The organism is Sedimentibacter hydroxybenzoicus DSM 7310 (assembly GCF_013403245.1).
Taxonomy (GTDB): domain Bacteria; phylum Bacillota; class Clostridia; order Tissierellales; family Sedimentibacteraceae; genus Sedimentibacter; species Sedimentibacter hydroxybenzoicus.
In genome coordinates this window covers 1-115,343 of record NZ_JACBNQ010000002.1, presented here as the reverse complement: position 1 = coordinate 115,343, position 115,343 = coordinate 1, and the positions used below count along the sequence as shown (strand labels likewise).

120 protein-coding genes, 4 tRNA genes, 1 riboswitch and 1 other annotated feature (1 of these 126 running past the window's edge) are annotated in these 115,343 nt (G+C 40.9%); of the genes, 28 read left to right on the top strand and 96 right to left on the bottom strand.

The window, feature by feature from the left end:
- From HZF24_RS03130 to HZF24_RS03100, 7 genes are all read left to right on the top strand, one after another.
- Positions 1–174, top strand: partial view of a hypothetical protein gene (locus HZF24_RS03130; protein WP_018213991.1) — the final stretch only. Its footprint begins 174 nt before the window's first position; the window shows 174 of its 348 coding nt (coding positions 175–348); its start codon lies off the left edge, out of view; its stop codon occupies positions 172–174.
- A gap of 261 nt (positions 175–435) precedes the next feature.
- The gene (locus HZF24_RS03125; RefSeq protein ID WP_179236825.1) at positions 436–750 is read left to right on the top strand and encodes an ArsR/SmtB family transcription factor; all 315 of its coding nucleotides are present in this window, start codon (positions 436–438) and stop codon (positions 748–750) included.
- Between the two features lie 93 nt (positions 751–843).
- The gene (locus HZF24_RS03120; protein WP_179236824.1) at positions 844–1,857 is read left to right on the top strand and encodes a permease; all 1,014 of its coding nucleotides are present in this window, start codon (positions 844–846) and stop codon (positions 1,855–1,857) included.
- Positions 1,858–1,872: 15 nt separating this feature from the next.
- Positions 1,873–2,646, top strand: coding sequence for a DUF2703 domain-containing protein (locus tag HZF24_RS03115; protein WP_179236823.1), 774 nt, complete (start codon positions 1,873–1,875; stop codon positions 2,644–2,646).
- Positions 2,647–2,902: 256 nt separating this feature from the next.
- Positions 2,903–3,340: a thioredoxin family protein gene (locus HZF24_RS03110; protein WP_179236822.1), complete on the top strand. Its 438-nt coding sequence runs from the start codon at positions 2,903–2,905 to the stop codon at positions 3,338–3,340.
- Between the two features lie 4 nt (positions 3,341–3,344).
- Positions 3,345–4,391, top strand: a complete 1,047-nt coding sequence (gene arsB, locus HZF24_RS03105; protein ID WP_179236821.1) for an ACR3 family arsenite efflux transporter — start codon at positions 3,345–3,347, stop codon at positions 4,389–4,391.
- Positions 4,388–4,795: an arsenate reductase ArsC gene (locus HZF24_RS03100; protein WP_179236820.1), complete on the top strand. Its 408-nt coding sequence runs from the start codon at positions 4,388–4,390 to the stop codon at positions 4,793–4,795. The genes arsB and HZF24_RS03100 overlap by 4 nt, the downstream gene beginning before the upstream one ends.
- Before the next feature lie 395 nt (positions 4,796–5,190).
- On the opposite strand, the gene HZF24_RS03095 is transcribed toward HZF24_RS03100, so the two are convergent.
- From HZF24_RS03095 to HZF24_RS03025, 15 genes are all read right to left on the bottom strand, one after another.
- A complete protein-coding gene (locus tag HZF24_RS03095) occupies positions 5,191–6,048 on the bottom strand; it encodes an AraC family transcriptional regulator (RefSeq protein WP_179236819.1) in 858 nt (285 codons plus the stop codon).
- Positions 6,049–6,101: 53 nt separating this feature from the next.
- Complete coding sequence (locus tag HZF24_RS03090; RefSeq protein WP_179236818.1) at positions 6,102–6,548, bottom strand: hypothetical protein; 447 nt, start codon at positions 6,546–6,548, stop codon at positions 6,102–6,104.
- A 3-nt stretch (positions 6,549–6,551) separates the two neighbouring features.
- Positions 6,552–7,355, bottom strand: a complete 804-nt coding sequence (locus HZF24_RS03085; RefSeq protein ID WP_179236817.1) for a class I SAM-dependent methyltransferase — start codon at positions 7,353–7,355, stop codon at positions 6,552–6,554.
- 57 nt (positions 7,356–7,412) lie between these two features.
- Complete coding sequence (locus HZF24_RS03080) at positions 7,413–7,877, bottom strand: hypothetical protein (protein WP_179236816.1); 465 nt, start codon at positions 7,875–7,877, stop codon at positions 7,413–7,415.
- 130 nt (positions 7,878–8,007) lie between these two features.
- Positions 8,008–9,492 carry a serine hydrolase domain-containing protein gene (locus tag HZF24_RS03075; protein WP_179236815.1) on the bottom strand — a complete coding sequence of 495 codons (1,485 nt, stop codon included), beginning with the start codon at positions 9,490–9,492 and terminating at the stop codon, positions 8,008–8,010.
- A 20-nt stretch (positions 9,493–9,512) separates the two neighbouring features.
- The gene (locus HZF24_RS03070) at positions 9,513–10,295 is read right to left on the bottom strand and encodes a hypothetical protein (protein WP_179236814.1); all 783 of its coding nucleotides are present in this window, start codon (positions 10,293–10,295) and stop codon (positions 9,513–9,515) included.
- The gene (locus tag HZF24_RS03065; protein ID WP_179236813.1) at positions 10,292–11,191 is read right to left on the bottom strand and encodes an ABC transporter ATP-binding protein; all 900 of its coding nucleotides are present in this window, start codon (positions 11,189–11,191) and stop codon (positions 10,292–10,294) included. The genes HZF24_RS03070 and HZF24_RS03065 overlap by 4 nt, the downstream gene beginning before the upstream one ends.
- Before the next feature lie 41 nt (positions 11,192–11,232).
- On the bottom strand, positions 11,233–11,679 hold the full coding sequence (locus HZF24_RS03060; RefSeq protein ID WP_179236812.1) for a hypothetical protein: 447 nt from the start codon (positions 11,677–11,679) through the stop codon (positions 11,233–11,235).
- 46 nt (positions 11,680–11,725) lie between these two features.
- Positions 11,726–11,938, bottom strand: a complete 213-nt coding sequence (locus HZF24_RS03055) for a PLD nuclease N-terminal domain-containing protein (protein WP_179236811.1) — start codon at positions 11,936–11,938, stop codon at positions 11,726–11,728.
- 35 nt (positions 11,939–11,973) lie between these two features.
- A complete protein-coding gene (locus HZF24_RS03050) occupies positions 11,974–12,144 on the bottom strand; it encodes a hypothetical protein (protein ID WP_179236810.1) in 171 nt (56 codons plus the stop codon).
- Between the two features lie 340 nt (positions 12,145–12,484).
- Positions 12,485–13,120, bottom strand: coding sequence for a response regulator transcription factor (locus HZF24_RS03045; protein WP_179236809.1), 636 nt, complete (start codon positions 13,118–13,120; stop codon positions 12,485–12,487).
- Complete coding sequence (locus HZF24_RS03040; protein WP_179236808.1) at positions 13,117–14,505, bottom strand: sensor histidine kinase; 1,389 nt, start codon at positions 14,503–14,505, stop codon at positions 13,117–13,119. Before HZF24_RS03040 ends, HZF24_RS03045 begins: the two co-directional genes overlap by 4 nt.
- Positions 14,506–14,509: 4 nt before the next feature.
- Positions 14,510–15,835: a S41 family peptidase gene (locus HZF24_RS03035; protein ID WP_179236807.1), complete on the bottom strand. Its 1,326-nt coding sequence runs from the start codon at positions 15,833–15,835 to the stop codon at positions 14,510–14,512.
- A 15-nt stretch (positions 15,836–15,850) separates the two neighbouring features.
- The gene (locus HZF24_RS03030) at positions 15,851–16,198 is read right to left on the bottom strand and encodes a DUF5131 family protein (protein ID WP_179236806.1); all 348 of its coding nucleotides are present in this window, start codon (positions 16,196–16,198) and stop codon (positions 15,851–15,853) included.
- Positions 16,199–16,211: 13 nt separating this feature from the next.
- Positions 16,212–16,385: a MerR family transcriptional regulator gene (locus tag HZF24_RS03025; protein ID WP_179236805.1), complete on the bottom strand. Its 174-nt coding sequence runs from the start codon at positions 16,383–16,385 to the stop codon at positions 16,212–16,214.
- 278 nt (positions 16,386–16,663) lie between these two features.
- On the opposite strand from HZF24_RS03025, the gene HZF24_RS03020 reads away from it, so the two are divergent.
- The gene (locus HZF24_RS03020; RefSeq protein WP_179236804.1) at positions 16,664–17,131 is read left to right on the top strand and encodes a helix-turn-helix domain-containing protein; all 468 of its coding nucleotides are present in this window, start codon (positions 16,664–16,666) and stop codon (positions 17,129–17,131) included.
- 200 nt (positions 17,132–17,331) lie between these two features.
- A complete protein-coding gene (locus HZF24_RS03015) occupies positions 17,332–17,493 on the top strand; it encodes a hypothetical protein (RefSeq protein WP_179236803.1) in 162 nt (53 codons plus the stop codon).
- Positions 17,494–17,549: 56 nt separating this feature from the next.
- Here HZF24_RS03015 and HZF24_RS03010 read toward each other — a convergent pair whose 3' ends face one another.
- From HZF24_RS03010 to HZF24_RS02920, 19 genes are all read right to left on the bottom strand, one after another.
- Positions 17,550–17,891: a DUF3852 domain-containing protein gene (locus HZF24_RS03010; protein WP_179236802.1), complete on the bottom strand. Its 342-nt coding sequence runs from the start codon at positions 17,889–17,891 to the stop codon at positions 17,550–17,552.
- A gap of 74 nt (positions 17,892–17,965) precedes the next feature.
- Positions 17,966–19,666, bottom strand: coding sequence for a hypothetical protein (locus tag HZF24_RS03005; protein WP_179236801.1), 1,701 nt, complete (start codon positions 19,664–19,666; stop codon positions 17,966–17,968).
- 69 nt (positions 19,667–19,735) lie between these two features.
- Positions 19,736–20,299: a DUF6550 family protein gene (locus HZF24_RS03000; RefSeq protein ID WP_179236800.1), complete on the bottom strand. Its 564-nt coding sequence runs from the start codon at positions 20,297–20,299 to the stop codon at positions 19,736–19,738.
- Between the two features lie 108 nt (positions 20,300–20,407).
- Positions 20,408–20,953 carry a hypothetical protein gene (locus HZF24_RS02995; RefSeq protein ID WP_179236799.1) on the bottom strand — a complete coding sequence of 182 codons (546 nt, stop codon included), beginning with the start codon at positions 20,951–20,953 and terminating at the stop codon, positions 20,408–20,410.
- An 8-nt stretch (positions 20,954–20,961) separates the two neighbouring features.
- Positions 20,962–21,357: a DUF4320 family protein gene (locus tag HZF24_RS02990; RefSeq protein WP_179236798.1), complete on the bottom strand. Its 396-nt coding sequence runs from the start codon at positions 21,355–21,357 to the stop codon at positions 20,962–20,964.
- Complete coding sequence (locus HZF24_RS02985) at positions 21,351–22,007, bottom strand: hypothetical protein (RefSeq protein WP_179236797.1); 657 nt, start codon at positions 22,005–22,007, stop codon at positions 21,351–21,353. Before HZF24_RS02985 ends, HZF24_RS02990 begins: the two co-directional genes overlap by 7 nt.
- 12 nt (positions 22,008–22,019) lie before the next feature.
- Positions 22,020–22,892, bottom strand: coding sequence for a secretion protein F (locus tag HZF24_RS02980; protein ID WP_179236796.1), 873 nt, complete (start codon positions 22,890–22,892; stop codon positions 22,020–22,022).
- Between the two features lie 10 nt (positions 22,893–22,902).
- Positions 22,903–23,832 (bottom strand): type II secretion system F family protein, encoded by a 930-nt coding sequence (locus tag HZF24_RS02975; protein WP_179236795.1) that lies wholly within the window; start codon positions 23,830–23,832, stop codon positions 22,903–22,905.
- Complete coding sequence (locus tag HZF24_RS02970; RefSeq protein ID WP_179236794.1) at positions 23,829–25,361, bottom strand: type II/IV secretion system ATPase subunit; 1,533 nt, start codon at positions 25,359–25,361, stop codon at positions 23,829–23,831. Before HZF24_RS02970 ends, HZF24_RS02975 begins: the two co-directional genes overlap by 4 nt.
- Positions 25,355–26,170: a P-loop NTPase family protein gene (locus HZF24_RS02965; RefSeq protein WP_179236793.1), complete on the bottom strand. Its 816-nt coding sequence runs from the start codon at positions 26,168–26,170 to the stop codon at positions 25,355–25,357. Before HZF24_RS02965 ends, HZF24_RS02970 begins: the two co-directional genes overlap by 7 nt.
- Positions 26,170–26,988, bottom strand: a complete 819-nt coding sequence (gene cpaB, locus HZF24_RS02960) for a Flp pilus assembly protein CpaB (RefSeq protein WP_179236792.1) — start codon at positions 26,986–26,988, stop codon at positions 26,170–26,172. The genes HZF24_RS02965 and cpaB overlap by 1 nt, the downstream gene beginning before the upstream one ends.
- Positions 26,985–27,437, bottom strand: coding sequence for a prepilin peptidase (locus HZF24_RS02955; RefSeq protein ID WP_179236791.1), 453 nt, complete (start codon positions 27,435–27,437; stop codon positions 26,985–26,987). Before HZF24_RS02955 ends, cpaB begins: the two co-directional genes overlap by 4 nt.
- Positions 27,427–27,657, bottom strand: a complete 231-nt coding sequence (locus HZF24_RS02950) for a DUF6133 family protein (protein ID WP_179236790.1) — start codon at positions 27,655–27,657, stop codon at positions 27,427–27,429. Before HZF24_RS02950 ends, HZF24_RS02955 begins: the two co-directional genes overlap by 11 nt.
- A gap of 12 nt (positions 27,658–27,669) precedes the next feature.
- On the bottom strand, positions 27,670–31,593 hold the full coding sequence (locus HZF24_RS02945; protein WP_179236789.1) for an S-layer homology domain-containing protein: 3,924 nt from the start codon (positions 31,591–31,593) through the stop codon (positions 27,670–27,672).
- A gap of 10 nt (positions 31,594–31,603) precedes the next feature.
- Positions 31,604–31,963, bottom strand: a complete 360-nt coding sequence (locus HZF24_RS02940; RefSeq protein WP_179236788.1) for a SpoVG family protein — start codon at positions 31,961–31,963, stop codon at positions 31,604–31,606.
- A gap of 33 nt (positions 31,964–31,996) precedes the next feature.
- Positions 31,997–32,260 (bottom strand): DUF6133 family protein, encoded by a 264-nt coding sequence (locus HZF24_RS02935; protein WP_179236787.1) that lies wholly within the window; start codon positions 32,258–32,260, stop codon positions 31,997–31,999.
- 57 nt (positions 32,261–32,317) lie between these two features.
- Positions 32,318–32,872 (bottom strand): YodL domain-containing protein, encoded by a 555-nt coding sequence (locus tag HZF24_RS02930; protein WP_179236786.1) that lies wholly within the window; start codon positions 32,870–32,872, stop codon positions 32,318–32,320.
- 13 nt (positions 32,873–32,885) lie between these two features.
- On the bottom strand, positions 32,886–33,635 hold the full coding sequence (locus tag HZF24_RS02925; protein WP_179236785.1) for a DUF3849 domain-containing protein: 750 nt from the start codon (positions 33,633–33,635) through the stop codon (positions 32,886–32,888).
- Positions 33,625–34,227: a hypothetical protein gene (locus tag HZF24_RS02920; RefSeq protein WP_179236784.1), complete on the bottom strand. Its 603-nt coding sequence runs from the start codon at positions 34,225–34,227 to the stop codon at positions 33,625–33,627. Before HZF24_RS02920 ends, HZF24_RS02925 begins: the two co-directional genes overlap by 11 nt.
- A 285-nt stretch (positions 34,228–34,512) precedes the next feature.
- Here HZF24_RS02920 and HZF24_RS02915 point away from each other — a divergent pair, with 285 nt between their 5' ends.
- Entirely contained in the window at positions 34,513–35,751 is a 1,239-nt protein-coding gene (locus tag HZF24_RS02915; protein WP_179236783.1) for an IS110 family RNA-guided transposase, read from the top strand.
- A gap of 110 nt (positions 35,752–35,861) precedes the next feature.
- Here the strand turns inward: HZF24_RS02915 and HZF24_RS02910 are convergent, their stop codons facing one another.
- From HZF24_RS02910 to HZF24_RS02855, 13 genes are all read right to left on the bottom strand, one after another.
- On the bottom strand, positions 35,862–36,692 hold the full coding sequence (locus HZF24_RS02910) for a DNA adenine methylase (RefSeq protein ID WP_179236782.1): 831 nt from the start codon (positions 36,690–36,692) through the stop codon (positions 35,862–35,864).
- Positions 36,693–36,700: 8 nt separating this feature from the next.
- On the bottom strand, positions 36,701–37,033 hold the full coding sequence (locus HZF24_RS02905) for a hypothetical protein (RefSeq protein WP_179236781.1): 333 nt from the start codon (positions 37,031–37,033) through the stop codon (positions 36,701–36,703).
- 129 nt (positions 37,034–37,162) lie between these two features.
- A complete protein-coding gene (locus HZF24_RS02900; protein WP_179236780.1) occupies positions 37,163–37,450 on the bottom strand; it encodes a hypothetical protein in 288 nt (95 codons plus the stop codon).
- 74 nt (positions 37,451–37,524) lie between these two features.
- A complete protein-coding gene (locus HZF24_RS18890) occupies positions 37,525–38,274 on the bottom strand; it encodes a hypothetical protein (protein WP_246345936.1) in 750 nt (249 codons plus the stop codon).
- A gap of 102 nt (positions 38,275–38,376) precedes the next feature.
- Positions 38,377–38,751, bottom strand: a complete 375-nt coding sequence (locus tag HZF24_RS18885; RefSeq protein ID WP_246345935.1) for a hypothetical protein — start codon at positions 38,749–38,751, stop codon at positions 38,377–38,379.
- Position 38,752: 1 nt separating this feature from the next.
- Complete coding sequence (locus HZF24_RS02890; RefSeq protein WP_179236779.1) at positions 38,753–39,361, bottom strand: hypothetical protein; 609 nt, start codon at positions 39,359–39,361, stop codon at positions 38,753–38,755.
- Positions 39,358–40,542, bottom strand: a complete 1,185-nt coding sequence (locus HZF24_RS02885) for an antirestriction protein ArdA (protein ID WP_179236778.1) — start codon at positions 40,540–40,542, stop codon at positions 39,358–39,360. Before HZF24_RS02885 ends, HZF24_RS02890 begins: the two co-directional genes overlap by 4 nt.
- Positions 40,536–40,766: a hypothetical protein gene (locus HZF24_RS02880; RefSeq protein ID WP_179236777.1), complete on the bottom strand. Its 231-nt coding sequence runs from the start codon at positions 40,764–40,766 to the stop codon at positions 40,536–40,538. Before HZF24_RS02880 ends, HZF24_RS02885 begins: the two co-directional genes overlap by 7 nt.
- A gap of 433 nt (positions 40,767–41,199) precedes the next feature.
- Positions 41,200–41,288, bottom strand: a tRNA-Ser gene (locus HZF24_RS02875).
- 440 nt (positions 41,289–41,728) lie between these two features.
- Positions 41,729–42,592 carry a 3-methyl-2-oxobutanoate hydroxymethyltransferase gene (panB, locus tag HZF24_RS02870; RefSeq protein WP_179236776.1) on the bottom strand — a complete coding sequence of 288 codons (864 nt, stop codon included), beginning with the start codon at positions 42,590–42,592 and terminating at the stop codon, positions 41,729–41,731.
- A gap of 32 nt (positions 42,593–42,624) precedes the next feature.
- Entirely contained in the window at positions 42,625–43,500 is an 876-nt protein-coding gene (gene sdaAA, locus HZF24_RS02865; protein ID WP_179236775.1) for an L-serine ammonia-lyase, iron-sulfur-dependent, subunit alpha, read from the bottom strand.
- Positions 43,500–44,183, bottom strand: coding sequence for an L-serine ammonia-lyase, iron-sulfur-dependent subunit beta (gene sdaAB / locus HZF24_RS02860; RefSeq protein WP_179236774.1), 684 nt, complete (start codon positions 44,181–44,183; stop codon positions 43,500–43,502). Before sdaAB ends, sdaAA begins: the two co-directional genes overlap by 1 nt.
- A gap of 27 nt (positions 44,184–44,210) precedes the next feature.
- On the bottom strand, positions 44,211–45,227 hold the full coding sequence (locus HZF24_RS02855; protein WP_179236773.1) for an aldo/keto reductase: 1,017 nt from the start codon (positions 45,225–45,227) through the stop codon (positions 44,211–44,213).
- A gap of 333 nt (positions 45,228–45,560) precedes the next feature.
- Here HZF24_RS02855 and HZF24_RS02850 point away from each other — a divergent pair, with 333 nt between their 5' ends.
- The 3 genes from HZF24_RS02850 (at position 45,561) to HZF24_RS02840 (ending at position 50,096) form a co-directional block, all read left to right on the top strand.
- Positions 45,561–46,631, top strand: a complete 1,071-nt coding sequence (locus tag HZF24_RS02850) for an AI-2E family transporter (RefSeq protein ID WP_179236772.1) — start codon at positions 45,561–45,563, stop codon at positions 46,629–46,631.
- A 122-nt stretch (positions 46,632–46,753) separates the two neighbouring features.
- A complete protein-coding gene (locus HZF24_RS02845) occupies positions 46,754–47,674 on the top strand; it encodes a TIGR01212 family radical SAM protein (protein ID WP_179236771.1) in 921 nt (306 codons plus the stop codon).
- 94 nt (positions 47,675–47,768) lie between these two features.
- A complete protein-coding gene (locus HZF24_RS02840) occupies positions 47,769–50,096 on the top strand; it encodes an S-layer homology domain-containing protein (RefSeq protein ID WP_179236770.1) in 2,328 nt (775 codons plus the stop codon).
- Positions 50,097–50,250: 154 nt separating this feature from the next.
- On the opposite strand, the gene HZF24_RS02835 is transcribed toward HZF24_RS02840, so the two are convergent.
- Entirely contained in the window at positions 50,251–51,807 is a 1,557-nt protein-coding gene (locus HZF24_RS02835) for an ABC-F family ATP-binding cassette domain-containing protein (protein ID WP_179236769.1), read from the bottom strand.
- Between the two features lie 237 nt (positions 51,808–52,044).
- Between HZF24_RS02835 and alr the strand changes: the two genes are divergently transcribed.
- The 7 genes from alr (at position 52,045) to HZF24_RS02800 (ending at position 59,331) form a co-directional block, all read left to right on the top strand.
- Complete coding sequence (gene alr, locus HZF24_RS02830; RefSeq protein WP_179236768.1) at positions 52,045–53,175, top strand: alanine racemase; 1,131 nt, start codon at positions 52,045–52,047, stop codon at positions 53,173–53,175.
- Positions 53,176–53,184: 9 nt separating this feature from the next.
- Complete coding sequence (locus HZF24_RS02825; RefSeq protein WP_179236767.1) at positions 53,185–54,408, top strand: serine hydroxymethyltransferase; 1,224 nt, start codon at positions 53,185–53,187, stop codon at positions 54,406–54,408.
- Positions 54,409–54,672: 264 nt separating this feature from the next.
- A complete protein-coding gene (locus HZF24_RS02820; protein ID WP_179236766.1) occupies positions 54,673–55,824 on the top strand; it encodes an ABC transporter substrate-binding protein in 1,152 nt (383 codons plus the stop codon).
- 76 nt (positions 55,825–55,900) lie between these two features.
- On the top strand, positions 55,901–56,803 hold the full coding sequence (locus HZF24_RS02815) for a branched-chain amino acid ABC transporter permease (RefSeq protein ID WP_179236765.1): 903 nt from the start codon (positions 55,901–55,903) through the stop codon (positions 56,801–56,803).
- Positions 56,800–57,864 (top strand): branched-chain amino acid ABC transporter permease, encoded by a 1,065-nt coding sequence (locus HZF24_RS02810; RefSeq protein WP_179236764.1) that lies wholly within the window; start codon positions 56,800–56,802, stop codon positions 57,862–57,864. The genes HZF24_RS02815 and HZF24_RS02810 overlap by 4 nt, the downstream gene beginning before the upstream one ends.
- Positions 57,861–58,631, top strand: a complete 771-nt coding sequence (locus tag HZF24_RS02805) for an ABC transporter ATP-binding protein (RefSeq protein WP_179236763.1) — start codon at positions 57,861–57,863, stop codon at positions 58,629–58,631. Before HZF24_RS02810 ends, HZF24_RS02805 begins: the two co-directional genes overlap by 4 nt.
- On the top strand, positions 58,624–59,331 hold the full coding sequence (locus tag HZF24_RS02800) for an ABC transporter ATP-binding protein (protein ID WP_179236762.1): 708 nt from the start codon (positions 58,624–58,626) through the stop codon (positions 59,329–59,331). The genes HZF24_RS02805 and HZF24_RS02800 overlap by 8 nt, the downstream gene beginning before the upstream one ends.
- A gap of 59 nt (positions 59,332–59,390) precedes the next feature.
- On the opposite strand, the gene HZF24_RS02795 is transcribed toward HZF24_RS02800, so the two are convergent.
- Genes HZF24_RS02795 through HZF24_RS02785 form a run of 3 tightly spaced genes read right to left on the bottom strand, consistent with a single transcriptional unit; the run spans position 59,391 to position 62,740 of the window.
- Entirely contained in the window at positions 59,391–59,666 is a 276-nt protein-coding gene (locus HZF24_RS02795; RefSeq protein ID WP_179236761.1) for an HU family DNA-binding protein, read from the bottom strand.
- A 37-nt stretch (positions 59,667–59,703) separates the two neighbouring features.
- A complete protein-coding gene (yabN, locus tag HZF24_RS02790; RefSeq protein ID WP_179236760.1) occupies positions 59,704–61,146 on the bottom strand; it encodes a bifunctional methyltransferase/pyrophosphohydrolase YabN in 1,443 nt (480 codons plus the stop codon).
- A gap of 1 nt (position 61,147) precedes the next feature.
- Positions 61,148–62,740 carry a putative polysaccharide biosynthesis protein gene (locus tag HZF24_RS02785; RefSeq protein ID WP_179236759.1) on the bottom strand — a complete coding sequence of 531 codons (1,593 nt, stop codon included), beginning with the start codon at positions 62,738–62,740 and terminating at the stop codon, positions 61,148–61,150.
- A gap of 208 nt (positions 62,741–62,948) precedes the next feature.
- Between HZF24_RS02785 and recD2 the strand changes: the two genes are divergently transcribed.
- Both recD2 and HZF24_RS02775 read left to right on the top strand, forming a co-directional pair.
- Positions 62,949–65,192 carry an SF1B family DNA helicase RecD2 gene (gene recD2, locus HZF24_RS02780; RefSeq protein ID WP_179236758.1) on the top strand — a complete coding sequence of 748 codons (2,244 nt, stop codon included), beginning with the start codon at positions 62,949–62,951 and terminating at the stop codon, positions 65,190–65,192.
- Positions 65,189–65,905 carry a ComF family protein gene (locus HZF24_RS02775; RefSeq protein ID WP_179236757.1) on the top strand — a complete coding sequence of 239 codons (717 nt, stop codon included), beginning with the start codon at positions 65,189–65,191 and terminating at the stop codon, positions 65,903–65,905. The genes recD2 and HZF24_RS02775 overlap by 4 nt, the downstream gene beginning before the upstream one ends.
- Positions 65,906–66,023: 118 nt before the next feature.
- On the opposite strand, the gene HZF24_RS02770 is transcribed toward HZF24_RS02775, so the two are convergent.
- The 3 genes from HZF24_RS02770 to HZF24_RS02760 all read right to left on the bottom strand — a co-directional run bounded on the left by HZF24_RS02770 (position 66,024) and on the right by HZF24_RS02760 (position 68,662).
- Positions 66,024–66,590, bottom strand: a complete 567-nt coding sequence (locus HZF24_RS02770) for a 5-formyltetrahydrofolate cyclo-ligase (protein WP_179236756.1) — start codon at positions 66,588–66,590, stop codon at positions 66,024–66,026.
- 9 nt (positions 66,591–66,599) lie between these two features.
- The gene (locus HZF24_RS02765; RefSeq protein WP_179236755.1) at positions 66,600–67,217 is read right to left on the bottom strand and encodes a site-2 protease family protein; all 618 of its coding nucleotides are present in this window, start codon (positions 67,215–67,217) and stop codon (positions 66,600–66,602) included.
- Between the two features lie 113 nt (positions 67,218–67,330).
- Positions 67,331–68,662 (bottom strand): hemolysin family protein, encoded by a 1,332-nt coding sequence (locus HZF24_RS02760; RefSeq protein WP_179236754.1) that lies wholly within the window; start codon positions 68,660–68,662, stop codon positions 67,331–67,333.
- Positions 68,663–68,835: 173 nt separating this feature from the next.
- Here HZF24_RS02760 and HZF24_RS02755 point away from each other — a divergent pair, with 173 nt between their 5' ends.
- Positions 68,836–69,414, top strand: coding sequence for a DUF5317 family protein (locus HZF24_RS02755; protein ID WP_179236753.1), 579 nt, complete (start codon positions 68,836–68,838; stop codon positions 69,412–69,414).
- 66 nt (positions 69,415–69,480) lie between these two features.
- On the opposite strand, the gene HZF24_RS02750 is transcribed toward HZF24_RS02755, so the two are convergent.
- The 11 genes from HZF24_RS02750 to tadA all read right to left on the bottom strand — a co-directional run bounded on the left by HZF24_RS02750 (position 69,481) and on the right by tadA (position 80,581).
- Entirely contained in the window at positions 69,481–70,401 is a 921-nt protein-coding gene (locus HZF24_RS02750) for an SPFH domain-containing protein (protein WP_179236752.1), read from the bottom strand.
- Between the two features lie 12 nt (positions 70,402–70,413).
- Positions 70,414–70,845, bottom strand: coding sequence for an NfeD family protein (locus tag HZF24_RS02745; RefSeq protein ID WP_179236751.1), 432 nt, complete (start codon positions 70,843–70,845; stop codon positions 70,414–70,416).
- Positions 70,846–70,917: 72 nt separating this feature from the next.
- Positions 70,918–72,471 (bottom strand): M23 family metallopeptidase, encoded by a 1,554-nt coding sequence (locus tag HZF24_RS02740; RefSeq protein WP_179236750.1) that lies wholly within the window; start codon positions 72,469–72,471, stop codon positions 70,918–70,920.
- 200 nt (positions 72,472–72,671) lie between these two features.
- On the bottom strand, positions 72,672–73,628 hold the full coding sequence (locus HZF24_RS02735; RefSeq protein WP_179236749.1) for an ABC transporter permease: 957 nt from the start codon (positions 73,626–73,628) through the stop codon (positions 72,672–72,674).
- Positions 73,625–74,701, bottom strand: a complete 1,077-nt coding sequence (locus HZF24_RS02730; RefSeq protein ID WP_179236748.1) for an ABC transporter permease — start codon at positions 74,699–74,701, stop codon at positions 73,625–73,627. Before HZF24_RS02730 ends, HZF24_RS02735 begins: the two co-directional genes overlap by 4 nt.
- Positions 74,694–76,229, bottom strand: a complete 1,536-nt coding sequence (locus HZF24_RS02725) for an ABC transporter ATP-binding protein (RefSeq protein ID WP_179236747.1) — start codon at positions 76,227–76,229, stop codon at positions 74,694–74,696. The genes HZF24_RS02730 and HZF24_RS02725 overlap by 8 nt, the downstream gene beginning before the upstream one ends.
- A 171-nt stretch (positions 76,230–76,400) precedes the next feature.
- Positions 76,401–77,540, bottom strand: a complete 1,140-nt coding sequence (locus tag HZF24_RS02720; RefSeq protein ID WP_179236746.1) for a BMP family ABC transporter substrate-binding protein — start codon at positions 77,538–77,540, stop codon at positions 76,401–76,403.
- Between the two features lie 207 nt (positions 77,541–77,747).
- Positions 77,748–77,849, bottom strand: a riboswitch (purine riboswitch).
- Between the two features lie 121 nt (positions 77,850–77,970).
- Complete coding sequence (locus HZF24_RS02715; protein WP_179236745.1) at positions 77,971–78,726, bottom strand: exodeoxyribonuclease III; 756 nt, start codon at positions 78,724–78,726, stop codon at positions 77,971–77,973.
- A 68-nt stretch (positions 78,727–78,794) separates the two neighbouring features.
- On the bottom strand, positions 78,795–78,980 hold the full coding sequence (locus tag HZF24_RS02710) for a 2-hydroxymuconate tautomerase (protein WP_179236744.1): 186 nt from the start codon (positions 78,978–78,980) through the stop codon (positions 78,795–78,797).
- 21 nt (positions 78,981–79,001) lie between these two features.
- Entirely contained in the window at positions 79,002–80,090 is a 1,089-nt protein-coding gene (locus HZF24_RS02705) for an alanine racemase (RefSeq protein WP_179236743.1), read from the bottom strand.
- Between the two features lie 8 nt (positions 80,091–80,098).
- Positions 80,099–80,581, bottom strand: coding sequence for a tRNA adenosine(34) deaminase TadA (tadA, locus tag HZF24_RS02700; RefSeq protein WP_246345934.1), 483 nt, complete (start codon positions 80,579–80,581; stop codon positions 80,099–80,101).
- A 146-nt stretch (positions 80,582–80,727) separates the two neighbouring features.
- Here tadA and HZF24_RS02695 point away from each other — a divergent pair, with 146 nt between their 5' ends.
- Positions 80,728–81,702 carry an S-layer homology domain-containing protein gene (locus HZF24_RS02695; RefSeq protein ID WP_179236742.1) on the top strand — a complete coding sequence of 325 codons (975 nt, stop codon included), beginning with the start codon at positions 80,728–80,730 and terminating at the stop codon, positions 81,700–81,702.
- A gap of 47 nt (positions 81,703–81,749) precedes the next feature.
- Here HZF24_RS02695 and HZF24_RS02690 read toward each other — a convergent pair whose 3' ends face one another.
- The 11 genes from HZF24_RS02690 to HZF24_RS02640 all read right to left on the bottom strand — a co-directional run bounded on the left by HZF24_RS02690 (position 81,750) and on the right by HZF24_RS02640 (position 92,938).
- A complete protein-coding gene (locus tag HZF24_RS02690; protein ID WP_179236741.1) occupies positions 81,750–83,495 on the bottom strand; it encodes a hypothetical protein in 1,746 nt (581 codons plus the stop codon).
- Positions 83,476–84,372, bottom strand: coding sequence for an ATP-binding cassette domain-containing protein (locus HZF24_RS02685; protein ID WP_179236740.1), 897 nt, complete (start codon positions 84,370–84,372; stop codon positions 83,476–83,478). Before HZF24_RS02685 ends, HZF24_RS02690 begins: the two co-directional genes overlap by 20 nt.
- A 10-nt stretch (positions 84,373–84,382) precedes the next feature.
- Positions 84,383–84,754, bottom strand: coding sequence for a GntR family transcriptional regulator (locus HZF24_RS02680; RefSeq protein WP_179236739.1), 372 nt, complete (start codon positions 84,752–84,754; stop codon positions 84,383–84,385).
- Between the two features lie 13 nt (positions 84,755–84,767).
- Positions 84,768–85,310, bottom strand: a complete 543-nt coding sequence (locus tag HZF24_RS02675) for a hypothetical protein (protein WP_179236738.1) — start codon at positions 85,308–85,310, stop codon at positions 84,768–84,770.
- Between the two features lie 167 nt (positions 85,311–85,477).
- Positions 85,478–86,419 carry an ATP-binding cassette domain-containing protein gene (locus tag HZF24_RS02670; RefSeq protein ID WP_179236737.1) on the bottom strand — a complete coding sequence of 314 codons (942 nt, stop codon included), beginning with the start codon at positions 86,417–86,419 and terminating at the stop codon, positions 85,478–85,480.
- Complete coding sequence (locus tag HZF24_RS02665) at positions 86,412–87,467, bottom strand: ABC transporter ATP-binding protein (RefSeq protein ID WP_179236736.1); 1,056 nt, start codon at positions 87,465–87,467, stop codon at positions 86,412–86,414. Before HZF24_RS02665 ends, HZF24_RS02670 begins: the two co-directional genes overlap by 8 nt.
- A gap of 9 nt (positions 87,468–87,476) precedes the next feature.
- Positions 87,477–88,463, bottom strand: coding sequence for an ABC transporter permease (locus HZF24_RS02660; RefSeq protein WP_179236735.1), 987 nt, complete (start codon positions 88,461–88,463; stop codon positions 87,477–87,479).
- Positions 88,463–89,407, bottom strand: a complete 945-nt coding sequence (locus HZF24_RS02655; protein WP_179237131.1) for an ABC transporter permease — start codon at positions 89,405–89,407, stop codon at positions 88,463–88,465. Before HZF24_RS02655 ends, HZF24_RS02660 begins: the two co-directional genes overlap by 1 nt.
- Before the next feature lie 63 nt (positions 89,408–89,470).
- Complete coding sequence (locus HZF24_RS02650) at positions 89,471–91,378, bottom strand: peptide ABC transporter substrate-binding protein (RefSeq protein WP_179236734.1); 1,908 nt, start codon at positions 91,376–91,378, stop codon at positions 89,471–89,473.
- A gap of 84 nt (positions 91,379–91,462) precedes the next feature.
- A tRNA-Arg gene (locus tag HZF24_RS02645) sits at positions 91,463–91,539 on the bottom strand.
- 250 nt (positions 91,540–91,789) lie between these two features.
- Positions 91,790–92,938, bottom strand: coding sequence for a D-alanyl-D-alanine carboxypeptidase family protein (locus HZF24_RS02640; protein ID WP_179236733.1), 1,149 nt, complete (start codon positions 92,936–92,938; stop codon positions 91,790–91,792).
- Positions 92,939–93,135: 197 nt separating this feature from the next.
- Here HZF24_RS02640 and HZF24_RS02635 point away from each other — a divergent pair, with 197 nt between their 5' ends.
- A complete protein-coding gene (locus tag HZF24_RS02635; RefSeq protein ID WP_179236732.1) occupies positions 93,136–93,723 on the top strand; it encodes a hypothetical protein in 588 nt (195 codons plus the stop codon).
- Between the two features lie 40 nt (positions 93,724–93,763).
- Here HZF24_RS02635 and serS read toward each other — a convergent pair whose 3' ends face one another.
- Both serS and HZF24_RS02625 read right to left on the bottom strand, forming a co-directional pair.
- Entirely contained in the window at positions 93,764–95,038 is a 1,275-nt protein-coding gene (gene serS, locus HZF24_RS02630) for a serine--tRNA ligase (protein WP_179236731.1), read from the bottom strand.
- A 58-nt stretch (positions 95,039–95,096) separates the two neighbouring features.
- Positions 95,097–95,297: a binding site (T-box leader), on the bottom strand.
- Between the two features lie 57 nt (positions 95,298–95,354).
- Positions 95,355–95,915, bottom strand: a complete 561-nt coding sequence (locus tag HZF24_RS02625; RefSeq protein ID WP_179236730.1) for a helix-turn-helix domain-containing protein — start codon at positions 95,913–95,915, stop codon at positions 95,355–95,357.
- A gap of 242 nt (positions 95,916–96,157) precedes the next feature.
- Between HZF24_RS02625 and HZF24_RS02620 the strand changes: the two genes are divergently transcribed.
- On the top strand, positions 96,158–98,395 hold the full coding sequence (locus HZF24_RS02620; RefSeq protein ID WP_179236729.1) for a HelD family protein: 2,238 nt from the start codon (positions 96,158–96,160) through the stop codon (positions 98,393–98,395).
- 92 nt (positions 98,396–98,487) lie between these two features.
- A complete protein-coding gene (bfr, locus tag HZF24_RS02615) occupies positions 98,488–98,955 on the top strand; it encodes a bacterioferritin (RefSeq protein WP_179236728.1) in 468 nt (155 codons plus the stop codon).
- A 105-nt stretch (positions 98,956–99,060) separates the two neighbouring features.
- Here bfr and HZF24_RS02610 read toward each other — a convergent pair.
- Positions 99,061–99,131: transfer RNA gene (locus HZF24_RS02610), tRNA-Gly, on the bottom strand.
- 3 nt (positions 99,132–99,134) lie between these two features.
- Positions 99,135–99,207: transfer RNA gene (locus tag HZF24_RS02605), tRNA-Thr, on the bottom strand.
- A gap of 198 nt (positions 99,208–99,405) precedes the next feature.
- Between HZF24_RS02605 and HZF24_RS02600 the strand changes: the two genes are divergently transcribed.
- Entirely contained in the window at positions 99,406–99,687 is a 282-nt protein-coding gene (locus HZF24_RS02600; RefSeq protein ID WP_179236727.1) for a hypothetical protein, read from the top strand.
- Positions 99,688–99,801: 114 nt separating this feature from the next.
- Here the strand turns inward: HZF24_RS02600 and pyrE are convergent, their stop codons facing one another.
- The 16 genes from pyrE to nuoE all read right to left on the bottom strand — a co-directional run bounded on the left by pyrE (position 99,802) and on the right by nuoE (position 115,176).
- Positions 99,802–100,365, bottom strand: a complete 564-nt coding sequence (gene pyrE, locus HZF24_RS02595; RefSeq protein WP_179236726.1) for an orotate phosphoribosyltransferase — start codon at positions 100,363–100,365, stop codon at positions 99,802–99,804.
- Between the two features lie 14 nt (positions 100,366–100,379).
- Complete coding sequence (locus tag HZF24_RS02590; RefSeq protein WP_179236725.1) at positions 100,380–101,282, bottom strand: dihydroorotate dehydrogenase; 903 nt, start codon at positions 101,280–101,282, stop codon at positions 100,380–100,382.
- Between the two features lies 1 nt (position 101,283).
- Positions 101,284–102,009, bottom strand: a complete 726-nt coding sequence (locus HZF24_RS02585) for a dihydroorotate dehydrogenase electron transfer subunit (protein WP_179236724.1) — start codon at positions 102,007–102,009, stop codon at positions 101,284–101,286.
- Between the two features lie 140 nt (positions 102,010–102,149).
- Positions 102,150–103,013 (bottom strand): orotidine-5'-phosphate decarboxylase, encoded by an 864-nt coding sequence (gene pyrF, locus HZF24_RS02580; RefSeq protein ID WP_179236723.1) that lies wholly within the window; start codon positions 103,011–103,013, stop codon positions 102,150–102,152.
- Between the two features lie 57 nt (positions 103,014–103,070).
- Positions 103,071–103,496 carry an aspartate carbamoyltransferase regulatory subunit gene (locus HZF24_RS02575; RefSeq protein WP_179236722.1) on the bottom strand — a complete coding sequence of 142 codons (426 nt, stop codon included), beginning with the start codon at positions 103,494–103,496 and terminating at the stop codon, positions 103,071–103,073.
- On the bottom strand, positions 103,496–104,422 hold the full coding sequence (pyrB, locus tag HZF24_RS02570) for an aspartate carbamoyltransferase (RefSeq protein WP_179236721.1): 927 nt from the start codon (positions 104,420–104,422) through the stop codon (positions 103,496–103,498). Before pyrB ends, HZF24_RS02575 begins: the two co-directional genes overlap by 1 nt.
- Positions 104,423–104,708: 286 nt before the next feature.
- A complete protein-coding gene (locus HZF24_RS02565) occupies positions 104,709–104,927 on the bottom strand; it encodes a DUF951 domain-containing protein (RefSeq protein ID WP_179236720.1) in 219 nt (72 codons plus the stop codon).
- A 12-nt stretch (positions 104,928–104,939) separates the two neighbouring features.
- Positions 104,940–105,533, bottom strand: a complete 594-nt coding sequence (gene yedF, locus HZF24_RS02560) for a sulfurtransferase-like selenium metabolism protein YedF (protein ID WP_179236718.1) — start codon at positions 105,531–105,533, stop codon at positions 104,940–104,942.
- 8 nt (positions 105,534–105,541) lie between these two features.
- The gene (locus tag HZF24_RS02555; protein ID WP_179236716.1) at positions 105,542–106,207 is read right to left on the bottom strand and encodes a CvpA family protein; all 666 of its coding nucleotides are present in this window, start codon (positions 106,205–106,207) and stop codon (positions 105,542–105,544) included.
- Between the two features lie 27 nt (positions 106,208–106,234).
- Complete coding sequence (locus HZF24_RS02550; RefSeq protein ID WP_179236714.1) at positions 106,235–107,302, bottom strand: DUF5711 family protein; 1,068 nt, start codon at positions 107,300–107,302, stop codon at positions 106,235–106,237.
- 475 nt (positions 107,303–107,777) lie between these two features.
- Positions 107,778–108,920 carry an aminotransferase class V-fold PLP-dependent enzyme gene (locus HZF24_RS02545; RefSeq protein ID WP_179236712.1) on the bottom strand — a complete coding sequence of 381 codons (1,143 nt, stop codon included), beginning with the start codon at positions 108,918–108,920 and terminating at the stop codon, positions 107,778–107,780.
- Positions 108,921–108,952: 32 nt separating this feature from the next.
- Entirely contained in the window at positions 108,953–110,242 is a 1,290-nt protein-coding gene (locus HZF24_RS02540; protein WP_179236710.1) for a dihydroorotase, read from the bottom strand.
- 430 nt (positions 110,243–110,672) lie between these two features.
- Positions 110,673–112,487: an NADH-dependent [FeFe] hydrogenase, group A6 gene (locus tag HZF24_RS02535; protein WP_179237130.1), complete on the bottom strand. Its 1,815-nt coding sequence runs from the start codon at positions 112,485–112,487 to the stop codon at positions 110,673–110,675.
- A gap of 16 nt (positions 112,488–112,503) precedes the next feature.
- Positions 112,504–114,294, bottom strand: coding sequence for an NADH-quinone oxidoreductase subunit NuoF (gene nuoF / locus HZF24_RS02530; RefSeq protein WP_179236708.1), 1,791 nt, complete (start codon positions 114,292–114,294; stop codon positions 112,504–112,506).
- Positions 114,295–114,308: 14 nt separating this feature from the next.
- Positions 114,309–114,677, bottom strand: a complete 369-nt coding sequence (locus tag HZF24_RS02525) for a (2Fe-2S) ferredoxin domain-containing protein (RefSeq protein WP_179236706.1) — start codon at positions 114,675–114,677, stop codon at positions 114,309–114,311.
- A gap of 10 nt (positions 114,678–114,687) precedes the next feature.
- On the bottom strand, positions 114,688–115,176 hold the full coding sequence (gene nuoE / locus HZF24_RS02520; protein ID WP_246345933.1) for an NADH-quinone oxidoreductase subunit NuoE: 489 nt from the start codon (positions 115,174–115,176) through the stop codon (positions 114,688–114,690).
- Positions 115,177–115,343: the final 167 nt, after the last annotated feature.

Genomic DNA, 115,343 nt, shown 5'->3' with positions numbered 1-115,343 from the left:
CCTGTTCGCCTCACACGCAATGTAGGCAAAGTCACTTATGTTTTACATTGGACTGTTAGAGATGAAGAAACTCACGCAAGGGTGTCAAAGTTAGGGTTAGAGCATTTTTACAAGCGGTGGAACAGATGCTTAACCACTATGCCAAAAATTATTTTGGGTGAAAACATTGTGTAAAGGTATGAGCACACCCTCTGTTAGTGTTTAACTTCACCTACACAATAAAATCTGACTTATCACGAAATTGAGCCGTTGCATCTAACTTGACGCGACGGCTCTTGCTTTGTCTACATGCCAAGAATAGTCCAGAGTATCCTTGCATTAGGTCGGTGAACGGATTTTAATTTTCATAAACAGCGCTTCCTTTCATATTGACATTTTTTGATATGAAGCATATACTATATCATATCAAGATAATTTGATGTGAGGTGATAAACGTTGGAGCTTACTCCGGAGAAGAACGCTAATGTATTTAAGGCATTTTGCGATGAAAAGCGGCTTGCCATTTTGGAACTGCTGCGCAGCGGTGAAAAATGCGCCTGCATGCTCATTGATCAAATGGAAATCGGTCAGTCCTCCTTGTCCTATCACATGAAGATTTTATGTGAATCGGGTATTGTTGAAAGCAGACAGGAAGGCAAATGGACACATTATAAAATCAGTGAACAGGGCAGCCACAAGGCCATGCTCCTGTTAAAAGCAATTACCACCCCCAATGCAACCGCTGAAGATACTCGTTGTTGCAATCAATAACGGCCATCTGATGGAAGGTGGCTTTTATTCGGCACAACATATCAATATTTTTTGATATGACTATTGAATTTTAGAAAGAGAGGCGCTTACCCTATGGAGATCCTTCAAAATATGTGGCTGTTCTTTCAAGACCAAGTGCTTGGAATGAAATGGCTCAACGCCCTAATCGGTAATCTGCTCTCGCTGTTCGGTCTTGATGTAACAGGACGAATTGGTGGAAGCGTTCAATTCTTTATCTATGATGTACTAAAAATCACCGTACTGCTCTGCGTGCTGATTTTCATCATCTCGTACATTCAAAGCTACTTCCCGCCGGAGCGAAGCAAGAAAATCATGAGCCGCTTTCACGGCGTGTGGGCAAATATCATGGCAGCACTACTTGGCACGGTAACGCCTTTTTGCTCTTGCTCCTCCATACCTCTGTTCATTGGATTTACCAGCGCTGGACTGCCCCTTGGTGTGACTTTTTCCTTTCTGATTTCCTCACCCATGGTAGACCTTGGGTCGCTCGTTCTGCTCATGAGCATCTTTGGCACAAAGGTCGCTATCGTCTATGTGCTTGTGGGCCTGGTTATTGCGGTCATTGGCGGTACGCTGATTGAAAAACTTCACATGGAAAACTATGTGGAGGAATTCATTCGCTCGGCAAGCGGCGTAGATATTGAATCGCCTGATTTAACCCGCAAAGAGCGTGTCCTTTATGCCAAGGATCAGGTGGTGTCAACCTTCAAAAAAGTCCTGCCGTACATTCTCGTTGGCGTGGGTATCGGAGCTATCATCCACAACTGGATTCCTGAAAGCTGGATTGAGACGGTGCTGGGCAGCCATAATCCTTTCGGCGTTGTGCTGGCAACTCTGCTTGGCGTTCCCATGTACGCTGACATTTTCGGCACGATTCCGGTGGCCGAAGCGCTGCTCTACAAAGGCGCGCAGCTTGGTACCGTTCTCTCCTTTATGATGGCCGTCACAACGCTTTCCCTGCCCTCCATCATCATGCTACGCAAGGCGGTAAAGCCGAAGCTGTTGGGCACATTTATTGCCATCTGCACCATCGGCATTATTATTGTTGGCTATCTGTTTAATATTTTCCAGTATCTACTGGTTTAATGGGAGGGAAAGAAAATGGCTAAAAACTGGTATCCAGTCATCGATTATCTTGCTTGCACCGAATGTGGAACCTGTGTGGATTTTTGCTCCCACGGTGTTTATAACAAGGCAAAAGCCCCATCCCCTGTGGTGATGAAACCCGGAAACTGCATTGACCGTTGCCACGGCTGCGGCAACAAGTGTCCGGCAGGCGCCATCTCCTATGTAGGCGATGATACTGGCTGGACACCACCAAACGGCGAATGCATTGCAGAAAAAAGCGTAGATTGCTGCCGCGGCGGGGCTTGTGAGGAGGATTCCTCCAAGGCTGTGCTTGTGGAATATCTCTATCTTGATCTCAATACCTGTGACCGCTGTATCGGCGCCGATGCGGTACTGGAAAAAGTTTTGGGCAGTATCGCGCCCGCTTTGGAGGCTGCCGGATATACCATGCGGCTTCAAAAGGTACAGATCGCCACAAAAGAACTGGCGGAGCACTACCGATTCCTTGCATCGCCCACCATTCGGGTAAATGGGCAGGATATCTGCGGACCTGTTGCGGAAAACATCTGCGGCTGCTGTGGTGAAATCAGCGGAACCGATGTGACCTGTCGTACCTTTGCATACAAAGGTCAAGCCTATGAAGTACCACCCAAAGCCATGCTGGCCGAAGGAATTCTAAGAACTGTGTTCGGCATAGTGCAGCCCGTTTGTGACTGCGGCGCGTATTCACTTCCGGAAAATCTCAAAAACTTCTTTGAGGGAAAAGCTGTGAAGACCGGTTGCTGCTCGGGAGGTACTTGCGGATGAGTAAACAAAGGATATTGAAAATCGTTGTGCCAGCCTTGCACGAGGCGCTTTTTTGCTCCTGCGCTATTTCATTGGGTGCGGAATTGTCGCCGTGATTGCGGGAACCTCTATCGGCTTTGTGCAAAAGCTTTCACGAAATGAGAAGTATGGCAAAGCAAGCACCATTTTGAAAATCGTCATGAACGCTGTGATTGCGCACATCGGTTTCTGCTTGTTTTTATAGGTTTCTAAGAATAAATTTTAGGAGGATTTTATTATGGCATTGTTTGGTTTTGGTAAAAAGAAAAATGCAGAGGAAGAACTGGTGCAGTGTGATTGCGGCGGAATGTGCAATCCCTTCGAAATTGCTGCAAAGAAAGCTGCCGAAGAAGCAAAAAGCTCCGGTTGCTGCTGTGGCGGTGACTGCAATACAGAAACGATTGCGGAAGCCGAAAAAGCAAAAGTCAGCGGTTCATCCGTCAAGGTGCTTGGCTCGGGCTGTGCAAAGTGCAATCAACTGGAAGCGGCTACCTTGGAAGCGCTCAAAGAGCTTGGCATGGATGCCACCATTGACCATGTGACGGACTTTACACAGATTGCTGCTTACGGCGTGATGACAACTCCTGCTTTGGTTGTGGACGGCAAGGTCGTTTCCTTTGGCAAGGTTTTGAAAAAGGACGAGGTCGTTAAAATTCTGCAAAAGGTACGAGGGTAAAGTTATGGCAAATGAAAAATCACAAAGCATTGGCTTCTTTCAAAAATACTTGACCGTGTGGGTCGCTCTTTGTATGGTGGCAGGCGTGTTGATTGGCAAATTTTCACCTGCCGTTCCTGCATTTTTAGGCCGTTTTGAGTATGCCAGAGTGTCCATTCCGGTCGCCATCCTCATTTGGGTGATGATTTATCCCATGATGATGAAGGTGAATTTTCAGAGTGTCAAAAATGTGGGTAAAAATCCAAAGGGGCTGTTTGTCACTTGGGCGACAAATTGGCTCATCAAGCCGTTCACCATGTACGGTATCGCCGCGCTATTTTTCTATGTGGTTTTTAAGGGCTTGATTGCCCCTGACCTCGCCAAGGAGTATCTGGCGGGTGCAGTACTCTTGGGTGCGGCACCCTGCACAGCGATGGTGTTCGTCTGGAGCACGCTCACCAAAGGAAACCCTGCCTACACCGTAGTACAGGTAGCAACCAACGATTTGATTATTCTGGTTGCCTTTGTGCCGATTGTGAAATTCCTACTGGGCGTTTCCAACGTGTCCGTGCCATGGGACACGCTGATTTTATCGGTCATTTTATTTGTAGTCATTCCGCTTGCGGGCGGTATTCTGACCCGTGTGCTGGTGACAAATCGTAAGGGCACAGAGTATTTTGAAAACACCTTTGTCCATAAATTTGATAATGCCACCAGCATTGGTCTGCTGCTCACTTTGGTATTGCTGTTTTCCTTCCAAGGTGATGTGATTTTGAATAATCCGCTTCACATTCTACTCATTGCTGTGCCGCTTGTTTTGCAAACTTTCCTTATTTTCTTCATCGCTTATTTTGCTTGCAAATGGCTGAAGCTGCCCCATGATATTGCCGCCCCTGCGGGGATGATTGGCGCGTCCAACTTCTTTGAACTGTCGGTCGCTGTGGCGATTGCATTGTTTGGTACTACTTCACCGGCGGCTCTTGCCACCGTAGTTGGCGTGCTGACCGAGGTGCCGGTGATGCTGTTGCTTGTAAAAATCGCCAACAAAACGAAAGGATGGTTTCCAGTATGAGCAAACCTAAAGTAGCATTTATCTGCGTACACAACTCCTGCCGCAGCCAAATTGCCGAAGCACTGGGCAAGCACCTTGCGTCTGATGTCTTTGAAAGCTATTCTGCCGGAACGGAAGTAAAGCCGCAAATCAATCAGGATGCTGTGCGGCTGATGAAGCAGATTTATGGCATCGACATGGAGCGAACTCAGCGCAGTAAGCTGCTGGAGGAGATTCCCCCAGTTGATATCGTGGTGACTATGGGCTGCAATGTGCAGTGTCCTTTTTTGCCCTGTATGCACAGGGAGGATTGGGGGTTAGATGACCCAACCGGCAAAAGCGATGTGGACTTTGAACGTACTATAAAAGCAATCCGCTCTAAAATTGAGAATTTGAGAGAGCGAATCGCTGACAACAAACTATAAAGAACGAGGCTGGCGTTTGTCAGCCTCGTTTTCCTATTCTCCGTTACATCCCCAGTATCGTCCAGAGCATTCTTGCAAAAGGATGGTGTAGAAAGTATATCTGTACATAGTGTCGTCAAACAGGAATTTGATTTTAACTTTTGGGGTACAAGGCGAACAAACACTTTAATAACAAAAGCCCGGAAAACCAAAGGGAACACGTTCATAGGGATATGATGTGAACCTACATGGCAAACCGGGTACGTAAAGCACAGCCGGACAGGAAATTTCCCGTCCGGCTGTGCTTTACTTAATATTTGTAGCATTTTTCAACTTTCTCGCGCCGTTTCCGCCTATCTCGCAGCCGTCCACTTTGGTACTCTTGGTGAGAGAGCCGTCGGCTTAGCGAACCTCGTTTATTTCTTTTCCACCGGTAGCCAAACCTCACACCGATAGTCCTCGGCCTGTTGATTTCCTTCGAAATATACTTCAATATCTGGTGCATCGGCATACTCATAGCCGGAAGTCGGAAGCCATTCCCTGACGATACGCTTTTGCAAGGCTTGGATAGCCGTTGGCATGGGACCGATGCAAGTAAAAATCGCCCATGTGCAAGCCGGAACATTATATTCATACAACCCTTCCGGTACAGCCATGTCGCTGGGGGCGGCAATGTAATAATCGAAATCCTTGCCTTTCATACTGCTGGTTACGCCCATGATTCCTTTAGGCTCTTGATTCACGAGTTCTAAAATCTGCGAAAATATGCCGCTCTGCACTGTTTTCTGCCAGAATACCGGAATCTGCGTGAAATTTTCTTCCACATTCAGAACATAATGCTCTTTAGCTCCCACGATTCTAAATTCGTCCTTCTTTTCAATACGATAATCCATTTCAACCTCTCCTTTTATAGTGATTTTGAAGCTGATGGGCAGGTAGGCTTTTAGAACCGCTCCGGATTTTCGTGCTTTTGAAGGCGCGATTCCATGTATGCTCTTAAAAGCGCGATTGAAAGCCGTAGGCGATTCATAGCCATATTTTAAGGCAACATCAATGATTCGCACACTGTCATCTTGCAAGTCAGCCGCCGCTCTTGTCATTTTCCGTCTGCGTATATATTCCCCGAGCGGCACCTCCGCCAGATAGGAAAACATACGCTGGAAGTGAAAGGGGGAGCAACAGGCAATCTGCGCCATTCGCGTTAGGTCAATCTCGTCTTCTATGTGATCTTCCAGATACGCGATTACTGCATTTAACCTGTTCAGCCATTCCATACCATCATCTCCTATCTCTATTTTAAAGAAAGTAATCCGCTTCGTCCTCTCTTTTACCAACAGGAATCAGAGAGATTATTTTTTATGCGTTCGATATTATCGACGGGGAGCCAGTCGTCCATGTTGCCGTAGCTGCTCCGATCAACTGCAAAAGGTGTGATTTCCTGCAAATTTTCCACCTCAATCAGCACAAGATAGCGTTTGCCGCCCCAGCGCTTAATCTGATTAGGGGTAAGACAAAGCATTGCCTGATAATCTGAAATTAGCTTTTGAGATTCTTCCTCAGTCAACTTTTCTGAGCTAAACACCTTTTTTACCGTGGCGCAGCATCGCACCAGCCCGTCGCCGCTGTTTTCAACAAACCATAAAACCTCGCCGGGATGAACCCGCCCGTGGGGCAGTTTTCTTCCGGCAGCTCCCCGGATAATCATGCTTTTCTGGCCACTTTTGAACTTGTCCAATTCCTTTTCTTTTGCATCAAGATATACAACATGATCCATTTGTCAAATCTCCCTTCCCATTTTTTCACTGACGAGTATGAAGGACAAAGGAAATCCCTTATTGTTATAAACATCTGACAGCCCGACATCATAGTCGTACTCGCTCAGCTTTTGTATGGACATTCCTGCGTGAATCACAGCATTGATAATGTCCGACAGCGTATGCGGAAAGTTCGTGAAGGTCTTGGAATGGTACTCCGGAGTAATGTAGCTCATGCCGTTATTTTCAACCCACGGCTCCTTCTTAAAGTAGGAGTAGACCGCACGATTCAAATGTTTCGGGTCGTATGCGCCCTCGCCAGGCGTGGGTAGCATATTCGTGAACGGATGGTAGTCGTTGATGAGCAATTTCCCTTGCGGGGATAGGCACTTGGAGACCTTAGAAAAAAGCAGCTCCAAGTCCTCAAACCATGTGATTGCGCCTACGGTAAAGAAGATGAAGTCAAATTTGCCATGATATTTTTCGTCAATATCCAGGAGATTGCAGGCTATAAATTCGCAATTTGCACGCCCGATTTTAGCCGCCATTTGTGTGGCCTGTTCGATGAAATTTTCGGCGATGTCAAAGCCGATGCCGTGTTTTGGGTTTAACTGCATAGCGGATAACAATTCTCTACCGTTGTTACAGCAAAACTGTGCAATCGTCTTGCCGTCAAGCCCAACTTCTTTTAGCTCAACAATCACATCTTGATTAAAAAACGGAAGTGTTTGGTTGATTAGCTTTTCCAGGTGATTCTCACCCCAGCCCGGTCTACTATTATCAAAGGCATCTTCCCAAGCTTGTTTGTTACTATTGATGTAGTCCATATTGTAACCCCACCCATTTATTGATTTGGTTTAGATTTTTCATTGCTTCATCCCATTTCATATTTTGCGCTTGTTCTGCCAGCGGCAAAATAGCCAAGAGAACGCAAACATTTGCAAGGCGACTTCCGGGTATCCGATGAGCGGGTTGAAGGAAAATCGAGTATACAGGAAGCCTTCAATCGACCCCGGACCAGTAATGACCGCACCGATACTGGTAAGCACAAACAGTAAAAAGAACAGCTTGAGCCAACCAAATCTGCGCCCGATAATGACCTCGCGGAACGGAAAAATTGCAAGTGCTAATAGTGCACCGCGCAATACTTGTGCAAGGGGCGCAAGCCCGACGTACAATGAATCGGAGGGCTTCATCACCAATTCAAATATTGGGTCGTTTTTGAAATATTCAAAATATCTGCTAACCAGCATAAAGAAAATTCCGAAGACCAGATAGGTCAGCGTGTGTATTGCAATAAACCGTAGAGTAAATGGGATGACGGGGCGTTGGTTTATTGTTTTTTTCATGATCAATCCTCCTCTGATCCGTCTTTTCATTTCATATTCATTATAAAAAATATATTGTCACAGGATAAGTGGCTGCAGAAATATATCAAGTAATAAAACGGAAGACACACCTCCGGCTCTAAATTCAGCATTAGAGTTTGCCTGTATTTCTTGGGTGTGTGGGGAACAAGGCCGACAACAGCAGTGCTATGGAGAACACTAATGTCGCGCCCCCAAGCCACGTGGACAGAATCGGAAAAACCGAAGTTATAAATAAGTATTTCTGGCAAGCGCACCAAATTAGAAGTCCGAGCAGGATAGATGCTGCACCAACTTGAAGCAGTCTGAAACTGGTTCGCTTGTGCTGATAAAAATTTATAAGCAGCCTAAATACCATTAGAAGGCTTGTTGAGATCAACATACCGATCACAGCGCAGAGTACGTAATGCCCCCAGATAATCCTTCCCATGCCGACAGAAGGAAACCCTCGCCACTGCGCCCAATCACTTAAAACATATGCAATGAAAGGCCAGCTTCGTTGGCTGTTTGTGAGAATCACGATGGCGTCGCCTGTCTCCGGCACAGCCTGCATATGCGTCATGATGCCGTTGCCTTGGCCGCCGTGAGAAACTGAGAGCGCACCGTTTGGCAGCTTTTCAATATAGTGACCAAATCCATACGCCTCAAATATCAAACCGTAAATGCCAATTTTATGGTTTTGTGGAGCATACAGCAGCTTGATACTTTCATCACTTAACACAGGGTTTTCTTTCATCCCCGCCGCCGCAAAGCGAGCAATATCGTGAGCTGTGGCAAACAGACCGCCTGAAGCCTTTGAGGGATAGAGATAGACCGGCACCGGTTTCCCTCTAAGGTTATACCCCGTGGGTGGATAAGGATTCGCTGCCGTGTGTATATCAAAGAAGGCGCTTTTCATACCCAGCGGGAGTAAAACTTCCGTGCGTATATATTCCGAAAAGCTTTGCCCCGTGACATCCTCAATTAAAATTTCCAAAAGATTATAGCCTGTGTTGGAGTAAGAAAATCCCGTCCCCGCCTCGCGTGTCAGCACCGCTTCCCTCGTCATCACATCCCGGTTAGAGGGCATTGTTTCTCCGGGGGCGTAGACATTGGTGAAATCCCCCAATGGCATCCCCGCAGTGTGGCTTAAAAGAAGCCGTGTTGTAATTTTCTCTGTCGGATAGTCCGACTGCGGAAATTTCCAGCTTTTCAGATACTGCGACACCGGATCGTCCAAGTCAATCAAGCCCTTTTCCACAAGTCGCATTACGCCCCAGGCTGTAACGGATTTTGTAATGGATTGAACGCTCATAGGCGTATTGGCCGTCAGTTCTCTGCCGCTTGCCACATCTGCATACCCATAACCTTGTGTCCAAACGACTTCGCTGTCCTTCACAAGCGCGATGTTGCAGCCCGGAATACGATACTGCTTCATCAGAGCAGGAATACGCTCATCCATATGTGCCTTAAATTCATCAAGCGTCGCATCGGCACGCATATTCCGCTTGATTTGCAGACTGCTGGAAAGCAGCGCAACGAGCAAGCTAATCAGTATGGATAAAAGGATAAACCATACCCAAATCCTATGACCTTCGAGTATTCTTAATTTTTTCATACTTACACCTTATAACCTTCTCACCGTTCGGCACGCGCATTCCACTCCAATTGTCTGAGCCTCAACAGGGTAAGAGCCGTCATAAAAACGATGAGCAGCACTGTCACAGCTATCGGGATAAGTAACGATGGAGTAACCGACGGCATAAGTTTCTGTGCTTCAACCAACAATCCGGAAGGGGTCCACTTCCCAAATCGAAGCAAGGAAGAAATGAAGTGTATTCCAAACGCCGTTACCAGCGTCAAAAACCCGGCGGGAATCGGCCTTTTCAATAAAACACCCCACATTATCAGGCAGGAGAGTAAAAATAACACATAGATTCCTTGTAGCAGCCCGCCATATAAAATAGGTATAACGCCGATTTCAAAGCCAAAGAGAAACCCGGAATAACCGTAATCGACAAGCAGCGCTATGATGGGGATTAATACCATCAGAACACCGAAAACCAGCAGTTTCGCACCAACCATCCGCCCGAAGCGTTTACCGGCGCACAAGGGCAATACCCATGTATTATCCCGAATCTCAGACGCTGTAAGTCCGCACAGCGTAAAAGCAATGATGATTGTTCCGATCTGCAATACATCGTCCATATAGTTACGAATACAGTCAAGCTGTGTCATATCGGTCAGGCCGCTAATGCCCTGTGAAGCTTCCCCGGCAAGCTGACCGGATAGTACCATTGGAAGTACCACCTTTAGCATCACGGGGGTAAGCAACGCAAAAAATAGAAAGCTCGCAAATAGAATCAAAACTCGACCACTTCTTCTGGCATATCGCAGTTCCTTGATAATCTCAGTTCTCATTTCGTGTTCACCCCATGCAAAAACAAATCCTCTAAGCGCGTCTTGCGCAGAGAAAAGGATTCTATCACGATTTCATGATCTGTCAAGAACCTCATCACTGATACGGAAACCGTATTGTCCGCTACTTTGACAGTTAAGGATCCTTCTGATTTTGTTAAGGATACTACACCTGTAAGTCGTTCCAACGCATTTAAAATATTTGACTCGACTGAATGAGCAGGAATGATGTCAAAAATAGGCTGCGTATTCTCTTTTTGAAGCTGCCTAAGCGGTTTTTCAAACATCATCTGCCCGGCGTCTATCATACCAACTGTGTCGCAGACGCGTTCCACATCGTCTAAAATATGCGTGGAAAACAGAATGGTTTTACCCATGCCTTTCAGGTCCTTGATAAGGCGCAGCACCTCGCTTCTTCCCTCAGGGTCAAGGGCAGAGGATGGCTCATCAAGAATAAGCAACTCCGGGTTGCGTATGAGAGCGGCACCAATGCCCAGGCGCTGCTTCATGCCACGAGAGAATCCGCCCACGCGGCGATTCCGCGCATCCAATAATCCCGTCCACCTCAGTATCTCTCCAGTATGTCCAGTGTTCCGCCCACCGGACAAGTAGTCAAGGGTTTCATGCGCGGTCATCCATGGATAGAATTTAGGATCCTCGGGGAGGTAACCGATTTTGAGATCACCGGGATGAGTAAGCTTTGTGACATCCAATCCGTTCACGGTACATTCACCCTGCGCGGGGCGGGAGAGACCAGCGAGAATGTTCATCGTCGAGGTTTTGCCCGAGCCGTTTGGGCCTATAAAGCCATATATTTCGCCTTTTTTTACGTGCATATCCACGTTCTTTAGGGCATAAAAATTTTTAAACTTCTTTTGAAGTCCCTTTACAGTTATCATTGATATCCCTCCTTTCCCTTTACCATAAAATAGAGCCTATGCTAATTTTCAATATCTACAATGATATTCCGCCCATCTTCGCCGATATAATATTGGAATTTAATGCTCTCGCCTGTGTTAAGTTCCAAATCTCCAAATTCATTCTTAAGCTCGTCAGACAACATAAATACCTGAATTGCTTTTTCTTCAGGAACACCCGAAATAGCTATCTCTATAAAGCTACTGTCGATTTGCCCCTGATAAGTTCCCGTTTCGATTTTGATGTCTGATTCAGATCCGTCCTCGCTCTCGGTCTTGTCAGAAAGCGTATCATCTGGCGACACATACTCGTCTTTAGTTTGAGGCTGCTGTATCTCTTCCTCTTGTTTTACCGCATCACTTGGATTATCCACAATATTTGAGTGCAAGAAAAAACCACTTTGCCCAACAAGCAAAATTATGAAAATTACTAAAGCTATAAGAGAAAAAATCAAAATAATCTTTTTCATATAGTGCCTCCACAATTTAAATATTTTATAAGCCTTTTTACCGCAATCATTTAAACTCTTTCTTTCTTCCTACCAAAAGAAATAAAACAGGACCGATTACATTAACAAACAAGCAGATAAGAAACCAAGCCCACTTGTTTAGGTTTTGAACACCTTCCCTGAAGATTTTTATGCCGCAGTACACCGCCAGACTAAGTTGAAGGAGAATAAGCGGGGAGAGGATTAGGAGCATATCCTTTGTAAGTATAAACTCGTTCATAATGTTACACCTCCATGATTGATGGGTTATTTGTCTCACAGTTTTTTATTTGCAGAAACCGCTCCAAGAACTACGCCTACACCAGCTCCGATGCAAAGCCACAGAACCACGTTTTGCAACAATGCACCCAGCACAATACCAACAGCAGTACATAAACCTATGGCTGTCCCCATATTCCAATAATCTGATAGCTTCCTCTTTTTCATGCAATTCGACCTCCATTCGTTTACTTTGTTAAAATAGTTGTTTCCTATTGATTATATCTCTGACCTCACAACATGTTTACTCCTTTTTCCGCTGGGCTGCGTGCATCTCGGCAACATAGAAACTTGGGTGGGCATATTCCCGCGATAGATGTCGCAGAAATTGAACTATTTTCTTAAAGATACTCTTTATAAACCTCATTTTAAAACCCCTCCCGAACACGGCTTCTGGTTTTACCATGTTCAGTATAGAAGATCAAGCGGTCATATGATAAGTTACCGGAGTCATATATCGGGTAATAAAAAACGGAGGCCGTAGCCCCCGCTCTTAAAAACCTAATCTTTAGAATCCCAATTTTTTGAAGTGCAATATAGCGTTTGCTCGGTCAGTAATTCCTGCTTTGCTATAGATTTGACTGATATAGTTCTTGACCGTGCCAACTGTTAGAAAAAGCGACTGAGCGATTTCCTGATTGCTGTTTCCTTGCATCAGCAAACGAATGATATCCTGTTCACGCTGGGTAAAGTCCTCAAGCGATGTTTCCGGTTTGACTTGTTTACCGATATGCTTTGTGATTTTGGCGGCAATATTCCCTGGTAAAATGACGCTTCCCCTCACGGTGTCACGGATGGCTTCGGCCAGCTTTACCCCGCTGATGTCCTTTAAAAGATACCCCGAAGCGCCGTAGGTGATGGCGCCAAGAATGGATTCATCATCATCAAATGTGGTTAATACCAAAACCGCTGTATCAGGAAAGTCCCTCTTAATCAGGCGTGTAGCCTCCACTCCGCCCATTTCCGGCATTCGGATATCCATGAGAACCACCTGCGGGTGATGGATTTCCGTTTGCTCATAGGCCTCCATACCGTTTTTTGCTTCCGCAACTACCTGAATATCAGGATTTGTTTCAAGTAAAGCGCTTAGCCCATCCCGAATAATTGTCTGATCGTCCGCCAATAGAACGGTGATTTGATTCATTGCACATCCTCCTTTCTTTGCACGGCGGCGATGATGAGGCTGACGGTAAGCCCCTCTCCCGGTGCACTTTCTATTTCCAGTGTCCCACCTATGCTTTGCACACGCTCCCGCATGATGGATAGTCCGGAGCCGAACTTTATATCATCCGTTCCGCTGCCGTTGTCTGTAAAAGCCAGCCGTAGCCGTCCTTTATACTCGCCAATCAGGATGTCCACATGCGTTGCCTGTCCATGTCTGATGGCGTTGGTTGTACATTCCTTTATCGCCGAGAGCAGTATGCCGGCTTGAAGCGGGGGCAGGGCAATTTCTGATTCCATCACAAGATGAATATCAAGCCCGGTGTCAGAGCGGATTTCCTGCAAAAGCTGCTCAAGGACGACGACAAAATCGGTTTCATTTCCTGCCCTAACTACTTTAACAGAAGCGCGAAGTTCCGAAAGTCCTCGCCGCACTTGTTCTTTGCCTTGACGCAGCTTTTGTGCCGCTTGCGGCTCCGATACAAGTCCCTCCGCCGCTTCTAATGTCAGGACGGCTGCAGTCAGTGTATGGCCGACCGTATCGTGCATTTCGGCGGCAATACGATTCCTTTCCTCCACGACTGCTAAGCTCTTAAGCTTTTCGGATTGCTCATTCACCGTACGGAGAGCTGATTCTAACTTGACACTTGTAATCATCTGCTTTTTTAATGTGTAAAAAGCAAGTAAGGCAAGCAGAACCACAATTGTGTTGACGAAAAAATAGCGGACCAGATCAGCCATTTCAGCGCTTTCGGATAAAAGTATTGTTCTTGCCGTGCTGCCCAAAAGATAAGCACCCAGCGCACCGATTCCATAGACCTTTGCGCGGGACAGCGATGTGTGGTTGATTGCGCTGAACCCCGCAATGATGGAAAGAAATAGGTTGTCCCCCGAAACATCCAGATATTGAATTGGAATGCATAGAATAAGCTGCAGCATTGGTAAAAGCGGTTCGGATATGAAGCGCTTTTTCTCAGGGAGCAGATTATACAGCAGCATTGTGAGAAAAGAGATTGACAGCAGCCAAATCAAGGGGATGTACGTAGGAGTTCCGACATTCTCTGCCAGCATATGCAGCCCCATCACTTGATAAGCAATCAGCAGCAGCAAAAAGATACCCTTATTTGTGAGGTGGTTCGCCCTTTCCACTTCGGCAGTGGTGGTGTCCTTTGGTGGTGCCTTTTCAGCGCGAAGCAGATGGAAGGCAATAGCAGCCAATCCAAAAATGGCGATAGACAAGATATATAGGGCGCGATGAAATGGCTCGCGTTTATCTTCTCTTACGCCCTCCACAATACAGAGGATCTGCATCAATAATTGAACCAATACGCCCGGAAGCAGAAACGGCCAAATATCCCTAATTTGCATATCCCTACCTCACCTTCTCAATCAACCGCATGGTTTCGGTGAACGCATCCTTAGCAGGGACTACCACATCTGGAACCAGGGGCGAATCAGACTTAGATGCGTCCGGTCGTATAAAGTATTTATAGGACACGGTAAAAACAAGCCGTGCATTCGGCGTTTGAAAATAAAGAATATCCCCATAAGAAGAAGGCATGTTGCCGGGAACCTCCCCGACCACCGTCCCTAATTTATTATCTGAAATCAATGTTGCAAAGTCCATGGCCGAGCTGAACGTATCTGTCCCGGTAAGTGCGTATACATCACCTGAAAAGACCGGTGTAAGCTGTTGATTTTTCCGGTTCTGCGGCTTGTTCTTCCATAGGATTGGGCCGAAACGAACCTCGGAGGTACCGATGAGATAGCTATCTACCGGGAGATAGCGGACAAACTCATTCGCAACCATTGAATTCCCGCCCGGATTGCCCCTTAAATCCACAATCACGCTACGGATATTGTTTTCCTGAACAGCCGTGAAGAAATCCCGCAGGCCGTTCTTGTATTCTTCATCATATACGCATTGACGAAGAGTGAAAATCTCCATACCGGAAGATGCATCAACCGAATAATCAAAATTTGGTTTGGTTTTTTCTGCACCGACAGCGACACTTTCATGCAGTGCAAACATTGCGGTTATGCGGCCACCGTTATTCGGTTCTTCCAGCAAAAGCGGAATGTCCTTTTGTGTATCTATGCCGGTAAAAGATAGATATTCACCGCGATTCAATCGCGAAGCGAAGGAATGGCGTGCCCAAGACTCCAGCTCGTAGGAAAACTGAGTGGGAAAGCGTTGGTAGAGATCATCCGTCGAAACTCCACCGATTTCAACAACGATATATCCATCATATTCGCCGCTTGAACAGGTCAGTGTGTCATCCTTCCATGTAAAGGCGAGAGGCAAGCGCACCCTGTTCTCGTAATTTACACCTACGGCGGTGTGGGCGTCCCCCAAACTGCTCAAAACGCTCGCTGCGCTTTGCCAGAGTGACAAAACCGATACCTCCGGAAGCGTAGTAATTCCCATGCGCTCCCGCTCATATGCAAGCTGTACGCTATCGGGCAGACCGTTCATACATGCGGGATGACGCTCTGTCAAGCGTTGTACAATATAATCCAAATCCTCGATCGCTTGCTGCGAGGTTAACACTGTTTCCAATTCTTCGGACGGGCGCAAATCGCTCGCTGTGCCGCGGTAAGGGTTAAACCAGAGCTGCCAAGCACTCCATAGGGCGATGGCGCACAATATGAAAGCGCATAGGAAGAATATAATATGTTTACTCCATTTTCTTTTCATGCTTCGCCACCGTCCTTATAAGATAATGTTCGCTTTTCTCGCTTGAGCGCATAAATCCTTTACCGCCAAAGAGTATTGCTTGCCATCCTTGATGAAATGTGTACCGCATTGGCGGAATTCAAAGTGAACATCCTGCCGTTTGCATTGCTCTCGAATATCCAAAACCCAATCATAATCCAAGGGCCGTGCGTCTCTGTCCGATTCGCCGCCAACAACGACTAATTCTACATCATGAAGATATTTTTCAATATCCAAGCTCCCAAGCAAAGGCTGACAGATGATGTTATCACCCTTATGAATGTAACAATATTGACAGCCTTCACTGTATCTGCGACAGCCACGCCACGGATTCCACATCGGCATATAGCTTCACCCCTTACTCCGCAGGCTTTAAACGTCCATCCATAGGCTTTTCGGCATCCTCCGGGATAGCCCAAGTCCATCCGAGCCGATAAGCGCCTTTAATCCTGCCTTGCTTACACAGAATCTGTACCCGCCGGTCGGATATCCCCCATTTTTCACCGGCTTCTTTTGCCGTAATGAATTTCATAAGCCCACTCTCCTGCATAATTCTTCACTTCACATTATATGCGAAAGAACGAACAATGTCCAGCCGCTATAAATGAACTTTTATGTCTGAGAACGATAAAAAAGAACTGAATTTGATGATCACAAATTTATCTCTGAGTGGAGGGAAAAGCGCAGTGGGAAGGTTTCCACTGCGCCCTTTGATTTGCTATCCATCATCCTCGAGCTTTTTCGATTCCAGAACTTGCTGCAATGGTAGTTGATAGCGTATGGTGAAGGCAAGCAAAGGAGGTAGGAAATATGTTTAGTGAAAACCTTAAAAATCTTCGCAAGCAAAAGGGGCTTTCCCAAGAAGAACTAGCGGAACGTTTACATATCGTGCGCCAGACTGTATCCAAATGGGAAAAAGGTCTGTCAGTGCCAGACGCAGATCTACTTATTCGCATTGCTGAAATTTTTGAAGTATCTGTAAGTGTGCTTCTTGGTGACACAATCGAATTATCTGATAAGGAAGAGGGTAATATCATTGCACAAAAGCTGGAGCAACTCAATTCGCTATTAGCTGAGAAAAACAGACGGAGCCGACGCATCTGGAAAACAGTGAAAATTGTTTTGCTTTCATTTACTGTGATAATCTTACTACTGCTGATATTAAACTTCTCTGCTTTTCAAAAGTTGGGGGAGAGTTCTACTGTCACTACAGAGCAAAACGCTCAAATAACCGAAGTCAACAAGACAGAAAGAAGCTCCCAACGGGAAATAAATTAAGGCTGCAATATGCTCAATATATTAAGTGCGATGGTAACTTCCAATCTGTAGAGCAAGCCGAGTCCCGCCTCAAGGATTCGGCTTGCTCTTTTCATCACATCCCCAAAATCGTCCAGGGTATCCTTGCAAAAGGACGGTGGAAGTGCCTTCAAACATATGGTATGATAGCGGTAAACTGGAATTTGATGGAGGATTATATCATGTTATTACTTAGTGGAATTATGAACCTTATTGCGGCAATTTGCTTTATTGTATATGGCCTAAATGATGGAATGAACATTATTTGGTTTGGAATAGCACTGATTTTTATATCAGTAGGAGCCGTTGCCATTGGCTCACACATCAGAGGCAAGAAGAGTTAAATTGTAATTTCAGAGCAAGCCGAACCCTGACTAAAGTATTCGGCTTGCTCTTTTCATCACATACCCAAAATAGTCCAGATATAAAGCGGCGCCGTCAGTGTAAACACCAAGCAAGCAAACAGGATTGCCGGCGCCGCCCATTCGAATTGCCCATGTTTGCGATAATCAAAATAAGCGAGCCCAAGTTTGGCAAAGAAGAATACCGCAAGAATCAGGTCAATGGCGGGGAACACCACCTTATTGACAACGGTCTTGATTTGCCCGGAGGCATCCCGCCAAGTGCCCTCAATCGCCCCTGCCACATCGCCGGTTGGAGCGGCGTATGCAGTCGTTCCAAACGCAAGCGCGATCAGCAAAACAAGGCAAAAAATGAGCGCAAATTTTCGCTGTTTTTTCATAGAGACCACCTTTCTAAAGTTGAGAAAAGGCCGCAGAATATCTCCCGCGGCCCTGTTCTTTTTCTATTTTATGGTTAAGGCTTCTTAGGGCCAATATGCCAGTCCTGCCACAAGTTGCCCCTTATGGTCAAGCTGTCTGTAAGATTGGCGGACAGCATTCCATCCGGAGTCCATCCATCAATAAGCCATGTATTGACGGTGTAGGCTCCGTCGGGCATCCAGATTGGGCTGAAATGGGTGCGGTTTTTGTAGGTGGAATAATGGTTGTTCTGAAACTCAAACCGCCCCGAACCCATACGCTCCAAGAGCCTCCAATAGGTTTCGTAGCCGAATTCGGGGAAATAGCTGACGGCATTCTGCGGCTGGGTAACTGCCGAGCTTTGATTGGAGCTGATGCTTCCTGTGATGGTCTGATTGATGCCATAGCCTGATTTCATCGTCCTCTCGCTGGCGGTCGGATTTTTATCATCACACTTGATGCTCATGGCAGAGGTAAGGCTGGCGCTGTAATGGTTCAGGTCGAACTCCCACCATCCATGATCGCACCAATATCCGTTATCGTTTCCTTCATCGTCATAATCACTGTGCCATACCCAGTATTCCTGCCACCACGGTCGCCAGACACTCCAGCTTGCCGAGCTTTTTACCGCTCTGCTTGGCACGGCAGAGGCACGGAAGCTGTCGTTGCGGTCATCGGCTACAGGATTCGGTGGAGGGTTCTTATCAATGTCAATGATTTTCACATTGAGGGTCGTCTTGGCAGTGCTGCCGGGTCCGGATACCGTCACTTGAATTGTCATATTCTGCTCAGTATCAGGGGTTTTCCATTTTACCCACGCAAGTTGACTGTCGCCTTCGGGATAGTAAACATTGCCCACGCTGTAGGTTTGCCCGCCGATATTAAAGCTGACACGGGTGGGCCTGTCAGGGTCGGACTGACCGCCACTGACTCTGACCGCCGTGATGACGTCGGTGTTTACACGGTATTCATAATCGTAGGCGTCAATGTGAGGTTCCTCCGGCTTCTCCGTAAAACGGACAATGCCAAGCCCAAGGCTGGACTTGATATCCGCATTGGATGCGGCGCTGGTTTTACTGCCTCCCCATGCGGGATAGCCGAGGTCGTCGGTTTCTAAAAACATGGCCAGAGGTAGATTCTTGTGGGAAAGTGACACCATTCTCTTTCGGAGCAGACCGCTTGTCTGCTCGTCATAGAGCGCCGCTTCCATAGCGGTGGTGGCAATCATGGTGCCCTCAAATTTGTAGTAGGCGATGGGCTCTAAAAGGATTTTATACTCACCGCCGATGAGGATGTCATAGTTCATGCCCGTGTGATTAGCAATCATCTGTACGATGTATTCTGAGCAAAAGTATTTTTTGATTGCTTCAATATTGTTGTTGCCGTTGGTGCTGATAATACGTGGCATGGACTTTGGCGGATTAATATATTGATATTTATTTGTTGTCGGTGTCAATCCACTGCCAGCGCTATATTGCAGCTTACTCACTTTCCCAAAATGGACTTGGATAGTATTGGGGGATTTATTTGTTAAATCAATAGGTGTTGTTACAACGGAATGATCACTCGCACGGACCACCGTTATTCTCACACCCTCGTTACCGCCGCTCCATGTATTGGTGCTGGTTCCGCTGCCCATTCCGCCGCCTCCGCCGTCGATATTTCCGCTCCCACCGGTATCCGCAAAAGCAGTCATAGGACAAATTAGGCAGAAAATGAGGAACAGCGGCAATGCTCTAAAAAGTAATCTTTTCATTCTGTCCTCCTGTTTGCGAAATAAAAAGGCACGGTATATTTCAACCGTACCTTTATGCAAATATATTGTTTAATCCATGTTTCCGACCTGTTTATTGATGTCACCATCACTTTCTCCAACCGTACCTTGACCGCCACCGCCTTCATCGTCAATCCATCCGAAACCCGGCACATAAATCTTACCGTCCTTGGTTTCGCCGCCCTGCGGCTGGCTGTCGTTTTTCGGGGTATCTTTTGGCTGCTCTACCTTATCGTGATCGACAGGCTTATCCTGCTCCGTGACTTTTTCGCCATTGGGTTTATGCGTGGGGTCTTTGAGCTGTTCCTCGGTATATTCCGGCTTGGATGCATCGCCCTGGATGGTTTGCTCCGTGCCGCTGGAAACCGCACCGTTGTCGGTGCTTGGCGGCTGGGTGACATCGGGCGGGGTTACGCTGATTACTTTCTCTGTGCTGTCCGGCACCTTCGGGTCTATCGTCACATCGCTCACCCCGGAGCTTTGGGGCGGGAGCGAATCATCCACCGGCTTTGGGCTTTGAAACTGCTGTCCGATCAGCGCCACCAGCACCACGCAGAGGGCGAGGCAGCCGGTTACGGTCAGCCATTTCTTCGTTTTATCATTTATATTTTTCATAAGAGTGTCCTCCTATTTGTTAAATTTTGAGAGTCTCCTTGTTAAGTCACACCCTACCACGAACTTTTCAAAAAGTCTATCATTATTCCAAGAAACTTTTCCGCAGTGTTAAAACCTCGGTGTGTATCCGGCGCTGGTCTTGACTTTGATCGTCATGGGGGGCAGCAGTTTTCCGCCGAAGGATACGGGAACCTCCAGCATGATGGTGCTGTCAGCTTCAAAGCGGGCAGAAGCTTGGTCGCCTGACGCAAAAGGAGCGTTTCGGATATCCACCTCCAGACCCCACACCTTAAACTCCAGCTTTCCGTCCAGGGTGCGCTTTTCATGGTAGAAGCTGCTCACAGATAAGCCGAGTATACTATCCAGCCTTTCATAAATATCGCCATAATCGAGGCTTTCCTCAAAATCGTCTGCCATGGGCTGGTAGGCGCCGCTATAACCCTCCCGCACACCGTGATACACATCTTCGTAGTTGTCGTTGACGGTGGAAATAACGGCAGACTGCACTGCATCCCGCACACCCTGCGCAACGATCATAAGCCGGAAATATTCCGAAATGCCGGTAAATATTATCACCAGCGACAGGGTGACGGCGATAATGAGGGGAACGCCTGCACCACTTTTGTTCTTGAGGATACGTTTGATTTTTTCCATCTCATTACCTACTTCCAATAGACTTCTGATTTTCCAGCCGCATCCGCTCTTAGCGTAATCGGGAAGGAGCCGAACCCGCCGAATAGCCCGATGTTGGTCTGGTAGGTGACCGTTACCGTGACTTCCTCATTGAGCTGGATTCTGCCGGTCTTGGACCATGTCACGGTGGGGGTCAGCCCGGTCTTTTCCCGCAGAAACTGCTCACGGCGGCCGGTTTCGCTGCCGACCTGTCCGGCGATTTCCGCTTCCCGCATGAGCTCAGTCGCAAAGGTGTCGATCTGCTGCTTTTGGATGTAGACGGGGAACACCTTCACGGCAAGGGCAATGACCAGCATGGCGCAAAGAACAAGTACCGCTACATCAATGTATCCCTCGCCACGCTTATTTCTTAGGATTCTCAGCACATGGTCACCCCCTGATCGAAGGGAGACTGTTCTTGTTCCGGCTCCCGGATATAATCGCTTAATATATGCCATGCGCCCTCGCTGAAATTGGCGTCGCAGACCTCCTGATCCAGCAGTTCCTCCACAGGGACATCTCTGGCAAACTCAGAGCTGCCGGGATTTCCTTTCACACTCTGGCCTGCCAGCAGAAGCTGTGCAGTTTCCGGTGTCAGGTACACATATCCGCCGGGCGTCATCATATCAAACGCCACATTCGGGTGCGCTTCAATAAATTCCCGCACGGTGACTTTTTTATCCGTTGCAGGGATCGGCATATATTCCGGGTCGAGGGTATAATCCTGTTCCGCATCGCCCTTGTCCATCAGACTCCAGAGCGCATGATTCAGTTCCTCGCTGAAATCAACAGTTTGCTCCGATATCCACTGATCCCTTGCAACCTCCAAGGGATTTTCAAAACGCAGGAGGTATTCCATATAATCCTCCGGGTACCCGCCGCCGTACAGTTCGTTATATACAAAGCGGGCGGCTGTGATCTCATCGCTTTTTCCGATGAGAACGCCTTTGGAAAGTCCGTCCAGCTCACGGAGGTAATCGCTCCAGTTGCGGTCGAGCTTTTCTCGCAATGTCTCTATCATCTGTTCTCGCTGCATTTGCGCACCTCCTTAAAACATCCCGCCGAGGGATGTGATAATTTCATAGACAATAATCGCCATATAGGTCATAAGAAAGCACATGAGCATAGCAAAAGAGAACACGCGGATTTTGGGTGGGATTTTCATGGCTTGTGCCTTGAGGCGCTGAAGCTCCAATTGCTTCATGTCATGACTGAGCATCTGGAAATAGACCACACTGTCATCTCCGCGCAGTACGCCGATCAGCCCCCTTGTGATATCCGAGAGCATAGGCGAATTGAACCTCGCCTCAAAACGGGTCAGTGCGGCTTCATAGCTGGAGGAGCGCATATCCGCCGTGAGGATGTCAAGCTCCGCGGCGAAGTCCTCGCCTGCATTTCTTTTGAAATTCTCCAGCATGGACAGCACATCCCGGCTGGCTTTCAGCTCCTGGGTGATGGTTGCAACGAAACGGGGCAGCTCCTGTTCGATTTTGCCTCGCTTGGCGGCCAGGGCCTCATCCGCCTTGCGGATTTCCTTGAAGTAGATCAGTATGGCGGTAAACAGCACAATGGGAGCCAGCAGGGGCAGGATAATCAGGCAGGGAATGGTACAGAGTGCGATAGCCGTCGCCTTGACGATTGCCATTGCCATGAACAGCTCCGGCGAGTCGGAAAGTCCCGCCGCCGACAGCACATTTGCCATTCTGCTTTTTTTATACTCATCCATATGGATGTAGCGGGAGAGCCGGACGGCGGCATTGCGCAGCAGAGTATCGGTGGTTTTGGGCTTTGCTTTGGCCTGCTTTCCTGCCGACAGCATAGCCTTTTGGGTGGCCAGTGTGGGCAGCCTCAGCAAATCGGCGGCAATGAAAAAGAGTCCTGCCGACAGGAGGACTCCGAACAAAATGATATAGATTGTCATGGGCGTCCTCCTATCTTCGATATTCAATGGGCTGGGTGAGCTTGATGACAAACGCCGTGGAAATGAAAATCACGGCGGCGCAGATGGTCAGGATAATCTGCCCCAGCGGTGTGTGCATCAGCGTGTGGTACCAGTCCGGGTTCAAAAAATACATAAGCGGGATATTACCCACCACAAGAATCTGCATGATGATGAATTCCTTTCTCGGCTCAAACACCATGTTTTCCAGTTCACCGTTGACCACCCGCATATCGGACAGCTTGCTGACGATGGGGGTCAGGGTGGTCTTAAGGCTGCGGTCATGCTGGCAGGCGATGAGAGCGTCGCACCACTCGGCATATACAGCGTTGTCAATGCGGTCTTTCAGGTCATGGAGCGCCGCCGTTATATCGGGATCAACCAGCCTGATGCGGGACACAAATCCCTTGAACACCGACAGCACGGGCGGATTCAGATATGGAATGTTTTCCTCTACTGCCGTCAGAATATCCTCGTTTCTGAGGTAGGCTGTGGTGATAATACTAAGTGCCGTTTCCAGTTCCGCCGCAATATCCCGCTTGAAGTGGCTGGCTGTGAGCTTTACCCACCAGAAAGGCAGGAACATACAGCCTACCGCCATCACAGGAACAAGGAAAAAGTTCGAGAGCATGATGGCGATGGATGCACCCACGGCAAAGCATAACAGAGACAAGGCGCAGAGCACGGGAAAGCGTGCCGTCCTGCCGGTGACCTTGAGGATGGCTTGCACCTCGGCAATTTCACGGCGTAGATAGGACTGCTTTTTCCTGCGGGTGAATTCGCCCACCTCATCACGGAGAGACTTGGGCCTGTCGGTGAGCTTTCCGAATACCGCTGTGGTGAACTCTATCGGGGTAAGGCCGAGTAAAATAAAAGAGCCTGCTATCATTCCGATACAGGCGATTAAAAGTACCGTTGTCATGCGCTTTGCGCCTCCTTTCTCCGTAAGCTCTCGATGACCGCCTGGGGCATACCGTTCTCCAGCAGCCGCTTGGCAAGGCTGTCCGAGATGGTGTTGACTTGCTCATGATGCCCTTCAATCATAAAATTGCCGTCCTCCATGCGGTTTTCGGTAATGACATACTGATAGAGTGGACGGTAATGCCTTGTGCCGTCCGGGAGGATTTCGCACTCCTGAATCTCCATCATGCGGCGCTGCTTATTTTCAAGCTGCTTGCAGAACACCACAATAGGGTAGGCTTCGGTGACGTAGTCCATTAAAGTCTGATCCGACATATCCACCGCACGTTTGCAGAGGGACACCATACGGCGGTAGGTGGCTTCGCAGGAGTTGGAGTGGATGGTGGTCAGCACCGCCACACCGGTTCGGGCAGCTTCCTGAGCGGCATTGGCTTCCGCACCGCGCATTTCTCCCACCACGATAATGTCCGGATTAAATCGAAGCGCATAGTCCAAGAGGTTAGTCTGGTCGATGCGCTGGCGCTCGTTGTCGCTGTCGCGTGTCAGTGTATGGATGACCGAATTGGCCACCCTGCCATCCTTTTCTCTGACGAGAGCCAGCTCACGGGAGCCATTTTCGATGGTGTAGATTCTCTTGTTATCCGGGACAGTAGTCAGTACCCAGCCTGCCACGGTGGTTTTGCCGGAGCTGGTGGCTCCCGCCACACAGACCGATATGCCGTAGCGGATGCAAAGGGACAAAAAATCCAGCATGGGGTCAGTCGCCGTACCGCTTCTGACAAAGTCCTCTTTTTTCATGCTCTGGGGGTTGACGATACGGATGGAGGCCGCCACGCCCACATCCTCATCCACAATGGGGCTTTTCAGGACGGCGATTCGGATGTTCTTGGAAAGATGCCCCAGCACGATGGGACTGGCGTTGTCTAAGACCATGCCGCTGATGTGGAGCATCCTGCGGATCACATTGACAGCGTGCTGTGGGCTCTCAAATCGTTCTTCCAGCTTGACCGTGCGGCCATCCGAATACTGCACCTCAATATCCCGCCACGAGTTGATGTCGATTTCCTCAATGCCGGTGCCGAAGATATATTTCGTTAGAAAACCGAACTCGGCCATTTCGGTGTAGAGAGCATCCGCCAGCTTGCCGCCGCTCATGTCATTTACCGATACTCGACGGTCCTGAATGTATTTGGTGATGTAGCGTTTGAGATGTGATTTAGCATTCTCGCCGCCTGCGGTGAGAAGTGTGCTGTAATGCTCGGAGATATACTCCTGCACATCGGCAAGAACCGAGGAGAAATCCTTGCCCTCGGCTTCTGGTGTGAAGAACAGCGTATGGGCGCGGTTTGCTCCTACAAAATCCACCGGGCGGTTCACCGAAGACTCCGGATCCATGATGTTGCTCAAATCGGGAGCCGTCGCCGGGGGTGTGGATGGCTGATTTTGTTCTGCTTTTTTCTGTTCCAGTTCAGCCTGCGGCGTACTTTCCCGTTTGAAAAATGAGAAAATACTTCTTTTTTCTCTTAACATCCGAACACCTCCTTTGCGATTTTTTCAATTTCCCTGCGGAATAAGCGGCTGTCCTTGAGGGACAAATCCGCAAGCAGATTCCCCGCCAGATACTGTTCCTCCAGCTCCTGCGAATGGGTCAGGATAAAGGTCACAGAGCCCAGCGCCTGTCCAATCTGTTCCCCGGCCTGCTGGGGCTTTACATTGCTGGCAACTTTGTATTGCTTATCTGCATCCCACTTGGAATCCCGGAGCAGAGGAAGCTGGCTGGAGAGATAGCTTACCGATTTCAGGTCGGCATTGGCGAGACGCAGGACGCTGTCGGCCTCCATGAGAGCCACGGCGGAAAGGATATCGTTTGCGATATAGCTGCCGCAGTCCACTACCACAAAAGGGGCAATTTCCCGCAGCCCGTCCATCAGCTCCTGTGCCTGGGTCTGTTCATAGGGCGGATAGGTGTACTCGTTCTCGCCCTTTTTCATGCCGAGGATGGTGAGATAGCTGTTTTTCTTAAGGGTCACCAGATTGTGCTTGATGAGGGCTTCCGTCACATGGGTAGCGGCAAGGATACTGCCCAGCGAATGCTCACTCTCCAGATCGGAGGGCGGGCAGACACAGGGCAGCATGGGAGCGGTCATATCGCAAAGCAGAAGCACCACGTTTTTCTTCCGGTCGGCAAGGCGCTTTGCAATCTTTACGGCTGTAACTGTTTTGCCGCTGCCGGGAGAGCCCCAAACAGCCAGTATGCCACTTTGAGAGGACTGCTCTTGGGGGGCTTCATCCTCTGCGGTGTGGCGTGCAAAGATGCCGCTTTTCTTAAAGTTCAGCATTATTCCACCACACTTTCTGTTTGGGGTACTGCCCCTTCCTCCGCCTCCTGGGATTCTGGCTCAGGCGAATTGTCCTGCACCGGCTCCACAGGGTACAGAGCTGCTATCACATTATCCTGTGCTTCTATAAACTTAGCGGTGTTGGCTGAATCGCCACGGTAAACGAGGGATAGGTGGAGCTTGCCGTCAGACTCCAGCTCCGCCAATACTTTGCTCTGTTCCGGAGAGACCAGCAGAGTTACTGTGGAGGGTAGCTCACGCTCGTCATTTTCGGACTTGGCTTCTCCGGTGTTGGCGTCATAGCCGGAGGAGGCGGTCACGCTGATGACCTCCACATATTTCAGCTCGGCGGGGATGACGGTCATTCCTTGCTTCTTATAGTCGGCGGCAATGACCGACACGATGTCGCCGCTCTGAAGCTTGCCGGACAGACCGTTTGCAAAGCTCTTGATGGTCACCGATATGGCCTGTTTGCTGCCGTCCAGATTATAAAGGTAGGTGTTTTCTACGGCCTTGGTGTCGGACAGCTTGGTATTTAAGATATAGTCACCGATGGAAAGATCGGCCTTGGCGTATTTGCCGATGACCGTTTCGCTCTGGCGGATGACATTTTCGGGCAGTCCGAAACCTCCCACCTTTACGGTCTGGACCATATCCTTGGTGATTTCATCGCCCGCCTTGATTTCCTTGGTCACACGGACAATCTCGGTTTTCTGGCTGACGGATTTGTTAAACAGCGGCGTCACGCCGAAGCAGATGAGCAGGGACAAAAGGATGCAGATCACACCGACGACCGTGCGGTTTTTGAAAAGATTCATAGGATGTTTCCTCCGATCTTCATAATGGTTACAATAAAAAAGCCGAATGATAAAAACGGCGCCATGGGTAAGGCTGCCTGGGATGCCTTTTGAGATTCCAGCCTTTGGAGCCTTCTGACAATCTGAACCGAGAGGTAAAATAAAAGGGATGCGGTCAGGCCGAATATCAGTCCGGCCGTGCATCCCCAAAAGCCCAACACAATGCCTGCGGCGGCAGTGAGTTTGATATCCCCGCCTCCGATGCCCTCCGGCTTGCATAAAGCGGCAGTGAGCAGTGGCAGCACCGCAAGAACTCCCAAAAGCCTGACGGGACTGAAATCAATCAGCCCCGTCAATGCAATCAGGAGGCAGACACTGTCCGGGATGATCCGTCTCTGGAAATCCCACACAGAAGCTACTATCAGCAGAAAAGAAAAAAGCACCGCCTGTGCGATGCCGTTAGCCTCCATAGTTAAACATTTCTTTGATACGCTCCGTCAGGGTCGGCAGCACCGTTTCCCCAAACAGGGCGTAAAGCCCAGCCAGTAGCAGGGCACCAAGGACAACAGCCAGCAGGATTTTGATAGCCGTGTCAATGTAGCCCTCCCCGCAGTTACCGGAAAGGATATAGCGGCTTCTGGCAACTGCCGTGGCAGTCTTGTTCTTCAGCTTGCAAAACAGATGTTTCATGGATTGTCCTCCTTATTCAAAGTGGTAGGTCACCGAGTAGGTGATATTGCTCTTGTTGTACATACAGTTATGATTCGTATAATAGTAAAACTCCAGCTTGGTATACACACCTGCACCAAGGGTGTGGGTGAAGGTGATGCCGTTTGAGGTCGTACCATAGTCAAGCTGATCCCACTGGCCGGTCAGCCTGTTATATCCGCGTACTCTGCCGAAGTCAGAGCCGCTGTGACCGCTGACCGGCGGTACGGTGAAGGTATACTCCGTGATGGTGGCACCTTCAAGGCCGTTTTCCAGAATTACTGAATCGGGGCCGGTGAGGGTCATGCCGCCGCTGCCGTTTGAGTCAGCCACAAAGAACACGATGGCAGACCAGGGAGATTCAGCTCCTGCAGAATCCACCGCTTTGACACGCACCACATTCCTGCCCAGCGGGTAGGTCTGCGTTTCGGCATTTCTGCCTTCCCAAACGAGGGTGACAGAATCGCCATCGGGATCGGAGGTGGTGGCCTTGATGGTGACCGGCGTTCCCGGCGGTACGCTGTTGCCGCTTGGTGTTCTGGTAATGACCGGCGCAGTCGGGGCGGAGTTTGTAATTGTAAATGTCCTCGATACCCACTCCGAATACAGCCCGGTTGCATCCTTGGCACGGACACGGATGGTATGGGTGCCAACGGCATAGTAGTTGTCAGCCGCCTTGTTTTCCCATTCCAGCGTGGTTGCATCGCCGTCCGCATCGGATGCTGCGGCGCTGATGTTGACAAGGAACTTGCCGTTATTCGCTGTACGGGTGGGGGTTGCGGTCAGGGTTACAGTTGGTGCGGAGCTGGTGATGGTAAAGGTCTTTTCTGCCCAGGGAGAATAAGCTCCGGCAATGTCTTTTGCACGGACACGGACGGTGTGGGTCCCTGGGGCATAGTAGTTGTCAGCTGCCTTATTTTCCCATTCCAGCGCGGTTGCGTCGCCGTCCGCATCGGACGCCTGGGCGGTGATGTTTACAAGGAATTTGCCGTCCTTGACGGTGCGGGTCGGTTCGGCCGCCAGGGTAACGGCGGGGGCGGCATTGGTCACGGTGAAGACTTTCTCGGTCCACGGTGAATACGCTCCGGCGATATCCTTGGCACGGACACGAATGGTGTGGGTACCCGGCGCATAGTAGCTGTCAGCCGCAGTATCCTCATACTCCAAGGTCACCGCATCCCCATCGGGATCGTCAGCACTGGCGGTGATGTTGACAAGGAACTTGCCATCCTTTGCTGTACGGGTGGGAACCGCCGTTACCACAGGGGCATTCGGCGCCGTGTTGGTTATCGTGATGCTCTCCGAATAGGAGGTTATACGCCCTGCGCTGTCGGTAACAGAAGCGGTCAGGGTAAATTCACCGGTGTCGCGGATGGCGATTCTGCCGCCGTCATTGCCAAGGGCTCCCTGATAGGGTGCGGTATTGCCGTCCTTTTGCAGTGTCCAGACTACGGCATAGTTGCCGATGTGCTGAACATCCTTTGCGGCAACATCAAGCTGCGCACCATAGTGAACGGTCTGCGGCATGGTAAATGTGTACTGCACCACCGGCAGGATGCGGATATTTTCGCTGTGGGAGTAGCTGCGATTCAGGTAATCGGTCATGGCTGCGGTGAGGATATATTCGCCATCGTCTCGGAAGGTGATTTTGCCGCCCTGGGGTGTGAGGCTTCCGCCAAACGCCTCGGAGAGCGGAATGCTCCCGCCGTCCTTGCTGACAGACCACTCCACCGGCAGGACATTGTTGTTGCCATGGGTTCTGAGGTCAATGGCGGTATCGGTGTAGGCAAAGGCGGGAAGCTCAAAGCCGATGGTCAGCACGGGAAGCACCTCGCACCTGTCACCGCTTTCGTATAAAAAGACCCGGCCCGTTTCATCGGTGATTCTCGCCACCAGCTCATAGATACCGGCTCTCTTGAATCGGACGGTGCCGCCGTCGTTTGTGAGCTGGCCGTTGACATAGGTCGGCCAATCCTGAAAACCATAGGTGTTATCCACCAGCCATTCGATGGTGAGACCGTCCAGATCGGCAGCTGCAGTTTGGACCGCGATGTCGGTGTCGGTATGGGCGTGCTTTGGCAGGCCATAGCTTACGGCAGGCACAGGATAAACCTTGAAGCCCTGCTCATAGCGGTAGCTTCTGCCGCCATCATCGGTGAACTCCGCTTTCAGGACATAGCTGCCCTTGGAGTGGAACTTCAGCTCGCCGCCGCTGTTGCCCGGCGTACCCTCTGCCGCATCGGTGAGGGATAGCTCTTTGCCGTCACGCAGCAGTGACCACCTGGCAGTATGGCTTCCGATCTCCCCGAACACCGCTTCTACCATCACGGTTTTATCGGTGTGGAAGATTTCGGGCAGATAAAATCCTGCGGAGCCCACCGGATAGACGGTGATGTCCGCGGTACCGGCAAACACTCTGCCGGTTGCATCAGTAACAGAGGCAGTCAGCGCATACACACCTTTTTCCTTGAAACGAATGCTGCCATGGGAGGGGTTTCCTTCGATAAATGTTCCGATTTCGGTGGGTTCGCCGTTTCGGGTCAGGGTGTAGGCCAGCGTGAGACCGTCCGTTTCTTTCGTTTCTGTCTGTAGGGTGATGGTTTTATCGGTATGGGAAACTGTTGGCAGGGCGAGCGTCACCTCCGCCACAGGATAGATGGTGATACTCCTTTCGGCAATAATGGCTTTGCCCAGCTCGTCTGTGATGGAAGCGGTCAGCGTGTAGCTACCTTTTGCATTGAACAGCACCGTACCGCCCGTGGAATCCAGCTCTCCGGTGAGGGCTTGCCCTATATCGGCTGCAACCCCGTCTTTGTGAAGGGACCATACCACCGAATTGATGCCAAGGTTTTCCGTGGAAAGCTCCACCGCTACGGCCGTGTCGGTATGGGCGGTTTCCGGCAGAATGAAGTCAGCCGTCACCACCGGGTAGATGCTGATCGTCTGCTCATGGGTCACCGTGGCGCCCCGGCTGTTTTTTGCTGTGGCAATGAGGGTGATGCTGCCTGTCTGCGTGAATTTCACCTTACTGCCGTTTGCGGTCAGCGCACCGTCTGCCAGCTCAGAAAGCTCGGCTGGAAGTCCGTTTCTGAGAGCTGACCATGTCACGCCGCTCACATAGCGGCTTTCCGGCTTGATCTCAATTTCATCGACAGTATATGCGGTTTTGGGCAGCGTAAAACTGAACTGCGGAGCGGGGACATAGGAAGATCCGCCGCTGTTGCTGCCGGAACCGGATGGCTTATCCTCCGGCTTGGGTGGTTCTTCTTTCTTGATCTGCTCCTTTGCCTTATCCGCATCCACTAGCATCTCAAAGGCTTCTGCGCGGGTGGCTTTTCCGTCCGGCTTTACCGTACCGTCCGGGTAACCATCCACAATGCCGTACTTTTTCCCGGTGCAGACACAGGCTTTATCCTCATCACGGAGCCCGCCGTCATCTGAAAAGCCTGTAAAGCAGGGGCAGGATTCATCATGGTCGCCTTTGCCGATGGCTCTCACCAGCATACGGATCATCTCCATGCGGGTGATGGGTTCGTCCGGCAGATACTTCGTGCCGAAATCGCCCTTTTGGATAACTCCCGCAATGATGAGCGCCTCCACATACTGCTCCGACCAGTGACCGGCAATATCGGTGAAGTGAATGGTGACTTCACTTTCACTCGGCTCCGGCAGCTCCATGGTCCTGGCAACCAAGGCTGCAAACTCGCCCCTGGTGATGATCGCATCGGGGTGTACCAGACCATCGGGATAACCGCTGATGACCCCCTTGTCCGTAAGAATTTGAATGGCTTCCTCCGCCCAATGACCTTTGGCATCCTCAAAATATCGGCTCACCGCATAGACGCTGCCTGCAAGCAAAGAAACCACCAAGCAGACTACGAGGATGATTCCGAGTGGTCTTTTCATTTTTTCGTTCATCAGCTACCTCCTACATCCCGCCCATGGCAGGCTGGCTTTGCTCCTGCCGGGGTTCGGGAGATTCCTGTTTCTGTGCGGCAGCCTGCCCTTGGGTGAGCACCTGCTGGTAGGCGCCGATGACCGCCTTGTCGAATTCCGCTTTGGCCTCCTTCGTACAAGGGAAGCAGATATCCTTGTACTCGCCGTTTCCGGCCTTATAGCTGGGCATGGAAACGAACAGCCCCTTGGAGCCCTCCATGATCTTGATACCCCGCACGGCAAAATCGCCGTGGACGTTGACCGAGGCGGTGGCCTTGCAGCTTCCCTCCGGGCGGATGGAGTGGATTTTCACATCGTACTTGGGAACGGCCGGTGTTGTATTCTTAGGCATGATTTTTCCTCCTTCTTAAAATCTCCGGCATCTTTAACCGGCGTAGTTGAACATCTCCTTGATGCGCTCGACCAGGGTCGGCAGCACAGTTTCCCCAAACAGGGCATAGAGTCCCGCAAGGAGCAGGGCGCCAAGAACAACAGCCAGCAGGATTTTGATGGCTGTGTCAATGTAGCCCTCACCGGCATTGGCTGAGAGGATGTGCCTGCTGCTGAATGCGAGACTGGCGGCGGTATCCTTTACTGCCGTGAGCTTGCGGGAAACCGCCGCTTTTACCTTTTGGATAACATGAACCATATTGTTTTCCTCCGTTTCTGTTGATGGAGGGCATAAGAAAAAGCAGCCCAAGGCTGCCTACATACTCATGCCCATGGTTTGGGTCTGATCAGGTGACTCAAAGTTGATTTTCTGGAATCCGAAGCGGTCGCAGTAGTGGTACTCGCTGCCTTGCGCGTCGTAAAGCTCCACCACATCGGACATGAACAAAGAGTGTCCGTTATATCCCGGCGGATGATTCATATTGCACCTTGCATAGATAGCTTCAAGGTCGTTGGTATCAAGCTGGCCGTCATAGGCGACACGGTAGTTTTCCGGGGTAGGTTCTCCGAACTGCCGCACCATTTCTTCGTAGGATATAAATTTCATGAGAATATCCACATCCGGCTTGAGCTGCCAGATACGGACATTCTTCAGCTGGGAGGCGGCTCCCATGCCGCCCAGCCGTTCCCCGGCGAGGAGCCGCTCCATCACGCCGTCTGTCCACTGCGGCGTTAGGGAGCGACTTTTAAGCCAGCCGGACAGCTCATCGTTTCGGAAGATACTGTCCACCACGGCCTTTTCATTTTCTGTGTATCCCGCCGGGTTTCCGTAATAGGAAATGAGGCCGTTTTTTAATAAGATTCCAGGCATATACTCACCTCCGTCACTTCATTTCCATCCCTCCCATACCGGTCGGTTCCTGCTCCGGCCCCTGCAGCTCTTGGAGCTTCTCTTGCGCCCAATCGGGCAGATGGCTGTCGGCCAGCACGCCGACAATATCGCTGCGATTCCAGCGGGTTCGCTCACCGTCGGCAAGGCAAGTGGCAAAGACCGCCTGCCCCCTCGACCCGGCGTGGCTGCCGAAGCCCCCGGTACACAGCCAGAGCTGATCCCGCGCCGTCAGGCAGCTTTCCTTCAGCGTTTTAGGCGAGAGGACAACCACCTTGCCCTCAAAGTCCTGCTTTTCGGTATCAGGCAGGCAGTGGGTGTAATCAAACAGCCCAAGGCTCTGATATACCCTGCGGTACTGATTGACAAAGCCGTCCAGCACCGCGGGGTGGCTGTCCACGGTGAAGTAGGTATTGCGGTCACTGTAGGCATCCTTGTCGGGCGGGATGTAGGTCTGCTTCGCCCAATCGTGATTGCCGCGGGAAAACCGCCCATCATAGTCCTTTTGCTGTAGGGAATTGGCGAGGACATACGCCACCCGGTGGTAACCGAACTCGGCAATCACCCTCCCGGCACAGTCTTTGTCGAGATACATGCCGTCAAAGCCGTTGCGGATGGCTTCTTCAATGGCTTTCTTGCAGGCCACATTTTCCTTGTGACTTTCCTTCCAGCACGCAAGCTCGTTCAGCCGCTTCGCTTCGTGGAAGGAGTAGGGGTAAACAGAGAGGAATTCTTTATCTGCCATAGACGATTTCCCCCAGCATAATGCGTTCATCCAACTCAGCGAGGCAGACTCCGCTCTGTGCCAGCACCGAAAGAATACCGGGCGACACATCGCTGATGTCCTGCTGGACGTCGGCCATCACAACCGTAATTTCTCCGCTGTCCTCATCCACATAGGCTTCCAGCTTGGCGCCCGCGGGGATGCCCGCTTCCTCCAGCAGATAGTCGGGAAGGCTGACAATCTGGCTTTCATCCAGCAGGTCATGACAGAGGGAGCAGTTCGCCACCCACTCGGAGGGGCCGTCCTTGCAGCCATTCAGCATGGCGCAGACCGCATCGCCGCCGCAGCTCTCGCAGTGTTCGCTTTCATCATCGCCGCAGTTGTCGCAGAACCCGCAGGCTTTGGCGAGATGGATCGTCATATCGCTTGCCATCTCACTGAGGGTGGCAATGACATGAGAGAGTTCCAGAGCGGTCAGCTCACCCTTGTGGATGACGCATACTCCCTCGGCGGCCAGCACCGAAAGAGCCTCCGCATCGGCAAAGCCGCAGCTCTGCTGAATCTCCGTGGAAATTTGCAGGGTCTGCCCATTTTTCTTCTGATTGTTTTTCATGGTCTGTTTCCTCCTGTTACTATATATTTGGTTGAGGACATGGCCACCAGCCATGTCTTTATCCATCTTGTTGCCTAAGCTGTTAGAATGAGAGGACAATGGCCTGGCGGTTTTCTCCAAGGACTTCGCGTCCGGTTTAAAGTCAGTCAGCCATCCTCTTATTCGCAGCGTTCGATTTGTGCAGGTAGAGCCGCCGCCCGGTGCGTTCGTGTCATCAAACAGATAGAATCGGCAGTGAGAAAAGGATGGTTCGCCAATTGTATATCTGTGATAGGAGCGTGGGTTATGAACGCAGTTGGAATTGATGTTTCCAAAGGGAAAAGCATGGTGTCGGTTATCCGTCCCTTCGGAGAATTGGTGGCGAAGCCCTACGAGGTGCGTCACACCTCCAGTGAACTCAGTGAGTTGGCAAAGCACCTGAAAAGTCTGGAGGGTGAAACGCGGGTGGTGCTGGAGCACACCGGGCGGTACTATGAGCCGGTGGCCCAGCTGCTCCACGATGCCGGAATTTTTGTCAGTGCGGTAAATCCGCTGCTCATTAAGGAATACGGAAACAATTCTCTGCGTAAGGTGAAAACCGATAGAGCGGATGCTCTCAAGATTGCCCGGTACGGTCTTGACAACTGGGCTGAATTGCGCCAACATACTCCTATGGATACGATTCGTTACCAACTGAAAAGCATGAACCGGCAATACAGTCTGTACACCAAGAACAAGACGGCGATGAAGAATAATCTCATTGCCCTGCTTGACCAGACCTATCCCGGTGTAAACGCCCTCTTTGAAAGTCCCACCCGCGCGGATGGAAGCCAGAAGTGGGTGGATTTTACCGCGTCCTTTTGGCATGTGGACTGCGTGCGGGGCATGCGACAGACCGCTTTCGTGGAGCATTACCGCAAGTGGTGCAGGCGGCACGGATACAATTTCAACGCCGGCAAGGCTGCCCGGATTCATGCGGAATCGAAAGACCTGATTGCCATGCTGCCTAAAAACGCTCTGTCGAAGATGATGGTGCAGGAAGCAATTACACAGCTCAATGCCGTCTCAAAAACAGTCGAGGTGTTTCGGAAGGAGATGAACCGGCTGGCTCGGCAGTTGCCTGAGTACGATGTTGTGATGTCGCTATACGGTACAGGCCCTTCTCTTGGCCCTCAGCTCATGGCCGAGATTGGCGACGTACGCCGCTTTGCTCAAAAAGGCTCTCTGACGGCGTTTGCAGGGGTGGATCCGGGAGCCAACCAGTCCGGAACCTATGAAGCGAAAAGCACACGCTCTTCAAAGCGGGGTTCTCCGGAGTTGCGGAAGACGCTCTTTGTGCTCATGACCATACTGCTCCAAAAAGCTCCGTCGGATGACCCTGTGTTTCAGTTCCTGGATAAAAAACGAGCTGAGGGCAAGCCCTATCATGTCTACATGACCGCCGCATGTAACAAGTTCCTGCGCATTTACTACGGCAGGGTGAAGGAAATCATGAACACCCTCAATGAACCTGTGGATATGGGCTCCACCGGGCTCTCTCGCTAAACCCTTTCTACCATACTTCAGGTCGGCGCTTTGGCGGTGGTCTGTTTCTCTTGCCCAATTCCACTTTACAAACTTTCTTCATTCCCCTATTGACTTCTTATTTGCAGGCTTTAAATGTTAAGATCTACTACGTCAAACAGGTTGAGCTGTGATGGGGTATTCTTCTCGCGTTCATGCAGATCGTAATTGGCAATGAGGATTTCAGGGAATTGCGCCCCATTGTCATACCGCTGCTTGATGTTGTTGATGCGGGTAAAGGCTTCCATCTGGATACCCGGTGCATCATAGAGATTGCGGATAAACCCGCAGTCGTTATAGGACAGCAGAAATTTACCCTCAATCCGCAGCAGCGCGTCCCGCAGGCGGATGTGGTCTTTTTCTGTAAATCCGTCCTCGCCCACATTCTTGTAGTAGCTTTCGGTTTCAAAGTACGGCGGATCGCAGTAGAAAAAACTGACGGGACGGTCGTACTGCCCGATCAGCTTTTCAAAATCCTTATTTTCAATAACTACCTTGGCCAGCCGCCGATGGGCCTGTTCAATGACCGGGAAATTGGCGCGAATATCATGGGCCTGACTGCCGTAACTGGTAAGCCCTGAAGCATAGCTGTACCGGATGAGCTGGTAAAACCACGCCGCTTTTTGCACATCGGAAGCAGGGCTGTCACGGGCGAGAGCATTTTTTACAAACTCAAAATCCTCACGGGAGTTGAGGACATATTGCAGTGCTTCCATCAGCTCATAGGGCTTTTCCCGCACACAGCGGTACAGATTGACCAGCAGGCTGTTGAAGTCGTTGTAGACCTCAAAGTCATTGCCGGGCGCCTTATGAAAAAGCACCCAGCCGCCCCCACCGAACACCTCGATGTACCGCTCATAATAGAGGGGAAAAAGTGTGACGATCAGCTCACGCAGGGATTTCTTGCCGCCGATCCAGGACATAAAGCTGTTCAGGAGTCATCACCTCCCTCCAGCGGCAGGCGCATCTGCGTATCGTCAAATGCGGCGAGGGAGCGCCTGAGCCCTGTGATGGCTGCACTGATTCCACTGATGCGGTTTCTCATGTGCCGGATGGTCAGGCGGACTTCTGCTTCTGTCTTTGCATAAAAATATCCGCTTTGGTCGCTGGCGATTAGGATACCATCACGGCGCAGGGCATTGACCAGATCCCGCAGTTCCTTGCCTGAAATGCGAAAGACCAGTTCCAGCGTTTTGCTTATAACGGCATTTTCTGCGCCGTGATGGTATTTGTGCAGATGCTCTGCAAGCTGCTCCTTTTTCATGGCTGCTCCTTTCCGGTCGTTTCCCCGGAAAGGAAGGCAAAAAGGGCACAAAAAACAAGGCCGAATCCTGTTGGGGAAACGGCCCTGTTTTGATTTTGGGTCTAAAAACCACAGACGTGATTGTCTGTGCTACTTGATGATCCCGAACTCTCTTAAAACTGTTACGCAGTCCTTGGCACCCTGAATGTATAGATGCTGTAGATATTCACCAAGCAGTAGCTGCATGGCTTCAAAGTATGAATCCACCAGTTGTTTCAGTTCCTCGTCGTACTTCGGATGATCTTTTACCAGCACCGATGCATCCAGTTGCTGTTTGACAGCTTCTCTGACATCTGCGTTGGATTTTGCCAGCTCCACAAAGGCTGCGTCAAAGCGCTCGTCCATTGCAGTCTGCAGGGATTCTTTCCATTGCTCCATTCTATGCACCTCCTTCAAGCACAACACAATGCCACAGTTTTTAGGGAATAGCTATACCAAATACAAAGATTCCGCTATTTCATCTCCATGCCGCGGCTTGGTTCAGGGCGTGCCAGGCATTGCTCCATGGTCATGCCCTCCGGCGTGAGGAGGATACCGTAGCCGGTGCAGGACGCACCGTGCGACTCCATCAACTTCTGCCCATAGTGTTGGAGGTCCCTGTTCGCAAGCAGAACACCCTTTAGCGGGATATCGTGCTTTGCGAGCTCTGCCCTGGCATATTCCAGCGGAGAGACAATTTCCCGCAGAAGCTGAACATCCACCGCTTGCTCCGCGAGATCCGCCGCTTCGTCCAGCGTAAGGTCTTTGGGCCCTGCCTCCAGCATTGCCTTATAGACGGGAAGCCGCCCCTCACGGTCGAGCTTGTGAAGCAGCTCCGCAAGCGCATCGACCACTGTGATACCGCCATCGCATTCATTGAGCTCATCGGTTATCAGTTCAGCGAGACTCGGAGCGAGGCAGTCCTCCACATAGAAGGTGCATTCCCGCAAGGAGGCCGCCCCCACAGTCTCTACCGCTTGGGAAACGACCGCATCATCGGCGGGAAGCTTAAGCTGCACGGTCAGGTCATTGTCGTATTCAGGATCGTTAAAATAGCCCTTGCCGATGGACAGCAGTATGGTGTAGTCGGGATTCTCCAGCGGGATCGCATCACCGCTCTGATAGGTCTTTGCAATCTCTCCATTTTGGAGCACATAGCCATGGGGAGTAAAGACACCGCCCTCGCCCTCACGCATTTCTTTGCCGATTTTTTCAAAATCCAAACAAGAGTAAACCTCATCCGGCACACCTTCGAGCTTCGGCACAAAGTCGTTATCGGCATAAAACTTGCCGAGCGTCCTGTCGTCATGTGCTTCGTAGACGACCTAGCAGTCGCTCATGCTGTGGGTCATGTTAATGAGCCGTTCCACTGTGATAGGCGCATACTCGGTTTGAATTGCATCCATCATCACCATACCCTCAAAGCAATCCAACTCCCATTGACTGAGGGATGCCAGACGTTTGGCCAGATGGTTCAGCTCATAGAGATTTGTACTTGAACTGATAAACTGAGGCAGATAGTCCAGCTTACTGTCCAGAATCTCTATAGAGTAGATGAGTCTTTCATCAGTGATACGGGCTTTCTCTAACAGATCCCTCAACTCATATGGGGTTGCAGGAAGAGAACCCGTTGCCGATGTCCCCGCCCTAAACAAACCGGGGCGGCTGATTTCCAGCTCAAAAAATGTTACTTTATCCAAATTACATACCTCCCATTTTCATACCGCCAAGTGGCTGCCCGTCCTGGTGGGCGTCGACAATGTCCTGCAATTCCTGCTCCGCGCTGTCACGCCTTAGAACATAACCTCCAGCCGTGTAAGCGCCGCCATGATTGGCATAATACTCAATGCCGATTTTCGTATAGTCCAGATAGGGCTGGACGTCCTCGTCAAAGGGCATCACACCCGTTTCCACAAGGTAAACGCCCAGCTCACGGTCTGTACTTGTTTCTGGAATCAGCAGATAGTGATCCAGCCGTTCTCCGATGGCGATTACATCATCCAAGCTGCTCACGGACTCGGCGTTCAGAGCGCCTTCAAATATGCGGCACTCGTCACGGTCCAAGCCACCGGTGATTTCCGCGATTCGGTTCAGTTTTTCAAATTGTCCGGAGCCGTTTACATCGGTATTTTTCAGGTACTGGCTGATGCCCCATACATTGCTGACCGCCCCGACAATGCGGGTGGAGGCAACGTCATCGCTGATATTGTCCAGAGCGGCCCATGCTTCGCCAATCTCCGCGGGACTGGTCGGCAGCGGCAGATACACGCCCTCATAATCATCAGCGCGGGTCAGATGAAGTGTAATCATAGCTGCATTCCTCCCATCTCCATGCTCTGTGAATCATTTTGGCGGAGCAGTTCCTCCACAGCAGGCGTGCAGCCCCGGTATGCGATGTAGCCATAATCGGTGAAGCTACCGTTTTCTCTTTGGATACGGTGTTCTCCATATCCCTTGAAATCAATGTATTCCTCCAGATTCTCATCAAAATCGTAGTGGCCGGAGTCTATGATCATGTATCTGCCATATTCCGTAGGCGTTTTAAGTCCAGGCACCACGGTGAATTCATAGAAGTTATCCGCAAGCACTACTACATCCTCCGGTGTTTTGGGCTGTGCTATCTCAACAATGGCGTGAAAATCATTCCGCGCCTGTTCATCAAAACCTGTATAGCTCCTTGCCAGATTGTTAAGTGTGTACAGGTGCTTGCACAGAGGATAGTCCTCTGTGAAGATTTGATGGACCTGTTCGCTCATGCTTTCGCAGTCCAGATGAGTGGCACATGATTCAGGCGAACTCAGTCCCAGGCGATTGACCGCCTTTTCTATCTCCACCTCCCAGCAGGGCAGGTAGAGGTATTCATATTTGACGCCGCTGTGGTAATCGCCGGATTCCAGGGTAACTGTCGCCGCATCATCACTGCGCCAGTGATACTCAGGAAATTGCTCACCGTTATATACCTGTTCTGGTGTGTTGCCGGTAGGGTACAAAACGCCATAGGTTGTAACTATTCCTTTGCCGCTGCTTAAGAGCATTTTTCCTATAGACTCAAAATCTGTGTTCTTCATCTCGTCCATGGGGATTGCCGTTCTCCGGCAGAGCTCGTATCTCTGCCCGACAGCGGAGATATCCGAGAAGTCGGATATCAGTGCGTAGCAGTGAAGGTTGAAGCTGAGATTAATAAGGTCTTTGACCTCGGTCAGCTTTTCCTGCTCTGCCGCCGCATAAAAGGTGTGCAGCTCGTTTTTATCAAAGCTGTCCATTCTCTTGGCGAGATATTGAACCTCATCGGCATTGACCAGCGTTCCGATCAAAGCCTGCAATCCCTTATCCTCGTTCTGGACAGCATCGACCACGCACAGTTTTTCCGTTGTGATACCAACGCCGATTTCATCCATCGCTTTCTGCAAGTCCGGCTCATTGGCTGGAAAGGTGATGACCGCCGTGCGATAGGAGGGAGCATCACGCTTTCGCAGTTTCATTTCTAACATCGGCTTTCTTCCTTTCTGTTTTTTCGGTGGATCTTATTTATATCGTTTCTCAGGCAATCGCCCTCCGAGCTGTAGCAGATGAAACCGTGGGAGGGATATGGGCAGCCCGCGCAGCTTTTGAACGGACCGCGAGGACGTTCCTCCGGCTGTATCCTGCCTGTTGTTATAAGGTTGTTCGAATCGTAACAGGCATTTTTCTTATTTTTCTTGTATCGTACCAGCATGGTTCTCCTTTCCGAAAACGCAAAAAGAGCCGGAGAATGAAGACGCTTTCACGCCCGTTTCTCCGGCTCTTAAGTATTTTCTTTTCTGTTTTTAGGGGGAATAAAAAAGGGCGCTACTTTGCCATGCAATTGGTGAACGCAAAAAGGGCGCTGACTTCAACCGGCTTTTAATCAGCCGTAAAATCAGCGCCCTTTGGCAGTTCAATTTTGCTATTTGATTTGATTTTGGGTAGCGCCCTTTTAAATTATGCTGTCCCCTGAAAAAGGGCGCCACTCCTGAATGCTTTTACTTGCGGGTTCAAGCCCCGTCAGAGTGAAGCTTTTACCCCAATAAATCTACGAAAAAAGAGCTTCCACTTTTCACAGTGAAAGCCCTCGAAAGGCGTGGATTTACTGGCTTTGAGACCGATAAATCTTTTTTACCTTTTGTTTTTGGCGGAGGCGGTGAGATTCGAACTCACGTGCCCGTGAGGACAACCTGATTTCGAGTCAGGCTCGTTATGACCACTTCGATACGCCTCCATATTTTATTTTAATACACCAAGCCCCGCGTAGAAGTCAAGGCAAAGTGTAGAAAAACCGTAGAAATCGCTAAAACACTAAATTTTCAAAATCCCGCAAACCCACGGAAACTCAAGGGTTTCCGGCATTATCAAGGCAACTGACCGAGTGGATTTCGAGTCAGCCCCGTTATGACCACTTCGATACCTCTCCATGTATAAAATTTTCAAATGCCACCGTATAGAACCCAGCTCGAACAGCCTCAAAAGTTGAAGCAGCCCTAACTTGGAATTTCCTAATGAAACAATTTTATATTTAATATGAAGTTTTGTCAATATAACAAGTATATATTTATATGCTTTACAGCTTTTTTTAATATAAAAAAACACATTTTATGGATTTTTTCGCTTCCGCTCGGGATGACATATAAAAGGACCTCCGTTATGAGGTCCGTGTAATAATTATTTATTAAATTCGTCTTCAATTTCCTTGAAAAGCTTTTCGAAATCCTTTATGTCTCCGGAAATTTTATATTTGTGCTCAGGAGCGGGAAATGAACCTTCTCTTACTTCTTTTATGTATTCAGTGAAGCCTTCTGTCGCTATTTTCGCAATTTCAGCATATTTTTTTGAGAACTTAGGAGTGAATGCTTCAAACATACCTAAGGCATCCCCGATAACCAGCACCTGTCCGTCCGTATCTGCACCTGCACCTATTCCATAAACAGGTATTGGGAGAATCTTATGTACAAAACTGCATACCTCTTCGGGTACTCCTTCCAATAAAACTACGCGCGCACCTGCCTCATATACGGCTATGGCGTCCTTTATAACGTTTCGTGCGCTGTCTGTCGTCCTGCCCTGTGCCTTAAATCCGCCCATTGAAGCCGAACTTTGAGGCGTTAATCCTACGTGACCGAATACAACTATTCCTGCCTGTGAAATTGCTTTTATTTTATCTGCTACGGCAACTCCTCCTTCAAGCTTAATTGCATCTACATCTCCTTCTTTCATGAAACGAACAGCATTTCTTACAGCATCCTCCACGCTTTCGTGATAAGATCCGAAAGGCATATCACCTATTATGTATGTATTTGGTGCTCCTCTTCTTACTGCCTGACAGTGGTTTATGCTCATATCCATGGTAACGGGAATTGTTCCTTCATAACCGTATACTATCATTCCCATTGAATCACCTACCAATATCATATCCATTCCTGCCTTTTCGGCATAAGAAGCAAAGCAACTGTCGTATGCAGTCATCCAGACTGCCTTTTCTCCCGTTTCCTTCATTTTGTACAAATCTAAAATTGTTTTCTTTTTCATCTGTCCCCTCCATATATTTATTGTGTTAAAGGCTATTGCCCAAATATTTCTTTTTTTAATTTTAATCCGGTAGGTGTTACGGCAATTCCGCCTTGTGCCGTTTCTCTCAATTCAGGCGGAAGCTGTCTGCCTACTTTGCTCATGGCCCACACTACTTCATCAAAGGGTATCTTGCTTTCCACTCCTGCCATGGCTACATCTGCCGTAGTAAGGGCACTGACTGTTCCTGCATAGTTTCTCTTAGCACAGGGAACCTCCACTAGGCCTGCAACAGGATCACAAACGAGCCCGAGTATGTTTTTTAAAACCATTGCTGCAGCATTTAATGCCTGAGCCGGAGTTCCTCCCATCATTTCTACGACCGCCGCGGAGCCCATTGCTGCAGCTGAACCGCATTCTGCCTGACAACCTCCTTCGGCACCTGCTAATGTTGCATTTTTTGCTATTATTATTCCGACTCCCGAAGCGGTAAACAATGCATTGATCATATCATCTTCATTTTTATTTAACATTTCTGCCGCAGATATAATAACAGCAGGCAAAATACCGCATGAACCGGCTGTGGGACTTGCAACTATTCTACCCATTGCTGCATTTACTTCTGAAGAAGATAATGCACTTGCCATTGCTCTTACCATGAAGCTGCCTGTCAACGTGTTTCCTCTGTCCGCATATTTTCGAAGCTTATATGCATCTCCTCCTATAAGTCCGCTCACTGATTTAATTTCCTTTTCCTGAGCAAGCATGGACGAGCTCAGCATTACATGAAGATTTTTTCTCATTTTCTCAATGACATCTACTCTGGTTAATTCGGACTTCTCCATTTCTTCCCTTATGGTATATTCCCATATGGGTGTATCTTCCAAACTGCATATATCTATTAATTCACCACCGGTTGAAACAAACATCAGTTGCCTCCTTCCATGAGAGGATTTATAAACTTAACATTTTCTATTTCTTTTATATTTTTAATTTTATCCATCAAGTCTTCGGAAATTAAGCTGTCGGTTTCTAAAGCCATCGTCTGCATTTTTCCTTTTTGACTTCTGAAAACCCTCATATTTGCTATGTTGATATTTTCTTCATACAATATTGATGATATCTTTGATATAACACCCGGCAAATCCTTATGACTTGTAAGTATTGTAGGTCGTTCCCCTGTAAATTCCACAACCTGACTATCTATGTTAATTACTGTAATGTTTCCTCCACCTATGGACGAGCCAATTACTTCAGTTATGCTTCCATCCATCTTGGTTATAATAAACTTAACTGTATTTGGATGGACATCACCTAAGTCTGTCTCAGCAAATATTATCTCTATACCTTTTTCTTCCGCAATCTTAAATGAATCTTTTAAGTTTTCATCCCACGGGTCCATATTTAATACTCCGGCAACTAATGCCTTATCTGTTCCGTGACCCCTATAGGTTTTTGCAAAGGAACCGTGCAGCAAAAAACTTACTTTTGTGATATTTCCTCCGGCTATAATACCCGCAACCTTGGCCAGTCTTGCGGCACCTGCCGTATGAGAACTTGACGGTCCAATCATTATTGGTCCTAAAATATCAAAAACACCATAATCTCTCATACTTATCTCCTTAAAGAGTTCAATTCATCAACAATTTTTAAAGGTTTCAACCGCATGCTTCAGTTTTTCAACTATTGGCAGATTGTACGGACATTTTCTTTCGCATTTTCTGCATCTTACGCATGCCGTTGCCTTAACAGGCAATGCATCGTATCTTGATTTGCCGTATTCAGGCAGATTGTATCTTGTTACGTATCCTTCAAATATAAATACCGACGGTATGTCTATGCCCTCGGGACATGGCTTACAGTAGCCGCACCTTCTGCAGAAATTATTGCCAATCTCCTGAACCTCATTCTTTATTTCGTCCATTTCCTCTTGTGTCAGAGGTTGCAGGTTTTCAACCGCAGATACATTTTCTACTACCTGCTTTACCGAGTCCATTCCCGGTATTGCAACAGAAATTAAATTACTGTTAGCAATGTATTTTAATGACAGTTTATGTTTAGTAAACGCACCGCCTGCCATCGGTTTCATGGCAATCGTTCCGATACCCTTTGCCAAGGCTCGCTCAAACAATTCTGTTCCCTGTGATTCAACGGGATTGTAAGGAAATTGAATCGTTTCTATTTCATCGTGCTCGATTGCTTTCAGCAATACCTCTTTTATATGCCCTGTTATTCCGATATGTTTTATTATGCCTTTTTCCTTTGCTTCTAAAAGTGCCTTGATTGCACCATTTTCTGAAAATGATTTATCAAGCTGTTCCATTTTGCTTACATTATGTATCTGATAAAGGTCTATATAATCCAACTGCATAGATTTTAAGCTGTTTTCTATGGCAGCCTTCATTGAATCATAATCATGACACATTGCTTTAGTTGCTATGTAAAAATTTTCTCTTCCTGCTTTTTTCAAGGCGTTTCCTATATATTGTTCACTGATTGTGTATCCCTGTGCCGTATCAATAAAGTTTATTCCTCTATCCCTGCATTCCAGTATTATTTCAGTCGCTTCTTCCTGACTTACTCTTTGGATCGGAATTCCGCCAAATCCTAAAACAAATACCTCCATACCTGTATTACCAAGTAAAACCTTTTTCATTCTTCTTTCCTCCTAAACGAGGACATTTCTCTTATCAAGCAAAGACTTACTCTATAATAAGAGGTGTGTCCCTCTTCCTCTGACGTCATTATTAAATAATTATATATCAGTTGGTTAAAAGCGTCAATGCATGTTAATTTAATTGCAGAGATATAGATATCAGGGTTCACAAATAAACATCCCGCGTCTTAATTAAGCCGCGGGATGTTTATATGATTTGGAAGAAGATAAAAAAAGTATTATCTGTACTATAGTTATTAACATTTTAAAGTTATTTATTCATATATTTGTTAATTTTTAATATTTATTAAATAAGTATGAAAGGGTGGTTGTTTGAAAAAGTTTATTGTTCTATTACCTGTCTTTATATTATACATATCTGTTTTCAGGTTTATTTATCTGGAAAACGGCCTGACTGTTATAATTAACGTTATGCTTCCTGTTTTTATGGGAATAATTATCGCTACTTTACTGAACCCCTTTTTAGTATATCTTCAAAAAAGATTAAAAATCAAAAATAGATATTTAGCTATATTTTTAACTTTTTTGTTTATTATATTAATAATTGCTGTTATTGTTACAATAATCACTCCTAATATAACAAAAAGTATTAAGCATTTAATAAAGGATATTCCTGTTTTATTTTATAAAGCAGAAAGCTATATATCTGATTTTGGTGATAAAAATTCAATATTAAAAAGCTATCTTGTCGAAATAACATACAAATTTTCCTCAGTTATGTCCTCACTTTTAAATTTTGCCATTGAAAAAGTTATAAACATTTTTGCCGCAATCGGCAATTTACTTTTATCCGTAATTATTTCAATATACATACTATACGACAAAGAAAAAATTGAAAAGTGGCTTTTTAAATTGTTTCACACCCTTTTCGGAAAAAAGGTTGCAAGTGAAATTTTTAAAATTATTCACAGCTTGTACGACAATATATCAAGCTACATAACAGGAAAAATAATTGCTTCTTTAATTACGGGATTCTTGGTTTATATCGGCTCAAAATATATAATCAAAAATCCTTACCCCGTCATCGATGGTCTTATGATAGGAACTGCAAATATAATACCCTATTTTGGAACCTTGATAGGAGGTATACCTGTGTTGATAATAAATATTCTTCATAATCCACAAAAGGGATTTTTAATGCTAATATATATTTTAATAGTCCAGCAAATTGACAATCTTATAATTGATCCTCATATTTTAAGCAGCAAACTTGCAATAAAGCCCATTATAATTATTATTTCCATAATAATCGGAGGAGGTTTGTTTGGAGCCGTAGGATTATTTTTAGCTACTCCCGTTGCAAGTTTAATCAAGCAATTTATAGATGCATATATGAACTATAAGCTCGCGGAAAAAAGTACTCATTATTTGAACAAAAATTAATTAATGTGCACATTTGTGGATAAATCTGTTGACAAGTGGGTAAAAAAGCATAAAATTTGTGTATAACTATTTTTAACAAGCAGGATAAACTGTGCATAACTAATTAAAAGACGGGTGAAATCATGTGGAATGATAAGAGATATCATACTTTAGATTACGAATTGAAAAAAATTTTTGGTGAAAAAACTATAAAGCTATCTATTGACGGGGGCTTTACCTGCCCTAACAGAGATGGAACAATAGGAAGCAGAGGGTGTATTTTTTGCAGCGAAAGAGGATCCGGAGATTTTAATTCAGACAGAAATATATCTATAACGAATCAAATAAGAGAACAAAAGCAAGTAATGTCCAAAAAGTGGAGAAGCAATACCTACATTGCATATTTTCAAAGCTATACAAATACATATGACTCTGTTGAAAACCTTCGGAAAAAATTTTATGAGGCTCTCAGTTGCACAAATATAAGAGGTCTTGCAATAGCAACGAGACCTGACTGCATTAATGAACAAGTTTTGGAGCTTTTGGATGAGTTAAATTCAAAAACATTTTTGTGGATAGAATTGGGACTGCAGTCAATACATAATGAAACTGCCGGTTTTATACGGAGAGGATACAACTTAGAGCAATTTGAAAAGGCTTATGAATTGTTAAAATCAAAAAATATCAGGATGGTTGTTCATTTAATTGTCGGTTTGCCTGCAGAAAGTAAAGAACAATATTTAGAAACCATAAAATATATTTCTAAAAAAGAAGTTTGGGGAATTAAGCTGCATATGCTCCACGTTTTAAAAAATACCGATTTAGCAGATTATTACGATAAAAACAACTTTAACATACTATCCCGGGACGAATATATCAATATTGTTTGTGACAGCCTGGAGCTGTTGAATCAATCAACGATTATACACCGGCTTACAGGAGACGGAAAGAAATCGGAATTAATTGAACCGCTATGGACCTTAGACAAATTAAAGGTACTTTCCGATATTGATAAAGAATTAAGATCCAGAGACAGTTATCAGGGGAAAAATTTTTCATTGTAATTTTAATGTAATACTATATATGTGGATATATTATATAATAGATGTAATAAATGCTAATTATATAGCATTTTTTTTATTTGATTGGGTGACTGAAATGAGAAAAACATTATTTATAATAATATTAATATTAACCTTATCTATGCTGAACACCGCTTATGCCAAAAGCTTCCCTGATGTAAATAAGGATAGCAACTTACAGGAAGCAGCGGGCTTGTTATCAGGCTATAAGATTATGGAAGGATATCCTGACGGCAGCTTTAAACCGGATAAATATGTTACGAGAGCTGAGATGGCTAAAATAGTAACCGTTGCTGCAGGTTGGTTTGAATACTCAAAAAATATGACTTCTGTTTATGAAGATATGAACGGACATTGGGCTGAAAGTTATGTAGAGCTTGCAAATGTCATGAATATTGTAAAAGGTATTTCACCTAATTTATACGGTCCTGACAACCTAATTAAATTTGAAGAAGCTTACACTATGGTAATCAGATTATTGGGTTATACTGATGAATCCTTGGGAGGATACTGGCCGCAAAATTATTACCAAAAGGCATTGGAGCTTAATTTATTCAAAAATATTGATACTACAAAGGAATTTGCTTCAAGAAGAGATGTTTCCATAATGATATACAATGCTTTAAGCATGAATATGGTAAGTGTAAAGGATAACAAAATTACACAGACAAACAAACCTCTTTTAACAATGCTTGGTAAAAAGGAAACTAGGAATGTTAATATCGGGGATTTAAAAATTGAAAGCTTCGACTTAACAGATTATTTGTTTAATAAATGGGATGTTTATTACGACATCAAAGGAAATATTGTTTATCTGACAAATCCGAGCTACAATGAATTCTCGGGAAAGGTCACAAGCCTGCTTTCTAACAGAGTAATTTTTGTGACTGATGATTATGGCAATGTAAGCGCTTTTCAATTATCTAACGTTTCAATTGTTATAAATGGCGAAAAAGGAAATTTTAACGACTTAGAGGACAGCCGTATAAAAATTGTTTATAAAAATGATTCATTTAACGGTGATGTAATTGGTATAATTGCATATAAGGAAACAGACGTAGTAGTAGTTGACAAAGATAATTTGTATAAAGAAGGCAGCAAATCATTTGCAGGTAAAAATCTTCCTGTTAAAAGTAATTATGAAATAAACTACAATAAGCTGCATATATCCGGTGATGCGCAAGCATTACAGGATATAAGAGAAAATGATGTTGTTTATTTCTATGAGACTAAGGAATCAAACAAAACAACAGCTCTTAGATTAATTGTTCTGAGAAAACAGACCGACGGAACGGTTACAAACGTGCAAAGTGAAAACAACAACACATTTTATACCGTAAATAACATAAGCTACAAAACAGGCAGCAGCTTCATCTCAACAGAAAAAGCATCTGTTAATGATGAGGTTAAATTAATACTTGATAAAAACAACAATATTATAAAAATTAATATTTTAAGCTATGGAAAAAAACCCACAACATTTGGAATTGTGTTAAGTGCGTCCAACAGTAAAAACAACAGTGCTTCCGCAAGAATATTTGACGAAAAGGGAAATCTCAAAACTTATTCATTGGCTGATAACTCAAACGTTGTAAAAGTCACTGAAGACGGTTCAGATTTATTAAAACAAACATCTTTAAAGAAAAATGATTTTGTGAAATTTGACCCTGTTTCCGGCGGCTCCGTAAAAATTATTGATTTTGTTCCTTCTCCCCATTATATTGCATATAACTATAATGAACATGACCGGACATTGTCAAACGGATACAGAATATCCTCAGATACATTTATTATTTATGAATCAAACGGAAAGTATCAATTGCTTCATCCCAGCCAGTTAGACACATATCTGGAGGGAAAAGCGGTTGTAGGAAGCAACGGACATGTGGATGCCCTGTATTTATCAAAGGGAATAAAGTCCGCGAGCAATGTGGAAATACCTCCCGAAACGCCTCAGAACTACAGCGGTAAATTTTACAGCATGATTAAGGGTATCACTAAAATTAATGATACTACAAGTCATATACAGTTTTTTGAAAACAGCAATGTTTTCTCAGTTTCCAATACATCAGCAGCAGGTAAGTCAGCTCCTTCCTTGCTAAACAACTATATAAAGGCAGATATAGTAAACGGTGTAATAACAGGCTTGGAAAGAGTAACTCCTGAAACTGACAGAGTTAAAATTACACAAGTTTATTCTACACAAATGCAGATAGACAGTATAACATACATGGAATATGCTGATAATATAGCTGTATATATATGTACCACAGATAAGACTGGAAATGTTATAGCTTTTAAGGCAGGCTCAAAGTCTGATTTGAAGTCCGGCTCAACAGTACAGCTTTACGACCTGTACGGAAACTTTGACGGGATAATTGATGTGGCGATAGTGTACAATTAAAAATCAATGAAAATTGAACAATGAACAGTATAAGAAAAAAAGGGCAAACGCCCTTTTTTATATTTTACGATGCTTATCCATTGTTAATATACCGAGATTCCTCACTGCGTTCGGAATAACACAAGGTGTCTTATCAATCGCAAATCAATTGCTGTTACACTATCTTCGTAGTGAAGTTTTCGATGTTCCACACATCAGTTATAAAGCTTTCATAAAAATACGGTTCATGACTTACTAACAGAATCGTACCCTTGAATTCCTTCAATGCCTTTTCCAACTCATCTTTCGCCTCAGGGTCCAAGTGGTTTGTGGGCTCATCAAGAACCAAAAAATTTAATTCCTTTAATAATATCTTGCATAATCTTACTTTTGCGTTTTCTCCTCCGGATAAAACCTTCATCATGCTGGTTATATTATCGTTGGTTAACCCACAGCGAGCCAGTTCCAGACGCACCTCATGATTTGTCAGTGAAGGATATTCGTTCCATACTTCGTTTAGTGCAGTATTAGAGTTATCCTTGGAATCTTCCTGTTCAAAATAACCGTACGTAACATTTTCTCCAAATGTTACGCTTCCGCTTATAGAAGGCAATATTCCCAATATGGTCTTTAACAGGGTTGATTTTCCTAAACCGTTTACTCCCGTCAATGCAATCTTTTTATTTCTTTCTACCTGAAAGTTCATCGGTTCTGTCAATGGATGGTCATATCCTATTATCAAATCCTTAGCATCAATTAAGAATCTGCTTGGCGCTTTTGTTTCCTTGAATCTGAATGTGGGCTTCGGCTTATCTCTCGGCTTTTCCAAAATATCCATCTTTTCAAGCTGTTTCATCCTGCTGTTTGCCATGCCCCTCGTTGCAACTCTTGCCTTGTTTCTTGCTATGAAATCTTCAAGACGTTCAATTTCTTTTTGCTGTTTTTCATATTCACGCTCTTCTTTTTGTTTGTTAAGCTCATATATTCTTCTGAATTCTTCGTAATTACCTACATATCTCGTCAGGCTTAAATTTTCCACATGATAAATGATATTGCAGACATCATTTATAAACGGTATATCATGGGAAATTAAAATAAATGCATTTTCGTAATTTTGTAAATAATTTGTAAGCCATCTTATATGATTTTCATCCAGAAAGTTAGTGGGCTCATCCAATAAAAGTATTGTTGGATTTTGTAATAACAGCTTCGTTAATAAAACCTTGGTTCTCTGACCGCCGCTGAGCTCATCAACTAACTTATCTAATCCGATATCCCCTAATCCAAGGCCGTTTGCCACCTCTTCTATTTTAGAATCAATAGTATAAAATCCGCTGCTGTCTAATATTGTTTGTATTTCTGCAGCATCTTCCATCATCCTGTTTACTTCTTCATCATCGGCAGTTGCCATATCTTCATATATCTTTAAAAGCTCCTGCTCCATTTTAAACAGCTCGTCAAAGGCGAGACGAAGATTTTCTCTGATTGTTGTTCCGGGCTTTAACGCAGAGTGCTGATCAAGATATCCAACCGTAACTCTTTTAGACCACGAAACTTCTCCTTCGTCAGGCATAAGCTTACCTGTTATTATATTTAAAAATGTTGACTTTCCCTCTCCGTTTGCTCCTATCAATGCCACATGCTCCCCTTTTAACAAGCGAAATGACACATTTTCCAATATGGCACGAGCACCGAATCCGTGAGTTACATTTCTTACATCTAATATACTCATAAAAACTCCTTACTTTTGTATGTTTGTCATTCAGAGGGCTTTAGCCCGAAGAATCTCATCCTTTAAAATGCTGAGATCCTTCGCTGACGCTCAGGATGACACAATAAGTATAATATAAAATAAATACAGAATTGTAAATATGTTTTTGTAACAAAGTATTTTTTTACATTTTATTGATTTGCTTTTATCAGTTTGTTATAATTAGCTAATAGTAAAAATTAGGAGGGCTTAAATATAATGAACGAAAAGATACGACCTGCCTGGGTGGAGGTAAACAGAGAAAAAGCAATTCATAATTTTCTGGAAGTCAGAAGAGCCGTAGGTCCAAATGTAAAGGTATGTGCTGTCGTTAAAGCCGACAGCTACGGAATGGGGTCAATGGAGCTTTCTAAAATGTACTTGCAAAACGGTGTGGATATGCTGGCCGTAGCAGTTATAGGAGAAGCATTTGAGCTTAGACAGGAAATAAAGGACACGGATATTTTAGTGCTGGGCTATACGCCGGAAGAATTTTTTGATGATGCGATAAGTCAAAATATTACGATTACAATTTACGACTATAATCTTGCTTTAAGACTGAATGAAATAGCAAAAGGAATGAACGAGACCGCAAAGGTTCATTTAAAAATAGAAACGGGAATGAATCGCCTGGGCTTCCTGCCTACAGAAGAAAATGCAGATAAAATTTCAGAAATTTCTAAATTATCAAACGTAAAAATTGAAGGAGCATTTTCACATCAGGCAAAAGCCGATGAAAAAGATAAAACAACTGCTCATAACCAAGCAAAAAGATTTATTGATTTCATGAGCTTGCTCGAAAAAAGAAATGTTACGATTCCTATAAAGCATATAGCTAACAGTGCAACTATTATAGATCTTCCGGAATATTATTTTGACATGGTCAGACCGGGTATTATATTATCCGGATTTTACCCTTCAGATGAAGTTAACAAACAAGAATACAAATTTAAGATTTGTGTAACGTTAAAAGCAAGAATTGCAAATGTTAAAACGATTGAAGCCGGTGAAGGGGTCGGTTACGGACATTTATTCAGTGCGAAAAAGCCAACTGTTGTCGGTACAGTTCCGTTAGGTTACGCTGACGGCTATTCAAGATTGTTGTCAAACAAGGGTTATATTGTTGTAAAAGGTGTAAAATGCCCTATATTGGGTAAGGTGTGCATGGACCAGTTCATGGTTGACTTATCCGATGTTAAAAATCCACAAATAGGTGACGAAGCAACAGTTTACGGTGACGGCACTGACGGAGCAATGACTGCTGAGGATGTGGCTGACATGAGAGGTACCATATCTTATGAAGTACTTACTAATTTAGGAAGTAAACGACTACCAAAAATATATGTATAGGAGAATAACATGAACTTTGAATTAATAGAAAAAAATGATAAAGAACTGTTTGATGCAATAATGGAAGAAAAAGAAAGACAAAATATTAACATCGAGCTGATAGCCTCTGAAAACTTTGTATCAGAAGATGTTTTGCAAGCGATGGGAAGCCATTTGACGAACAAATACGCTGAAGGATATCCGGGCAAAAGATATTACGGAGGATGCGAATTTGTTGATAAGGTTGAAAACTTAGCAAGAGACAGAGCTAAAAAAATATTCGGTGCCGACCACGCTAACGTACAGCCTCATTCAGGTTCAAATGCAAACTTTGGCGTATATTTTTCGGTTCTGAAGCCGGGAGATAAAATATTAGGTATGGACTTGTCAATGGGAGGGCATTTAACTCACGGCAGTCCGGTAAATATGTCGGGAGCATATTTCAATGTAGTATTTTACGGTGTGGACAAGGAAACTGAAACAATTGATTATGATAAAGTAAGAGAAATTGCTAAGCTTGAAAAACCCAAAATGATCGTTGCTGGGGCCAGTGCTTATTCAAGATTTATAGATTTCAAGCTTTTCAGGGAAATTGCGGATGAAGTTGGCGCATACTTTATGGTTGATATGGCTCATGTTGCAGGTCTTGTTGCAGCAAATCTCCACCCGAATCCTGTTGAGCATGCTGATTTTGTTACTACTACCACCCATAAAACACTGAGAGGACCCAGAGGTGGTATGATTCTCTGCAAGGATGAATTTGCTCAGAAAATAGATAAGGCGATATTCCCCGGTATTCAAGGCGGACCTTTGATGCACGTTATAGCTGCTAAGGCAGTATGTTTTAAGGAAGCTATGGAAGACAGCTTTACAATATATCAACAACAGGTTTTAAACAATGCTAAAACATTATCTAAAGAATTATCGGATAAAGGTTTCAGAATAGTATCCGGAGGAACAGACAACCATTTAATGCTTGTGGATTTAAGAAATAAAGGGTTAACGGGAAAAGAAGCAGAAAAGCTTCTTGATGAAATCCATATAACAACAAATAAAAACACTATTCCTTTCGATCCTCAAAGCCCATTCGTTACAAGCGGTTTAAGAATCGGTACTCCGGCAGCTACCACAAGGGGTATGAAGGAAGCTGAAATGATTGAGCTTGCAAGTATTATTGACGGAGCATTAAGTCAAAAAGAAAATCACGATTCATTAAAACAAAAAGTTTTGAATTTAACATCAAAATTCATATAAATATGTATAACTTGGACAGCTTTTTAATATAATAATTAAAAGCTGTCTTTTTTCAATGCGGGCTTTTTGCCTGTCAATGGAATATGCCTGCCATGATGTGAAAACAGCTTGATTTATAGTGCCGAATTAAAACATTTATTATGCAGTGTACGCACATTACGGAAAGTTATACTTTGAATGGCGGAAAAACATCTTGCGTAAAAATACTTTCGGTGTTATAATCATAGAAATTTATTATAAATTTTAATAGGTGAGGAGAAGAATATGAAAAGAAAATTATCGTTATTATTATGCCTGTTAATGGTACTTGCCAGCTTTGCGGCATGTGCTAAAAATGAGGAATCTGATGTAATAAAAATCGGGGTGTTTGAACCACTGACCGGCGAAAACGGAGGAGGAGGTTTACAAGAACTCGATGGTATTAAGTATGCAAATAAAATGTATGGAGAAGTATTAGGAAAGAAAATAGAACTTGTAATAGTGGATAATAAAAGTGATAAAGGTGAGGCAACCACAGCAGTAACAAGATTGATTGAAAACGACAAAGTTGTGGCTATTATCGGTTCATACGGTTCAGGTGTTTCAATAGCAGCCGGAGACATAATCAAAAGTGCTAAAATACCTACTATGGGTGCTTCTTGTACAAATCCGATGGTTACACAAGGAAATGAATATTATTTCCGCGCGTGCTTTTTGGATCCTTTCCAAGGTAGAGTAATGGCAAACTATGCATTACAACAGGGAGCTAAAACAGCAGCAGTTATCATGCAAAACGGAGATGACTATTCAGTTGGTTTAGGAAATTTCTTTATTGATGCTTTTAAAGAGCTGACAGGAGATCCAAATAGTATAGTTGACATTTCTGAATTCCAAGTAAATGATTCTGACTTTAATGGTATACTTACAAACATTAAAGCGAAAAATCCTGACGTAATATTTGCTCCAAGCTCAGCAACAACTGCACCTTTAATTATCAGACAGGCAAGAGCTCTTGATATCCAAAGCTTAATAATGGGCGGCGATACCTGGGAAAATCCTGCAGTTATAGACGTAGCAGGTGAATATGCCGAAGGTATAGTACTATCTACATTCTTTGATGAAAATGATCCTGCAACAAACGAAGCAAAAGTATTCGTTGAAGGCTACAAAAAAGAATTGGGAGATAAGGAACCTATAATCCCTGCAGTTGCAGCATTGGGATACGATGCTTATCTGTTAATAAGAGACGCTATTGAACGTGCGGGCTCAACAGACGGAGATGCTATCAAGGATGCACTTAATGCAACAAAGGACTTTGAAGGCGTTACAGGTGTGATTAATTTCACAGAAGAAGGAGACGCAGATAAAAATATAGCTGTTATTAAAACAGTTGAAGAAGGAAGATTTGTTTACATCGACACAGTTGAAGTTAAATAGTTCAATAATAGACTTACAGGGCGAACCGGTCGTTCGCCCTTTTACAATTGAATTCAACTGTTATTGGAGGAATAATATGGTTTTAGTATCATTTGAAACTTTTATGCAGCAACTTGCTAACGGTATTTCCATAGGCAGCTTGTATGCTCTCATCGCCATAGGTTATACAATGGTTTATGGAATACTGAGGCTTATTAACTTTGCACACGGTGATATCTTTATGATGGCAGCTTACTTTATGATATTCAGCATGGTTAGTTTTCGTCTGCCTTGGTATGTATCAATAATAATTGTAATAGCTTTTACTGTGCTGCTGGGGGTTATTATTGAAAAGGTGGCATACAGACCACTTAGAAATGCTCCTCGTATGTCAATAATGATATCGGCGATCGGAGTTTCTTTTCTTTTGGAAAATTTAGCAACATATTTATTTACGGGAGTTCCTAAAGGCTTCCCTGATATTGCTTTTCTTACAAAAGCGATAAGAATAGGCAATATATCCTTAACAGTAGCAACGTTATTAACACCGATAATAACGATCATATTGCTGTATGTGGTATTATTTATAACTAATAAAACAAAAATAGGAATGGCCATGCGTGCCAGCTCAGTAGATTTTGAAACAGCAAGGCTGATGGGCATCAATATAAACAGAGTTATTTCAACAACCTTTATTATAGGTTCGGGACTTGCTGCCATAGGTGCAGTATTGTGGGGCTCCAAATATCCGTCAATATATCCTTTGGTTGGTGTAATGCCGGGACTTAAATGCTTCATAGCTGCCGTATTAGGCGGTATAGGGAATACAACCGGCGCTGTTCTCGGTGGATTCATACTGGGTATGGCAGAAATAATGCTGGTTACATTCCTGCCTGCATTGACGGGCTACAGAGATGCAATTGCATTTGTTATATTAATTGTAGTATTGTTGGTTAAACCGACAGGACTTCTTGGAGAGAAGGTGACGGATAAGGTATGATAAATCAAAGAAAAGATCACAACATTAAAGCTTATATACTGTTGTTTATTGTATTTGCGGTACTCCTTACCCTGCTTGATTTAAAGTATATAGGAGATGAATATGTAAGACGTGTTTTAAACCTTGCGGCTATTTATACTATTGTGAGCGTTTCAATGAATCTTGTAAATGGATTTACGGGACTTTTCTCATTAGGGCAGGCGGGTTTTATGGCAATCGGTGCATATACTGTAGCAATATTTACGGTACCTCTTGAATCCAGAGCTTCAATATTTTACGTTGTTCCGCAAAATCCTGCACTCGCGGGAATTCACATCCCTTTTCCTGCAGCATTACTTTTAGGAGGTCTGTTAGCTGCTTTGGTTGCAATATTAATAGGAATACCTGTATTGCGCTTGAAAAGTGACTATCTGGCAATAGCCACACTGGGCTTCTCGGAAATTATAAGAATTGTTTTTACAAATGCTAAAACCATTACAAATGGTGCACTTGGAATCAAAAGCATACCAAAAATGCCGACTATGTGGGTTTTCTTCGGGGTAATGATACTTTCCGTTGCATTCATTGTATTTTTGATTAATTCAAGCTACGGAAGAGCCTTTAAAGCAATCCGCGAGGATGCGGTTGCTGCCGAAGCAATGGGTATAAACCTGTTTAAGCACAAGGTTATGTCCTTTGCCATAGGTGCTTTCTTTGCCGGTATAGGCGGCGGCTTATTTGCTTCACTGTTAGGAACAGTCGATCCAAAGCAATTTTATTTTACTATGACATACAACTTCCTGTTGATGATAGTATTAGGCGGTATGGGAAGTATTTCGGGTACCGTTATTGCTTCCTTTATAGTTACAATAGGATTAGAGGTTCTTAGATTCTTCGACAATCCTCTGACTCTCTTCGGAGTTACTATTCCAATATTCAGAGCCGGCTTCAGAATGGTTATATTCTCTGCATTATTGATGATATTGGTGCTGTTCTTCAGAAACGGTCTCTTAGGGCAAAAAGAGCTTTCCTGGGGCATGGTAAGAGATTGGTTCGGACGGCTAAGGAGGTACAAACGATGAGTGTTTTAAAGGCAGATAATATTGTTATGCAGTTTGGCGGCGTTACAGCCGTAAATGATCTAAATATAGAGGTTGAAAAAGGAAAAATAGTTGCACTTATAGGTCCCAACGGCGCCGGAAAGACAACGGCATTCAACGTAATTACAGGAGTTTATCAGCCCACTAAAGGAAGTGTATACTTTAACGGAGAAAAAATCACCGGCCTTTCTCCTGATAAAATAACTAACAAGGGTATTGCAAGAACATTTCAAAACATTCGTTTATTTAAAAACTTAACTGTTTTAGACAATATATTAATAGCAAACCATCTTCATGTGAAGAGCAATTTCTTATCATATACAACAAGAATGCCTTGGTCAAGAAAAGAAGAAAAAAGCATGAGAAGCAAATCTGAAATGCTTTTAGAAAAGCTGGGACTTCTGAGTTTAAAAAATGAAATAGCTCATTCACTTCCTTATGGAGAGCAAAGAAAGCTTGAAATTGCGAGAGCTTTAGCGACAGATGCAAAGCTGCTGCTGTTGGATGAGCCTGCTGCGGGTATGAACCCCAGCGAAACTATGCAGCTATCCGGCTTCATTCACACCATACGAGATGAATTTGAGCTTACTATTTTTATGATTGAACATCACATGGACCTTGTAATGGAAATATCCGATAAAATATATGTTTTGGATTTCGGTCAGCTTATAGCACAAGGTACGGCAGATGAAGTCAAGAACAACAAAAGAGTTATCGAGGCGTATCTGGGGGTGGAAGAAGATGCTTGAGATTAAAAATTTACAAGTTAATTATGGCGGAATTTCTGCTGTTAAGGGTATCACACTCAGTGTCCCCGAAAAATCAATTGTAACGCTGATTGGCGCCAACGGAGCAGGAAAAAGCACGACACTGAGAACCATTGCAGGTCTTGTTAAACCACGCTCAGGCGAAATAACTTTCTTAGGTGAAAATATCATAGGTATGGACACCATAAATATTGTTGCAAAGGGAATTACATTAGTTCCCGAGGGAAGAAGAGTATTTGCCAATTTAACCGTTCTTGAGAATTTAAAAATAGGCGCTTATCTTCAAAAAGATAACATAGATGATGATATATTGAGAGTTTATGATTTGTTTCCAAGATTGAAGGAGCGTTCGTGGCAACTGGCAGGTACATTATCAGGAGGGGAGCAGCAGATGCTTGCGGTCGGCAGGGCATTAATGGCTAAGCCGAAGCTCATAATGATGGATGAACCGTCTCTGGGTCTTGCACCCTTAATAGTAAACGACATATTTGATATTATTAAGGAAATAAATAAATCAGGGACTACAATATTGCTGATTGAACAAAATGCCAATAAGGCATTGAAGGTTGCCGACTACGGATACGTTCTGGAAACAGGCAATATAAAAATGGAGGGAAAAGGGTTGGATCTTTTACAGGATGAAAGAGTTAAGGATGCATACCTTGGAACTACAAAGAAATAGATTATACTTAGTAATACAAAAAGGTCGTAAAATACGACCTTTTAATATGTTTATTCTTACTAATTTACTGCTTCTTTTAAGGATTTTCCTGCTTTAAATACAGGAGCCTTTGAAGCTGGTATTTCTATTGTTTCGCCAGGATTTCTCGGATTTCTTCCTTGTCTTTCTTTTCTGTCTCTAACTTCAAAAGTTCCGAATCCAACTAATTGAACTTTGCCGCCTGCAACTAATTCATCTTTTATAGTTTCCATGAATCCGTTTAATGCTTTTTCAGCATCTTTTTTAGTAAAACCAGTTTTTTCTGCAACACTTGCTATTAATTCAGCTTTATTCATTATAACCCTCCTTAATTAATTTCTTTTGTTTTTTTATCTAAATTCCTAAATGGAACTTTGATTCTTCCCATAGCTCATCCATTTCATTCAGAGTCATTTGTTTTAAATCTTTTTTGGCATGTTTTTCAATATATTCAAATCTGTTTATAAATTTGTTGATTGTTCTGTTCAACGCAACGTCAGGGTTTATATTTACAAAACGCGCAAGATTAACTAAAGCAAATAACAAATCTCCGAACTCGTTCTCCATTCTATGGTCATCATACTTTTTGTATTCCTCAATGAATTCAATGAGCTCTTCTTTTATTTTTTCGATTGCTCCCTCTGCATCTGGCCAATCGAATCCCACTTCTGCAGCCCTCTTTTGTATCTTGTAGCTTCTGCTCAATGTGGACAGTGATTTTGGTACATCCTTTAAATTATCAGTATATGTATTTAAATTCTTTTGCTCAGCCTTTGAAGATTCCCAGCTTTTCAATGCCTCATCAGCATCACTTACCTTTATGTCTCCAAACACATGAGGATGACGAAAATACATTTTGTTACACAGGTTATTGAGAATGTCATTGAAATTAAAATATCCGTCCTCGCTGCCAAGCTCTGCATGAAACACTACCTGAAATAATAAATCACCGAGCTCTTCAATTAAATTGTCTACATCATCATTATCTATTGCATCTACAACTTCATATGCTTCTTCTATAACATGCTGCCTGATAGATTGATGAGTTTGCTTCATGTCCCAGGGGCATCCGTCAGGTCCCCTCAAGGTCCTGACAATTCTTAACAGATTATCAATATTATACACCGTCTTTTTTGAAATATCAATAGGCATAATGCAAAAATAGGTTGAAAATCCATATTTTTTTTCTTGATCCAACATATATAGAGGTATTTTTTTAACTTTTTCATCCAATACATCTATATTTAATACTTCGGTTGTGTCCGGATACGTCTCCATAAGTTTCAATTTCACTGAAGAAGCCATTTCTTCATCGTAGATCTGAGTAATAATATTCATAGAATTTACGTCAAAGGAATACTCGTCTGCTTCGAGACAATCTACTATCTTTATGGATTTATAATCGGAATAGCCGGATAATTTTATGCATTTGTCAAGAAAGCTTATTCCATCAATTATTATTATATTAATTTTGTCCTTATATTCATTTAATAGCTTTTTTGTAACAATATCGCCATAGTAAGGACTTCCCGCGGTACAATAATTGATTTTTTTATGCTGTTTTGATAACTCTATTATATTATCGGTTATTTTTTCATAAACTTCATCAAAAGTTTCAAATTTTTCAAAAAAAATATCAAAACTTTCTATCTTTATATTTTTTTTTAACTCATTTACGGTCGGATGCCTTTCCGTTCTTACAAAAGTTGGTATATTTTCATTTAATGCATTGTATGCCTTTACTGTCAAATCATCTATGCACCCTGCACCCAAGCCGATTATCTGGACTGTATTCATGTTATTTCCTCACAAATCTTTGCAATTTTTCTCCTTTTGGTATTAATTCTAAATCCTCTTTCGTAATCGCTCCCGTTAAGAACAAGCATACAACATAAACTACACCTGCAACTGCTATTGCACTCAGAGTTGCTAAATTTCGGCTGCTTAACAAACCTTCAAACACTCTGAATGATACAGCCGTAGCTATAGACATTACAGCAGTTGACAATAAGGGTCTTGCAGTTATTTGAACAAAATTAATTCTTACTTTTGTGTTGTTTATATCAAACCAGTTTAGTATTGCTACTGCTAGATAAGCTATCATAGTGCTTATTGCTGCACCTCTGATATTTATTGAAGGTATACCTATCAATATATATGACAAAATCACCTTTACAACTAAACCAATAGCGAGGTTCTTAACCGGATGGAACTGTTTATTTATGGATTGAAGTATTGCGGTAAATGCCTGAACAACCGTAAGGAAAATAACGCTTATGGCCAGTATCTCCAAAAGTGCTCCCGAGCTGGCATGAGTTTCTGGTCCCAATGACGGATACAGCAATGCGATAATCGGTTCGGCCAGCAATAATAAGCCCATCCCGCAGGGAAGACCTATGATTAACGACATTTTTACACCTGCATTTGCGGTTATATTAAGCTTCGTTATTTGTTTTTTTGTAAATGCCTCTGTGATAGCGGGTACCATGCTCATGGCAACGGCTGTTGAAAAAACCTGAGGGAAGTTAATTAATGTTTGTGCCGTCCCGCTTAATTCCCCGAACATATCCGTATATTGTTTAACCGTATATCCAATAGCAGCAAGACGATTTGAGACTATGAATGAATCCATATTTCCCATAAGCGGCGCAATGGAAGCACCTATAGTAATAGGAACTGCTATGTATAAAAGTTTTTTAGTTATATCCCATAGAGGCTCTGTCCTGTTATTTTTAGATAGCTTAATTTCTTTTTTAATGCTTTTTCTGCTTAAAAAGAACATTAAATATATAAGTATAAGCGCTGCTACCGCACCTGCAGACGCTCCGAAGGTTGCACCTGCCGCAGCTTCTTCAAGTCCTCTTCCGACTAATGCATATGCTAAATACAATCCTACGGCTACTCTGAATATCTGCTCGATTATTTGTGATATTGCAATCGGAGTCATGTTTTGTGTTCCTTGGAAAAATCCTCTGTAGGCAGATAATAAAGGAACGGCAAACAAAGCAGGAACAAGAGCCAGCATTGAATAATAAGAACCTGGATAGCCAATAAAACTGACTATATTTTTTGCAAAAATCAATATAAATAAAGATGAAACCAGCGCTATTAAAAACAATCCCCATAGGGATATTTTATATACCTGGTAAGCTCCTTCATAATTTTGCAGTGCTCTTTTTTCCGATACTATTTTAGCTATTGCCGTAGGGAATCCCGATAGAGACACAACGAGCAACAGATTATATATATTATAGGCAGGTTGATAGTAGCCTATTCCTTCTGTTCCTATTAAATTTGTTAACGGTATTCTGTATATTGCTCCCAGTATTTTAACGAGCAATCCGGCTATACCCAATATTGCAGCACCCTTAATAAAATTTTCCTTAGACATGATACTCCCTTTCTTGCTTATTAAGTTATTTATTTTCTTATATACTAACATATTAATGTTTGTTTTGCCTTAAATTTAAGCAATTGACCTTAGTATATTATCACAATTTTTTAATTAATAAAAGAAAAATTTGTAATCCTATATTATTATATCACATTACTTTTATTTTATGGTATAATTTTGCTATGTTAACGTAAGGAGAGCTTGCATGGAAACCTTAAAAGGTATGATTGTGGAAACAATTTTCAGGAATGATGAAAACGGATATACGGTAGCTGTAATGGAAACAGAGGATGAAGTTATAACGGTAACAGGAACCTTCGGAACCGATATTGCAGGAGAAACTATTATTATTTACGGGAAAAAAGTTAAACATCCGAAATACGGCGAGCAATTTCAGACCGAAATGTATGAGACCGTTCTTCCCTCAAATATTGATCAGATAGAAAATTATTTGGGCTCCGGCTTAATCAAGGGTATCGGAAAATCTACAGCAAAAAAAATAGTTGAATTATTTAAAGAAGATTCCTTTGACATAATTCAGAACAAGCCTGAAAGGCTGATGGAAATTGAAGGTATAGGCGACAAAAAAGCAAATATGATTTCTAAAAGCTTCTCGGAGCATGCTGATATCAGAGAAATAATGATGTTTTTGCAAAATCATGACATAAGCACGGGCTACAGCGTTAAAATATATAAAAAATACGAAAAAAACACTATTAAAGTAATAACTGAAAATCCATATAAGCTTTCGGAAGATATTTACGGTATCGGTTTTAAGCTTGCTGATAAGATAGCAAGCTCCATTGGTATTGAAAAAAAATCGCCCTATAGAATTTCTTCAGGTATCAGGTATGCTCTGATAGAATATTCGCTCAGAGGTCACACATATATGCCATACGATTTTTTGGTAAACGCAACCGTAAGCTTATTGGGAATTGACAGAGAAAGCGTTGAGGATGAATTGCGCAACATGGCCTTTACCGAAAAAATACATATAGAAACAATAAACAATGAAAGAGCCGTATATTATATACCGTACCACACGGCAGAGGTCAACGTATGTAAAGATTTAATCAATCTGGCGTCTGTTGATTTTAACATTACCGAAACTGATATTATTCCCTATCTTAAAAATGTTGAGAGTGCAACATCAATTAATCTGTCGGATAAACAAAATGAAGCCATCGTACAATCAATTATTAACGGTGTAACGGTAATAACAGGAGGTCCGGGAACAGGAAAAACAACAATTATACTTTCAATAATTGAAATATTTGAAAGTATGCACAAAACCGTATTTCTTTGTGCACCAACAGGCAGAGCCGCAAAGCGTATAACCGAATCCACCGGCAGAGATGCAAAGACAATTCACAGGATGCTTGAATATACCTATGGTGAAGTCGATAGTAATCTGTCCTTTAATAAAGATGAAAATTCACCTCTCGATTGTGATGCAATAATAATAGACGAAATGTCCATGGTTGATATTTTACTGATGAATAACCTGCTTAAAGCCGTTAAAAAAGGAACCCGCCTTGTATTGGTTGGAGATGTGGACCAGCTTCCGTCCGTAGGCGCAGGCAACGTACTATCAGATATTATAAACTCGGATACAATAAAAACAATACGTCTCGACACCATATTCAGACAATCTGCCGGAAGCATGATTGTACAAAATGCTCACCGTATAAATAAAGGCGAGATGCCTGTATATAACAAGCAAGACGCGGACTTCTTCTTCATGAGAGAGGATGCTGATGATATCGTCGATATTATAGTAGATTTGTACGTTAATCGCCTGCCTTTAAGATATGCTTATAACCCCGTTAAGGACATTCAGGTCTTGTCACCAATGAAAAAAGGGGAAGCAGGTGTAATAGAGCTTAACTTAAAGCTTCAGGCAGCTATAAATCCGCCTGCAAAGCATAAAAAAGAGAAGTTCTTTGGTAAATACATTTTCAGAGTTGGCGACAAGGTTATGCAGATAAAGAACAATTACCAGGCACAGTGGACTATAGAACCAAAGCAGGGAAATATTGTTACAGGCGAAGGAGTTTATAACGGTGATATCGGATTTATAACCTTTATCGATGAAACAGAACAAGAAATCTATGTGACCTTTGATGAAGAAAAGGAAGTAATTTACCCCTTCAACCAATTAGACGAGCTTATACTCGCTTATGCAACCACTGTCCATAAAAGTCAGGGAAGTGAATTTCCGGTTATTATTATGCCCATTGTCTGGGGTCCTCCGATGCTCCTGACCCGTAATCTGTTTTACACTGCAATTACCAGGGCAAAGAATCTGGTTGTATTAGTAGGTATAGAAAAATTTATGCAGGATATGATTAGTAACAATAAAATTGACAGAAGATATTCGGCTCTGAATTATAGATTGGAATCTTTAGTTGCCAATTACAGAATGTTATCGGAAGGATTGTTTGAATGAAAAAATATGTGGATTCTTTTTTGGAGCTTATTTATCCTGAGAAAAACACCTGCTTCATTTGTGATAAATATGATGAAGAAATAGGCGAAAGGTATATATGCTTCAACTGCGAAAGAAAGATTAAGAAAATCGTCCCACCGGTATGTATAAAATGTTCGAAGCCAATTAATTATGATAAGCCCACTGAGCTTTGCAAGGAATGCAGCGCAGATGAAAGATATTTTGAAGCTTCCAAATCCTTGTATGCTTATGAAGGTGTTATTAAAAATGCCATTTATAATTATAAATACTATAATAAGCCGTACTTTTACAAGCTTTTCGGCAGTTTAATAATTGATCATATAAAAGAAGAAAATTACTCAGACTATGATTATATATTATCGGTTCCGCTCCATCGCTCAAAACTACTCCACAGAGGATATAATCAATCAGAGCTGTTAGCAAAATATATTGCAAACAACTTATCCATACCATACATTGATGGGCTGAAAAGAATTAAAAGAACCGAAAAACAAAGTGAACACAGCAAAGAAGAAAGAAGAAAAAATTTAAAAGATGCTTTTCTGGTAAAGACATCCTCTGATAAAATCATTAACAGCTCCGTTCTTTTGGTAGATGATATATACACAACCGGCTCCACAGTCAATGAATGCTCAAAAGTACTCATAAATTATGGTGTCAGTAAGGTTTATGTAATAACAATCGCCAGATAAAGCAGATGACCCAAATCTTTGATTTGGTGTCAGTCGCTTATGTAAGTGAAAATAAATTAGGATTTATGCATTAGCATAAATCCATATCATCAACTGTTCATTCTTCAATGTTCAATGTTCACTGAATTATTCTTTCTTCGGTGATTATCATATCCATCTTTATATCGTGCGATTCTGTGGGAACCTCATCAACTATCTGAAATTCATATGCCACCGCTATAATTTTTGCATCTTTTCTTTTGTTACTCAATATCCTGTCATAATATCCCTTGCCAAAACCCACGCGATTTAAGCTTTCGTCAAATACGACTCCCGGAGCTATTATTAAATCTAATTCCTCTGTATTTACTTGCTTTACCTTTCCTAATACAGGTTCATAATATCCAAATGAATTTAAAACCAAATCATCCTTTAAGTTTTTTATTTCCGACGGTATTATTTCCGTATTTTTAGTATCAGTATAAGGTATAACAACTCTTTTATGCTCTGAAAGCATTCTTTCAATTAAATCATAGGTTTTTACTTCATTTTTAAATGACATATAAATAAAAACAACTTTGCTGCTTTTATATTCATCTAAGGAAGTAAGCTTATCCATAATAATTTTACTTTTATAATCTGCTTCATCCGGTTTTAACACGTTCCTTATACTGAGTATTCTTTTTCTTAATTCTCCCTTATCCATATTTTCACCTTAAAAGAATATAGAAGTTAATAAGTTATATAAAAATAGTATCGGCGGAGTAATAATTCTTCCCACCCCTCTGAACACTATTATAAGAAGCATCGCAAATCTTAGCTGATCATAATATTTATAATAGAAGTTCCAAACCCTGGCACCGCCTATGCTTCCTAAAATATGATGACCGTCAAGAGGCGGTATTGGTATTAAATTAAATACCATAAGCACAAGGTTAATCCATACGGTGCTTCTCAGTACCTCCCATATAATCTGTGTTGTCATTGTATACGGCATGTACATATCTGTAAGCTTCATAAGTCCTACAAATAAAAAAGCTATTAATAGGTTAGCCAGCGGACCGGCAAATGAAACTACCGCATCATCTCTTCGCGGGTTTTTAAAATTTCTTCTATTTATCATTACGGGCTTTGCCCACCCGAAGCCAAATAAAAGCAAGCACATAAATCCTAAAGGATCTAAATGCTTCAATGGATTCAATGTCAATCTCCCCTGCATCAAGGGTGTATCATCACCCATTTTTACTGCTGCATATCCATGTGCAAACTCATGTATTGAAATTCCGAGCAATATGCCCGGAAGTATTAATAATTTCTCCATTAAATAACTCATATAACCCTCCTCCTGACGAAGACGTTCCTCCTATCCAACAGATACTCTCTCTGTAAAAGAAGTGTGTCCCCTTTCCGATATATGGTACAGGATAAAGCTTAAGAATATCTGAATTAATCTACGTAATCGGTAGTATCCTTCACTTTATATACAATTGCAGTCTCCAGTCTTCGACCCTTGATTTCTGTAACCATTATTTTTAAGCCGTATTCTTCAAGTTCCATAGTGCTGCCATCCTCCGGTATTATACCGAGCACTCCGAACACAAGCCCTCCGAATGTATCAAAATCATCATCAGGCAAGCTGATATTCAGCTCCGTTGAAACATCTTCTAAATATGCAGAGCCCTTTATCTTCCATGTATCTTCATCTATTTTTTCGATTGTCGGCGGCTCGGGATTCAAATAATCATCATCAAAATTTCCGACTATTTGTTCAAGGAGGTCATTCATTGTTATAACACCGCTCATACCGCCATATTCGTCAAATACAACAGCAAAATGATTCCTTGTTTTTTTCATATTTTGGAAAAGAACATCCGTCCTGACTGTCTCAGGCACATAATAAGCAGATTTTATTGCTTTGTTCATTATGTTTTCTCTTGATTTATCCTTCAATCTGAAGTAATCCTTAACATTCAAAACTCCGATTATATTATCTGCGCTGCCGTCGCATACGGGATATCTTGAATGCCTGCTCTTAGTCATCTTTTGTGCCCATTCTTCATCCGTTTCATCTAACCACAAAATGGTTACCTCAGTTCTGTGGGTCATTACCTCTTCGGCAGTTTTATTATCAAATTCAAACACATTTTGAATCATTTGTTTTTCGCTTTCATTTATAGAGCCCTTTTCACTTCCCACATCCACCATCATTCTTATGTCTTCTTCGGTAACTTCTTCATCTTCGGAATCGGGATCTATTCCAATCAATCTTAAAATTCCGTTAGTTGAAGCTGTCAAAAGCCATACTAACGGCGAGAATAATTTAGAAATGAAATGTAAAAATCCGGACATGAATAAAGCCAATTTCTCAGCATTTTTCATGCCGACTCTTTTCGGAACAAGCTCTCCGAACACAAGGGTAAAATAGGAAAGTATCAGAGTTATTATAATAACCGAAATTGTATTGAATGTAGCTGCCGGGAAATCAAGACCGCTCTTGATCAGTATACCTGTAAGCCTGCTGGCGAAATTGTCAGCCGCAAAAGCACTTCCAAAGAAGCCCGCCAAGGTTATTCCTACCTGAATTACCGAAAGAAAATATGATGGCTGTAATGTAAGCTTGCTTAATTTAATGGCGCGCTTATCACCTTCTGTCGCCATTTTAGCCATTCTGTTATCGTTCATTGATATGACTGCTATTTCTGCCGAAGCAAAAACAGCGTTTATAGAAATTAAAACTAATTGCAATATAATAGGACCCCATATCGAGCCGTCTTCCACTAAAATATACCTCCTAAAAATTGAAAATTATTACAAAAATGATACCATATATATTATACCCAGTCAATATTCATTTATGATAGCACATTTTTTAGTGAATAATTCAATATGTTGTTGATATATTATAAGATATATTGTAAAATTATAGTAACTCTAAATATATGGAGGAAAACATGTTTCTTGAAGCATTGGTATTAGGAATAATTATCGGTTTTCTAAGAAGAGGCAAAATTTCTCGTCTTGCTTATGTACGTTTTAATTTCAAATTTTTGATTTTTATATCTGCATTACTTTATCTTGCTATAATTGTAATGAATTTAGGGCTCTTTGATTACAGCTCAAATTTATATTCAATATTTCTTTTAATGACATATATCTTTACAGGTTTATTTTTAATAGCTAACCTAAGTATGAAGTTTATGGTGATACCTCTTATAGGTTTAGGCGCAAACTTATTAGCATTTCTGGCAAACAGCTTTAAATTCCCCTTATCATCAGAAGCCGCTGCAAAGCTATATGGCACGGAAATATACGAATTACTTATAAGCGGTAAAATGTTATTTTTCACACCGGCAGAAACAGCATCATTAAGCTTCTTAGGAAACATTATTACAATAGGAAACTGGATAATCGTAAGTGTAGGAGATTTAATAGCCGCAATAGGGGTTGCAATGGTGGTCCAATCAATTATATCTGATAAATTTATTCAAAACAGAAACAGAATCACATTTTCCAAAGACATTTTACGATAATAAAGATACTAAAAAAGAATGGTCAATTCAACCATTCTTTTATTATGTTTATCCTTATATCTTTACTTATTGCTTTCCAACTTCCGTAAGCGCCGATGCAAGCCCTGCAAGACCCTGAATGTCTGACGGAACTATAATCTTAGTTGCCTGACCGTTTGCAGCTTTTTCATACGCTTCAAAGCTTTTTAATGTCAATACTTCCTTATTAAGCCCCACGTCTTTTATTAATTTTAACCCTTCTGCAGTTGCTCTTTGTATACTTAATATTGCTTCTGCTTCACCCTCTGCCTCTCTTATGGATGCTTCTTTTCTCGCTTCAGCTCTCAGTATTGTAGCTTGTTTTTCTGCTTCTGCTTCCAGAATTGCAGATTCCTTTTTACCTTGTGAAACCAAGATTGCAGCATTCTTTTGACCTTCAGCAATAAGTATTGATTCTCTCTTTTCTCTCTCTGCCTTCATTTGCTTTTCCATAGCATTTTGAATTTCTTTAGGAGGCATTATATTTTTAACTTCCACACGATTAATTTTAATTCCCCAAGGGTCTGTCGCTTCATCTAATACCACGCGCATTTTCGTATTGATTATTTCCCTTGATGTTAGTGTCTGGTCCAATTCAAGATCGCCTATTATATTTCTTAATGTTGTTGAAGACAAATTTTCTATCGCAGACATTGGTCTATCCACACCATATGCAAAAAACTTCGGATCTGTTATCTGAAAAAATATAACTGTATCAATCTGCATTGTAACATTATCCTTAGTTATAACCGGCTGAGGAGGAAAATCTACAACTTGCTCTTTCAAATTTACTTTTTTCGCTATTTTGTCAATTAGTGGCACCTTTATGTGAAGTCCCACACTCCAAGTTGATTGATAAGCACCAAGACGCTCAATAACATAAGAATATGCCTGAGGCACTATCCTGATATTTGTTGCTAATAATGCGATTACAATGATTAAAAGAAAAGCTAAACCTATATATTCCATTCCTTACCTCCATTATTTTCTTTTTACTAAGAGCTTTACACCTTTTATTTCGACTACTACAACCAATTCGTCTTTTTCGATTATTTCATCGTTTGTGGATTTTGCCGACCATATTTGCCCTCTTGCCTTTACGGTTCCCTCGTTATTTATATTATTGATTGTTTCAATAACCTTAACCTGTTCCCCTATTAAAGAATCAGCATTTGTTCTTGATTTTCCTATTTTTAGCTTTTCAACGGCAATAGGTCTTGTTAATACCAAGGTTATAATTGACACGAACAAAAAAACCATAATTTGCACATGAAGATTTACTCCGGTCAAATAAATTAACCAGGCAACTAAGGCTCCTATGGCAAACCAAATTGTTGCAAGTCCCAGTGTAGCTGCCTCTATTATAACACATACTGCAATTATAATAAGCCAAGCCCATCCAATAAAATCCATAATAAGCTCCTTTAAAAGTATTCTTATTAATTATATACCACATTTCAATTGAGGTAAACAAAAAATTAACAATTAATCAATTATGCCGCTCAGAGTCTGGTAAGGATTAACATAAGTATTATAAATGCTGACGGCATAATGAAGATGCGGACCGGTTGAAAATCCGGTTGTTCCCACAGTTCCTATTATATCTTCCTTTTTTACTTTATCTCCTTTTTTAACCGATATTGAATCTAAATGGTAATATGATGTAAAAAGTCCCATCCCATGGTCTATTACAACTGTATTGCCCGGAGATAAAAGCCCCTCCATTGCAAATGTAACGATACCGTTGTTTGGTGCTTTAATCTCCGTACCTATTGGAGCCGCAAGATCAAGCCCCGAATGTCTGGATGAGGATTGTTCATTATTTACAAATCTTATTTCTGCAAAATCAGTGGTCAGCCTTCCTTCAACCGGCATAATGAAGGTACCCTCCCACAGCTTTTCAGGTACAGAATTTGTTCTTGCCGGTTTCACAAGCTGTGCGAACTCGTAAATGGCAGTATTATCATTATTAGTTTCGTTCATTTCTTCTGAAACGGTCAAATATTGTGTTTTAAAGGATTTATCTTTTATTTCAAAGGGTTTGAGTATTGTGTACTCTCCGACCTTTCCTTCGTTTATAATTACGCTTAAGTCATAGGTACCTGATACTGCATATAAATCAATCGGGCATATAAACATACCTCTTCCCTTATAAGGATATATCTCCGCAGGAATTTTAACCGTCTCTGTCTTCAAGGTAACTGTTTCATCGGGATTCAGGTTGTTTACAGAGACCAACAGTATATTGCCCGGGTAATTATCTTTTGTTACAATCGCAGCATCTGCAGGTTTATCTACATTTACCGTAAACCTGACAGTTTGATTGCCGTAGCTGTTTGAGTTGTCCTTTAAAAACCACTGTGCCTGACATTCAATATCGTATTCACCGTCCACGTTCAAATTGTTTAAAAGCTCCTGCAGATTTTTACCCGTACCGACTAGATTTTCCTGAGAAAACACTCTTATTACCTGACTATCCGGAAGCCTTTCATAACCTATATCCAATGATTCATTTCCGGTATATATTATTTCATCATTTGATTTTGATTTTATTATTCCTTCCTTTTTCGCATAATGACCGTCTATATTCTTATATGTCCACTCATATTCTACTTCAGGAAAATAGCTTTCTTCATTATAATCTATGTAAGAATCGTAAAGAGTATTATCAATATATACATGAGAAAAATTTTCATTTAAAAACAACTGCTTTGCTGCAACCTCATTAACCTTGAAATTCTTGCCGCCGTGTGATACATATATCGATTTGTCAGATATATCAAAATTCAATTTATAATGGTTTGTTGCAGAATTCTTTATTACATTTATTTCAAAAGCTGAAGCATCATCAACGTTAATTTCAGTTTTATCATTGTTATTAAGCGCCTTTAAAATAACAGCTGCATCTTCACTGTCTCCGGGAATAATTACTCTTTCACCGTTTGATAAATTTATTGCTTCTATTTCGTCAACCTTCTCATTGATACCGCAGCTCGTTAACATTAACAGGGATAATAGTACGATTAATATTTTTTTCATAGAGGCCTCCTTTTTAGTTAGCATTATTTTTAGTTTTAATTATTTTTTTTATACATTCAAGCCCTGCAATTCAATAGTATGTTTTAAGCTCTTATATTATTCTACCACAAAAAACAGAAAGAACCCACATAAATTGTCGGGTTCTAACATTGATAGCCTGAACGGCAACGAGGCAGGTGAGCATTTTCAGCGACCTATACTTATCTTTCTTCTCGGTAATAGTTTATACCGCAGCTTGCAGGTCGTGTATTTTTCTTTGATTTACGTACAGATGTAATAACCAGTATCAGTGCCGTTATAACAAACGGAAGCATATCGTAAAATGCATTTGGAAACGTAAATATGTCTTTCGGGAAGTAATATTTTAATACATTGAATCCCCCGAAAATGAATGAACCGAAAATTGCCCTTACCGGACTCCATGATGCGAAAATTACAAGCGCTACCGCAATCCATCCAAGGCCGTTTACGCTGTTGCTCATCCATACTCCGCCATTTATTATCAATGAACAGTAGGCTCCACCTATACCGCAGATACCCCCTCCCAGTAAAATATTAAAATATTTATATTTTGTTACCTTTATGCCTGCCGCGTCAGCTGATGCAGGATTTTCTCCTATGGCTTTTAAATTAAGTCCTGTCTTTGTCTTATTTAAATAGATACTAAGTATTATTGCTGTGATTATACCTATATATACAAAAGGGTTGTACTGAAAAAACAACTGCCCCAAGACCGGTATATCACTTAATCCTGATATATATATATTCTTTACCTGCTGCGATATTACTTCCGGAAGCTTTAAGGAATTGGTGTGTGAGTTTACAATCATATATTCACCTATGAAATTAGAAATTCCTATGCCGAAAATTGTTAATGTAAGTCCTGTTACATTTTGATCTGCCATAAATGTTACGGTAAGTACCGCATAAATTAAAGCACCCAATAAACCGGCAATAAACGCGGCTGCTAAGGCAATTAAAAAGTTATCGGTCAGATAACCGACCATGAATCCTGCACATGCACCCATTGACATCATGCCTTCAACACCAAGATTTAAGTGTCCTGATTTTTCATTCATAATTTCGCCCAATGTACCGAACAAAAGAGGTGTTCCGGCAAAAACAGCCGCTACTAAAAAATTAATAAATTTAATCATGACCTTGCTCCTCCTTTATTGCCAAAAACAAATTTATATCTTACAAAAAATTCACAGCCTAGTATGAAAAATAAAATTATTCCCTGCAAGACTGCAGCCGAATATGTGGATAATCCGTATGTTGACTGCATTACGCTGCTCCCTTTTTCCAGAATGCTGAATAAAAATGACACCAATAATATGCCTACGGGATTTAGATTAGCAAGCCACGCCACTATTATTGCAGTAAATCCAACACCGCCTGCTACAGATGCAGCCAGAGTCATATCGGAGCCGGCAGACTGTATAACACCTGTTAAACCACAAATACCACCACTTAAAATCATTGTTCTTAAAATAATTTTCTTAACGTTCATTCCTGCATATCGTGCCGTAGATTGACTTTCTCCTACTACGTTTATTTCATATCCCTGCTTTGTGTATCTTAAATAAATGAATATAATTACAACTAATATTATTCCTATAATCCATCCGAATTGTATACCAAAAACCTTATCTAACTGAGCATTCGTAACAAATCTCGCTATTTTTGGAAATCCGGAAGAGCCCGGGTCTTTCCACGGACCATCTCTCAAAAATGATATTACGTGAAGTGCAATATAATTAAGCATCAGTGTAAAGAGAGTTTCATTAGTATTATGTCTCGTTTTAAATATTGCGGGAATCAATCCCCATAGTCCGCCCCCGATAAATCCTGCAACAAACATTATCAAGAGTAATAATCCATGAGGTAAATTACTGTGAAACAGTGCAAAGTATGATGAGAATACCGCACCCATTATTATCTGACCTTCTGCACCTATGTTCCAGAACTTCATTTTAAAGGCAAGAGTAACTCCCAATGAGGACATTAAAAGAGGAATCATAATTTTTATGGTTGCCTGTATTGCCATTTTGCTTCTGAAAGCACCTGATATGATAGTTCCGTACAATTCCACCGGATTATAACCAATCATTATGATAAATAAGCCGCCAGCAACTAAAGCAAAAATAAATGCCATTATTCTCAGCCTTAATATTTCAAATTGAGATCTCTCTAAGTTTTTAACGGTTCTTATAAATGTCTTACTCATCATCATCAGCTCCTTCCATGCTGCGACCTGCCATCATCAATCCTATTTCTTCCTTTGTAGTGTTCTTTGCGTCTACTATGCCCTTAACCTCACCGTGGCACAAAACCATAATTCTGTCAGAAATCTCCAATAAAACGTCCAGATCTTCACCTATAAATAAAACTGCAACACCCTTTTGCTTCTGCTCATTCAATAAATCATATATCAGATATGACGAATTTATATCGAGCCCTCTGACCGGATATGCCGTAATAAGAACATTGGGGTTTGATTCAATTTCTCTTCCTAAGAGTACCTTCTGTACATTTCCCCCTGACATCATCCTTACGGGCATGTCAACATTTCTTGTTACTATTTCCAACTTCTTAACCAATTGCTCCGATAATTTTCTTGCAGGATTCTTATCTATGAAAAACCCTTTATTTTTCTTATACGATTTAAGCATTACATTTTCAACCATTCCCATGGAGCTGACAAGTCCCATTCCCAGACGGTCCTCAGGAACGAAGCTCATGCTTATGCCTAAATCTATTATTTCATCCGGCGTTTTCCCAATTATATTTTCCTTATTGCATAAAACAGCTCCATGCTTAATTTTCATCAATCCTGCTATCGATTCGCACAATTCTTTTTGACCGCTTCCGGCAATACCGGCAACACCTAATATTTCCCCTCTTTTAAGCTTGAAATTAATATTTTTAAGAGCTTCTCTTCCGTCCTCACCCACTACTGAAAGATCCACTACTTTCAGTATAGTTTTTTTATTATCTGTTTCCGGACGTTTAATTTTCAAGCTTACAGGTCTTCCCACCATTAATTCCGTAAGCTTATTTTCATCCGTACAGCAGGTTTTCACAGTGTCGATTAAATTTCCTTTTCTAAGAATTGCAACCCTGTCGCTTATTTCCATAACTTCATTAAGCTTGTGCGTTATGATGATTATGGCACTGCCTTGTTCTTTCATCTTTCTGAGAATTCTGAACAGCTTTTCTGTTTCCTGAGGGGTTAACACGGCTGTGGGCTCATCCAATATAAGTATTTTAGCACCACGGTACAGAACCTTCATAATTTCTATGGTCTGCTTCTCACTTACGGACATGTTGTATACTTCTTTATCAGAATCTATTTCAAGACCGAATTTATTGCTTATTTCTGATATCTTTTCCTTAAGAACTTTTGGTTTTTGATATTTTCCCTTCGTACCCAGCACTATATTATCAACGGCATTAAATGCCTCAACCAATTTGAAATGCTGGTGTATCATGCCTATACCCAAATTAATTGCATCATTAGGTGAGGAAATGGTCACATCCTTACCGGCAACGGTTATCGTACCTCCGTCCGGATAGTAAATTCCGGAAAGCATGTTCATTAAGGTTGTTTTACCTGAACCGTTTTCTCCGAGCAATGCAAGAATTTCTCCATATTTTATATCAAGGTCTATACTGTTGTTGGCAACGACACTTCCGAATTTTTTAGATATACCTTTAAGCTCTATGGCATAATTTTCTATATTTCTCTCTATCATACTAACTCCTCTTTAAGCAGATGACCCAAATTTTAATTTGGTGTCAGTCGCTTATACTGTATGTGAAAGCAGATGACCCAAATCTTTGATTTGGTGTCAGTCGCTTATACTGTTATGTGAAAAAAAGAGCCGGCTACAGAATGCCATTTGCATAGCCGGCTCTTATATATATTATTTCACGCTGACTGTTTTAAAGTACCAGTTAATTCCTCCGGTGATTGTTGCATCATCAAGTGTTTTTCCTTCTTCTCCTACTGTGCTGCCATCATTGGTTTCGATAACGCCGTCAAAAACATTGAAGCTTCCGTCAAGTATTTTTTGTTCGGCTTCTTTAATGGCTTCTGCAGTTCCTTCGGCTACAATATTTTCATTTAAAGGAGAAATTGCTATTAAGCCCTCTTTCATACCACCGAAATAGTTTTCGTTTATCCAATTTCCTTTTAAGGCTTGTTCTGTAGCATATGTGTAATATGCGCCCCAATTCCATATTGCTGATGTTAAAGTTGCTTTTGGTGCATCCTTAGACATATCTGAATTATAACCAATACCGAATTTTCCTGCTTTTTCTGCTTCCAACTGAGGGTTTGGTGTATCACAGTGCTGAGCTATAACATCAACACCTTCTGCCAGCAACGCTTTAGCGGCATTTGTTTCTTCTTCCGGTGAATACCAGCTATTTGTAACCTTTACATAAACTTTTGCATCCGGGTTAACTGAATAAACACCCAATGCAAATGCATTAATACCACCTGTAACTTCTGAATTGTCCTGTCCCATTGCAGCTACATAACCGACAAGGTTTGTTTCTGTCTTTAAACCTGCAGCAATACCTGTTAAGTATCTTGCCTGATAAATTCTTCCAAAATAATTATTGAAGTTTGAGTCATTGCTTTTGTATCCGGAACCGTGTGAGAAAATAACTTCAGGATATTCGGCTGCAAGTGCTTCCATTGTATCCATGTAACCCCAGCTTGTACCGAATATTATGTCCGCACCTTCCTCTATACATTCAAGAATTGCAGTTTCTGTTGCTGTAGGATCTGTATCATTAACGTTGTTTTTTCTTATTATCTGGCTATCGGATAAACCAAGTGCTTTTTGCATTTCCACTATTCCCTGATCATGCGCATAAGTATAGCCTGAACCGTCTGCCGGATTTCCTATGTGGATAACTCCAACTTTAAAATCGCTGTCGGCATTTGTGTTTCCCGGCTCTTGAGGTTCCTGAGGTGTTTCTGACGCTTGCTGTGAACAAGCCGACAGCGAAAAGATTAATATAAGTGATAAAATAATAATAACTAGTTTTTTCATTTTTTTCTCCTTATTCTTTTGTATTTGTGAATAAATCAATACGAACACCCCAATAATCAGTCAAGCAATACAAATTTGTTTGCTCCTTACGTCGCACAAATTTGGTGCTTGTTGCATTTGACCTACCGCTATTTTTCAGAAAAAAGACTCTGAAAAAATAGGGTTAGGGCATAAAAAATGCGTATAGACAAACTACACGCATCATTATAAAAAATTAAAACTATCAATAGTCAAACAATTTACGGTCGTTTGGTAGAAACTTTGGAACCATATCTTCCACATTATATTGATGCGTTCATATTAAATTTTTCTTTTGTATGGATATTATACCATATAAACGGGAATAGGCAAGTACTTTTTTTAAAATAACCTTCGTGATTAGTCAAATGATTATACGTTAATTTGATATCATCGTTTGTTTATATGTGAATTATGCTTTCAGTATCAATCCTACGGGACAATGATCACTTCCGTAAATTTCAGGGCAAATAAATGCATCCTCCAATTCATCCTTTAATGATTGTGATGTCACAAAATAATCGATTCTCCAACCTACATTTCTTTCTCTTGCCTTAGCAAAATTCGACCACCAGGAATATGCATCTTCCTTATCAGGATAAAAATGTCTGAATGTATCGATAAAACCTGCAGAAATAAGTTCCGTCATCTTATCTCTTTCTTCATCCGTAAAGCCTGCATTTTTTCTGTTGGTTTTAGGATTTTTTAAATCTATTTCTTTATGTGCAACGTTTAAATCCCCGCATGTGATAACCGGCTTATTCTCTTCTAATCTTTTCAGGTGCTTTCTGAAATCATCCTCCCAAATCATTCTGTAGCTTAATCGTTCAAGCCCTCTTTTTGAATTGGGAGTATATACATTCACTAAATAAAAATTATCAAATTCTAATGTTATTACTCTTCCTTCATTATCATGCTCTTCTATTCCCATACCGTAAGAATATGATAACGGTCTATGCTTTGTAAATACTGCTGTACCTGAATAACCCTTTTTCTGTGCATAATTCCAGAAATCATAATATCCTTCTAAATTCAAATCAATCTGGCCTTCCTGAAGCTTAGTTTCCTGTATACAGAATATATCTGCATCCAGCTCCTTAAATACATCAGCAAAGCCCTTATTTACACATGCCCTTAATCCATTTACATTCCAAGATATTAACTTCATAAAAATCTCCTATCAATAATAATCGGGAACGGTTCAAAAGAACCGTCCGAAAAATTCAGTCCCTTTTGTTATTCGTCACACTTAAGCACGCCTGCCTGTGAAAAATTTTCAAAGTCCATTTCTCTGATTATTATTTTTACTGCTTCCTTTGGACAATTAGCTGTTTCAACAATTGCCTCAGTGACCTTTTGAGCTAAAGCTCTCTTTTGTTCCAATGTTCTTCCTTTTAACATTTCCACTTGTACTATCGGCATATTATCCTCCTATGATTTTAATTATTCAATTATTTTTTTGGTTATATATTGAGACAGTGAAGTAAAAAGCATCGCCTGGTACAAAACATTAAATTCAACTATGTCTCCAAGCTTGTATTCTATTTCGCTGTCATGAATATCCAATATTGTGTGGTCGCTGCTTGCACCTAATACAATAATATTTTTATCCTTTGGAACTAACTTGGATGAATCCCCCACATCCTGATTTCCCAAGCCGATCAATGCTCTTTTTCTTATGCCCCGATCTTCGTAATGACCATATTCTCCAAATGCATTAACCATAAGCTCACCGATTGGATAAGTAGGTTTTTCATTAATTTCTATTATTTGTGCTTTTAAAACGAATGTATCCTTATCAAGACCCTTGATATCCGTATCCCAATACAGGGGTAAATCCTGTGTATTATTTATCCCTTCTCCTATACGGAGATGATTTATCTTTTTCGGAACACCTCCCTTAATCATCAGTGGCAATGTGGTAGTTCCTCCACCTGATATTATATGTAACTTTCTCTGCAGAATTTTTTCTATTTCTTCCGCTGCATCAGATAATTCAGTCAGGTTCTTGAATGTAGGCGCTACGGACCCGTAACAGTTTAAGTTAGCTCCGATACCCTCAAGAGTAAGATTCTTAAGCTCATATTCAACAAGCTTGGATAATTCAATCAGTTCATTCCTATAAAAAACACCTTCTCTTAAATCTCCAAGGTCGTACATTATAATAACGCCGTATTTCTTATTCTGTTTTTCTGCTTCCCGATTTAATTTAATCAAAGTTTCTCTTTCTGATACGAGGCACATTTCGCTGTATTTAACAACTTCCTCTAATTCACAGAACATTGGAACTCTTACAAGTAATAAAGGCACATTTATATTTGCTTCCTTTAAGCTTTTAAGCTGCTCTATCCTGGAGCTTCCCATCTGTGTACAGCCGCCTTCAGCCATTGCCTTTGCAGCCTCAACAATTCCTCCGAAGCCCTTTATTATGCCCGCTACTTCAATTCCATTATCCTTACATAAATTAGTAACTATTTCAGTATTTGTGCGTATTTTATTCAGGTCGACTTCAAGAACAGGATACTTCCCCATACTACACCTCACTTTTTGTTATTTCTTAGCTCTATAAAAAAATCCTTTAACAGATTTGAACAATCCTCTTGCAATACACCAAATTTCACATCTATTTGATGATTAAATTCTTCAGTCTGTACAATATTTATAACTGATCCGCAGGCCCCGGTTTTATAGTCGGGAGCACCAATTATTAATTTTTCGACTCTTGCATTAACCAGAGCACCGGCACACATGGAGCAGGGTTCTAAGGTTACGTACATTGTACAGCCGGGCAGACGCCATCCCCCTAAGTTTTTACATGCATCTCTTATAGCAGAAATTTCTGCATGCAGGGTAGCATCCTTCAAGCTTTCCTTTTGATTATAACCTCTGCCTACGATTTCTCCGTTTCTCACTATAACGGCTCCAATCGGCACTTCATCTATTTCATATGCCTTATAAGCTTCCTTTAAAGCTTCTTTCATAAAATATTCATCCATATATTTATTATAGTTTACTTTTAACATTCAAGTCAATACATATGTCTGATATTACCTATTTACTTTGGTGCTCAATAAGGTATAATTAAACTAAGGAAATTGGGAACATTTTTAAAAATTTTTCTGTCTAATAAATAGAAGTATGTCTTATGGACAAAAAAGCAGGAGGACGTATGATAATTAAAAAAATAGCCGTGTTGGGATTGTGTATAAGCTTAACTATAAACTCAGTAGCATATGCGGGAGTATTAGATTCAATAATAGACGAATCAACAACAGTTGAAGAATTAGATACTGAAGATTCAAACGAAAAAGAAGATTCAGCTACAGAAGATTTAAGCGAAGAAGATACAACAGTTGAGGAGCCTGCCGTTATAACAGCTAAATTCTCCGATATAGAAGGGCATTGGGCTAAGAACTGGATAAATGAAGCCATTAAGCTTGGTTTTGTTTCCGGTTACGATGACGGTACATTTAAGCCGGACAGAACAATTACAAGAGCAGAATTTTCCAAGCTGCTGAACGGTGCTTTGAAAACCGAAAAGAAAGCTGACTTCAACTTTACCGATGTGAAAAGCAGCGAATGGTTTTATGATGAGGTACGTAAATCTGTTGCTTCGGGGTTTTTTTCAGGATATGAAAATAATACATTCAGACCTAACAACCCCATAAAGAGAGAAGAGGTTGCGAAGGTTGTTAGCAGTGCAATGACAACCGGAGGAGTTGACGGCGAGGGTGCAACGCTTTTATCAGATTACGGCACTGTGCAGGAATGGGCCAAGCCAAGTGTAAATGCAGTCTATAACAAGGGATACATCCTTGGCTATCCGGATAAAACCTACCAGCCTGCAAAAGCGCTGACAAGAGCCGAAGCTGTTAAAATCATTTATGAAATAATAGAAAATGAAAATATAGAATACGGAATCAACATTACAAACTACGATGAACTATACACAAGCGCCGTAGTAGTGGGAGATATAAATATACTGGATTCGGTGGGAACAGGAAATGTCTATCTGAAAAATGTCGTTGTTCTGGGAGATATAGTAATACATGCCACCAAAGCTAACACTGTTCAACTGACGGATGTAACTGCAAGAAACATAGTTGTTAAGGGTGAAAACAATCCTGTGAAGATTGTAAAATAATAAAAAAGATTCATCGCGCATCAGTCGCGATGAATCTTTTTTACCTCTTATTCAATTCCCAAAAATTCTCTTGTATTCACAAATCTTTCACCTAAATTTATACTGTAATAAGATTTTCCACGATTGTTTCGGCCATCTTCTATGCTTATCTCTATATAACCTGAATATTTCTCCATTGAAGGCATCTGGTAATCGTAGCTGCACAATGCTTCAAAAGCCCCATCAACACTGTAATTGAACATACCATCAATGTCCTTAATTAAATGAAGTCTCAATTGTTCCATGTCAATGTTTCCGTCAATAGATGTCCCGCTTTCATCTCTCAACTCCAGCTTATAACTGTCCTTATATCTTTGAAAATAATCCTCATCATAGAGATAAAAATATGTTTTTTCTTTCAATTCATCAGATTTCAAAATCTGAGCTGCAATTTCATCCTTTACTTTATTTTCAGCATTAGCATCATTTATAGTTCTGTATTCTCTGCTTATCATACTTCCGTCGTTCATATAATAATTTATTGTCATGTTGTTCATATATGAATTTTGGCTGTTGTATCCCTGATTATTCAGGACCTCTCTATGCATCCTCGTTATATTTTCTATATTTCCCTTATTTTTAAAAAGCACTGCGTTAATATCATTATAGCGTTTTTCGAACTCAGCCAGTTTTTCATCATCCAATACATCCTGCTCTTTGATCGCATTGTTAATCACCCTATAATGCCATCCTCCAACACCGATGTAAGCTACTTTTACATCTTTCGAATCCGGAACAGTGTTTTTATAAGGAGTTGCAATCAGTACGGTTGCACCTGTCAAAACAATGAATGCTGTCATACTTACTAAAAACACCTTTATTGACAATTTTGAAATACGGAACGCCTTCTCCATAATGGCAATTATTAAATAGTAGGACAGGGCAGCCAACAGCAATGCCACCGTCATTTTACTTACCACACTTCCGTAGAATTCCATTGTGAATAATGCGGGAATTATAAGGCTTGCAAGAACCGCAACAAAGTATTTGTAACCATCAAAGGCCATGAAGCTTCCCGTATTTTCATTTTTTCTTCTTTTAACCATCTTGATTATAAGCAGTGTAATAAACGCAATTATTGAGCCTAATATCAGAAAGTACAATACATCTATTGTTCTGTTGTAAGTATACACAATCAGATAAATATAATCCAGCTTATAGAATGCATCCACAAAGTATTCCATCAATACATCGGCGCTAAATCCCGGAATCAGATCTGCCAATATCGAAAACATAAAATATATTATAAGATAAAATATACCGGGCAAAGCAAAGTTAAATATGGTCATCAATCCTGCAGCAACAGTGTTACCGGATAATACAGATGACAGAGCAGACAGGAATATACCCACCGAAAGCCATGGTATTACAAACTTGTATACCTCTAATAACTCTATGGCACTGTTTTGAACCGTTTTGGACAGTAAAACCAATGCCAGTAAAAACACCGTAAGTATGTGATTATTAATAATGTTTATGAAAATCTGGTTTTTGAGTGAAACAGGCTTCGACTTGTAGTAGGCAAGCTTGGAATCATTATGTAAAAAGCTGTTATCTACAAGGCAGTTTACAAATACCAATATAAATATTTCAACAATACCAAATGCAATAAAAACTTCACCTTCTATTCCCAATATAAAGGGAATCAGCGTGGTTGTAATCAAAATTATTACTGTAGATAAAAGAAACCAGTTCTTTTTACTTTTTAACGAATACAAAAGTAATGAAGTGAAATTATTTTTTCTCTGTTCCATAACCAGCACCTCCTAATTCAGTAATGAAAATTTCCTCAAGGTTCATGGAAAGCTTATCAAACAAAAGAACCTTATATTCTTTTTCTAATTGCTGTTTAAACTCATCAGCATTTCCGGTTAAAGTACATATATTAATGCTTCCTATTTTTACTGATTTAATAATATTAAATTCTTTAAATCCATCAGGATTAAATTCTCCTTCAACTGCAAATTGAACTCTTTTGATTTCATCCTTCATTTTTTCAAGGTTTTCTTCCTTCAATATTTTGCCTTCGTGCATAATACCTACTTTATCACATATATTATCTAATTCCTTTAAATCATGGGAAGATATTATTACGGTCATTTCATTTTCCATAACTTCCTGTATCAGGACATCCCAGAACTTTCGTTTAATCACTGCATCAAGTCCATCCACTATTTCGTCAAGAAGTAATACCTTCGGCTGGGCTGCAATTGCCAGTACAAATGCTGCCTGCTTTTTTTGACCCTTGGACATTTTATTTAAACTTTTATTTATCTCTATATTAAAGTATTTAACTAAATTATCAAATTTCTCAGTTGACATATTTTTATATAATAATTTTTCGTAAGCAAACAGCTTACTCAATGTTGATTGGTACGGGAAAAATAAGCTATCCTGAACAAAATAGAAATCACTTAAAAATTCAGTATTTTCTTTTAATTCCTTATCGTCATAATAAATAGTTCCTTCATCCTGTTTGTAAATCATCATTATTTGCTTTAACAGCGTGGTTTTGCCGCATCCGTTAGATCCAACCAATCCATATAGCTGGCTGCTTTCAGGGTTTATATTTATATTGCTTAAAACTTGAAATTCTCCGAATTTCTTGCTTAAATTTTCAACCTTTAACATTTTTACCTCCTTAACCTACATTAGGCTTAAGTATTTTCCTCACTAAATCAATTATATATTCATCATTTAACCCAAGCTCTTTTAATGATTTTATTGCCTCACTCAATTTTTCTTCCATATTCCTTATATGTATACTCCTCAGTTCTATGGAATCCTTTACGAAATTTCCTACTCCCTTCACGGTATAAATATAATTGTTTTCTTCTAAGCTTTTATATGCTTTCTGTATGGTGTTCGGGTTAATCTTTATCATTGCTGCCAGTTCTCTTACCGATGGTAATTTTTCATCCGGTTTAAGCACTTTTGACAATATTAATCTTGTCAATTCGTCATATATTTGTTCGTATAGGGCTTTTGAACTATTATTATCAATCAGAATCATCTCACACCTCCTGTTAAATATTGTTGTATGCCAATTTTCTGTTCACATAATCTGTCAATTTTCCCTCATAAACTTCCTGAAGCTCCAATGTGTTATAATCATCCGGTATCACAAGCGAAATTTCTTTCTTGAATGGTATTATACCCCATAATAAGTATGATACGAAGCTTGAGCAAACATAATAATATTGCCTTTGCAACGGAATATTAAAGTACATCAAAACTATATTCAAGAAGCTGTATCTGAAGCTTCTTGGCTCATTTAAGAACCTGTTTAATCTTTTTAAAATTGTATTATAATCTGCTTCCGTCACTTCTAATTTATATATTTTGCACTTTGTTTCAGGATGCATTTTAAACACACCGCTATTCGGATTCTCTTTAACAAATCCTCCTATCAGAGGAAACCAGTTTATTTTCCTGCCAAAACTAAACATCGTTGAACAATCATCTTCAAAAGATATTGATATATGATTGTAGGGTTTTTTTGATACAAGTTTCAATGTTTTTGATACAACTGTATTTGTTTGAGTTAAAACTATTTTTATCTCCTTCATTTTCTTCTACCTTCTATGCCTCTTTATTATGTTATGTGTGTATTAATACACTTAATACAGTAACTGTATTATATAGCATAGTACACTCCTTGTCAACATAATTTTTTGCATTATAAAAAGAGGGGTTTAAGCCCTCTCAAATTTATGAAAAGTATATTCCGGACGCTTTAGCGACCCATAATCTTTTTGTAACCTTCAAGCTCCCTGTCATTAGCTAAAATATAATGCTCCGGCTCAATTTCTACCCATTTTGGCCGATTTGAATCGTAATCAAAATGACTTTTTTTCGGTTCATATACTTCTATTATTTTATTTCTTTCAACGTTAGGATTAGGTGTCGGTATTGCTGATAAAAGTGATTTTGTATACGGATGAAGCGGATTTGCAAACAGCTTTTCCGATTCAGCCAGTTCAACAATATTACCTTTATAAATAACAGCTATTCTGTCTGAAATAAATCGGACAACCGATAAATCATGAGCTATAAATAAATAAGTTAATCCTTTTTTCTTTTGTAAATCGGATAACAGATTTATAACCTGAGCACGAATTGATACATCCAGAGCTGATATAGGCTCGTCAGCTATAACCAATTCAGGCTCCATAACCAACACTCTTGCGATCCCTATACGCTGTCTTTGTCCTCCTGAAAATTCATGTGGAAATCTGCTTGCAAATTCAGGTAACAACCCAACATCCAGCAATGCCTGCTCCACTTTCTTTTTTCTGCCTTCCTCAGAGCCATAGTTTTTTAAATTATATAAGCCTTCTGATACTATATAATCAACCTTTGCTCTTTCATTTAAAGAAGCCATCGGATCCTGAAATATCATCTGAATTTTTCTTGTAACCTGACTATCCAATTCTTTATCTATTTTTCCGCTTATCTTTTGGCCGTTGTAAATTATATCCCCTGAAGCAGCAGGATTAATTCTTATTATAGCTCTGCCTATAGTAGTCTTACCTGAACCTGATTCTCCAACAAGTCCGAAGGTTTCGCCCTTATAAATATTAAAGCTTACATCATTTACCGCAACAAATTTTTGCTTCCCTTTTCCAAATTCTACTCTTAAATTTTTAACCTCTAATAAACATTCCTTGTTACTCAAGACGTTCACCTCTCTTTACTTCCATTTCCCTCATTTTCTGAATTGAAAGAGGTGGCTCTACCTTTGGTGCCCTTGGATCCAATAGCCATGTTCTCGCCTTGTGAGTAGGGGTCACTTCGAAATAAGGCGGTCTTTTTTCAAAGTCAATTTTTAGTGCATGAGGATTACGCGGTGCAAAAGCATCGCCCTTTATTTCTTTAAATAGGTTTGGAGGCGTACCCTTTATGGAGTATAACTCCTCACCCTTTATCCCAAGCTGAGGCAATGAAGATAACAATGCCCAGGTGTAAGGATGCTTAGGGTCGAAAAACACCTCTTCCGACAAGCCTAATTCTATTATATCTCCTGCATACATAACTGCTATTCTATCGGCAACATTGGCAACAACGCCTAAGTCGTGGGTAATGTATATAATTGTCAGTTGATATTTCTTCTGCAGATTCTTCAATAATTGAAGAATCTGTGCCTGGATAGTAACATCCAGAGCCGTTGTAGGTTCATCGCATATTAAAATATTTGGGTTACATGCCACGGCTATAGCTATAACAACTCTTTGTCGCATACCGCCGGAGAACTCGTGAGGATATTGCTTATATCTCCTCTCCGGTTCGGAAATACCAACGTCGTTTAAAATTTCAACAGCCAATTTTTTAGCTTCTTCACCCTGCAAATTCTGGTGAAGCTCTATTGACTCCTGTACTTGCTTTCCTACCGTTTTAAGAGGATTTAAAGACGTCATGGGATCTTGAAAAACCATGGCTATTTCTTTTCCTCTTATTTTTATCCAGTCATCTTCAGTTTTATATTTTGCTAAATCATTGTCCTTGTATATTATGGACCCGCTTTCGATTCTTCCGTTAGCATCCAAAAGTCCCATAAATGACTTCGTAAAAACTGATTTACCGGATCCGGATTCACCAACTATCGCTAAGCTTTCACCTTTATACAATTCTAATGACGCACCTCTGATTGCGGTTAATTCCTGTCCGCGTAAATTAAATTTTATAACTAAGTTATCAACAGATAATACTTTTTCGTTGTTTGTCATGGCAGCCTCCTATACGTGATTTCTTGGATCGGCAGAATCTGCAAAAACATTGCCAATCACATAGAAGGATATAGTAACAACAGATATTACGGCAGCCGGGAAGAATAACTGGTACCTTTGGTTAGGATCCATCATCAAAGCTCTTCCTTCATTAATCAGATTTCCAAGTGACGGTATATCAATCGGCAAGCCCATACCTATATAAGACAAAAATACCTCGTTGCCTATAGCGGCTGGTATGGCAAGTGCCATTCTGAGCATTATAACAGATACCAAGTAAGGCAAAAGATTCTTGGTTATAATTCTGCTTGTGGGAGTACCCAGACACCTTGAAGCAAGATTATATTCCCTGTCCCTGATAATTAATATCAGATTTCTTACAAACCTTGCCATTTGAAGCCATCCGGTCATGCACATGGCAAAAATAATAGTCGAGATGCTTGGCTTCATAACGTATGTCAATATAATCAAAACCACTGTGGTCGGTATGTTGTCCCAAACATTGTATACTTCGGTAATTACGGCATCAAGCTTTCTGACATATCCCCAAAGAGCACCTATAGTAATACCCACTATTGCTTCAAATATGGCTACAGAAACTCCTATGAACAGGGACGTCCTCGTACCGCTCCAAATGCGTGCCCATAAATCCTGTCCGATTGAGTTTGTTCCGAATATAAAATTCTCACTTACAGACGGGTCATTCGGTCGAATATTTCTGTACTGCAAGCCTGTCTCCGGATTTATATATATTTGTGTAGGGCTTTTCTGATTTGGTAAATACGGTTGTATAGCGGTAAATAAAACTACAGAAACAATTAAGATTAATAGTGCGACCGCAACCTTATTTTTCATGAAAACCTGAAAAGTCGATTTCCAAAATGAATAGTTTGAATATCCCGTCAACTCACTTTTGGTTTCATCGTATTCCGCAAATTCAAACAAGGACGGATCTATGTTGTCATTTATGTCATTCATAATTTTTTTTCTTGTCATTATCTTGATCCTCCTTCATGTGATAATTTAATTCTCGGATCAAATGCGGACATAAGTATATCTCCCAACATCAATCCGACTATTCCAATTGAAGAATACAAAAGTACCAATGCCTGAACCAATGTGTTATCCTGTCTTTGTATTACGGTAACCAAAAGTCCGCCTGTTCCCGGTATTGAAAATAATGATTCCACATAAATAGATCCGGCCACAGTATAAAGTATTGATGCCGGTAAATATTGCGCCATAGGAACAAAGGCATTACGCATAACGTGCCTTATCATAATCTCCTTGCTTTTTAAGCCCTTTGCCCTTGCCAGTCTGACATAATCCTTGTTCAGCTCGTCAACCATGTAACGCCTTATCCACATAGCATAATAAGCTGTGGTTACCAATGACAAGCAGAGAATCGGCAGTATCCAGCTTTTGGGGACTGATTTGTCAAACAGCAGAGGAAGCTTGAATATGTCTGTAAAAAAAACCTGTATGAGTAGATAATATATTACGGCAGGCACCGCGTTTGCCCCCACAACGTAACATGTTCCGAATTTATCCCAAAACTTGCCCTTGTGTCGTGCCATTAAAATACCGAGGCTCAATCCAACTATCAGCGACAACGTCAAGGAAGCCACTCCGAAGCGAAGTGATGTTATCAGCTTATCTCCCAATATTTTTGTATTATCAACCTTAGGCCTGTATGTGATTGATTGACCTAGGTCTCCTTTTAACAAACTAATATAAAAATTTTTAAGCTGTACGGGCAAGGGGTCCAAAAGCCCCAGATTCTTAAGCTTAGCTTCTATCTGACCGGCATCAAGTTTATCAAAGCCTGAGCCGAAATATCCTTCAATAGGCATCATACGCATCAAAAGAAACACAATTGTTATAACTATCATCAGCGTCAAAAAGGATCTAAAAAGCCTTGTTACATAATACTTCATTATACTTCTTCCTTTCTGTTTTGATTCAATGCAAAATGGGGGCTGAGAGCCCCCATTTTTTAAGAACTATTTCGCTGCTTCCTTTAAAGCATTTTCACGTTCTGTCTGCCACTCTTCCTGTGCATTTTCAAATTCTTCCATGCTTATAGGATCAGCAAGAAGTCTGGCTCCCTTCCATGTCATTGTTGCAATACCGAAAGGTGCATACGGTCTTTCAAACGGAAGTATAACCGATGCTACATATCCGTCTCCTGCGCTGACCTTAAGCGGCATAACAAAAGCATTGTTGATTAAGTATGCTTCCGCATTTGCAAACAGCTCATATCTTTTTGTCAAATCAATCAGCTCTGCCTTTGCTTCTTGAATCATAGACTCATATACCTCGTAGATATTCTTTCCGTCAGCATCTACTTCTGTTGTGTATTCAGGGAAATTATAGTTTCCGTCACGTCTGAACGGATCTGTATATGTCTGAGGATCTGCATAGTCAGGACCCCAGTTTACCTGCATAAATGAATAGTTACCTGCTCTTCTTGTTCCGTCAAGGAATCCTGTAGGAGCGTGCGGAAGAAGTGTAACCTGAACATAATCACTGCCCAGAATAGTTTCTAGCCCTTGCTTAACAACCTGTGCTTCCTGTGCCCAATATGAGCTGTTTGTATTGTAAGGCATCAATATCTTTACAGGGAATTTTGCTCCTGCTGCAGTAAGTTCTTCAACCGCCTTCTCTTTTAAAGATTTGGCTTCTGCCTCATTGTAAAAATCTTTTCCCTTCAGTGCTGACAACTCACCTATATCTGTATAATCCAACCCGTCCTGAGAAGTAAAGTTCGGAGGTGTAATAGTATTGAGCACCCTGTAATCAGGATTGTATGGGTCTTCCGTTGCAACAGCAGCACGTCTGTTAAGTGCAGCCACGATTGACTTTCTGAAGTTAACATTGTTTACTGCTATTTTCCAGTTTTCAGGCTCATATTCTGCATCAAACTGAGGTTTAAAGTTAAATACATAGAAGTATGTATATGTTCCTAATCTGTCCGGAGATATTTTATCTTTAAGCTCAGGATTTGTCATCCACTCATCAAGGTTAGTTGTAGGAATAACTGCGTGAGAAACCTCTCCTCTTCTGAAGAGCTCTCCTCCCAAGGAGCTTGCCTCTTTGTTATATTTGTAGTCGAGCACTTTTACAAATACATTATCCTTATCCCAGTACGCTTCATTCTTTGTGCTCAGTCTCTTAATCTGAGGTTCAAATTCAGTTAACAGATATGGACCGTTATATAATATAGCTGAGTTCGCAGTTCCGAATACATCTCCCATTTCTTCCAGGAATGGTTCATAAACAGGGAAAAAGCTTACATATGTCAGCATTGATTCAAAATATGGAACCGGCTCCTTCAGCGTATATACTAATGTATAGTCATCTGTTGCCTTAACTCCTACCTGTGTAAAATCAGTAATCTCTTCATTGAAATATTCTTCTGCATTTTTTATTACAGAATAAACAACGTTTGCTGATTCTGATTCATTTACTTTTGTCAATATATATTTAGCAGATGCAACAAAGTCGTTTGCGGTAGTTTCCGCAACTTCGTTTCCTTCAAAATCCACCCATTTAATTCCCTTTTTCAAATGGAATGTCCATTCAAGGCCGTCCTCCGACACTTCCCATTTCTCTGCCAAGGCTGGTTGAAGAACGCCGTATTTATCGTATTGAACCAATGTATCCACAAGATTCGCCGCAACGCTCATATCTATCCATGTTGTGTTTATAAGATAGTTTAGAGTTGTTATTTCTTCAGCATATGTATACTTGTACACCTGCTCAGCAGCATATTTTCCGCCTTCAGTTATGTCTTCTCCTTGAGAAGGTCCTTCTGGTTGCTCCGGTTGCGCAGGATCAGGATTTGTTCCACCTGAACATGCTGTTAAAACCAACGTGAGTACTAATATTAAGGATAATAATCTTTTCATTGTCCCCTCCAAAATAAATTTATATAATAAAATTAGCATAGACTAATATTATTAAAAATGTTATCGTTTTCTTTTGTTGCAAGGTGGTGCACCTGAGAGGAATCGAACCCCTGGCACATGCCTTAGGAGGGCACTGCTCTATCCTTCTGAGCTACAGATGCACATTTAGCTTAAAATGAATACTACACTAATTTGTTCATTTTGTCAATATGCTTATTACTTCATAAAATCGTTAGAATCATACTTATTATGTATAAATATAACAGTATTTAAAGTTGTGTTTAATGACTTTAATTCTGAATTAAACACAAAAGCGCTTACAGATTTTTCGACAAAATTAATAAATATCCAAAGCGCCTTTTTATATATACTGAAAATATTTCAAAATATTAAATTTTTAACAGATGTTAATCAGCTGAAAATGCTCCCGAGAAATCTAAATATCCTGACAAGGATATTAGCTTTTTCTATATTTTTATTTACAACCGCATCTACCTGTCCGACTTCTTTATCATTAACATATATACTGATAGTGCCAATTTTATCACCTGATTTTAACGGCGCCTTAACAGTATCATTATATGAAATTTTCGTCTTAATTATATCATCATTTTTTAACATTTTATTATAATCTGATGACGGAAATACTTCTACCTTACCATCCTTGGAATTGGTAATATATACGTGGTCTGCTGCTTCTGTCTGTTTAATAATTTTATTATAACTGAAATTGTCTCTGCCGTATTCTAACAGCTCTTTTGTTTTATCAAACCTGTCCTCATGAGTTACCGCACCTAATATAATACCTATCAATCTGAAATTCTGCTCACCGTCAACTGGTAAAGATGATACGAGACATAGACCGGCTTTATCCGTAAAACCGGTTTTTAAACCGTCGGCGCCTTCTACAAAACCAAGTATCGGATTTGTAGCTTGTTTTCTGTAATTCCTTTCCGTTACAACGAGCTCATCCTGTCTTGTAACTTCTAAAATCTCAGGATATTTAGTTAATATATGTCTGGTCAATTTATATAAATCTGCTGCAGACATATGATTTTGACCTGTTTTCTCATCGTTTATCGGCAAGCCGTGAGGATTGATGAAGCTTCCGGACAATAACCCTAATTCAGAGGATTTTTCATTCATCATTTTGACAAAATTGTCTACTGTCTTACCTACATGCTCGGCAATTGCCGTTGCACAATCGTTACCTGAAACTATAAGCATACCTTTAACAAGCAGGTTCAGCTTAATCGTTTCGCCAGATACCAGTCCAAATTTACTGCCATCTGTAGAAGCAGCATGCCCACTGATTACAACATCATCATCTAGGGAAACATCTCCGTTTGATACGGCATCCATCATTACCAGGTACGTCATAAGTTTAGATATGCTGGCAATTGCCAATTGCTCGTTTATATTATATTCATATAAAACCTCGCCGGTTTCTAAATCACCTAACAATGCACCATTTATATTATTGTTAATATTAATGTCACCATATACAACAATATTAGTCAGAATAACTATTAAAAGGCAAACAGACAAAATCTTTTTCATATGTATCCTCCAATCCATCATAATATAATTATATATTAAATTTCGACAAATTGCATTATTAATTTGATTATTGTAAATAATTAACTGATGGAATCCTTTTCTCCTGCCCTAACCGGTAAAATAATGAATAATAATCTATTGAATAATAAAATTCAAATTACATAATATTATAGTAAAATCTGAATTGAGGAATTTACATGAACCTATATAATAAAGCAGCAACAACCTTGTTGCTTATCTTTGAAGTAATCTTAATATTCACCGGCTTCACTGCTTTGATACAAAAAGATTATGGTGTTTTTAAGCTTTCACTTCTGGCCGCTTTCAGCATACTTATACCTTTTATATTATCTTGCTTAGCTAAAAAGAAAAAATTGAATCTTCCCTTAGGCTTTCAATTGTTCGGTATTATATTTATTTTTACAGCGCAATATTTCGGAGAAATAAAAAACTTTTATGATAATATATGGTGGTGGGACCTAATGTTACATGGAGCTTTTGGAAGCTATATGGTTATAACCTTTCTTCATTTAATAAAAGGAATTATCAGAAAAGAAGCAGAAATTACACACAAAAAATACGTTATGACGATTGCATTATTTGCATTCAGCTTCGCACTCTCTCTGGGAACATTGTGGGAGATCTTTGAATTTTCCGGCGATTTTATATTTGATACGGGCATGGTAAAAGGCGGACTTGAGGATACAATGAGTGATCTCATAGTGAAAACTGCATCTGCGTTAATAACTTCATCGATTTATTATTTCAAAAAAAGAAATGAATAAACCTGAGCGTACTTCGCCGTTACGCTCAGGTTGTTGATAGTTATAAGCTTATTTTATCCATACCCCTCATATAAGGTCTCAATTGCTTAGGAATGGTTATTGAGCCGTCTTCATTTTGATAATTTTCCAGTATTGCAGCAAATGTTCTTCCTACCGCAAGCCCTGAACCGTTTAATGTATGAATTAATTCAAGCTTTCTTTTATCTGCAGGTCTGTATTTTATGTTGGCTCTTCTTGCCTGAAAATCTTCAAAGTTAGAACAGGAAGAAATCTCCACGTATCTGTTATAGCTTGGCATCCATACCTCCAGATCATATGTCTTAGCTGAGCTGAATCCTATATCTCCCGTGCAAAGCTCAACAACTCTGTAAGGGAGTTCTAACCCCTTTAATATTTCTTCGGCAAAATTTGTTAATATTTCAAGCTGTCTGTAAGAATCCTCAGGTACAGCATACATAACCATCTCAACCTTGTCAAATTGGTGATTTCTGATTAAGCCTCTTGTATCCCTTCCGGCTGAGCCTGCTTCTGCTCTGAAGCACGGTGTATATGCAGTCATATAAATAGGTAACTCAGCTTCATCTATTACCTCATCCCTGTAAATATTTGTAACGGGAACCTCGGCAGTAGGAATTAAATAATAATCCTTTTGACTTAACTTAAACATATCCTCTTCAAATTTTGGAAGCTGTCCCGTTCCGTACATACTTTCCTTGTTTACCATAAATGGAGGCGCTATTTCCGTAAATCCGTGATCAACAGTATGCTTATCAAGCATATACGCTGTAATTGCCCTTTCTAACCTTGCTCCTGTCCCCTTAAACATTGAGAAGCGGGTTCCCGTAATTTTAGTTGCCCTTTCAAAATCTAAAATATTTAAGTTAACACCTAAATCCCAGTGGGGTTTTAATTCAAAGTCAAATTCCCTTGGTTCTCCCCATCTTCTGATTTCCTTATTGTCGGCATCGGAAGCTCCTACAGCTACATCCCGGTTTGGAGTATTAGGTAAGCTTAATAGCTCTTCTTCAATTTTAGCATCAATTTCTTTTATATCACCGTCAAGTACCTTCACCTTCTCAGCCAGATCCTTCATTTCCTGAAGAATTATCGTAACATCTTTTCCTTCCTTCTTTAACAAAGGAACCTGCTTAGAGACCTTGTTTTGTTCGGCTTTCATATTTTCAGCTTCAACAAGCTTCTCACGTCTTACTTTGTCTAATTCTAAAACATTTTTCAGGTTTAATTCCGGATTTCTTCTTTTTAATAAATTTTCAACTTCTTCAGGATTGTTCCTTATTCTTTTAATATCTAACATATTCTCCTCCAAGTTTTAACATTTTTTATTACTAAAACAAAAAACCCCCGCCTCTATTTTTAGAGACGAAGGATACTCGCAGTGCCACTCTAATTATTATACATATGTATAATCACTTGATAAGTTAACGCCTATAACGTCTAAGGTTGCTACCCCTGAATACTCCGGAACGGATTCAACAATTCTTTATATCGACTCACACCGTCTGCCGACTCTCTTGATAAAAATATTGTTTACTGCTTTCCATCATTGATATTATATCGATATTATTTATATGATAATATATTACAACATATGCTTTGTCCAGAATTATTTTTTAATGAATTGCAGGAGAAATAATGCACAAAGCTTCCGATTCTCCGTCATGGCTGTTAAAAATCATATGTCCGTTGTTTTCAGGAACACAAATACTGTCTCCTTTTGATAACGTAAAAACCTTATCTCCAATATGACATTGTATTTCACCCGACAAAACATAAATACATTCTTGCGCTTCGTTTACTATTACGTTTTCACTTATCCAGCTTTTTGGTTTAAGTTTAAACAAAAATGCCTCAACCTGAGAATTTTTTTCACCCTTGTTTAAAACAGGTGTAATAAATTCTAATTCTACATTGATGTTTCCAAACTTAACCTTTGTTCTTTCGTTTTCGGCAATAGTAATGACACTTTTATCGTTATCTTCTGAAAACAAAACTGAAAGCGGCATTTCTAATGCATAAGCCAATCTTTTCAGAACAGAAAGTGAAGGAGATATTAAATCTCTTTCTATTTGTGATATATAACCGGATGTTACATTAATTTTTTCTGACAGTTCCACGATTGTTAAATTTTTGCTTTTCCTGATACTTCTAATCTTTTCTCCAACCAATTTCATCCCCTCATCCCATTAATACTCTACTTATATTATACACAAAAAAATAATTATGTCACTAAAATGTTTACAAAATTTGAAAAAGATTGTAAAATAGTAGATTTATTCTTTTTGTAATTTTGTGTGTGTTAAAGTTTATTCTTCATCGCTGGTGTATTTTTATTTTTCTTTTCATATAATGCATATTATGTTATAATAATCTATTAATTATATAAATTCGTCATAGTGTTAAAGGGGTTTTCATAATGGAATATAGTGAAAAATATATAGAGGAAAATAATTATTTAAATGAAGTTATACATCTGCTAAGTTATTATCTAAGCATCGATACTGAAAAATTAGCAGAACAAAAATCAGATTTGATAGAAGCAAGAAAAGAAATGTGGGAGAATACTACTCATACTTCTGCCGATTTTGATAAGCTGACCGATTTAAATCAGTATTTAAGTGCATTGCAGCTGCAAACTTTAAGCTATACAGAGCTTGAGAAGCGTATTACAAAGCATGAAAAAATGCTTAGTAATCCATATTTTGCAAGGATTGATTTTACCGAAGAGGGATACGATGACACCGAAAAAATTTATATAGGACTTTTTAATTTAATGGATGATGAAACCCATGACATTAAAGTCTTTGATTGGCGTGCACCTATTTCAAGCTTATACTATCGTTCAGAAATCGGTCCTGTAGAATATAAGGCACCTTCAGGAAAAATAAGGGGAATCGTTTCTTTAAAAAGACAATATAAAATTACTAAAGGCGTGTTGGAATATTTCTTTGACAGTAACGTTAATATTGTTGATGAAATGCTTATGGAAGCATTATCAAAAAATATGACCTCGAAAATGAAAACAATCGTTGAAACTATACAAAAACAACAGGATCTTATAATTCGTGACTTGAAAAATGATTTACTTGTTGTTCAAGGAGTTGCAGGAAGCGGAAAAACCTCCGTGGCTCTTCATAGAATAGCCTTTTTGTTATATCAGGGTCTTAATATGAAATTAAGCTCGAACAATGTAATCATAATATCACCTAACACATTATTTTCTAAATATATATCCAATGTACTACCGGAACTGGGTGAAGAAAATATACGAGAATTTACCTTTGAAAATATATTTAATAAGCTTTTTGAAAACAATTTATCAGTGAAAACGAAAAGTGAAAACTTTGAAAATATTATCTGCTCAGAAGCTGAGAAAAAAAGAAATTTCTTAAGATCATATGATGAGTTTAAAGGGTCCTATGATTTTATGAAAATTATTGACAGGTTTATTTATTACTTTGAACATAAATTGATACCTTTTGAAGATGTTTACTTTAACGGTGAAATAATTGAGAACAAACAACTCATTAAAGCTTTCTTATTAAGCGGAAAGTTAAATATGTCTACTTCCAAAAAATTAAAAATCATCGAAAACAGAATAATGGATAAGGTTCGTGATCATAAAAACAACCGAAGAGAAAAAATAGAAAAAGCAGTAAGCAAATCCAACGGGCATGAGTTTGAAATTAAAAGCTTTACCAGAGTTATGGCAGCTAAGGAAACAAACTCCTTAATCGAACGAATTCATAAATTTACCGAATTTAACAGCTATGAGCTGTATAAGAAGCTATTCAGTAATAAGGATTTATTTAAAGCTCTTGGCAAAGGCTTGAATCTTCCGGAAAACATTGATGAAATAATTGATTATACCTATAAAGAAATTAGTGATTTATACAACATACCTTATTCTGACGGAATTGCTTTAATGTATCTTAAAATAAAAGCTGAAGGTGTTGATAAATTCAGCGACATAAAGCAGGTTATTGTCGATGAGGCACAGGATTATCATCCAATGCATTATTGTGTGCTGAAAATGTTGTTCAGAGAGGCAAGATTTACAATTGTTGGTGATGTTAATCAATCTATTGAAAAGAAAAGTGATTTATCCTTCTATGATGAAATTATTTCAATATTTAATTTTGAAAAAAGCAGCAAAATTTATTTAAATAAAAGCTATAGAAACTCATATGAAATAAGCAAATTCAGTGAAAAACTGTTGGAAGAGAAAAGCATTGATACCGAGTATTTTAAAAGAAATGAAGAAAAACCCGAAATAATTTACGAAAAGACTTCCGAAAACTTAGATAACAGAATTGTTGATGATATTAGTAAGTATAAGACACAGGGATACAATTCTGTTGCAGTCATATGCAAAAATAGAAAGGATGCCTCTGATTTATTCTTCAGATTGAAAAGCAAAATCGATGTTAAGCTTGTTGATTACGTAGGAGAACAAAATTTAACCGGTGTTATAATAGTCCCTATTTATTTAGCAAAAGGGTTAGAATTTGATGCTGTAATGATATATGAAGCAAACGATAAAAATTACAACAACATATTTGATAAAAAGCTATTGTACGTAGCGTCAACAAGAGCACTTCACAGATTGTCATTATATTATACGGGAAAGGTAAGTAAATATTTAAAACAATAACTGCCGTTCAATCTATTGCTTGATAAGCACTCAAAAAGAAAGTATAATATTATTATACAACATTAAAAAACATATTGAAAGGAGTTATTGATATGAAGGGAAATCCAAAACTGATTGACACTTTGAATTTTTTGCTTGCTGATGAGTTGACCGCAATTAACCAGTACATTGTTCATGCTGAAATGTGTGAGGATTGGGGCTATAGCAAGCTACACCACAGCTTTGAAAAGAGATCGATTGATGAAATGAAGCACGCTGAAAAACTGATTGGAAGAATACTCTTCCTCGGAGGAACACCTATTGTCAGCAATTTGAACAATATTCACATCGGCGATGAAGTTCCCAAGCAGATAGAAAATGATCGCGTTGCTGAAGTCGGTGCAATCGAGGCATATAATAATGCCATTGCTCTTGCGGGCGAACTTAGGGATTACGCTACGAGAGATATTCTCATACAAATTCTGAACGATGAAGACCGTCACATGGATGAAATTGAGGAACTGCAAGATCAAATTGAGCAAATGACACTTCCTATTTTCCTGACAACTCAGGTAGGTTAGTAATTTATAAACGGCATACATAGAGGAAACACCCCAATGCTTTGTATATTTCAAGAGTATTGGGGTGTTTTTTCCTATTGTCAATGCTGCAAAAGCAGTTATCGAAGCGGGTGATGGGAATCGAACCCACACAGCCGGCTTGGGAAGCCGGAACTCTGCCACTAAGCTACACCCGCATAAGCTACTGAGCGGATTTGAACCGCTGACCTACTGATTACGAATCAGTTGCGCTACCAGCTGCGCCACAGTAGCACATTAAATATGCTCTAATAAGAATTTAATACTTTTTTTGTTATTTGTAAACAATTATTTTGTATTTAACTCTAAATAACACTATATTTCATTGTTACGAAGATGACAATCTATTATTGCCAAGGAAATAGTAGGGTAACACACTATTAATTTGTACATATATTAAAATATATAAATTTTATATTAAGGAGCATATATATGGACAACAATTATAACAATAATCCTCATATTTATGAAGAAGCAGAAGAATTCAACACGAATGATAATATAGATATGTATGATGTATATAACACAAGATTCAACAATAATAGACGATACATGGATGATTATTACGGAAGATATGATGACATGTACAGATACGACCGGAGATACGATAGAAGATATGACAGAAACAGGTATTATCAATATCCGTATTGTGACAGATACGGCAGATGTGAAAATCCAATCTGGTGGTTATTCTGGCCTTTCTTCTTTCAATAAACTAACGGCTGGAAAACAATTGTGCAATAACAGCACAACACTAGGTGAATAATTTGTACGGGGATGCTTCGCATCCCTATTTTTATAATCGTTATACCGTTGTTCTCATATGTTCTAAAACTTTCTGCTGCCCGGCTTTATCGGTTTTGAGCCGTCACTGCAAAGCGGACAATTATCAGACTCGTAGGTTTCAAATTCTAATTCTGTTGCACTGTATATTGGTAATGAAATCCGGCTTGATTTTCGGTCAACTACACATCCGATTCCAACAACTTCTCCTCCTAAGCTTTCGAGTACCTCTGCTGTTTCCATGGACGATTTGCCCGTGGTAACAACATCTTCCATTATTAATATTTTTTCTCCGGGATGTATTTCAAAACCACGTCGTAGGGTCATTACATTGTTTTCTCTTTCAGTAAATACGGCTCTTATGCCTAATTGTCTTCCAAGCTCATAGGCAGCTGTTATTCCGCCCATAGCAGGACCTACTATCACATCTAATTTTAAGTCCTTAACCTTTTCAGCTATTAATGATATAACTTTTTCCGACTTGTCAGGATATTGCAAAAGCTTTGCGCATTGGCAATACCTGTTACTGTGTTTTCCTGATGATAACAAAAAGTGACCTTCCAATAATGCTCCGCATTCCTTTAATATTTCAACCACATCTATACTCATATTTTCCTCCATCGCTATACTATTCCCCTTATTTCATCAAGTGAATCAATACCTTCTCTATCCATGAATTCTGTTAATCCGTCAATAATGTCTATGGCAGCATCCGGCTTTATAAAATTAGCTGTTCCTATTTGTACTAAGGTCGCACCTGCCATTATAAATTCTATAACGTCCTGAGTAGTCATTATACCACCTAATCCGCATATGGGGATTTTTACGTTTTTTGCTGCTTCATGAACCATTCTCAATGCTATGGGTTTCACGCATGGCCCTGACAAACCGGCATAAACATTATCAAACACCGGCTTTCTCTTTTTAATATCAATCGCCATGGCCTGAATCGTATTAATCAGCGAGATGCCATCTGCTCCTGCTTCTTCACAAGCAATTGCCATTTCAGACATGCTTTCCGCATTAGGAGATAATTTAACCATTAAGGGTTTTTTACAAATTCTTTTTACCTTTGATACTATATTGTAAGCAACTGATGATTTCACTCCAAATGCCATGCCTCCTGTTTTTACGTTAGGGCATGAAATATTTAATTCTATTAAATCTACATCTGATTCATTTAATTTATATATTCCTTCAAAATAATCTTCCTCGCAATGTCCTCCTAGGTTTACAGCAATTACGGTATTATAGCTTTTCATCCTTGGAAGCTCATACTTTATAAAATTATCAACTCCTGGGTTTTGCAGCCCAATACTGTTTATCATGCCCATGGGAGTTTCCCATATCCTTATGCCGCTGTTGCCTTGCCTTTCACGGAGAGTAAGCCCCTTGCTGCAAATTCCTCCAAGCTTTGATAAATCATAGATTTCTGAAAACTCTTCACCAAATCCAAATGTGCCGGAAGCGGTTAAAACAGGATTTTTGAATTCCAACCCCATTGCATTTGTTATTAGCCTTATCATATTAACACCTCAATTCGTCTGCTGAAAAAACGGGACCATCCTTGCATGCCCTTTTATATCCATCCTTTGTTTCAACCGTGCATCCAAGACATACCCCCATGCCGCATGCCATCCTTCTTTCTAAAGAAGCAAAACATTTGACATTATGTTCTCTGCAGCTTTCAATTATTTTGTTCATCATTATTTCGGGACCGCACGTAACGACTGCATCGTAATTATTATAGTCAATAAAATCTGTAACGAAGCCCTTTTCACCTATACAACCGTCTTCGGTGCATACAACCGTATTACCCGCATATTTTCTAAATGAATCATCCATGTATACATCATTTTTGTACCCCAAATAAACATCGGCATTTTTACCCAGCACCTTTGAAAGATACAGCAACGGTGCTGCACCTATACCACCGCCTATTATAGCTGTCTTGCACTTCAGTTCATTTATATCAAAGCCGTTTCCGAGAGGTCCAAACAACTGAATAAGATCATTTTCTCTCATCGTGCTTATTTTTGTAGTACCTGTTCCTTCAGTCCTGTACAGGAATGTCAATTCATTTTGATTAAAGTCATGTACACTTATGGGACGGGGCAGTAAAAATGAGTTGTCTAAGGTTTTTATCATAAAAAATTGCCCCGGAATTATACTACCTGCAAACTCGACTTTAAGTTTATATATTTTATTGGAAATTAAGTTGTTTTCTATTATCCTGCTGTTAATAACCTTCATCTTGCCTCCTCCTTCTAATTGGGGACATTCCTCCTACTCTAATAGACTATCTCCGAAAAAGGAGGTGTGTCCCCTTTCCTCTAACGTCATTTCTCCTATCCCTCAAAGGTTATCCCTTTCAATAAGGGGTGTGTCGCCCTTCATATATTTGCTCTGATATCGTCTCTCATTCTTATAACTTCATTGCGGGCATACATGGCAAAATTATCTTCTCCGTTATTCTCTTTTTTATAGGCTAAAAGTATTCCCCTTGATGAATTAACTACAGCACCGTTTCCGTTAATTAAATACGCTTTTATATCCTCTGCCTTTCCGCCTTGTGCCCCGTAGCCAGGTATCAATAAAAATGATGTTTTTAATCTTTTTCTGAGTGATCCACTTTCTTCGTTATTTGTAGCTCCTACTACCGAACCGATTGAACTGAAGCCGCAGCTGCCCAAATTTTCTTCAGCAAGCTTTTCTACCATATCAGCAACATTTTCATATAAATTTAATCCATTTTCATCCTTAATGTATTGAAAATCTTTTGCTCCCTGGTTTGAGGTTCTGACAAGAACAAAAATACCCTTTTCATTTTCTTTTATATACTTTAAAAACGGTTCTATACTGTCGTTTATACCCATATATGGACTGAGTGTAACAAAATCCGCCTCAAAATCACCGGAAAAATGCCCTGCAGCGTACATTTCAGCCGTCTTTGATATGTCTCCTCTTTTAATATCCGCAATTGATATTTGCCCTTTTTCTTTTATATATTTTAAGGTGTCCGAATATGCTCTCAAACCATCTATGCCCATTGCTTCATAATATGCTATCTGCACCTTGTAGCAGGCTGCTAAATCATAGGTTGCATCGATTATATCTTTGTTGAAATTATATATTGCTTCAGCTTTACTTTTAAATTGCTTTGCATATGCCTCAGGAAGATAACTGTAATCTGTGTCTAATCCAATGCAAACATGACCTCTCTCTTTTACATGCTCAAATAACTTGTCGACTATCATTTTTCCTCCATGATTTTCGGGGACGGACCTGAAATGCAGGTTACCGCCCCCAATTTTTTAATTTTGCTCATAAGCTGTATCACAGTATACACAACGGTATACCTTGTTATTTTTATCTGTTAATTTAAATTTATGTGTTATTTCCTGTTCTATTGAAGTAATACATCTTGGATTCTTGCAATTTACTACATTTTCTACTTCATCAGGCAGCTCTAAGTTTATCTTTTTTATTATAGAACAGTTATCAATTACATTTATGGTAATGGTAGGATCAATAAATCCAAGAACCTTTAAATCCATATTGATATTATCCTCTACCTTTATTATGTCCTTTTTGCCCATTTTCTTGCTTTTTGCATTTTTTATTATTGCAACGCTGCAATCCATCTTATCGAGATTTAGGTATTTATATATCTCCATTGCCTTTCCCGCTTCGATATGGTCTATTACTAAGCCCTTTTCTACACTATCTATATTTAACATTATTTCTCCACCCCCAACAATTTCATTAATAAAGCCATCCTGACATACACGCCGTACTTAGTTTGTTTAAAGTAACATGCTCTTTCGTCCTTGTCCACTTCAACCGATATTTCATTTACCCTTGGAAGCGGATGAAGAATTATCATATCACTTTTAGCCTTTTCAAGCTTTTCCATATTTAAGATATAGCTGTCTTTTAATCTTACATAATCCGCTTCATTAAAAAATCTTTCCTTTTGAACCCTTGTCATGTATAGTACATCAAGTTCTTCCATTACACTTTCTAATCTTTCAACTTCCTTAAATTCTATATTGTTTTTTACTAAAATTTCTTCTCGTATATATTCCGGAACTCTTAATTCATCGGGTGATATCAGTATAAATCTTATATTTTCGTATCTTGATAATGCTTTGATAAGTGAATGAACTGTTCTTCCAAACTTTAAATCCCCACAAAGTCCTATGGTGAAATTTTTTAATCTTCCTTTCAGGGATTTGATAGTTAACAGGTCGGTAAGTGTTTGAGTCGGGTGTTGATGACCACCGTCTCCTGCATTTATAACAGGCATATCGGTACTTAATGATGCAACCTTGGGAGCCCCTTCTTTAGGATGTCTCATGGCTGCTATGTCTGCATAGCATGAAATTGTTCTGATTGTGTCTGCTACGCTTTCTCCCTTTGCTGCGGAGCTTGATTCTGCTGATGAAAAGCCCATGATACCGCCACCTAAACGAAGCATCGCAGATTCAAAACTTAATCTAGTTCTTGTGCTTGGCTCATAAAATAATGTAGCAAGTATTTTTCCTTTACATACTTCTGAATAATCTGCGGGATTTTTAATAATTTCATCCGCTAAATCCAAAATTTCGTCTAACTCTTCGATAGATAAATCCATTGGTTCAATTAAACTTCTACCTTTTAACATGTTTCCTCCTTTTTAGCCTCTCTGGACTATTTTAAAGATATTAGCAGGAGAATGCATCAAATTTATTTGCTTACTAACCTCCGCATAAATTTGGCATTCTGTGCATAAGTGAAATAAAAAGCTTCCATTGCAAGGCATAGGAAGCTTTAACTCTCATAATAATTTTGTGATCCTTCCCAGCCTCTCTGTGCCAGATTAAAGGGCTATTCAATTCTCTAACTATCTTATTACATCTTCGATAGTGTGTCAATACATTTTTACGCCCTAACCCCATTTTTACGACTGTTTACTCTTTATTTGATGGATCTTCAATAGGCTCAACCTGACTCACTATTTTTGTAATTCTTCTTTCAACCTCACGTCTAGGTAACCATACTTGTCTGTCACAAGTTGTGCACTTTATTCTGAAGTCAGCACCTACTCTTAAGATTTCCCAATCGTATCCGCCGCATGGATGTTTCTTTTTTAATTTTACTACATCTCCTACATTTAATTGCATTGGCATATTATCAACCCCTTATATAGTTATAGTTTTCTCAGATTCAGTTATAATTTCTACTATATCATACATATTTGAAATTGACCCAACCTGTAAATTGCTTTTAATTTCAAAGAAATCTAAACATGTTCCACATGAAACAATTTTTACTCCGTCTTCATTAAGCTTCTTTAAATCTTCTAATGAATCAGATCCTAATGTAGTCAGTTTAACCCCTGAATTTAAAAATATCAAGAACTCCGGATACGGTTTTGTTTCAGATAATGTATACAAAAAGCTCTTCATCAGGATCTTTCCTAAATCATCTGAGCCCTTGCCAAGCTTATCAGTAGTTATAACGTAGCCACTTTTCGTACTATTTTTTTCTATAACAATTGCTGCTTCCATTATATCTTCATGTTCATTCGCTTTGGATAATGTAATATAAATACCATCCTCTTTATTTTCTGATTTAATATCGTATTGCAATTTAGTACCGAATTTAGTTACATTTTGTTTCGCTGTATCGTTGTCTACTATGACAGTTATTTTTAATTCGCCTGAGTCTGCTTCTTTTTTTGTTAATAAAACAGGCTGAGGGCACGCTAAACCTCTTGCATCTACTAATTTCATTTTTCCTCCTAGTTGTTATAAAATCCTTTATATGATAAATAGTTCAATATTATATTGTTGTTATAAAATATTTTGCTTGATTCGGAGCTTAATACATCCTTAGCTACACCGTTCTCCTGCATAAAACCAATCAACGGAGATGACAACGCAAAAATTATGTATAATATTATAATCCCTTTAACAAATCCGGTACCTGCTCCGAAAATTCTGTTAGTAATATTTAATATAGGGAGCTTAAAAATTAAGTTAATTAAATTCGACAGTGCAACAAGTATGGCATATATTATTAAAAATGTTATAATAAAGCTTATTGATCTAACTACTATTATACTGATATTATTAACAAAAACTTGAAAAGTATCTGCCTGTGTTAAATCGCCTGTCTTGATAATATTACTAAGTATGTTTTGTAATTCAGATGGTACGTTAAACAGCTTATCCACAGATTCTATAAAGTTAATTGAAGATTTTGTTTCAATGAAATCATGTACTTTAGTAAAAAGCTTCGTATTGTCCATTAAGAAATCTTCCATAAGATAATAAAATTCCTTACTGAGAAAGAATGCGACAATAACCCCTAATGTATCAAAAAGTGTTTTAATAAAGCCTCTTCTGTATCCTTGAAAACATGAAAATCCTATGATGAGCAACACAGCTGCATCTATATAGTTCATTTTATATTCCTCCTTTATCTGTAGTATCTATTTTATCAGACCTTGTACGATCTTATCATTAAATAATATGGTGATATCCTTACCTTCCACTATAAAATCAACAATAATATTTTCTGTATCTTCATATATTTTATCTGTTTTGTTGTTATGAAGCATATATATAGAGTTATTGCTATAAGTAAAAATTTTATTCCCACAAACTTTCAATTTCCGGGCATTAGTAGTTACCCTGTTTATTTCTAAAACTTTTCCCTCAAAATTATATGTAATCAATTCATTGTGGTCATCTTTTTCAAACAGCATGAATAATTTTTGTTCATCCTTTTTTATTTCATAGTCTAATATCTTATTGAAGATACTGTTTTTCCACATTAGCTTTCCATTGAAATTATAATAATAAATATTATTTGTTCCTATTGCTATAACATTATTGTTTACAATTTGTATCTTAACCAATATTTCATTTTCAATTGTAGTCTTCCACAGTTCTACATCATCTAACAAATTAAAGTACACCGTATTGTTAATGGTTCCATCAAATTTCATAGTAATAAGCGAATATCCTTCTGACCGGTCACTTATGGATACACCTGTAATTTTATCATCAAACTCTTTGTTCTCTACAAGTATATCATTATTATCATTAATGATATACAAGGAATTATGTTCGGATTCATTTCTTAAAATCATATACGTTTTATCATTTTCACGTGAAACATTTATTAAATCGCCTTTAATTTCAGTTATTACATACTCTTGATTATTTTTATCTATAACCTGTACATTATTTTCTGTCTTCCTATATATATATTTATCTGCAATGAATACTTGCTTTGCAAATTCTGCATCTTCATTTTCCCAACCCACATCGTTATTATATTTAAGAAAAACGATCTTTTTATTATTATAGGTTATAATTCCATCATTAAAAAACATATATTCTTCAAGTGTATAAATATCTATCTCTTGAGTGTCTTTTACACTGTATACCCTTTTTTCGTCTAACAATCTCAATATTTCTTTTCCGTATGTAAAATATATTAATCCAAATATGATTATTAAACAAATTATAGTAAAGCTGATATATTTTTTCATAATTTTTATCCTATTAATTTTAACATATTTTCATTATACCAAATTATTGTAATTCTTGCATTAAAATTTAATTAAGCAGATGACCCAAATTTTATATTTGGTGTCAGTCGCTTATACTGTAAGTGAAAGCAGATGACCCAAATTTATATATTTGGTGTCAGTCGCTTATGCTGTATGTGAAATTTGGTGTTGGTCGCTTATCCTGAGCGACAGCAAAAGATTTTGTATTCCAAAAGATGAGATTCCCAGTCTCATTCAGAATTATCACGTTATCCACACCACAATAAACGAATAACCCCGTAGTCGTCATCCTGAGCGGTAGCGAAGGATCTCAACACTTCAAAAGATGAGGTTCTTCGGGCTAAAGCCCTCTGAATGACAGTATCGGACGATGCGTTTATTCACAGCAATGACAAAAGTGAAAAATAATATGAAACAGCAAGATAATTTTTAATAACTATCTTGCTCTACTCTTTTAATTGTTTTCTGCAATTTCTTTCAAGGCATTCACTGCTGCTTTTATGTCCGTCATTTCATTAAATGGCCCTACACTAAATCTTACTGCACCTATATTTTCCGTGCCAATTGTTTTATGAGCCAACGGCGCACAATGAAGACCGGGTCTCACAGCTATACCGTATTCGGTATCTAACATAAAAGCCAGCTCGGATGAATCAACACTCTCTAAATTCACCGAAACAACCCCACATCTTTGTTCTATATCCTCTGGGCCGTATATTTTAATTTTGGAGATATTTCTTATTCCCTTGATGAACTCCTCCAAAAGTTTTTTTTCGTGGCTGTAAATGGATTTTGTGCCCTTGTTTAAAATGTACTTTACTCCTTCATTTAAACCCGCTATACCCGGAAGGTTATGAGTACCGGCTTCTAATTTGTCAGGATAAAAATCCGGCTGGTAAATATTGCTTGATTCACTTCCCGTTCCACCTTCCTTTAAATGTTTGATTTCATCATCACAATTGATTATTAAGATACCCGTTCCCTGTGGTCCCAGCAATCCCTTATGTCCCGGTGCAGCAAGTAAATCAATATTGTACTTTTTCATGTCAATATCTAAAACACCTGCACTTTGTGAAGCATCCAACATATATAGGACATTTCTCCTTTTACACATATTCCCGATATTTTCTATTGGTAAAATTGTACCTGATAAATTAGACACATGTGTAGTAACTATTAATTTAGTATTAATCCTAATAGCTTTTTCTAATTTTTCAGCATTTATACTTCCATCGCTGTTACTATGCACTATGGTGTTTTCTATACCATACTTTTCCAATTCCTTTATCGGTCTTAAAACTGAATTATGTTCCATGGTAGTTGTTATAACATGATCTCCCGGATTTAAAACCCCTTTTATTCCTTGATTTAGGCTATCGGTTGCATTAAAAGTTAATATAACGCGCATCGGATCATCTATGTTAAATAATTTTGCTAAATTCTCTCTCGTTTCATAAATTACCCTTGCACCTTCGATTGCCATAGCATGGCTGCCTCTTCCGGGGTTTGCACCATACTCTTTCATTGCTCTCATTACTTCATCATATACAGTCTCCGGCTTTGGATATGTTGTTGCAGCATTGTCTAAATAAATCATAACATCACCTGCTAATTATTTTATTATTTATATTATATGTAGTTAATCGTACTTTGATAGTCATTGTATACTATCCTCCCTCCGCAGAGAGTAAGTTTTACTCTACCTTGAAGCTCATGACCTAAAAATGGCGAATTTGAGGATTTAGAAATAAAGTTATCAACCGTCCATCTTTCGTCAATATCAAATAAAACTAAATCTGCTATTGCCCCCTCTTTTATACGGCCCATCTCAAGATTATAAAGCTTAGCAGGATTTATCGTCATTTTTTCTAATAGTTCGGTAATATCTAAATAACCCTCTTTAACCAAGTAAGTTATTCCCAATGCCAATGAAGTTTCTAAACCGATTATCCCGCTTGGCGCTTTATAGAATCCCCTTTCCTTTTCTTCATTGCTGTGGGGAGCGTGGTCAGTTGCTATAATATTGATTGTATTATCTTCTAGACCTTTAATTATAGACAATCTGTCTTCATGAGTTCTTAAAGGAGGATTCATTTTTGCATTTGTACCATATTTTATAACCGCTTCTTCCGTAAGTGCAAAGTGATGCGGAGTTGCCTCAGCATAAATATCTGCACCCTTTAACTTAGCATGCCTTATTATATCAACCGATTGACCTGAGCTTACATGCTGTATGTTTACTCTTGCTTTTGTTTTTAGAGCTAAAATACAGTCTCTTGCGACCATCACATCCTCAGCTTCCTTTAAAGCACCCTTCAAACCTAATTTTTCAGATATCTTTCCTTCGTTAATGCCCGGATTGTAAATTAAATTTGGGTCCTCTTCGTGAAAGCTTATGGGTACATTTAATATCTTTGCTATTTCCATTGCATCAATAACAACAGCTGCATTCATTATAGGCATGCCATCATCAGTAAAACCCACAGCTCCTGCATTTTTTAAGCCTTCCATATCTACAAGCTCAGTACCCTTTAATCCTATTGAAACAGCTGCTGTGGCCAAAACATTTATAGGCGATTTTTTACCTTCGTTTATTATATATTGTATAATTCCCTCATTGTCAGCAACCGGGTTCGTATTTGCCATGCATACAACTGTAGTAAATCCGCCTTTTGCTGCTGCTTTTGAACCGGATAATATATCTTCCTTATATGTAAATCCCGGATCCCTGAAATGAACATGTACATCAATTAATCCGGGCGAGACAATCATACCGCTTGCATCAATTACTTTATCTATACTAGGTTCTGATATACCGTTTCCTATTTTTTTTATTGTTTTTCCATCTATTAATATATCGGTTACTTCATCTCTTTTACTTTCAGGATCTATTAGCCTGCCGTTTTTTATAAGTATCATTTGACCACCCTATGCATTTTTCGATTATTATATCATATCTGAGCCGAGTGCAGCGCAAGCGAGCTTGCATTGCCGAGGCGATGGTATGATATATGCATTATATCATGCTGATGATTTTTTAGCAAAATAAAAAGAGAGGACAATCCCTCTCTCAGATTGATGACAAAGTCATCAAGATGATAGGCTGTTGAAAAAGTTCATCCTGAGCGATAGCGAAATTCGCAACAAATTCCCAATGTTTGCGACCAAAGGGAGCTGAAACATTGGTGAATGAGACTGGGGATCTCGACATTTAAAAGTCTGAGATTCCTCGCTATCACTCGGAATGACAGAAAACAAACTATATAGGTTTATTCGTAGGAGTAACAACGTCCAAAATATACTTTCTCATCAATCCCAGAGAGGAGTTCTCCTCTCCGAGATTTTATTGTTAGTGCATCAAGCTTTCCAATAATTTTTCAAATTCTTCCTGCTGCTCTATCTCATAGGTGCTTTTCTTATTATAATGTGTATGAAGCAGCTTATGAGATAAATGGCTGTTTGGCTCTTTTAAAAATTCTTCATATAGCTTGATTACTTCAGGATTTTTATGAGATTTTCTCAGTGGAAGCGACCTGTCAAGCTCATATAAAGCATCTGCTCTCTTAGATTTCGGATTCACATCCAGACGTGCTTTAGCCGATACGTGAGATTGACCTCCACCGTGTACACAGCCGCCCGGACATGCCATTACTTCTATAAAGTGATATTGCTTTTCACCATTTCTGACTGCATTTAGTACCTTGGCAGCATTGGCGGTACCGTGAGCTACGGCAACCATAATTTCCGTATCCTTGCCTTCAATAGGCAGAACAACCGACGCTTCTTTTACTCCTTCTATACCCCTTACATTTTGATATTCCACATTCTCCAAATCCTTACCGGTCAATATATCGGCAACCGTACGAAGTGCTGCTTCCATAACGCCGCCTGTAGCACCGAATATTACACCTGCTCCTGTATATTCGCCTAGTATGCTGTCCGGATGCTCATCCGGCAATTTAGTAAAGTTTATTCTTGCCTGCTTTATCATATCACCTAATTCTCTTGTAGTGATTGAAAAATCAACATCCCTTAATCCATCAACCTCCATTTCAGGTCTGTTTGCCTCTGTTTTCTTGGAAGTACAAGGCATTACGGAAACTGAAACAATTTTCTTTGGATCTATTCCTTCCTTCTGTGCATAATAGGATTTAACTATTGCGCCAAACATTTGCTGAGGTGACTTGCATGTGGACAAATTGTCAAGAAAATCAGGATAATTAATTTCACAATAACGGATCCACCCGGGTGAACAGGATGTAATCATCGGCAATTTGCCGCCGTTTTTAAATCTGTTTAATAATTCTGTTCCTTCTTCCAGTATAGTTAAATCCGCAGAAAAATTAGTATCAAAAACCTTATCAAATCCAAGGCGTTTTAAGCTTGCAACCATTTTGCCCGTTACATCTGTTCCTACAGGTAGACCGAATTCTTCTCCCAACGATGCTCTGACACCGGGAGCTGTTTGGACAACAACAAATTTTTCCGGGTCATCTATTGCTTCCCAAACATCATCAATATTTGTTCTTTCTCTTAAGGCCGCAACCGGACACGCCTGGATACACTGTCCGCAGTATACGCATGGTACATCCTTCATGCTGTAATCAAATGCGGGGGCAACCTCTGTATTGAACCCTCTCCTAGTAAAATCCAGAATTCCGATTCCTTGAACATCTCTGCATGTGCTTACGCATCTTCCGCATAAAATGCATTTGCTGCCGTCTCTGATTATGGAGTGGGATAGATTATCTAATGCTGATTCTCTTTTTTCACCTTCAAACTCTATATCCTTTATTCCCAATTCATCACACAGCTTTTGAAGCTCACACGTTCCGTTTCTTAAACATGTCAAGCATTCTCTGTTGTGATTTGCAAGGATTAATTCTACATTCATCCTTACTGCATTTCTGACCTTTGCAGTATTGGTTTTTACATTCATTCCATCCTGAACCTGAAGTACGCAGGATGTAGGGAGATTTCTCATAGGAACTCCTTTTATATCCACCTCTACAACGCATACTCTACAAGCAGCTATTTCATTTATATCCTTTAAATAACAAAGTGTGGGTATGTCAATTCCTGCTTCCCTTGCTGCCATTAATACCGTATAATCTTTAGGAACACTTACTTGTATACCATTTATGGTTAAATTAACTTTATCCAACATCAGCACCGCCTTTCTACTTTTTAATGATAGCATGGAAGGTACAAGAATCCATACATGCGCCACATTTTATACATTTTTCCTGATTGATTATATGAACTTCCTTCACTTTTCCTTCAATTGCACCAACAGGACATATTCTTGAACATCTTGTACAGCCCTTGCAATCCATCGTGATAATGTATTTAAGGAGTGATTGACAGACACCTGCCGGACACCTTTTTTCCTTTACATGTGCTTCATATTCATCTCTAAAGTATTTCAATGTTGACAATACAGGATTAGGAGCAGTTTGACCCAATCCGCATAAAGATGTTTCTTTAATGTTCATTGACAATTTTTCGAGCTTGTCTAAATCCTCCATCGTTCCTTTACCTTCGGTGATTTTTTCAAGAATCTCAAGCATACGTTTTGTTCCTTCTCTGCAAGGAGTACATTTTCCGCATGATTCATCAACCGTAAAGTCAAGGAAAAACTTAGCTATATCAACCATACAGTTATCTTCATCCATAACAATCATACCGCCGGAACCCATCATTGATCCTACAGCAGTTAAATTTTCATAGTCGATAGGTATATCCAGATGATCTTTGGTCAGACAGCCGCCTGACGGTCCTCCTGTCTGAACCGCTTTAAATTCTTTATGATTCGGACATCCGCCGCCTATATCATATATAACTTCTCTTAAAGAGGTCCCCATTGGAACTTCAACTAATCCGGTATTGTTAATTTTACCTCCAAGGGCAAACACCTTTGTTCCCGGAGATTTTTCGGTTCCAAAGCTTTTAAACCATTCGGGTCCGTTCAGTATAATTTGGGGGACATTTGCCAATGTTTCAACATTATTGATTATAGTAGGTTTTCCCCACAAACCTTTATTTGCCGGAAACGGAGGCTTGTTTCGTGACATACCTCTTTTACCTTCGATTGATTGCATCAAGGCAGTTTCCTCTCCGCAAACGAATGCACCTGCGCCCAATCTGATTTCCACATCAAAATCAAAACCTGAATTGAACAGATTATTACCTAACAATCCCAGCAATTTTGCCTGCTTAATAGCAATTTCCAATCTGTGAACAGCTATCGGGTACTCAGCTCTTACATAAATAAATCCCTTAGTAGCTCCGATTGCATATCCTGCTATGGCCATTGCTTCTAAAACGGCATGTGGATCCCCTTCAAGAACACTTCTGTCCATGAATGCTCCCGGGTCGCCTTCGTCGGCATTACATATGACATATTTTTGATCTGCTTTATTTGGCGCTGCAAATCCCCATTTCATTCCTGTAGAAAATCCTGCTCCGCCTCTTCCTTTTAAACCGGAATCTTTTACTAACTTTATAACCTCATCCGGGGTCATTTCGGTAAGCACCTTACCAAGGGCCATGTAACCGTCTAATGCTATATATTCGTTGATATTTTCCGGATTTATTATCCCGCAATTTCTTAAAGCTACTCTTTTCTGCTTTTTATAGAAATCCACTTCACTTAGTGGTTTTATTTGCTCATTTTTAGCACTTTCATCATATAAATATTTTCTTACTATTCTTCCCTTAAGCAAATGTTCTTCTGCTATTTCATCAACTCTTTCAACTGTCATCCTTGCATAAAATGTACCTTCGGGATAAATTATTACAATAGGACCTTCCTCACAAAGTCCAAAACAACCGGTTACGACAACCTGTACCTCGTTATCTAAATTTAATTCCTTTATTTTATCTTCAAACCTTTTTTTAATCAAAGGAGACTTTGAAGAACTGCACCCTGTTCCGCCGCAAATCAAGACATGAGATCTGAAAATTTTCATAACAATACCTCCATTTACTGATTATCAGCACTAATTGTAAATTCGCGCACAATTTTGTTATTTACCAAGTGTTCTGATACAATTCTCTTTGCCTTTTCAGGATCAACATGAATATAGGTAACCTTTTCCTTATCTGCAGCGTAAACCTCAACGATTGGCTCATAAGTGCACATACCGATACATCCTGTTTGCACTACCTGTACGTTTGCTAAATTTCTCTTTGCTATCTCTTCTACAAATGTAGTCAATACGGGTCTGGCTCCGGCCGAAATTCCGCAGGTTGCCATTCCAACAACTACTCTTGTATCTTTATCTGTATTTCTTAAGTCAACATTTTTTAATGCTTCTTCTCTTAATTTTTTTAACTCTTCCAATGACTTCATATCTGTCCCCCTATTCTCTGTACTTTGAAATTATTTCCGGTATTTTGTTGACTTCAAGCTTACCGTAAACGTCCTGATCGATCATCATAACCGGCGCCAATCCACAGCAGCCCAAGCATCTGGTGGCTTCAAGAGTAAATAAATTGTCGTCTGTCGTTCCACCGACCTTAATATTTAATTCCTTAGATAACTTGTCTAATACCTGTTGTGAACTTTTTACATAGCAGGCAGTTCCCAGACATACGCCTATCTTGTGCTTACCCTTTGGTTCAATTGAAAATTGAGTATAAAAGGTAGCAACTCCATAAACCTCCGCAAGTGGTACATCTAACTCATGAGAAATAAATTTTTGAACTTCAATCGGCAGATATCCAAATATCTCTTGAGCTTCATGCAATGCCTGCATCAATACGCCCTGCGTATCTCTTTTAGAGTCAATATACTCCTTAAGCAGCAGAAACTGCTTTTCATTAAGATTTAAATCAAGTACTTTTGACAAAATATAACCTCCCATAATATTATCAATATGTCAATATCGACTTCATTATATTATTTTGTTAATAAAATGTCAATGATTGTTTGTAAGCAGATCACGACAAACGCATGAATGAGTTTCACAATTAAACTATTGAAAGATTAAATTTAAAAAAATATGATCCAGTTCAA

Excerpts from the sequence above, each read along its gene's own strand:
- HZF24_RS03120 (WP_179236824.1), top strand. The coding sequence starts at position 844 with ATGGAGATCCTTCAAAATATGTGGCTGTTCTTTCAAGACCAAGTGCTT.
- HZF24_RS03115 (WP_179236823.1), top strand. The coding sequence starts at position 1,873 with ATGGCTAAAAACTGGTATCCAGTCATCGATTATCTTGCTTGCACCGAA.
- HZF24_RS03110 (WP_179236822.1), top strand. The coding sequence starts at position 2,903 with ATGGCATTGTTTGGTTTTGGTAAAAAGAAAAATGCAGAGGAAGAACTG.
- arsB (WP_179236821.1), top strand. The coding sequence starts at position 3,345 with ATGGCAAATGAAAAATCACAAAGCATTGGCTTCTTTCAAAAATACTTG.
- HZF24_RS03100 (WP_179236820.1), top strand. The coding sequence starts at position 4,388 with ATGAGCAAACCTAAAGTAGCATTTATCTGCGTACACAACTCCTGCCGC.
- HZF24_RS03095 (WP_179236819.1), bottom strand. The coding sequence starts at position 6,048 with ATGGAATGGCTGAACAGGTTAAATGCAGTAATCGCGTATCTGGAAGAT.
- HZF24_RS03090 (WP_179236818.1), bottom strand. The coding sequence starts at position 6,548 with ATGGATCATGTTGTATATCTTGATGCAAAAGAAAAGGAATTGGACAAG.
- HZF24_RS03085 (WP_179236817.1), bottom strand. The coding sequence starts at position 7,355 with ATGGACTACATCAATAGTAACAAACAAGCTTGGGAAGATGCCTTTGAT.
- HZF24_RS03080 (WP_179236816.1), bottom strand. The coding sequence starts at position 7,877 with ATGAAAAAAACAATAAACCAACGCCCCGTCATCCCATTTACTCTACGG.
- HZF24_RS03075 (WP_179236815.1), bottom strand. The coding sequence starts at position 9,492 with ATGAAAAAATTAAGAATACTCGAAGGTCATAGGATTTGGGTATGGTTT.
- HZF24_RS03070 (WP_179236814.1), bottom strand. The coding sequence starts at position 10,295 with ATGAGAACTGAGATTATCAAGGAACTGCGATATGCCAGAAGAAGTGGT.
- HZF24_RS03065 (WP_179236813.1), bottom strand. The coding sequence starts at position 11,191 with ATGATAACTGTAAAGGGACTTCAAAAGAAGTTTAAAAATTTTTATGCC.
- HZF24_RS03060 (WP_179236812.1), bottom strand. The coding sequence starts at position 11,679 with ATGAAAAAGATTATTTTGATTTTTTCTCTTATAGCTTTAGTAATTTTC.
- HZF24_RS03055 (WP_179236811.1), bottom strand. The coding sequence starts at position 11,938 with ATGAACGAGTTTATACTTACAAAGGATATGCTCCTAATCCTCTCCCCG.
- HZF24_RS03050 (WP_179236810.1), bottom strand. The coding sequence starts at position 12,144 with ATGAAAAAGAGGAAGCTATCAGATTATTGGAATATGGGGACAGCCATA.
- HZF24_RS03045 (WP_179236809.1), bottom strand. The coding sequence starts at position 13,120 with ATGAATCAAATCACCGTTCTATTGGCGGACGATCAGACAATTATTCGG.
- HZF24_RS03040 (WP_179236808.1), bottom strand. The coding sequence starts at position 14,505 with ATGCAAATTAGGGATATTTGGCCGTTTCTGCTTCCGGGCGTATTGGTT.
- HZF24_RS03035 (WP_179236807.1), bottom strand. The coding sequence starts at position 15,835 with ATGAAAAGAAAATGGAGTAAACATATTATATTCTTCCTATGCGCTTTC.
- HZF24_RS03030 (WP_179236806.1), bottom strand. The coding sequence starts at position 16,198 with ATGCCGATGTGGAATCCGTGGCGTGGCTGTCGCAGATACAGTGAAGGC.
- HZF24_RS03025 (WP_179236805.1), bottom strand. The coding sequence starts at position 16,385 with ATGAAATTCATTACGGCAAAAGAAGCCGGTGAAAAATGGGGGATATCC.
- HZF24_RS03020 (WP_179236804.1), top strand. The coding sequence starts at position 16,664 with ATGTTTAGTGAAAACCTTAAAAATCTTCGCAAGCAAAAGGGGCTTTCC.
- HZF24_RS03015 (WP_179236803.1), top strand. The coding sequence starts at position 17,332 with ATGTTATTACTTAGTGGAATTATGAACCTTATTGCGGCAATTTGCTTT.
- HZF24_RS03010 (WP_179236802.1), bottom strand. The coding sequence starts at position 17,891 with ATGAAAAAACAGCGAAAATTTGCGCTCATTTTTTGCCTTGTTTTGCTG.
- HZF24_RS03005 (WP_179236801.1), bottom strand. The coding sequence starts at position 19,666 with ATGAAAAGATTACTTTTTAGAGCATTGCCGCTGTTCCTCATTTTCTGC.
- HZF24_RS03000 (WP_179236800.1), bottom strand. The coding sequence starts at position 20,299 with ATGAAAAATATAAATGATAAAACGAAGAAATGGCTGACCGTAACCGGC.
- HZF24_RS02995 (WP_179236799.1), bottom strand. The coding sequence starts at position 20,953 with ATGGAAAAAATCAAACGTATCCTCAAGAACAAAAGTGGTGCAGGCGTT.
- HZF24_RS02985 (WP_179236797.1), bottom strand. The coding sequence starts at position 22,007 with ATGCAGCGAGAACAGATGATAGAGACATTGCGAGAAAAGCTCGACCGC.
- HZF24_RS02980 (WP_179236796.1), bottom strand. The coding sequence starts at position 22,892 with ATGACAATCTATATCATTTTGTTCGGAGTCCTCCTGTCGGCAGGACTC.
- HZF24_RS02975 (WP_179236795.1), bottom strand. The coding sequence starts at position 23,832 with ATGACAACGGTACTTTTAATCGCCTGTATCGGAATGATAGCAGGCTCT.
- HZF24_RS02970 (WP_179236794.1), bottom strand. The coding sequence starts at position 25,361 with ATGTTAAGAGAAAAAAGAAGTATTTTCTCATTTTTCAAACGGGAAAGT.
- HZF24_RS02965 (WP_179236793.1), bottom strand. The coding sequence starts at position 26,170 with ATGCTGAACTTTAAGAAAAGCGGCATCTTTGCACGCCACACCGCAGAG.
- cpaB (WP_179236792.1), bottom strand. The coding sequence starts at position 26,988 with ATGAATCTTTTCAAAAACCGCACGGTCGTCGGTGTGATCTGCATCCTT.
- HZF24_RS02955 (WP_179236791.1), bottom strand. The coding sequence starts at position 27,437 with ATGGAGGCTAACGGCATCGCACAGGCGGTGCTTTTTTCTTTTCTGCTG.
- HZF24_RS02950 (WP_179236790.1), bottom strand. The coding sequence starts at position 27,657 with ATGAAACATCTGTTTTGCAAGCTGAAGAACAAGACTGCCACGGCAGTT.
- HZF24_RS02945 (WP_179236789.1), bottom strand. The coding sequence starts at position 31,593 with ATGAACGAAAAAATGAAAAGACCACTCGGAATCATCCTCGTAGTCTGC.
- HZF24_RS02940 (WP_179236788.1), bottom strand. The coding sequence starts at position 31,963 with ATGCCTAAGAATACAACACCGGCCGTTCCCAAGTACGATGTGAAAATC.
- HZF24_RS02935 (WP_179236787.1), bottom strand. The coding sequence starts at position 32,260 with ATGGTTCATGTTATCCAAAAGGTAAAAGCGGCGGTTTCCCGCAAGCTC.
- HZF24_RS02930 (WP_179236786.1), bottom strand. The coding sequence starts at position 32,872 with ATGCCTGGAATCTTATTAAAAAACGGCCTCATTTCCTATTACGGAAAC.
- HZF24_RS02925 (WP_179236785.1), bottom strand. The coding sequence starts at position 33,635 with ATGGCAGATAAAGAATTCCTCTCTGTTTACCCCTACTCCTTCCACGAA.
- HZF24_RS02920 (WP_179236784.1), bottom strand. The coding sequence starts at position 34,227 with ATGAAAAACAATCAGAAGAAAAATGGGCAGACCCTGCAAATTTCCACG.
- HZF24_RS02915 (WP_179236783.1), top strand. The coding sequence starts at position 34,513 with ATGAACGCAGTTGGAATTGATGTTTCCAAAGGGAAAAGCATGGTGTCG.
- HZF24_RS02910 (WP_179236782.1), bottom strand. The coding sequence starts at position 36,692 with ATGTCCTGGATCGGCGGCAAGAAATCCCTGCGTGAGCTGATCGTCACA.
- HZF24_RS02905 (WP_179236781.1), bottom strand. The coding sequence starts at position 37,033 with ATGAAAAAGGAGCAGCTTGCAGAGCATCTGCACAAATACCATCACGGC.
- HZF24_RS02900 (WP_179236780.1), bottom strand. The coding sequence starts at position 37,450 with ATGGAGCAATGGAAAGAATCCCTGCAGACTGCAATGGACGAGCGCTTT.
- HZF24_RS02890 (WP_179236779.1), bottom strand. The coding sequence starts at position 39,361 with ATGATTACACTTCATCTGACCCGCGCTGATGATTATGAGGGCGTGTAT.
- HZF24_RS02885 (WP_179236778.1), bottom strand. The coding sequence starts at position 40,542 with ATGTTAGAAATGAAACTGCGAAAGCGTGATGCTCCCTCCTATCGCACG.
- HZF24_RS02880 (WP_179236777.1), bottom strand. The coding sequence starts at position 40,766 with ATGCTGGTACGATACAAGAAAAATAAGAAAAATGCCTGTTACGATTCG.
- panB (WP_179236776.1), bottom strand. The coding sequence starts at position 42,592 with ATGAAAAAGAAAACAATTTTAGATTTGTACAAAATGAAGGAAACGGGA.
- sdaAA (WP_179236775.1), bottom strand. The coding sequence starts at position 43,500 with ATGTTTGTTTCAACCGGTGGTGAATTAATAGATATATGCAGTTTGGAA.
- sdaAB (WP_179236774.1), bottom strand. The coding sequence starts at position 44,183 with ATGAGAGATTATGGTGTTTTTGATATTTTAGGACCAATAATGATTGGA.
- HZF24_RS02855 (WP_179236773.1), bottom strand. The coding sequence starts at position 45,227 with ATGAAAAAGGTTTTACTTGGTAATACAGGTATGGAGGTATTTGTTTTA.
- HZF24_RS02845 (WP_179236771.1), top strand. The coding sequence starts at position 46,754 with ATGTGGAATGATAAGAGATATCATACTTTAGATTACGAATTGAAAAAA.
- HZF24_RS02840 (WP_179236770.1), top strand. The coding sequence starts at position 47,769 with ATGAGAAAAACATTATTTATAATAATATTAATATTAACCTTATCTATG.
- HZF24_RS02835 (WP_179236769.1), bottom strand. The coding sequence starts at position 51,807 with ATGAGTATATTAGATGTAAGAAATGTAACTCACGGATTCGGTGCTCGT.
- alr (WP_179236768.1), top strand. The coding sequence starts at position 52,045 with ATGAACGAAAAGATACGACCTGCCTGGGTGGAGGTAAACAGAGAAAAA.
- HZF24_RS02825 (WP_179236767.1), top strand. The coding sequence starts at position 53,185 with ATGAACTTTGAATTAATAGAAAAAAATGATAAAGAACTGTTTGATGCA.
- HZF24_RS02820 (WP_179236766.1), top strand. The coding sequence starts at position 54,673 with ATGAAAAGAAAATTATCGTTATTATTATGCCTGTTAATGGTACTTGCC.
- HZF24_RS02815 (WP_179236765.1), top strand. The coding sequence starts at position 55,901 with ATGGTTTTAGTATCATTTGAAACTTTTATGCAGCAACTTGCTAACGGT.
- HZF24_RS02810 (WP_179236764.1), top strand. The coding sequence starts at position 56,800 with ATGATAAATCAAAGAAAAGATCACAACATTAAAGCTTATATACTGTTG.
- HZF24_RS02805 (WP_179236763.1), top strand. The coding sequence starts at position 57,861 with ATGAGTGTTTTAAAGGCAGATAATATTGTTATGCAGTTTGGCGGCGTT.
- HZF24_RS02800 (WP_179236762.1), top strand. The coding sequence starts at position 58,624 with ATGCTTGAGATTAAAAATTTACAAGTTAATTATGGCGGAATTTCTGCT.
- HZF24_RS02795 (WP_179236761.1), bottom strand. The coding sequence starts at position 59,666 with ATGAATAAAGCTGAATTAATAGCAAGTGTTGCAGAAAAAACTGGTTTT.
- yabN (WP_179236760.1), bottom strand. The coding sequence starts at position 61,146 with ATGAATACAGTCCAGATAATCGGCTTGGGTGCAGGGTGCATAGATGAT.
- HZF24_RS02785 (WP_179236759.1), bottom strand. The coding sequence starts at position 62,740 with ATGTCTAAGGAAAATTTTATTAAGGGTGCTGCAATATTGGGTATAGCC.
- recD2 (WP_179236758.1), top strand. The coding sequence starts at position 62,949 with ATGGAAACCTTAAAAGGTATGATTGTGGAAACAATTTTCAGGAATGAT.
- HZF24_RS02775 (WP_179236757.1), top strand. The coding sequence starts at position 65,189 with ATGAAAAAATATGTGGATTCTTTTTTGGAGCTTATTTATCCTGAGAAA.
- HZF24_RS02770 (WP_179236756.1), bottom strand. The coding sequence starts at position 66,590 with ATGGATAAGGGAGAATTAAGAAAAAGAATACTCAGTATAAGGAACGTG.
- HZF24_RS02765 (WP_179236755.1), bottom strand. The coding sequence starts at position 67,217 with ATGAGTTATTTAATGGAGAAATTATTAATACTTCCGGGCATATTGCTC.
- HZF24_RS02755 (WP_179236753.1), top strand. The coding sequence starts at position 68,836 with ATGTTTCTTGAAGCATTGGTATTAGGAATAATTATCGGTTTTCTAAGA.
- HZF24_RS02750 (WP_179236752.1), bottom strand. The coding sequence starts at position 70,401 with ATGGAATATATAGGTTTAGCTTTTCTTTTAATCATTGTAATCGCATTA.
- HZF24_RS02745 (WP_179236751.1), bottom strand. The coding sequence starts at position 70,845 with ATGGATTTTATTGGATGGGCTTGGCTTATTATAATTGCAGTATGTGTT.
- HZF24_RS02740 (WP_179236750.1), bottom strand. The coding sequence starts at position 72,471 with ATGAAAAAAATATTAATCGTACTATTATCCCTGTTAATGTTAACGAGC.
- HZF24_RS02735 (WP_179236749.1), bottom strand. The coding sequence starts at position 73,628 with ATGATTAAATTTATTAATTTTTTAGTAGCGGCTGTTTTTGCCGGAACA.
- HZF24_RS02730 (WP_179236748.1), bottom strand. The coding sequence starts at position 74,701 with ATGAGTAAGACATTTATAAGAACCGTTAAAAACTTAGAGAGATCTCAA.
- HZF24_RS02725 (WP_179236747.1), bottom strand. The coding sequence starts at position 76,229 with ATGATAGAGAGAAATATAGAAAATTATGCCATAGAGCTTAAAGGTATA.
- HZF24_RS02720 (WP_179236746.1), bottom strand. The coding sequence starts at position 77,540 with ATGAAAAAACTAGTTATTATTATTTTATCACTTATATTAATCTTTTCG.
- HZF24_RS02715 (WP_179236745.1), bottom strand. The coding sequence starts at position 78,726 with ATGAAGTTAATATCTTGGAATGTAAATGGATTAAGGGCATGTGTAAAT.
- HZF24_RS02710 (WP_179236744.1), bottom strand. The coding sequence starts at position 78,980 with ATGCCGATAGTACAAGTGGAAATGTTAAAAGGAAGAACATTGGAACAA.
- HZF24_RS02705 (WP_179236743.1), bottom strand. The coding sequence starts at position 80,090 with ATGGGGAAGTATCCTGTTCTTGAAGTCGACCTGAATAAAATACGCACA.
- tadA (WP_246345934.1), bottom strand. The coding sequence starts at position 80,581 with ATGTTAAAAGTAAACTATAATAAATATATGGATGAATATTTTATGAAA.
- HZF24_RS02695 (WP_179236742.1), top strand. The coding sequence starts at position 80,728 with ATGATAATTAAAAAAATAGCCGTGTTGGGATTGTGTATAAGCTTAACT.
- HZF24_RS02690 (WP_179236741.1), bottom strand. The coding sequence starts at position 83,495 with ATGGAACAGAGAAAAAATAATTTCACTTCATTACTTTTGTATTCGTTA.
- HZF24_RS02685 (WP_179236740.1), bottom strand. The coding sequence starts at position 84,372 with ATGTTAAAGGTTGAAAATTTAAGCAAGAAATTCGGAGAATTTCAAGTT.
- HZF24_RS02680 (WP_179236739.1), bottom strand. The coding sequence starts at position 84,754 with ATGATTCTGATTGATAATAATAGTTCAAAAGCCCTATACGAACAAATA.
- HZF24_RS02675 (WP_179236738.1), bottom strand. The coding sequence starts at position 85,310 with ATGAAGGAGATAAAAATAGTTTTAACTCAAACAAATACAGTTGTATCA.
- HZF24_RS02665 (WP_179236736.1), bottom strand. The coding sequence starts at position 87,467 with ATGACAAACAACGAAAAAGTATTATCTGTTGATAACTTAGTTATAAAA.
- HZF24_RS02660 (WP_179236735.1), bottom strand. The coding sequence starts at position 88,463 with ATGACAAGAAAAAAAATTATGAATGACATAAATGACAACATAGATCCG.
- HZF24_RS02650 (WP_179236734.1), bottom strand. The coding sequence starts at position 91,378 with ATGAAAAGATTATTATCCTTAATATTAGTACTCACGTTGGTTTTAACA.
- HZF24_RS02640 (WP_179236733.1), bottom strand. The coding sequence starts at position 92,938 with ATGAAAAAGATTTTGTCTGTTTGCCTTTTAATAGTTATTCTGACTAAT.
- HZF24_RS02635 (WP_179236732.1), top strand. The coding sequence starts at position 93,136 with ATGAACCTATATAATAAAGCAGCAACAACCTTGTTGCTTATCTTTGAA.
- serS (WP_179236731.1), bottom strand. The coding sequence starts at position 95,038 with ATGTTAGATATTAAAAGAATAAGGAACAATCCTGAAGAAGTTGAAAAT.
- HZF24_RS02625 (WP_179236730.1), bottom strand. The coding sequence starts at position 95,915 with ATGAAATTGGTTGGAGAAAAGATTAGAAGTATCAGGAAAAGCAAAAAT.
- HZF24_RS02620 (WP_179236729.1), top strand. The coding sequence starts at position 96,158 with ATGGAATATAGTGAAAAATATATAGAGGAAAATAATTATTTAAATGAA.
- bfr (WP_179236728.1), top strand. The coding sequence starts at position 98,488 with ATGAAGGGAAATCCAAAACTGATTGACACTTTGAATTTTTTGCTTGCT.
- HZF24_RS02600 (WP_179236727.1), top strand. The coding sequence starts at position 99,406 with ATGGACAACAATTATAACAATAATCCTCATATTTATGAAGAAGCAGAA.
- pyrE (WP_179236726.1), bottom strand. The coding sequence starts at position 100,365 with ATGAGTATAGATGTGGTTGAAATATTAAAGGAATGCGGAGCATTATTG.
- HZF24_RS02590 (WP_179236725.1), bottom strand. The coding sequence starts at position 101,282 with ATGATAAGGCTAATAACAAATGCAATGGGGTTGGAATTCAAAAATCCT.
- HZF24_RS02585 (WP_179236724.1), bottom strand. The coding sequence starts at position 102,009 with ATGAAGGTTATTAACAGCAGGATAATAGAAAACAACTTAATTTCCAAT.
- pyrF (WP_179236723.1), bottom strand. The coding sequence starts at position 103,013 with ATGATAGTCGACAAGTTATTTGAGCATGTAAAAGAGAGAGGTCATGTT.
- HZF24_RS02575 (WP_179236722.1), bottom strand. The coding sequence starts at position 103,496 with ATGTTAAATATAGATAGTGTAGAAAAGGGCTTAGTAATAGACCATATC.
- pyrB (WP_179236721.1), bottom strand. The coding sequence starts at position 104,422 with ATGTTAAAAGGTAGAAGTTTAATTGAACCAATGGATTTATCTATCGAA.
- HZF24_RS02565 (WP_179236720.1), bottom strand. The coding sequence starts at position 104,927 with ATGCCAATGCAATTAAATGTAGGAGATGTAGTAAAATTAAAAAAGAAA.
- yedF (WP_179236718.1), bottom strand. The coding sequence starts at position 105,533 with ATGAAATTAGTAGATGCAAGAGGTTTAGCGTGCCCTCAGCCTGTTTTA.
- HZF24_RS02555 (WP_179236716.1), bottom strand. The coding sequence starts at position 106,207 with ATGAACTATATAGATGCAGCTGTGTTGCTCATCATAGGATTTTCATGT.
- HZF24_RS02550 (WP_179236714.1), bottom strand. The coding sequence starts at position 107,302 with ATGAAAAAATATATCAGCTTTACTATAATTTGTTTAATAATCATATTT.
- HZF24_RS02545 (WP_179236712.1), bottom strand. The coding sequence starts at position 108,920 with ATGATTTATTTAGACAATGCTGCAACAACATATCCAAAGCCGGAGACT.
- HZF24_RS02540 (WP_179236710.1), bottom strand. The coding sequence starts at position 110,242 with ATGATACTTATAAAAAACGGCAGGCTAATAGATCCTGAAAGTAAAAGA.
- nuoF (WP_179236708.1), bottom strand. The coding sequence starts at position 114,294 with ATGAAAATTTTCAGATCTCATGTCTTGATTTGCGGCGGAACAGGGTGC.
- HZF24_RS02525 (WP_179236706.1), bottom strand. The coding sequence starts at position 114,677 with ATGAAGTCATTGGAAGAGTTAAAAAAATTAAGAGAAGAAGCATTAAAA.